Annotated in this window: 100 protein-coding genes and 1 pseudogene (1 of these 101 cut by a window edge); 45 read left to right on the top strand and 56 right to left on the bottom strand. The window is 62.6% G+C overall.

Going from position 1 to position 114,616, the window contains the following annotated elements; all coding sequences use genetic code 11:
* Positions 1-297 precede the first annotated feature (297 nt).
* From AC13FW_RS12955 to AC13FW_RS12965, 3 genes are all read right to left on the bottom strand, one after another.
* The gene (locus AC13FW_RS12955; RefSeq protein WP_482989324.1) at positions 298-726 is read right to left on the bottom strand and encodes a hypothetical protein; all 429 of its coding nucleotides are present in this window, start codon (positions 724-726) and stop codon (positions 298-300) included.
* Between the two features lie 196 nt (positions 727-922).
* On the bottom strand, positions 923-2,014 hold the full coding sequence (locus tag AC13FW_RS12960) for a DNA glycosylase AlkZ-like family protein (protein ID WP_482989325.1): 1,092 nt from the start codon (positions 2,012-2,014) through the stop codon (positions 923-925).
* A gap of 95 nt (positions 2,015-2,109) precedes the next feature.
* Positions 2,110-3,261 carry a YncE family protein gene (locus AC13FW_RS12965; RefSeq protein ID WP_482989326.1) on the bottom strand — a complete coding sequence of 384 codons (1,152 nt, stop codon included), beginning with the start codon at positions 3,259-3,261 and terminating at the stop codon, positions 2,110-2,112.
* Positions 3,262-3,459: 198 nt separating this feature from the next.
* Here AC13FW_RS12965 and AC13FW_RS12970 point away from each other — a divergent pair, with 198 nt between their 5' ends.
* Positions 3,460-4,155, top strand: a complete 696-nt coding sequence (locus tag AC13FW_RS12970; RefSeq protein WP_482989327.1) for a transposase — start codon at positions 3,460-3,462, stop codon at positions 4,153-4,155.
* Positions 4,156-4,186: 31 nt separating this feature from the next.
* Here the strand turns inward: AC13FW_RS12970 and AC13FW_RS12975 are convergent, their stop codons facing one another.
* The 7 genes from AC13FW_RS12975 to AC13FW_RS13005 all read right to left on the bottom strand — a co-directional run bounded on the left by AC13FW_RS12975 (position 4,187) and on the right by AC13FW_RS13005 (position 12,585).
* The gene (locus AC13FW_RS12975; RefSeq protein WP_482989328.1) at positions 4,187-6,172 is read right to left on the bottom strand and encodes an alpha/beta hydrolase family protein; all 1,986 of its coding nucleotides are present in this window, start codon (positions 6,170-6,172) and stop codon (positions 4,187-4,189) included.
* A 296-nt stretch (positions 6,173-6,468) separates the two neighbouring features.
* Positions 6,469-7,266, bottom strand: coding sequence for a CPBP family intramembrane glutamic endopeptidase (locus tag AC13FW_RS12980; protein WP_482989329.1), 798 nt, complete (start codon positions 7,264-7,266; stop codon positions 6,469-6,471).
* Positions 7,267-7,485: 219 nt separating this feature from the next.
* Entirely contained in the window at positions 7,486-8,142 is a 657-nt protein-coding gene (locus AC13FW_RS12985) for a hypothetical protein (RefSeq protein WP_482989330.1), read from the bottom strand.
* Between the two features lie 447 nt (positions 8,143-8,589).
* A complete protein-coding gene (locus AC13FW_RS12990; protein WP_482989331.1) occupies positions 8,590-9,258 on the bottom strand; it encodes a hypothetical protein in 669 nt (222 codons plus the stop codon).
* A gap of 354 nt (positions 9,259-9,612) precedes the next feature.
* Positions 9,613-10,806, bottom strand: coding sequence for a GGDEF domain-containing protein (locus AC13FW_RS12995; protein WP_482989332.1), 1,194 nt, complete (start codon positions 10,804-10,806; stop codon positions 9,613-9,615).
* 264 nt (positions 10,807-11,070) lie between these two features.
* Entirely contained in the window at positions 11,071-11,664 is a 594-nt protein-coding gene (locus AC13FW_RS13000) for a hypothetical protein (RefSeq protein ID WP_482989333.1), read from the bottom strand.
* Positions 11,665-11,778: 114 nt separating this feature from the next.
* Positions 11,779-12,585 carry an endonuclease gene (locus tag AC13FW_RS13005; protein WP_482989334.1) on the bottom strand — a complete coding sequence of 269 codons (807 nt, stop codon included), beginning with the start codon at positions 12,583-12,585 and terminating at the stop codon, positions 11,779-11,781.
* 507 nt (positions 12,586-13,092) lie between these two features.
* Between AC13FW_RS13005 and AC13FW_RS13010 the strand changes: the two genes are divergently transcribed.
* On the top strand, positions 13,093-14,415 hold the full coding sequence (locus AC13FW_RS13010; protein ID WP_482989335.1) for a DNA cytosine methyltransferase: 1,323 nt from the start codon (positions 13,093-13,095) through the stop codon (positions 14,413-14,415).
* A 13-nt stretch (positions 14,416-14,428) separates the two neighbouring features.
* Here AC13FW_RS13010 and AC13FW_RS13015 read toward each other — a convergent pair whose 3' ends face one another.
* Positions 14,429-15,706, bottom strand: coding sequence for a restriction endonuclease (locus AC13FW_RS13015; RefSeq protein WP_482989336.1), 1,278 nt, complete (start codon positions 15,704-15,706; stop codon positions 14,429-14,431).
* 63 nt (positions 15,707-15,769) lie between these two features.
* Here AC13FW_RS13015 and AC13FW_RS13020 point away from each other — a divergent pair.
* Positions 15,770-16,501 (top strand): annotated as a pseudogene (locus tag AC13FW_RS13020) (IS3 family transposase); the annotation flags it as partial.
* Positions 16,502-16,538: 37 nt separating this feature from the next.
* On the opposite strand, the gene AC13FW_RS13025 reads toward AC13FW_RS13020, so the two are convergent.
* On the bottom strand, positions 16,539-18,920 hold the full coding sequence (locus AC13FW_RS13025) for a hypothetical protein (protein WP_482989337.1): 2,382 nt from the start codon (positions 18,918-18,920) through the stop codon (positions 16,539-16,541).
* A 68-nt stretch (positions 18,921-18,988) separates the two neighbouring features.
* On the bottom strand, positions 18,989-21,676 hold the full coding sequence (gene aceE, locus AC13FW_RS13030) for a pyruvate dehydrogenase (acetyl-transferring), homodimeric type (protein ID WP_303748745.1): 2,688 nt from the start codon (positions 21,674-21,676) through the stop codon (positions 18,989-18,991).
* A 395-nt stretch (positions 21,677-22,071) separates the two neighbouring features.
* Between aceE and AC13FW_RS13035 the strand changes: the two genes are divergently transcribed.
* Positions 22,072-22,569 carry a PadR family transcriptional regulator gene (locus tag AC13FW_RS13035; RefSeq protein WP_482989338.1) on the top strand — a complete coding sequence of 166 codons (498 nt, stop codon included), beginning with the start codon at positions 22,072-22,074 and terminating at the stop codon, positions 22,567-22,569.
* Positions 22,570-22,656: 87 nt separating this feature from the next.
* Complete coding sequence (locus AC13FW_RS13040; protein ID WP_482989339.1) at positions 22,657-23,448, top strand: siderophore-interacting protein; 792 nt, start codon at positions 22,657-22,659, stop codon at positions 23,446-23,448.
* Positions 23,449-24,069: 621 nt separating this feature from the next.
* Here the strand turns inward: AC13FW_RS13040 and AC13FW_RS13045 are convergent.
* Positions 24,070-24,831, bottom strand: coding sequence for a porin family protein (locus AC13FW_RS13045; RefSeq protein WP_482989340.1), 762 nt, complete (start codon positions 24,829-24,831; stop codon positions 24,070-24,072).
* A gap of 52 nt (positions 24,832-24,883) precedes the next feature.
* Positions 24,884-25,948 (bottom strand): linear amide C-N hydrolase, encoded by a 1,065-nt coding sequence (locus AC13FW_RS13050; protein ID WP_482989341.1) that lies wholly within the window; start codon positions 25,946-25,948, stop codon positions 24,884-24,886.
* Between the two features lie 161 nt (positions 25,949-26,109).
* Here AC13FW_RS13050 and AC13FW_RS13055 point away from each other — a divergent pair, with 161 nt between their 5' ends.
* Complete coding sequence (locus AC13FW_RS13055) at positions 26,110-26,436, top strand: hypothetical protein (RefSeq protein WP_482989342.1); 327 nt, start codon at positions 26,110-26,112, stop codon at positions 26,434-26,436.
* Between the two features lie 114 nt (positions 26,437-26,550).
* On the opposite strand, the gene dcp is transcribed toward AC13FW_RS13055, so the two are convergent.
* The 8 genes from dcp to AC13FW_RS13095 all read right to left on the bottom strand — a co-directional run bounded on the left by dcp (position 26,551) and on the right by AC13FW_RS13095 (position 37,704).
* A complete protein-coding gene (gene dcp / locus AC13FW_RS13060) occupies positions 26,551-28,710 on the bottom strand; it encodes a peptidyl-dipeptidase Dcp (RefSeq protein WP_482989343.1) in 2,160 nt (719 codons plus the stop codon).
* Between the two features lie 106 nt (positions 28,711-28,816).
* Positions 28,817-29,419, bottom strand: coding sequence for a lysophospholipid acyltransferase family protein (locus AC13FW_RS13065; RefSeq protein WP_282271557.1), 603 nt, complete (start codon positions 29,417-29,419; stop codon positions 28,817-28,819).
* A 3-nt stretch (positions 29,420-29,422) separates the two neighbouring features.
* Positions 29,423-29,854, bottom strand: coding sequence for an alternative ribosome rescue aminoacyl-tRNA hydrolase ArfB (gene arfB, locus AC13FW_RS13070; protein ID WP_482986772.1), 432 nt, complete (start codon positions 29,852-29,854; stop codon positions 29,423-29,425).
* Between the two features lie 666 nt (positions 29,855-30,520).
* Positions 30,521-31,456 carry a hypothetical protein gene (locus AC13FW_RS13075; protein ID WP_482989344.1) on the bottom strand — a complete coding sequence of 312 codons (936 nt, stop codon included), beginning with the start codon at positions 31,454-31,456 and terminating at the stop codon, positions 30,521-30,523.
* On the bottom strand, positions 31,453-33,813 hold the full coding sequence (locus AC13FW_RS13080) for an LTA synthase family protein (protein WP_482989345.1): 2,361 nt from the start codon (positions 33,811-33,813) through the stop codon (positions 31,453-31,455). Before AC13FW_RS13080 ends, AC13FW_RS13075 begins: the two co-directional genes overlap by 4 nt.
* Positions 33,814-33,827: 14 nt before the next feature.
* Positions 33,828-35,105 carry a YaiO family outer membrane beta-barrel protein gene (locus AC13FW_RS13085; protein WP_482989346.1) on the bottom strand — a complete coding sequence of 426 codons (1,278 nt, stop codon included), beginning with the start codon at positions 35,103-35,105 and terminating at the stop codon, positions 33,828-33,830.
* 17 nt (positions 35,106-35,122) lie between these two features.
* Positions 35,123-36,646, bottom strand: coding sequence for a glycosyltransferase family 2 protein (locus AC13FW_RS13090; protein WP_482989347.1), 1,524 nt, complete (start codon positions 36,644-36,646; stop codon positions 35,123-35,125).
* Positions 36,643-37,704 (bottom strand): HEAT repeat domain-containing protein, encoded by a 1,062-nt coding sequence (locus tag AC13FW_RS13095; protein ID WP_482989348.1) that lies wholly within the window; start codon positions 37,702-37,704, stop codon positions 36,643-36,645. The genes AC13FW_RS13090 and AC13FW_RS13095 overlap by 4 nt, the downstream gene beginning before the upstream one ends.
* A 310-nt stretch (positions 37,705-38,014) precedes the next feature.
* Between AC13FW_RS13095 and AC13FW_RS13100 the strand changes: the two genes are divergently transcribed.
* Positions 38,015-38,539 carry a DUF2059 domain-containing protein gene (locus AC13FW_RS13100; RefSeq protein ID WP_282272241.1) on the top strand — a complete coding sequence of 175 codons (525 nt, stop codon included), beginning with the start codon at positions 38,015-38,017 and terminating at the stop codon, positions 38,537-38,539.
* 437 nt (positions 38,540-38,976) lie between these two features.
* On the opposite strand, the gene AC13FW_RS13105 is transcribed toward AC13FW_RS13100, so the two are convergent.
* From AC13FW_RS13105 to AC13FW_RS13115, 3 genes are read right to left on the bottom strand one after another with little or no spacing between them, the layout of a single operon-like run.
* Positions 38,977-39,720 carry a pseudouridine synthase gene (locus AC13FW_RS13105; RefSeq protein WP_482989349.1) on the bottom strand — a complete coding sequence of 248 codons (744 nt, stop codon included), beginning with the start codon at positions 39,718-39,720 and terminating at the stop codon, positions 38,977-38,979.
* Positions 39,717-41,384, bottom strand: coding sequence for a ubiquinone biosynthesis regulatory protein kinase UbiB (gene ubiB / locus AC13FW_RS13110; RefSeq protein WP_303748730.1), 1,668 nt, complete (start codon positions 41,382-41,384; stop codon positions 39,717-39,719). Before ubiB ends, AC13FW_RS13105 begins: the two co-directional genes overlap by 4 nt.
* Positions 41,381-42,031, bottom strand: a complete 651-nt coding sequence (locus tag AC13FW_RS13115) for a ubiquinone biosynthesis accessory factor UbiJ (protein WP_296252989.1) — start codon at positions 42,029-42,031, stop codon at positions 41,381-41,383. Before AC13FW_RS13115 ends, ubiB begins: the two co-directional genes overlap by 4 nt.
* Positions 42,032-42,337: 306 nt before the next feature.
* On the opposite strand from AC13FW_RS13115, the gene ddlA reads away from it, so the two are divergent.
* Complete coding sequence (ddlA, locus tag AC13FW_RS13120; protein WP_482989350.1) at positions 42,338-43,441, top strand: D-alanine--D-alanine ligase; 1,104 nt, start codon at positions 42,338-42,340, stop codon at positions 43,439-43,441.
* A 75-nt stretch (positions 43,442-43,516) separates the two neighbouring features.
* Here ddlA and AC13FW_RS13125 read toward each other — a convergent pair whose 3' ends face one another.
* The 4 genes from AC13FW_RS13125 to oleC all read right to left on the bottom strand — a co-directional run bounded on the left by AC13FW_RS13125 (position 43,517) and on the right by oleC (position 47,318).
* On the bottom strand, positions 43,517-43,672 hold the full coding sequence (locus AC13FW_RS13125) for a DUF1328 domain-containing protein (RefSeq protein WP_282269396.1): 156 nt from the start codon (positions 43,670-43,672) through the stop codon (positions 43,517-43,519).
* Positions 43,673-43,773: 101 nt separating this feature from the next.
* A complete protein-coding gene (oleD, locus tag AC13FW_RS13130; protein ID WP_282269395.1) occupies positions 43,774-44,760 on the bottom strand; it encodes a 2-alkyl-3-oxoalkanoate reductase in 987 nt (328 codons plus the stop codon).
* Positions 44,761-45,020: 260 nt separating this feature from the next.
* Positions 45,021-45,407 carry an endonuclease domain-containing protein gene (locus tag AC13FW_RS13135; RefSeq protein WP_296252982.1) on the bottom strand — a complete coding sequence of 129 codons (387 nt, stop codon included), beginning with the start codon at positions 45,405-45,407 and terminating at the stop codon, positions 45,021-45,023.
* Positions 45,408-45,674: 267 nt separating this feature from the next.
* The gene (gene oleC / locus AC13FW_RS13140) at positions 45,675-47,318 is read right to left on the bottom strand and encodes an olefin beta-lactone synthetase (RefSeq protein ID WP_482989351.1); all 1,644 of its coding nucleotides are present in this window, start codon (positions 47,316-47,318) and stop codon (positions 45,675-45,677) included.
* Between the two features lie 104 nt (positions 47,319-47,422).
* Between oleC and AC13FW_RS13145 the strand changes: the two genes are divergently transcribed.
* A complete protein-coding gene (locus tag AC13FW_RS13145) occupies positions 47,423-47,857 on the top strand; it encodes a YkgJ family cysteine cluster protein (protein ID WP_282269389.1) in 435 nt (144 codons plus the stop codon).
* Between the two features lie 262 nt (positions 47,858-48,119).
* Here AC13FW_RS13145 and AC13FW_RS13150 read toward each other — a convergent pair whose 3' ends face one another.
* The 5 genes from AC13FW_RS13150 to AC13FW_RS13170 all read right to left on the bottom strand — a co-directional run bounded on the left by AC13FW_RS13150 (position 48,120) and on the right by AC13FW_RS13170 (position 54,849).
* Entirely contained in the window at positions 48,120-48,809 is a 690-nt protein-coding gene (locus tag AC13FW_RS13150; protein ID WP_482989352.1) for a phospholipase D-like domain-containing protein, read from the bottom strand.
* Positions 48,810-49,045: 236 nt separating this feature from the next.
* Complete coding sequence (locus AC13FW_RS13155; protein ID WP_482989353.1) at positions 49,046-49,939, bottom strand: alpha/beta fold hydrolase; 894 nt, start codon at positions 49,937-49,939, stop codon at positions 49,046-49,048.
* 236 nt (positions 49,940-50,175) lie between these two features.
* A complete protein-coding gene (locus AC13FW_RS13160; protein ID WP_296252970.1) occupies positions 50,176-51,192 on the bottom strand; it encodes a 3-oxoacyl-ACP synthase III in 1,017 nt (338 codons plus the stop codon).
* Positions 51,193-51,313: 121 nt separating this feature from the next.
* Complete coding sequence (locus AC13FW_RS13165) at positions 51,314-51,631, bottom strand: DUF4156 domain-containing protein (RefSeq protein WP_282269380.1); 318 nt, start codon at positions 51,629-51,631, stop codon at positions 51,314-51,316.
* Between the two features lie 362 nt (positions 51,632-51,993).
* A complete protein-coding gene (locus AC13FW_RS13170; protein ID WP_482989354.1) occupies positions 51,994-54,849 on the bottom strand; it encodes a M16 family metallopeptidase in 2,856 nt (951 codons plus the stop codon).
* 353 nt (positions 54,850-55,202) lie between these two features.
* On the opposite strand from AC13FW_RS13170, the gene AC13FW_RS13175 reads away from it, so the two are divergent.
* A complete protein-coding gene (locus AC13FW_RS13175) occupies positions 55,203-55,607 on the top strand; it encodes a hypothetical protein (RefSeq protein WP_296252410.1) in 405 nt (134 codons plus the stop codon).
* Positions 55,608-55,644: 37 nt separating this feature from the next.
* Positions 55,645-56,124, top strand: a complete 480-nt coding sequence (gene trmL / locus AC13FW_RS13180) for a tRNA (uridine(34)/cytosine(34)/5-carboxymethylaminomethyluridine(34)-2'-O)-methyltransferase TrmL (protein WP_057627589.1) — start codon at positions 55,645-55,647, stop codon at positions 56,122-56,124.
* A 248-nt stretch (positions 56,125-56,372) separates the two neighbouring features.
* Here trmL and AC13FW_RS13185 read toward each other — a convergent pair whose 3' ends face one another.
* The 5 genes from AC13FW_RS13185 to AC13FW_RS13205 are packed head-to-tail and all read right to left on the bottom strand — an operon-like array spanning position 56,373 to position 63,165.
* Positions 56,373-57,617, bottom strand: a complete 1,245-nt coding sequence (locus AC13FW_RS13185) for a CaiB/BaiF CoA transferase family protein (protein ID WP_482989355.1) — start codon at positions 57,615-57,617, stop codon at positions 56,373-56,375.
* Positions 57,614-59,011, bottom strand: a complete 1,398-nt coding sequence (locus AC13FW_RS13190; RefSeq protein WP_482989356.1) for an amidase — start codon at positions 59,009-59,011, stop codon at positions 57,614-57,616. The genes AC13FW_RS13185 and AC13FW_RS13190 overlap by 4 nt, the downstream gene beginning before the upstream one ends.
* 10 nt (positions 59,012-59,021) lie before the next feature.
* Positions 59,022-60,419 (bottom strand): phenylacetate--CoA ligase family protein, encoded by a 1,398-nt coding sequence (locus AC13FW_RS13195; protein ID WP_482989357.1) that lies wholly within the window; start codon positions 60,417-60,419, stop codon positions 59,022-59,024.
* Positions 60,416-61,807 (bottom strand): MmgE/PrpD family protein, encoded by a 1,392-nt coding sequence (locus tag AC13FW_RS13200; RefSeq protein ID WP_482989358.1) that lies wholly within the window; start codon positions 61,805-61,807, stop codon positions 60,416-60,418. The genes AC13FW_RS13195 and AC13FW_RS13200 overlap by 4 nt, the downstream gene beginning before the upstream one ends.
* Entirely contained in the window at positions 61,807-63,165 is a 1,359-nt protein-coding gene (locus tag AC13FW_RS13205; RefSeq protein ID WP_482989359.1) for an MmgE/PrpD family protein, read from the bottom strand. The genes AC13FW_RS13200 and AC13FW_RS13205 overlap by 1 nt, the downstream gene beginning before the upstream one ends.
* A gap of 134 nt (positions 63,166-63,299) precedes the next feature.
* Between AC13FW_RS13205 and AC13FW_RS13210 the strand changes: the two genes are divergently transcribed.
* The 4 genes from AC13FW_RS13210 (at position 63,300) to AC13FW_RS13225 (ending at position 67,819) form a co-directional block, all read left to right on the top strand.
* Positions 63,300-64,544, top strand: coding sequence for an acetyl-CoA hydrolase/transferase family protein (locus AC13FW_RS13210; protein ID WP_482989360.1), 1,245 nt, complete (start codon positions 63,300-63,302; stop codon positions 64,542-64,544).
* Positions 64,545-64,560: 16 nt separating this feature from the next.
* Positions 64,561-65,301, top strand: a complete 741-nt coding sequence (locus tag AC13FW_RS13215; protein WP_482989361.1) for a GntR family transcriptional regulator — start codon at positions 64,561-64,563, stop codon at positions 65,299-65,301.
* Between the two features lie 299 nt (positions 65,302-65,600).
* Entirely contained in the window at positions 65,601-66,017 is a 417-nt protein-coding gene (locus AC13FW_RS13220; protein WP_482989362.1) for an H-NS histone family protein, read from the top strand.
* A 104-nt stretch (positions 66,018-66,121) separates the two neighbouring features.
* A complete protein-coding gene (locus AC13FW_RS13225) occupies positions 66,122-67,819 on the top strand; it encodes a glycoside hydrolase family 43 protein (RefSeq protein ID WP_482989416.1) in 1,698 nt (565 codons plus the stop codon).
* A gap of 131 nt (positions 67,820-67,950) precedes the next feature.
* On the opposite strand, the gene AC13FW_RS13230 is transcribed toward AC13FW_RS13225, so the two are convergent.
* The 4 genes from AC13FW_RS13230 to AC13FW_RS13245 form a co-directional block, all read right to left on the bottom strand.
* Positions 67,951-69,228: an aminotransferase-like domain-containing protein gene (locus AC13FW_RS13230; RefSeq protein ID WP_482989363.1), complete on the bottom strand. Its 1,278-nt coding sequence runs from the start codon at positions 69,226-69,228 to the stop codon at positions 67,951-67,953.
* Between the two features lie 198 nt (positions 69,229-69,426).
* Positions 69,427-69,993: a DUF6436 domain-containing protein gene (locus AC13FW_RS13235; RefSeq protein ID WP_482989364.1), complete on the bottom strand. Its 567-nt coding sequence runs from the start codon at positions 69,991-69,993 to the stop codon at positions 69,427-69,429.
* Between the two features lie 35 nt (positions 69,994-70,028).
* Positions 70,029-70,313 (bottom strand): hypothetical protein, encoded by a 285-nt coding sequence (locus tag AC13FW_RS13240; protein WP_482989365.1) that lies wholly within the window; start codon positions 70,311-70,313, stop codon positions 70,029-70,031.
* Positions 70,314-70,361: 48 nt separating this feature from the next.
* Positions 70,362-71,774 (bottom strand): aminotransferase-like domain-containing protein, encoded by a 1,413-nt coding sequence (locus AC13FW_RS13245; protein ID WP_482989366.1) that lies wholly within the window; start codon positions 71,772-71,774, stop codon positions 70,362-70,364.
* Positions 71,775-71,956: 182 nt separating this feature from the next.
* Here AC13FW_RS13245 and cyoA point away from each other — a divergent pair, with 182 nt between their 5' ends.
* From cyoA to AC13FW_RS13270, 5 genes are all read left to right on the top strand, one after another.
* On the top strand, positions 71,957-72,856 hold the full coding sequence (cyoA, locus tag AC13FW_RS13250; RefSeq protein ID WP_482989367.1) for a ubiquinol oxidase subunit II: 900 nt from the start codon (positions 71,957-71,959) through the stop codon (positions 72,854-72,856).
* A gap of 5 nt (positions 72,857-72,861) precedes the next feature.
* Positions 72,862-74,844: a cytochrome o ubiquinol oxidase subunit I gene (gene cyoB, locus AC13FW_RS13255; protein ID WP_482989368.1), complete on the top strand. Its 1,983-nt coding sequence runs from the start codon at positions 72,862-72,864 to the stop codon at positions 74,842-74,844.
* The gene (gene cyoC, locus AC13FW_RS13260) at positions 74,841-75,470 is read left to right on the top strand and encodes a cytochrome o ubiquinol oxidase subunit III (RefSeq protein ID WP_482989369.1); all 630 of its coding nucleotides are present in this window, start codon (positions 74,841-74,843) and stop codon (positions 75,468-75,470) included. Before cyoB ends, cyoC begins: the two co-directional genes overlap by 4 nt.
* Before the next feature lie 2 nt (positions 75,471-75,472).
* Positions 75,473-75,805 (top strand): cytochrome o ubiquinol oxidase subunit IV, encoded by a 333-nt coding sequence (cyoD, locus tag AC13FW_RS13265; protein ID WP_482989370.1) that lies wholly within the window; start codon positions 75,473-75,475, stop codon positions 75,803-75,805.
* Positions 75,806-75,880: 75 nt separating this feature from the next.
* Complete coding sequence (locus tag AC13FW_RS13270; protein ID WP_482989371.1) at positions 75,881-76,555, top strand: SCO family protein; 675 nt, start codon at positions 75,881-75,883, stop codon at positions 76,553-76,555.
* A 125-nt stretch (positions 76,556-76,680) separates the two neighbouring features.
* Here AC13FW_RS13270 and AC13FW_RS13275 read toward each other — a convergent pair whose 3' ends face one another.
* Positions 76,681-78,048: an alpha/beta hydrolase gene (locus AC13FW_RS13275; protein WP_482989372.1), complete on the bottom strand. Its 1,368-nt coding sequence runs from the start codon at positions 78,046-78,048 to the stop codon at positions 76,681-76,683.
* Between the two features lie 265 nt (positions 78,049-78,313).
* Between AC13FW_RS13275 and AC13FW_RS13280 the strand changes: the two genes are divergently transcribed.
* Entirely contained in the window at positions 78,314-78,631 is a 318-nt protein-coding gene (locus tag AC13FW_RS13280) for a DUF2834 domain-containing protein (protein WP_482989373.1), read from the top strand.
* Between the two features lie 92 nt (positions 78,632-78,723).
* A complete protein-coding gene (locus tag AC13FW_RS13285; protein ID WP_482989374.1) occupies positions 78,724-78,924 on the top strand; it encodes an SCO family protein in 201 nt (66 codons plus the stop codon).
* 366 nt (positions 78,925-79,290) lie between these two features.
* On the opposite strand, the gene AC13FW_RS13290 is transcribed toward AC13FW_RS13285, so the two are convergent.
* Positions 79,291-80,700 (bottom strand): DUF2130 domain-containing protein, encoded by a 1,410-nt coding sequence (locus tag AC13FW_RS13290; protein ID WP_482989375.1) that lies wholly within the window; start codon positions 80,698-80,700, stop codon positions 79,291-79,293.
* Positions 80,701-80,702: 2 nt separating this feature from the next.
* Positions 80,703-82,700: an ATP-dependent nuclease gene (locus tag AC13FW_RS13295; protein ID WP_482989376.1), complete on the bottom strand. Its 1,998-nt coding sequence runs from the start codon at positions 82,698-82,700 to the stop codon at positions 80,703-80,705.
* A gap of 170 nt (positions 82,701-82,870) precedes the next feature.
* Between AC13FW_RS13295 and AC13FW_RS13300 the strand changes: the two genes are divergently transcribed.
* Positions 82,871-83,098, top strand: coding sequence for a hypothetical protein (locus tag AC13FW_RS13300; protein WP_481509146.1), 228 nt, complete (start codon positions 82,871-82,873; stop codon positions 83,096-83,098).
* A 130-nt stretch (positions 83,099-83,228) separates the two neighbouring features.
* Here AC13FW_RS13300 and AC13FW_RS13305 read toward each other — a convergent pair whose 3' ends face one another.
* Entirely contained in the window at positions 83,229-84,221 is a 993-nt protein-coding gene (locus AC13FW_RS13305) for a GlxA family transcriptional regulator (protein WP_482989377.1), read from the bottom strand.
* A gap of 104 nt (positions 84,222-84,325) precedes the next feature.
* Between AC13FW_RS13305 and AC13FW_RS13310 the strand changes: the two genes are divergently transcribed.
* From AC13FW_RS13310 to AC13FW_RS13340, 7 genes are all read left to right on the top strand, one after another.
* The gene (locus AC13FW_RS13310) at positions 84,326-84,874 is read left to right on the top strand and encodes a cysteine hydrolase family protein (RefSeq protein ID WP_482989378.1); all 549 of its coding nucleotides are present in this window, start codon (positions 84,326-84,328) and stop codon (positions 84,872-84,874) included.
* Positions 84,875-84,977: 103 nt separating this feature from the next.
* A complete protein-coding gene (locus AC13FW_RS13315) occupies positions 84,978-85,370 on the top strand; it encodes a hypothetical protein (protein WP_482989379.1) in 393 nt (130 codons plus the stop codon).
* Between the two features lie 630 nt (positions 85,371-86,000).
* Positions 86,001-86,912, top strand: a complete 912-nt coding sequence (locus AC13FW_RS13320; protein ID WP_481512379.1) for an STM4015 family protein — start codon at positions 86,001-86,003, stop codon at positions 86,910-86,912.
* Between the two features lie 22 nt (positions 86,913-86,934).
* Entirely contained in the window at positions 86,935-88,044 is a 1,110-nt protein-coding gene (locus tag AC13FW_RS13325) for an STM4014 family protein (RefSeq protein ID WP_482989417.1), read from the top strand.
* Positions 88,037-88,852, top strand: a complete 816-nt coding sequence (locus tag AC13FW_RS13330; protein ID WP_482989380.1) for an STM4013/SEN3800 family hydrolase — start codon at positions 88,037-88,039, stop codon at positions 88,850-88,852. The genes AC13FW_RS13325 and AC13FW_RS13330 overlap by 8 nt, the downstream gene beginning before the upstream one ends.
* Complete coding sequence (locus tag AC13FW_RS13335) at positions 88,849-90,210, top strand: STM4012 family radical SAM protein (protein ID WP_482989381.1); 1,362 nt, start codon at positions 88,849-88,851, stop codon at positions 90,208-90,210. Before AC13FW_RS13330 ends, AC13FW_RS13335 begins: the two co-directional genes overlap by 4 nt.
* Before the next feature lie 7 nt (positions 90,211-90,217).
* Entirely contained in the window at positions 90,218-91,063 is an 846-nt protein-coding gene (locus tag AC13FW_RS13340) for an STM4011 family radical SAM protein (protein WP_482989382.1), read from the top strand.
* Positions 91,064-91,153: 90 nt separating this feature from the next.
* On the opposite strand, the gene AC13FW_RS13345 is transcribed toward AC13FW_RS13340, so the two are convergent.
* The 4 genes from AC13FW_RS13345 to AC13FW_RS13360 all read right to left on the bottom strand — a co-directional run bounded on the left by AC13FW_RS13345 (position 91,154) and on the right by AC13FW_RS13360 (position 94,071).
* On the bottom strand, positions 91,154-92,131 hold the full coding sequence (locus AC13FW_RS13345; RefSeq protein ID WP_482989383.1) for a zinc-binding dehydrogenase: 978 nt from the start codon (positions 92,129-92,131) through the stop codon (positions 91,154-91,156).
* A gap of 97 nt (positions 92,132-92,228) precedes the next feature.
* Positions 92,229-92,639 carry an organic hydroperoxide resistance protein gene (locus AC13FW_RS13350; protein WP_482989384.1) on the bottom strand — a complete coding sequence of 137 codons (411 nt, stop codon included), beginning with the start codon at positions 92,637-92,639 and terminating at the stop codon, positions 92,229-92,231.
* 114 nt (positions 92,640-92,753) lie between these two features.
* On the bottom strand, positions 92,754-93,431 hold the full coding sequence (locus tag AC13FW_RS13355; RefSeq protein ID WP_482989385.1) for a type 1 glutamine amidotransferase domain-containing protein: 678 nt from the start codon (positions 93,429-93,431) through the stop codon (positions 92,754-92,756).
* Positions 93,432-93,441: 10 nt separating this feature from the next.
* On the bottom strand, positions 93,442-94,071 hold the full coding sequence (locus tag AC13FW_RS13360) for a TetR/AcrR family transcriptional regulator (protein WP_482989386.1): 630 nt from the start codon (positions 94,069-94,071) through the stop codon (positions 93,442-93,444).
* Between the two features lie 627 nt (positions 94,072-94,698).
* Here AC13FW_RS13360 and aroQ point away from each other — a divergent pair.
* The 4 genes from aroQ to accC are packed head-to-tail and all read left to right on the top strand — an operon-like array spanning position 94,699 to position 97,479.
* Positions 94,699-95,145: a type II 3-dehydroquinate dehydratase gene (gene aroQ / locus AC13FW_RS13365; protein ID WP_482989387.1), complete on the top strand. Its 447-nt coding sequence runs from the start codon at positions 94,699-94,701 to the stop codon at positions 95,143-95,145.
* The gene (locus AC13FW_RS13370) at positions 95,142-95,570 is read left to right on the top strand and encodes a lysozyme inhibitor LprI family protein (protein ID WP_482989388.1); all 429 of its coding nucleotides are present in this window, start codon (positions 95,142-95,144) and stop codon (positions 95,568-95,570) included. The genes aroQ and AC13FW_RS13370 overlap by 4 nt, the downstream gene beginning before the upstream one ends.
* Before the next feature lie 54 nt (positions 95,571-95,624).
* Positions 95,625-96,101 (top strand): acetyl-CoA carboxylase biotin carboxyl carrier protein, encoded by a 477-nt coding sequence (gene accB / locus AC13FW_RS13375; protein ID WP_296252015.1) that lies wholly within the window; start codon positions 95,625-95,627, stop codon positions 96,099-96,101.
* A 10-nt stretch (positions 96,102-96,111) separates the two neighbouring features.
* Positions 96,112-97,479: an acetyl-CoA carboxylase biotin carboxylase subunit gene (gene accC, locus AC13FW_RS13380; RefSeq protein WP_296252012.1), complete on the top strand. Its 1,368-nt coding sequence runs from the start codon at positions 96,112-96,114 to the stop codon at positions 97,477-97,479.
* A 256-nt stretch (positions 97,480-97,735) separates the two neighbouring features.
* Here accC and AC13FW_RS13385 read toward each other — a convergent pair whose 3' ends face one another.
* On the bottom strand, positions 97,736-98,095 hold the full coding sequence (locus AC13FW_RS13385; protein ID WP_282268884.1) for a hypothetical protein: 360 nt from the start codon (positions 98,093-98,095) through the stop codon (positions 97,736-97,738).
* Positions 98,092-99,033, bottom strand: a complete 942-nt coding sequence (locus tag AC13FW_RS13390) for a hypothetical protein (RefSeq protein ID WP_296252009.1) — start codon at positions 99,031-99,033, stop codon at positions 98,092-98,094. The genes AC13FW_RS13385 and AC13FW_RS13390 overlap by 4 nt, the downstream gene beginning before the upstream one ends.
* Positions 99,034-99,181: 148 nt before the next feature.
* Here AC13FW_RS13390 and prmA point away from each other — a divergent pair, with 148 nt between their 5' ends.
* From prmA to AC13FW_RS13430, 8 genes are all read left to right on the top strand, one after another.
* Positions 99,182-100,096, top strand: coding sequence for a 50S ribosomal protein L11 methyltransferase (gene prmA, locus AC13FW_RS13395; protein WP_282268888.1), 915 nt, complete (start codon positions 99,182-99,184; stop codon positions 100,094-100,096).
* 29 nt (positions 100,097-100,125) lie between these two features.
* Positions 100,126-101,028 carry a DUF3426 domain-containing protein gene (locus tag AC13FW_RS13400; RefSeq protein ID WP_482989389.1) on the top strand — a complete coding sequence of 301 codons (903 nt, stop codon included), beginning with the start codon at positions 100,126-100,128 and terminating at the stop codon, positions 101,026-101,028.
* A 99-nt stretch (positions 101,029-101,127) separates the two neighbouring features.
* Positions 101,128-101,400 (top strand): DNA-binding transcriptional regulator Fis, encoded by a 273-nt coding sequence (gene fis / locus AC13FW_RS13405; protein ID WP_057626401.1) that lies wholly within the window; start codon positions 101,128-101,130, stop codon positions 101,398-101,400.
* A gap of 357 nt (positions 101,401-101,757) precedes the next feature.
* Positions 101,758-103,341, top strand: coding sequence for a bifunctional phosphoribosylaminoimidazolecarboxamide formyltransferase/IMP cyclohydrolase (purH, locus tag AC13FW_RS13410; RefSeq protein ID WP_481549508.1), 1,584 nt, complete (start codon positions 101,758-101,760; stop codon positions 103,339-103,341).
* Positions 103,342-103,363: 22 nt separating this feature from the next.
* Positions 103,364-104,191: a hypothetical protein gene (locus AC13FW_RS13415; RefSeq protein ID WP_482989390.1), complete on the top strand. Its 828-nt coding sequence runs from the start codon at positions 103,364-103,366 to the stop codon at positions 104,189-104,191.
* A complete protein-coding gene (locus tag AC13FW_RS13420) occupies positions 104,191-104,601 on the top strand; it encodes a hypothetical protein (protein WP_296253879.1) in 411 nt (136 codons plus the stop codon). The genes AC13FW_RS13415 and AC13FW_RS13420 overlap by 1 nt, the downstream gene beginning before the upstream one ends.
* Positions 104,602-104,622: 21 nt before the next feature.
* Positions 104,623-105,909 carry a phosphoribosylamine--glycine ligase gene (gene purD, locus AC13FW_RS13425; protein ID WP_482989391.1) on the top strand — a complete coding sequence of 429 codons (1,287 nt, stop codon included), beginning with the start codon at positions 104,623-104,625 and terminating at the stop codon, positions 105,907-105,909.
* 527 nt (positions 105,910-106,436) lie between these two features.
* Positions 106,437-107,375 (top strand): VOC family protein, encoded by a 939-nt coding sequence (locus tag AC13FW_RS13430; RefSeq protein ID WP_482989392.1) that lies wholly within the window; start codon positions 106,437-106,439, stop codon positions 107,373-107,375.
* A gap of 45 nt (positions 107,376-107,420) precedes the next feature.
* Here the strand turns inward: AC13FW_RS13430 and AC13FW_RS13435 are convergent, their stop codons facing one another.
* Positions 107,421-109,022, bottom strand: coding sequence for an alpha/beta fold hydrolase (locus AC13FW_RS13435; RefSeq protein WP_482989393.1), 1,602 nt, complete (start codon positions 109,020-109,022; stop codon positions 107,421-107,423).
* A gap of 365 nt (positions 109,023-109,387) precedes the next feature.
* Between AC13FW_RS13435 and AC13FW_RS13440 the strand changes: the two genes are divergently transcribed.
* Both AC13FW_RS13440 and AC13FW_RS13445 read left to right on the top strand, forming a co-directional pair.
* The gene (locus AC13FW_RS13440) at positions 109,388-111,502 is read left to right on the top strand and encodes a TonB-dependent receptor (protein ID WP_482989394.1); all 2,115 of its coding nucleotides are present in this window, start codon (positions 109,388-109,390) and stop codon (positions 111,500-111,502) included.
* A 99-nt stretch (positions 111,503-111,601) separates the two neighbouring features.
* Complete coding sequence (locus AC13FW_RS13445) at positions 111,602-112,264, top strand: hypothetical protein (RefSeq protein ID WP_482989395.1); 663 nt, start codon at positions 111,602-111,604, stop codon at positions 112,262-112,264.
* 180 nt (positions 112,265-112,444) lie between these two features.
* On the opposite strand, the gene AC13FW_RS13450 is transcribed toward AC13FW_RS13445, so the two are convergent.
* Positions 112,445-113,722 (bottom strand): MFS transporter, encoded by a 1,278-nt coding sequence (locus AC13FW_RS13450; RefSeq protein ID WP_482989396.1) that lies wholly within the window; start codon positions 113,720-113,722, stop codon positions 112,445-112,447.
* 176 nt (positions 113,723-113,898) lie between these two features.
* Between AC13FW_RS13450 and AC13FW_RS13455 the strand changes: the two genes are divergently transcribed.
* Positions 113,899-114,616 carry the 5' portion of a GntR family transcriptional regulator gene (locus tag AC13FW_RS13455; RefSeq protein ID WP_482989397.1) on the top strand. Its footprint extends 80 nt past the window's final position, so the window shows 718 of its 798 coding nt (coding positions 1-718); the start codon lies at positions 113,899-113,901; its stop codon lies beyond the right edge, outside the window.

Genomic DNA, 114,616 nt, shown 5'->3' on the forward strand with positions numbered 1-114,616 from the left:
TGCCGAGCCATGCTCGGCAGAAGCTCTACCGGGAAGGCCTCTGCCGAGCATGGCTCGGCACTACACCCCCTCCCTTTCGCGTAGCGAAGGGGAGGGCTGGGGAGGGGTTGGCTCTTCGCCGGTTGCGGCTACGTCAGCATGGTACCGCCGCAACAAAAAGCAGCTCCTGTAGTGCCGAGCCATGCTCGGCAGAAGCTCTACCGGGAAGGCCTCCGCCGAGCATGGCTCGGCATTACGGGTTGCAGGCGTTGCGAGCTTCGCGGCCTACGCCGCTTCCACATCGCTCCTACCCTGCTCCTACGCCGCCATCCGCCGTAATGCCAGGTTGTAGCTCGTCGCATAGATCGCGGTTACCGAGAGCGGCACCACGATCGTGCGCAGGATCTCAGGCGTGCCAGCGATCCAATGGATGCTGCTGAGCAAGCTCAGCGAAACCGCAACAGCAACCACCGGCGGCACCCAATAACCGGCGCTTCCGGGCAAACGCGCGGACAGCGCCTCGATCATGCGCTTCAGGAACAGGGTGATCAGCGCCGACAAGATGCCCTGCACTACGCCTGCTATCAACGGCCGCGGCATCGCGTGCGCAAGATTCGCGAACGTGGCCCAGCTACCCATCGCAATGAACGCCACGGCCATATGCACGGCGCTGTTGCGGGCTGTGGCTGTGGTGGCTGTCGGCACGTGATGGTCCTGCAGGCTTGTTGTGGCGTGGCAGCGCAGCATGACGGATGCGCCAGCTGGCAATCAACCTCGGCTCGGAAATGTATCCGTCGCGCGCGAACGAGTAAGCCGGTATTCCGCCCGCAAGCGATCGGCTTGCTCAACGGCACCTGCAACCGATCAGAACGGCGGCCAGAGGTGCAAGCGCATCCTTTCAACTGCACTACGTCCGGATACCTCCCCCAGCCCAGACCTCAACTCACTCATCCAGCCCGAGAAATACCCGCATGCGCCCCAGCTCCGCATCCAGCCCGTCGACAAACCTAGCGTCACGCGGCGCCCGTCCATCCACGTACTGCAGTTGCGCATTCAACGCGCCAGCAGCCACCGATAGATTGCCCCAACCAATGACCCGATCGCCCCACAGCAGCGGCAACGCGTAGTAGCCCAACTTGCGTTTTGCCGGCGGGGTATACGCCTCGAAGCGGTACGCCCAACCCCACAGCAGCTCAAAGCGACGGCGATCCCAGACCACGGGATCGAACGGAGTCAGCAGGCGCACCTGGTTGTCCGGCTTCCAGCGACGGCTTTGCGCCCTTTCATCGGCAGGCCATACCCAATCAATGCCATCCACCCTCGCCCGCTGCAGACGCAGGCGCGCACGCGCCAGCGCCGCTTTGCGCGCATCCTTCCATTGCGGGACACCATTCCCCAGATAGGCCACCAGCTGGCCCAGGCTTGCATCGGGAAGCGGCGCGTATTTGCCAACAATCAGGTCGATCAATGCATCCATGCGCGCATCGATCTCGGCAGCAGTTACCGCCAGCGCCGCGTCGCGAACTGCATAGACGCGCGTGCCGCCATCGCGCCGTGCCACCCGCAGCAGGCCGCGGTAATGCATGCCATCGAGCAACTGGGTGCTGGCATTGGACGAGCCGCCAAACCAGTTGGTGGTCTTGCCATGTGCAAAGTGCGCATCCACCTCACGCGGGTGGACCGCACCGCGCTCGGCGATGAAGGACTGCACCGCCTGCGCCTGCTTCCAGCGTGCCGGCGTCCACTCCATCCGAGCCTGTCGCGGGTGCATCAGCGCCTGGTGGTCGCGTGGCAGGAAGCCATAGTTGACGAAGAAATCTTCCTCGATGGGAAGTCGTGGATAGCGCCGCTCCAGGTCCCCGGCCCGGTATCCCAGGACCCGGTGCCGCAGCGTCAGGTCCTGCGCCCTTGCGGGCGCACGGATAGGATCAGCCTGCACGAACCCCAGCTTGGCAATCGCCCGCATCAGCGTGGTCGGCTTGAACAGCGTGCGGGCGACCGCGTAGCGGCGCAGGTGGTCGAGGCTGAGCGTCATGGGCCGATGATGCCAGCAACCATGAAAGAAAGGCCAAGGTGGCACGCATGCCGACCTTGGCCCCGCAGCATACCCGCGCTGCAAAAGTTGCTGCTTCAGCTACCCAGTTCGATGCGGGCAACGTTTTCCTCAGCACCCTTCGGGTCGCTTTCGCCGTTCTTGATGCTGACGTACAACACGTTGTTCTTCGCATCCAGCGCCAGGCTGTTCGGGTGCGTCGGCACCGACCAGGTGGCCACCTGCTGGTAGCTGTCGCTGTCGTAGGCGCTGACGCTGCCGGCTTCGCGGTTGGTCACGTACAGGCGCTTGCGCGAGGCATCCAGCAGGATGCCGAGCGGGCCGGCATCGGTGGGGATGCTCGCCAGCTCTGCACCACTGCTGCGGTCCAGTACCAGCACGCGCTTGCCCGGATGACGCGAGACAAAGCCTTCGATGCTGCTGCCCTGGTACTTGCGGATCATCTCCAGGCCTTGGTCGGTGACGAACAAGCGCGTGCCCGCAGGGTCCAGCGCGATGTTCATCGGCTGCTCGGCACTGACCTGGAAGCGCTGTTCGACCTTGCCGCTGTCAGTGCCCACGGTGACCACTTCGCCAAGCAGATTACTGGTGTAGACGCGCTTGCCGGCTACATCCAGCGCCAGGCCCGGCGCCTTGGCCTTGCCCAGCCCTTCAATGGTGTCGATCAGCTGCAACGACTGCGTATCGACCACAAACAGCACACTGCCTTCCTGCGAATGACCGGTGACATACAGGCGATGGTTGGGCGCATCCACCACCAGCTCGCGCAGGTCATGGCTGTAATAGGACTTGCCGTCCTTGCCAGTGACCTTCTCCATCAGCTGCACCGTGCCGACGGCCTTGTTCTGCGCGGTATCGACCACGGTCACCGAGGTATCGACGGTGTTGCCGACGTAGAGGCGATTGTTGGCATCATCCAGCACCACGCCGAAGCCCTTGCGCTCCAGCGGAATGCGCTGCTGCACGGCAAGCGTGGTGGGATCCAGACGCAACACCTGGGCCGGGCCGGCAGCATCACCAAAACCACCGGACGACGCGACGAAAACGGCGTTCTGCGCGGGGCTGTAAGCCAGTTCGTAAAGGCCCTTGGCGACGGTCTGGCGCTGCACAGAGGCGGTAGTGCTGCTGGTGCCAGCAACCGGCGACGTCGCCGAAGCAGCCGGTGCAACTACCGCAAGAGAGACCGCCAGCGCGAGCGCAGCGGAACGGAACAGGGGGGATTTCAACATTGCGAGCTTCCTTGATAGGGCACGAAGGGTGTCCTGGCTCGCTGCGCCGTTGTCGAACGGGAATGGCTGGCTGGTGCCGGCATGGTAGAGCAAAACCGGGGTCAGAGTCAGGTTCTTACAGCAAACAACCCACTCCCCGGATCGATCCACCACACCAGTCACCTTAGCGTTGCAGGCGAACAGCGATTGGAGTTCAACATGGCAAGGAGACCACGAATCGATCCGCCGGGCGTAGCCCAGCACGTGATTCAGCGCGGCAACGACCGACAAGCATGCTTCTTCCGCGACATCGACCGCATGCGCTACCTGCAGGATCTGCACACGCTCAGCATCGAGCGCGAATGCCGCGTGCATGCCTATGTACTGATGACCAACCACGTCCACCTGCTGATGACGCCCGCTGAATCCGGCGCGATCAGCGGCCTGATGCAGGCATTGGGCCGGCGCTATGTCCGCTATATCAACGACGCCTACGAGCGCACCGGTACGCTATGGGAAGGCCGCTACAAATCGCACCTTGTCGCGAATGACGAGCACCTTCTGCGCTGTTATCGCTACATCGAGTTGAATCCTGTCCGCGCTGGAATGGTGCTGCAACCCGCCGACTATCCGTGGTCGAGTTACCGGCACAATGCCTATGGCGTGGCGAACCCGGCCATACAGGCCCACGTCTGCTACGCCACGCTGGATGCCTGCGAGAAGCAGCGACAGGCGGTGTACCGGAAGTTCGTGCAGGACGCGAATGACGAAGACGCCGCGAGCTTCCGTGACCACCTCAACCGCCAGCAGCCCATGGGCAACGATCGTTTCCGGGCCGCGATCGAGGCGCAACTCGGCCGCAGTCTGACGCCCGGCAAGAGCGGCCGGCCCCGAAAGGCGGGGCTGGCGCGCTAGTGCATCGACTGCAGTGGCAACCTTGCGCTGGTCAGTTCGCCGAGCTGCGAATACCTGACTCTGACCCCGGTTTTGCTTTTGCTCCGCCCAGATGCTGGCTTAGGAAGGAGAGCAACCGGGCGTAGTATTCGCGGCGGTGCGGCTCGGTGTAGAAGCCGTGGCCTTCGTTCGGGTAGTACAAGGTTTCCACCGGTACGCCTGCGTTCTTGAGGGCGCGTTCCATGCGCTTGCTGTGCTCGATGGGTGCGCGCTCGTCCTTGCCGCCGGCCGCCAGGAACACCGGTACCTTGATGCGGTCGGCCAGCGATACGGGCGAACGTGCGCCCAGATCGCCGCGCTCGCCCAGCCATTCGCCTGCCCACGTTCGGCCGGATTGGCTGCGCTGGGAGGTGTTGCGATGCATCAGCTCGAGGTCGTAGACGCCAACATAGCCGGCCGCGCAGCGGTAAAGGTCCGGGTCGCGTGCCGCGCCCATCAATGCGGCGTAACCACCGTAGCTGGCGCCGTAGATGCAGATGCGCTCGCGGTCGGCGACACCTTCATTGATTGCCCAGCGGGTGGCATCGGCCAGGTCGTCCTGCATGCGCGCGCCCCACTCGCGGCTGCCCGCCTCGGTATACGCGCGGCCGTAGTTGCCTGAGCCACGGTAATTGACCCGCAGCACCGCGTAACCGGCGGCTGCAAGCAGCTGCGCGTCATCGTCGAAGCGCCATTGGTCGAAGATGGTGAACGGTCCGCCATGTGGCAGCAGTACCATCGGTCGTGGCCCGTTCGCAGGCTTCAAGGGCTCGGTCAGATAACCATGCAGCTGCATGCCATCGCGGGCGCGGAAACTGATGTAGCGCGACGGCGGCACCTGCTGCGGCTCGAACCATTCGCGGCGGCTGAACATCCGATCGGCCTTGCGCTCCTGCGTATCGAACAGGAAGTAGTCGCCGTTGTTGCGGTCACTCCACACGAACAACAGCACATAGCGCCCGTCGCTGGTCGACGAGGTCATGCGTACCGCGTCGTTCACGAAGACCTTTTCCAGGCTGCGGTAGAAGCGCGCAGTACGCGCGGTCTCGTCGAAGAAGCGGTTGCTGACACGCTCGTTCATGTACGAGGCGCCGATTGGCGTCTTGCCATCCAGGTCGTAGAGGACCTGGTAGGGGTCAACCAGCGGATCGCGCAGCAACTCCACCTCGGCACCGCTGGCCGGGTCCCAGGACACGATGCTGTCCGGCCCGCTGGCGTGTTCCACCTGCAGGTAGGCGAGCTTGCCGTCCGCGCTGAACCCCAGCGGGAAACGTCGATGGCCGCTGCTGCCTTCATCATTGATCAGCCGCCAGTCCTGCCCGCGCGCCTCGCGGTAGAACAATTTGGAAACGTTGTCGGCCTTGGCGCCCACCGCAAAGCGCACTTCACCGGCCTGGTCGGACACGAAGCTCGCCCGCCGCACCGGAACTTCGGCAATATGCACGCGGTTGCGGCTGTAGATGTCGAGCTTTTCGATACGGACGACCGGATCACTCGCCACCGGTACCGCCGACACCAGTACGTTGCGTGTATCGCCCGCCAACGGATCGAGCATGTAGACCGACTGTTCGAAGGTATTGCGCACCTCCGTGACCAGCCCGGGATGTTCGCGCACACCGTAGGGACTGGCCAGCAACATGCTGTACTTGCCGTCCACATTCACCGCATACAGTTCGCCGACCGATACCGGCTCATCGCGCGAACCCTGCTTGCGCGACAGCGACACCACCACCCGCTCATCGTTGGCCCACCAGAAATCGTCAACCACCGAATCCGGGCCGCCCATGATCTTGGCGGTGAAGGCGTTATCCTCGCGGCGCAGGATAAGCAGCGCAGTGCGGTCTTCCAGCGGCTTGGTCACCGCGAAGTGCTTGCCATCGGGCGATATCTTCACCCACTCGTAGACGTCCTGCTGCACGAACGGCGTGATATCGATGGTATCGCCAGCCCGTACCCCCGCCGACACAACACACAAAACAAGCGCCAGCCAGACCCGCATACCGCCCCCTTCCTTGGTTATCCAGCCCCCGCTGGTAGGCGGAGCATAGGCGAAAATCAGGATCAGAGTGGAACTCCCGGGAAAGGGGGCCGCCTCCCCACTCCTAAACTCGCTGAACGATGGGGCACTCAGATCAAGTTTAAACCCACGTGACGTTCCGGCCCCTTAGAGCTATAGCGAATAACATCAGGAATTTCTGCCCGGAAATTCCTGCCAGAGAAAATCTGGCACGAACTTAAGAAGCCAACTTTCAATAGCCGCACAAATCCAACCCTGACACCGGCTTCTTCTTCCACTCAGCCCGCAGCAGAGAACCATGCGAGCACTACGACCGCGTTGAAGAGCGCGTGCGCACCGATGCAGAGGATGAGTGAACCAAAATGTTCTCTGATTGCATACAGACTGACTGAAATAACGCCAAGCATCGCTAACCGCAGAGTCCCACTATCCCAGAATTCCATTGACCCGTGCGAGATGACAAACAAGCCGGTACCTACCATGCAAGCAGGTACCGACCCGCTAGCGCGATGCAGAAGGCTATAAACCAATCCCCTGTACAGAAGTTCCTCCAGCAACGGCGCAATCAAGATTGCCGCTACCATCAAGGAGATTTGCTCCGAAGTACTGAAAGATTGAACAACTAAATTACCTGCCTCCACCCCAACCATCCAAGAGATCAGCGACGCCAACACTATGCAGAGCGCTGTGGGTGCAGCCAACACAGCAAGGGCTCGCCAGCCAAGGTTGCCTATCAACTTCAACTCTGACGACAGACTCCAGCAAAAAAATCGCATCAGCAGAATGGAAAGCCCAGCTGCGACAACTACAGACGCCACATAGAAACCGCAGCCACCGTTCACCGGCGTTATCCGGATGTTTCGATAGACCGCCCCGGTCTGCATGCCTTGCCGATGCAGATACTGCTTCGCATCGTTGATCTCATTGGCGACAAAGCGACATCGCACCCAGCTGACTCCATCATTGAGTGTGTTCGTTTCGTCAGTACAGCGAATTCCCTGATCGTCGTCCGCTTGACTCCAGTCGACTTCGTTGAACTGCAAGGATGTCGGCAAGACGTCAAAAGTGATGTCCATGGAGTACGGACCCGATACAGCCGACGACAGGGTGATAGAGAGCGACACACATAGAACCGCGAATGCTGCTAAGCACCACTGTAAAATTGACCATGTCGCACGGCTCAATACCCCCCCTTTACTCGCAGCTGTAGAGCGCATTGTCATGCCCGCTAGCAACGTTGGTTGAAGTGAACATGCGTTCCAATCGACGTTCGATGATCGCGATGTTCCAACTCATCAAAACCAATCATCGTCGTAAGTCCAGACTGACCAGTAGTCGCTCGCCCCAATTGGACGGTATCCACCATTTCCATCACTGCCCCAGATGCCCCCGTAAGAGCCTGATGGACCCGGCACCGGTGTAGGGGCTGGCTTGGGGACAGGAGGATCCGGTAGCCTCTCACATCGATAGGAAGCACCAAATCCGCATAAACCCGTGTCATCCATCACCGGAGTGGAACCTTGCGCGGCGCAAGCCCTGATAACACTGTGCTTTGTGATCTGGTCATTGATGTAGCAGGCGGCTCCCATGAAGATGGGTATCAGGGCCAGCGACCCTGCCCCTACGCCAACCGCGTGCTCAGCCTTGCTGTTGGCAATCTGCATTTCATGAGGGCTCAACTTCTTCTGGATCATGTTGCCGCCACTGATGGCGGTCACAGTTGATGTCGCTGGGTCGTACTCTGCACTGTATGACTTGCCGGTTCCATCAACCGACTCAAAGACAAGATAGTCGCTGCTGGCGACGATGGATCCTGGAATAACCGTACTCGACGCAGCCAAGTCCGCCAGCGGCTCTTCATGGTCCCGATTAGGTGGATTCCGCTCGGCAGCGTGACCAATACACGCGACTCCAGATATGACTACTGCAAATAGCTTCCTTTGAATGTTCATTATTATCTCCTAGACGACTATCTCTATCGCAGCGCCGCTCTGTTGGCGACCGCGCTCGAACTTCATCTGTGACGAGACTGCGAACCTGCGATGCAACTTAATTCTTCTGACAGCGAGGTTCCTACTACGCAATACGCGAGAAATTCCCTCTCTATCATGGCGACTCCTCGCGTTTTTTTAACTTGCGAACCAAGGACTATGAGCGAAGTTCTGCCTACATCCGAGCGGCATTCCAGAAGACACACCACTTCATCCGGTGCGGCATTGAAGCCCCATGCAGATGATTCAGATCTCCGTCTTTACACGCAAGACGCACACCGTCTTCAATGAAAGTGATCCGCGTAGGGATATCACTTGAATGCATGTAGTAGCCGCCAAAGCCCGCTGAGAACCCAGCCAGTCGAGCGTCTGGTTCCCGCATTGCCCCGCTGCCTTCAAGCCGTTGCGCTATTTCCGGGTATCGCGCTTTTCGATATCTGCGCTGCACTGCAGCCCAACCGCATGTTGCACCCGATAGCCAATTTTCCGAGCCATCGCCTCCATACCATCAAGGCGCGCATGCAGGAAGCTATTGGCCGGCAACAACGCTCTCAAGCGCTCACTGATGGGAATCGACCAGTTTTCTGGCGCTGAATCCCTTTTGTTATCGGGTTCGCCCAAACGCCAAGGCAGCATCAGCGCCTTCTGCGATTCCGAGTGCAACACCTGCCGTCGCCCATCGGCCCAGATCAGTTGATTGACTGCGAACGGATAGTCATCGGTCCAGTTGATGCCATCGCCATACAGGTCATCCACCAGCGTCTGCACACCCTTGTTCTTGACGTATTGGGCGCCAACCAGGCGCTGCGTTGCTTTGCTGCAACCGTTCGATGGATGGCTCCGCCAATCCCCGCTGGGGATCAGCTGGCCGCGACGATAGTGCGCGGCAACGCCGCGAACCCCACGCCCCCCATCCCAGGCTGGCTCCCGAACCGCTTCAACCAAGGCGGTTACCGCAGCGGCATCGACGTCACGCTGCACGCGCTTGCGACCGCCATTGCGGTCCTCGTAGCTGCCTTGCAAGGTGTAGTCCTGCCTGCTGGCCACCCGCTCAAGCACGAAGTTCTCCTCGATCATGTCCCAGCCCATGTGCTGATAACTGATGAGGACGCGGACGGGTGGAACCTCCGCCTGCCCGGCGGCTGACGCCGGTTGCACGAGGCCCAGCAACAGGAGCAGCGCCAGCCTCCCCATCCAGAGGTGATGCGGACGCTGCAGCGCTTCAGCGCGATCTGCGCCTGCTCGCTCACAAGGCGAATTTGGAGACCCGTCAGGACAGCGCCCGGAAAGCTGGCGCTCATCAGCTCGCCCGGCAGGCGCTGACCTGTTCAATACACGTGCTAACCAGAACCGCATCCCTTCCCCCCTGAGAATCGGCCGTCGCCTCGGCATGACCCAAGAGTGCCAGCAATCCGAAGCGAATGCAGAGGGCTAGTGCACCGTATCCAGCGCCGCGTTAATCCGACTCTGACCCCGATTTTGCTCTACGCGGTTGCGGCCGGTGTGTTTGCCGCGGTAGAGGGCTACGTCGGCTTGTTGCATGGCGTGGGCCAGGCCGGCTTCGCTGGTGAAGCTGTCGGAGACGCCGATGGTGACGGTGCAGCGCAGGCCTTCGTAGCGTGGCCCCTGCAACATCACTGCCTGTTCGATGCTGCTGCGTACACGCTCGGCCACGCGCAGGGCGGAGGCTTCGTTGGCGCCCACGCAGATGGCGGCAAACTCCTCGCCGCCCAGCCGGCACAGCAGGTCGTCCTTGCGCACCGAGGCACGCAAGGCCTCGGCCACGCCGCAGAGCACCGCGTCGCCGGTCTGATGGCCGTAGTTGTCGTTGATGCGCTTGAAATGGTCGACGTCGATCAGCAGCAAGCGCGCGGTGGTACCCGGCCGCCGGAAACTGGCATCCAGCGCCGTGCCCAGGCCACGACGGTTGAGCAGTTGGGTAAGCGGATCGTTGGCAGCTATGCCGCGCAGCCTGTCGGTAAGCCGACGCAGCACCAGCCAGACGATCGACGGCGGCAGGATGGTCGCCAGCGAGCACATATAGACATAGAAGATCATCGAGAACTGGCCGTCCATGCTCAGCGCCTCGAAGCCGCCGGACAGCAGCTTGCTGAGCTTGATGACGTTCAGCACGCAGATGCCGCTGATCAAACCGGCAAACAGCAACACCTCACCGCGCAGGTCCTTGGCGAAGCTGCGCACGCCGTACAGCAGCACCGCCACCATGCTGACAAACCACACCGCACAGGTGCCGGCCAGCAGCGCATAGCGCGCCACGGGGCCGACTGCCCAATTCACCAGAATCTGTAGGAGGCTGTAGCCCACCGCCAGATACAACAGCGGCCTGGCCAACGGCGTGGTAAGGCCAAAGAAGCGCGCCCCGCCCACGCAGTACGCCAGCAAGGAGCACAGCGTCAGCGTGTGGTTGACCATACTGGTCCAACTCCAGCCGGGTGGCCCTTCCAGCAATTGCAGCACATAGGCCCCGCCCAGCATCAGGTTGGCCGCCGCAAAGACGTCCATACCCATCTTCTCGTCCTGAAGGCGACGACTGATGAGTTGGAACATCAAGCTGAAGCTCAGCAGGTAAACGCAGAGCATGCCGACTAGGAGGGTGGCGATCATTGGGTGTTCGACAAAAAGGCAGGCGAAGGCGCGCTGGTCCACCCCATGTGGAACGACGGATGCCAAACAAGAACTCGCAACGCTGCCGCCGATCCCCCGGCACCGCGTTGTCCCCGCGCGTATCGTACCGAATTCGGTTGGGGTTACGTGGTTTTCTACGCACTAACCTCGCCATATCGTCGATGATGGTCAGCTCTTACGTTACGGTGGAGTCCTGACCAGTTACCCACAGTCCGAGCCCCAATATGCGACATCACATCTCGCTTAACTCAGCCCCAGCCATCGTTTAATCGACCTGCTGCCATCCCTCAAAAGTTCATGGCGATGAAGTGACCAGAGCGCAAAGACAGCACCAATGACCACCCACGCCCACCAAGAAACTGACACAGGCGAACCTAGGTCACCAGCCAGTAGCCCGTAAGCAAGTAGAGCGGCTGCCATCGCCGAAACGAAGTAGCCCAAAAGATGAGCCCTCGCTATCCATCGCCGCCAAATCGGCGACCTATGCCGTTTCTTACGCCAAATCACACTACCCGTTCCGTCATCAACTTCTATCAGCTCCCAAGCTGATGCCACTTCCATCAATGCGCGCGCAGGCTGATCAAAGGCCAGCAGGCGCTTGATCAGCGAGACAGGCAGATACGCACCAAACTGGTGTCGAATCGCAACAGACAGCCAGAGCTCGTCCGATGACCTCCCCTCCTGGAAAAGCTCAAGGAATTCTCTACGAGCATTGCCCCGCGTATGGCCTATAGCCACAAAGGCCTTGATCAGGAGAACAACAGAAAAGCAAAGCACTACCGGAACCAGCAGACGCCCTTCATTCAGATCCAACAATCTACTAACAATGCCATCCATAGCGACTTTCCTTTTCTCTAGAAGCCAATTTATTTAGTCATCAAGCCTATGGCTATCGAATCAAAACGATGATCGAACATTTCGAACGCGAATCATCGGCACCTTCTCTGCAAATCAACCCCGGCGCCGGTTACGATAAATATCTAGATCTCGAGTCGAAATGCTTGCTGCTGGCACCAATTCATAGTGCTCCTCAGAGACAACCTTGATCTCGTCATCTTGAATTGCGAGCTCGAACATAGCTATTTTATTCGAGCTAATGAACTGCGCAGAAACAGGCCTACAGACCAAGGCCGGAAATTTATCTTCGCAGCAAGAAATATCCTGCTCAGTCTGTTGCCTGCCGTGCTTGTCTCTACCTCCTTTCGCCTGCACGGGAACCACGAACTGAGTTCCACTCTTATCCAGCCCTACGTAAAGTTCATCGATCTCGATTTGCCCAATTCCTGCTACCGTGGTTCGGAGATGATTCTGTAGCGATGAGGCGGTTATTCCGAGAAAAATGTCTATCAAACGGTTGTATCGAACTTTCGCCAAGAGCGCCTGTTCATCACCCAGCGCGTGCGCAGCAATGATCTCTGGTGTCGCATCCGGAAGCTTTACGACAATCTGATTCTCCCGAGGAACTATCGATAGCGGCCGTTTCAATCGAAACTCGTATTTCGCCCGGCCAGCACCGTAGATACCCCATTCATACCCTTCCGGAGCCGTTTGAATGATCGTATCCGGCAAAGGATTTCGATACTTAAACGAATAAATTGCATCACCCAAATTCTTTGGCAAAGCAACACCACGAGCCTCAGCCGCGGCCGTAAATTCATCCCGCTCGAAAGCAACAACCTCGGCTCCTGCAACATATCTGCTATGGAACAGCTCACCGATTATTTCCGAATAACGATTTAGCTTCTTATTCAACGCCACGCCAGAGCCTCCAGTAGATATTCAAAAACAGACTAAAAGCCACTGCAAACAGTAGGATCTTACCAGGAAGCCCACCGACACTCCCCCTTCAACCTGAAAGACTCGCACCAGCATCGCCGCAATTATCTGGAGCCCCCTCCTCCCCTTACTACATTGAAATCAACCTTCAATGTCACACCGCAGCTGCTCCAAACCGCACCATTATCAACAACAGCCAACAGCAAATCACCAAGCTGCAGACCTGGCCGAAGACATGCCCGATAGCGCGAAGCTGAACCATGATCACGCGGAAGACGATAGCCCTCAACCTCTTGGCTCGATCACACCGAGCGACGCCCCATCCCATCGCCCGAAGCCCACACACCCAGCCAGCTCTCAGAAGCCTCTAAGTCGCACCTCCTGAGACCAAACCCAGCCAACATAGAGCACTTTCCGAGCACCTTGCTTACACACACCAAGGCAGCTAGGCGATCGACTTTCATCCGAGCTAGCCGTATAATTTGAAGCATGAGTAGACCTATCGGAATTGACCTCTTCGCAGGTGCTGGCGGCCTAAGCCTGGGCTTCGAACAAGCTGGCTTTGACGTTGTTGCTGCAGTTGAAATCGACCCAGTTCACGCCGCGGTGCATGCGTACAATTTCCCGGAATGCGCTGTCATTCCAAGATCCGTAACTGAACTCACGGGCGCGAAAATTCGCACCGCGAGCAGAATCGGGGACCAGAAGGTTGACGTTGTCTTCGGCGGCGCCCCCTGTCAGGGCTTTTCGCTTATTGGCCAACGTGCTCTCGACGATCCACGCAACTCCCTTGTGAAGGATTTCGTTCGGATCGTTAGCGAGCTAGATGCGAGCTACTTTGTGTTCGAGAACGTCAAGGGCCTAACGGTGGGTAAGCATCGAAAATTTCTAGACGAGATCATCGATGCCTTTGACGATGCCGGATACGACGTTCTGAGAGACTGGAAAGTCCTTAATGCCTGCATGTACGGAGTACCCCAGGATCGCCAGCGACTGTTCCTTATGGGCGCAAAGAGGGGCCTGAAGGTCCCAAGCTATCCCAATCCCATCACAGCGAAGCCAGGTACAAGCCGTAGCGACCTCCCATTCGGTCCAACTTGCAAAGACGCGCTCGGCGACCTTCCGGATGCCGAGCGTTTTGATGAATTGAAGGCCACAGATGAAGTAGCGACCAGAACTTGGGCAAAGCTTAGCTCGTATGCACAACTTATGAGGTGCGAAACGGAGAAGGGCTGGCATTTCGGCTACCGCCGCAAGTGGGACCCGGTGCTACTCACTTCAAGCCTTCGCTCTGAGCACACCGAGCTCTCGAGGGAACGGTTCTCGGAGACGATTCCCGGCGAAGTTGAGCCAATTTCAAGGTTCTTTAAGCTGTCACCCAAAGGCGTTAGCAACACGTTGCGCGCCGGGACAGATTCAGCCCGCGGTGCATTCACAAGCCCTCGCCCCATCCATTACAAGTGGAACAGATGCATCACTGTGCGCGAGATGGCTCGTCTGCACGGATTCCCTGACTGGTTCCGTTTGCACGCAACCAAATGGCACGGAGCTCGCCAAGTGGGCAACTCCGTCCCGCCTCCTCTAGCTCGTGCGGTAGCCAGCTCAGTAATGACCGCCTTGTCATGCAAACCAAGAACTGCAAAACGCACCCTGGAGTTAGGATCGACCGAGCTGCTCCGGATGAGCGTTGCAGAGGCATCTTCCTATTGGGGCATAGCCAGCCCAATCCAACAACGAACGCGAAAACTCGAACAAGATAAAGCGAAATCGCTTGATCCAGAAGGACCACAGGCCAGCCTTACCTTGAAGTAGAAGGCACTGGCGTCTAGTCCCATAGAACTTCCTCGGGCCGCCGACCACTAACCTGCTCTTCGTATGTGGAATCAACGTGCTCGAGAAACTTATCGTCGCTTCCAAAGCCGCCCGCGATGCGCATCTTCGCAACTTCTCCGGCAAGGACCGCACCGTTCAGCAGCATGACGGGGTATTGATCTTCATGGACTTCTCGTTGTACAGCTTCCGAGAAAAAAGATGTTGTGACATAAGCTCCGACCCAGCCGCGCCGCAGACGCGCTACAGTCCTTGCGATATGTACACCACCCGTAGGCGTGTCAACCTTCTCACACTTGGCCTGACCCAGAACAACAAGTTTTGTCCCCCACGATCCTTCCCCGATGTCTATGCGACCTACAAAGTCCAGGCCGCCATCGCCGGTACCTCTCGTAAGCCAGCCCCGCCGGTAAGCCGCACCAGTCCCGCGAACGCGAGACTCACACGCAAGACTCGCTAGCGCCTCAAATCTGTGCCTCTTCTCCGCATAGAACTGATAGATCGTCTCCAAGGTCCGACCAGCCACTGACGTTACCGGCATCACTTGGTCTTTCTTTTTCAGAATGTGATATCGGGCGACACGCCGTCTTACCTTTTCGATCTCAGGACTTCCATACTTAATCCAGTGCTGCCACGCTTTCGGCGCCATCGCGTTGGCTATCGAGGGTTCCTTGGCTGGATTGCGGCGCTCCCGAATCCACGCCATCGGTAAGCTTTCGTCTTCCTCGGTCAACGAAAGAACCGCGAGATCAAACAGATAATTCGTAAAGTACCCGCCGTTCTTCTCTGCGAATTGTGTCACACGATGAGCACCGGTAATCAGCGCCAGTCCAGCAAACTCTTTGAATCCCTTCTGTGATGATCGAAACAGAAGAACTGGTGCCGCTAGCTCCCGCTTCTCCCTGTTCGGGGAAGTGTGAAGCTCAAACTGCTCGAGCAACGTTCGATTTCCTCGAGCGCTCCCAGGGTCGACACCCGGAGATTTGTTATCGCCGAAATATCTAGCAAACCCTTCATCCGGCGCCAACGTATCGTGCCAAGGATTCTCAACTGAGCCGCGCTTATTCTCATTGCTCGCAAGCAAAATCACCGACAATCTTTTTCCGCCAACTGCCTCCGTTACCACTGGAGCGTTGATCCCACGCTCCAACTGCAGCGTGGCGTGACCAGGATCAGAAACAACGTGATAAAAATTAGGAATCCCATCGATGGCCCTTTCATCGGACCTAGCGGGCCGCGGATAGCGATACAACTCCCCCATTCGAAATCGCATTGCATGCACTCAGAATTTCCCTACGCCAGAGGTTACCTAACCTTACGGTACTGGCCAAGTGTCAATCGACCGGATAGGGACGAAGAGGTGATCGTGTTACTGGCCGAGCTCTCTGAGCGTTTTCCGGAGCCCGACTTCGGCAAGCTCTTTCAGCTGATTCGTCGCCGCGGTTTGGTATGGAATCACAAGCGTGTCTGACGTGTGTAATGCCTTATGAAGCTCAATCAGCGTCTGCGAGGGAAGAAGCGTCTTCCAAATCGACACCCGATGCCGTTGGTGGCCGGTGAGCAGATCAACGGCAGCTGGTCGATCGACTTCATGTCCGACGCGCTTTGGGATGGGCGACGGTTCCGTACATTCAACGTAATCTACGATTTCAGTCGCGAGGCATTGGCCATCGAAGTTGATCTGAATTTTCCAGCTACACGGGTCATTCGCACTTTGGAACGAATTGCGGCGTGGCGAGGCTATCCCGCAAAGCTTCGCCTGGACAACGGCCCCGAGTTCATCGCCCTGGCGCTGGCGGAATGGGCCGAGCGCAAGAACATCGCACTGGATTTCATCGAACCAGGACTGCCGATGCAGAACGGCTTCATCGAACGCTTCAACGGCAGTTTCCGACGTGGCGTGCTGGATATGCACGTCTTCCGGAATCTCGGAGAAGCACGCGAACAGGCGGAGCGGTGGCTGGCCGATTACAACACCGAGATACCTCACGACAGCCTCGGCGGGCTGATGCCCGCCGAATTCCGCCAGTACCACGAACCGGAAACCTCTAATTTAGCCTGGCATTGAAATGCGGGGAGTCGACACCTGCCCTTGCTTTCGACCGCTAGCCACTAAAGCCAATCTTCAACTTTAGTCGTTCGATCTCTATAGCTTCTTTAGATCTGGGGTCAATTTGCGATGATCGAGCGGTAACAACTAAGAAATGAGATTTAGCTAACGCCAGTTGCCTTGGCTTAGCCAACACGTAAGCCCAACACATCTGAATAGCGCATCGCAAAGGAGAGAAGCCGAGGCGCTCTGCCTTCTCCAGAGAGATCTTCGCGGCTCTCGCATTTCCTACTTTTGACTCAACAAATCCACGCGTGAACCATACCTCAGCTTCAGATGGCAGCAGTTCAGTGGCACGCTGTGATTTATGAAGCGCTTCAACTGGCCGCCTCCTATCCTGAACGAGGAAGTATGCGTAGCGATCATAAAGTAACCCGTTCATAGGATCAGCAGACACAGCCTGCTCATACATCTTTTCAGCTTCCTCCCAGTTCTTCTCGTTGCGATACTTATGTGCAGCTCGCGCCTGAGGCGTACGGAACGCGGCAGCAATGCGATCCCCTGAGAATGCTCGCGCACGATCCCAGAACGCCCGATAGGCCGAAAGCGCAGCATTGACGTCAGCTTGCGGGCATTCACGCCCCCTGCAAAACTCAAGGAAGTTCCTGGAGAAACTAACCTGAATATCTCCAGTCAAATGAACCACAGATGCAATGCCATTGGATTCCTCCAGCGCCTTTTCAGAATCCTGAATTGAAACGCCGTAAATGTCGCCACATATCCTCAAAAGCTGCGCATCATGAACGTCCGCAACACGCGTCATAAGTATCAGCAGCTTTTGAATAGACTGAGAAAATCTAGTCCAGGCATCTGAGAACAAAAATCTCCCGAGATCCCTTGCCAGCATCCCAGAGACCCTATTCTTAGCTTTCGCGACTGTGTCGTAGGCGGGATCCTGAAGAACGTTAATTAGAGCGTCAAGAACAATGGGTCTGCGTTCGAGCTGCTGGACGACCTCCAACAGTTCGGCATCTTTACTTCTCTTAAGCGCTTTAATACCCAGCTTATCAACACCTCGCTGCTTCAAGAAAGATACGGCATCCAGCGGGCTTAGTATTTGAACTTCGACCGGCTCCGCGCCAAGGAGTTCTCTGCGGCGCGACGTAACAATCACTCTCCCAAGCCTCCGAGAAACCTCCTTGATCTCTCTCCCAAGAGTCTCGCGATCTTGATCCGATTCGATCAACGTTTCCGCATTATCAATAACTATGAGATGTTCAGTCTTCTCTAGCTTTAGCTCGTCCCGCATAGCCAATTGCATGTATGAGGCCGCTGCCCCGACATCCTTCCTAAAGAAATCCGAAGAGGGGGATCGCCCTAGAAGCAGTCCATGCAAATGAACGAGAAGGCCATGAAGGCTAGGAAAACCCATCCCAACTGGAGATATACCATCCATTCCAAACTGAGTTCGCTTGGCCGTATAGAATGTTATAAGCTTCGGCTTCCACTCCGTGGGCAGATCCTCCTCGAGCAAGCGATGTAATGCTTCGATCACCAGAGTGGTCTTTCCGACCCCTCCATCACCGAAAATCAAGCAAGCTCGCGACTCAACATCACCGAGCCATTCATTGATTTCATGTATTTCTTTGTCGCGCGCAGTGAAGGTATCGGTAATCCGCGAAGGGATATAACACATGGGATTCCATGAGTTATCAAAAACGCTCAGAACTGGTACAAGCGGCCCATCGAACTTCGGAAATGGGTTCGCAACCTCATATTTCAGAGAATTCAAAATCCCCGACGCATCATAATATTGCGACTTAATCCTGATGGATGAGGGGCTAACTTTATGAATAGACCGAATTAGGACTGGATTGCCGCCGACAACCTTTATCATCCCAACCGAAATTCTTCTCTCCGCAGGTCCAAAGAAAACCTGACCATCCCGCTGAGCTTCTGGCAAAAGAGGCATTAAACAGGAAAGTACAAACGCAAATGCAGCTTCCTCTTCAGATCGCAAATACCCGCCAGGAAGACCATGCCCCTCCCCACCATCGTTGCGAAGCTCCACTGTAGCCCGCAACAAACCTTGTAACGTCTTTGGCTGCGAGCCACACAGCGTGGCAGAGCAATTGCCCTCAGGAATATCTTGAACCAAGCATTTATATACTCCCTGCCAACCACAACCCTCGGCAGCCACAAGAAGCACGTCAAGCGCTTCAACCAAAGAACCATCTGCGGCGCAATATAGCGCCTCAAGCAGCTCCTTGGGAGGATGACTTCCCACATTTGGTGGAAACTCGGCAAGCCATTCCACGAGACAATAATCAATCACCTGAATAACATGCCTAACGGATGAGACCCATACAACTCGCGCCTCCACATCCGACTCGATCGCCTTCAGCCGATTAACAATAGATTCAAAGTAAAGTCGCATTCCTTGCCCCCTTCCTAAATTAAAAAAAGGGGGGCATAGCCCCCCTTCTCAATCAACAATAACTTTAATCAAACCCCAACAGGATTAGCCTTCTCCGGATCAATCCCATACTGCTTGATAGCCCGGGCAACATCCTTCGCCGTCATCTTCCCATCCTTCGCAAGCGCCGCAATGGCCGCATGCGCGATGTAATAACGGTCAACCTCGAAGAAGCGACGCAGGTTCGCACGCGTGTCTGAACGGCCGAATCCGTCCGTGCCCAGTACCGAGTAGGTAGCCGGCACGAAGGCGCGGATCTGGTCGGTGTAGGCGCGCACGTAGTCGGTTGCGGCGATGACCGGGCCCTGGCGGCCTTCCAGCAGCTCGGTGACGTACGGCTTGCGCGGTTCGGCTTCCGGGTGCAGGCGGTTCCAGCGCTCGGCGTCGAAACCGTCGCGACGCAGTTCGTTGAAGCTCGGGCAGCTCCAGATGTCGGCGGTGACGCCGAAATCCTTGTCCAGCAGTTCGGCCGCTGCAATGGCTTCGCGCAGGATGGTGCCGCTGCCCAGCAGCTGCACGCGCAGCTCGCCCTTCTTCGGCTTGCCGGCATCGGTGAGCAGGTACATGCCCTTGATGATGCCTTCGGCTGCGCCTTCCGGCATGGCCGGGTGGGCGTAGTTCTCGTTCATCAGGGTGATGTAGTAGTACTCGTCGATCTGGTCTTCCATCATGGCCTTGGTGCCGTGCTGGAGGATGACGGTTACTTCAAAACCGAAGGTCGGGTCGTAGCTGCGCACGTTCGGGATGCCGCCAGCGACGATGTGGCTGAAGCCATCTTCGTGCTGCAGGCCTTCACCGTTCAGCGTGGTGCGGCCGGCGGTGCCGCCGAGCAGGAAGCCGCGGGTACGCATGTCCGCTGCCTGCCAGGCGATGTCGCCGATGCGCTGGAAGCCGAACATCGAGTAGTAGATGTAGAACGGCAGCATCGGCACGTTGCTGACCGAGTAGCTGGTACCGGCCGCCATCCACGAGGACATGGCACCCGGCTCGCTGATGCCCTGCTGCAGCACTTGGCCACTCTGGTCTTCGCGGTAGTACATGAGCTGGTCGGCGTCGACCGGCTTGTACTTCTGGCCGTACGGGGCATAGATGCCGATCTGGCGGAACAGGCCTTCCATACCGAAGGTGCGCGCTTCGTCGGCGACGATCGGCACCAGGCGCGGGCCCAGTTCCTTGTCACGCAGGCTGATGTTCAGCGTCTGCACGAAGGCCATGGTGGTGGAATAGGTGCGTTCGCCGGATTCCTTGAGCAGGCGCTCGTAGGTTTCCAGCTTCGGTGCGATGAAGGACTTGTCGGCCTTCTGGCGACGCTGCGGCAGGTAGCCGCCCATAGCAGCGCGACGCTCCTGCAGGTACTTCACTTCCGGCGAATCCGGGCCCGGGTGGTAGAACGGCACCTGGCCGTCCTTGAGCTGCTCGTCGGTGACCGGGATGTTGAAGCGGTCGCGGAAATGGCGGACCGATTCGTCGTCCAGCTTCTTGGTCTGGTGGGTGGGGTTGAGCGCTTCGCCAGCGCTGCCCATGCCGTAGCCCTTGACCGTCTTGGCCAGGATCACGGTCGGCATGCCCTTGGTGTTCACGGCCTGGTGGTAGGCGGCGTACACCTTGTGCGGGTCGTGGCCGCCACGGTTCAGGCGCCAGATGTCGTCGTCGGACAGACCGGCAACCATGGCAGCGGTTTCCGGGTATTTGCCGAAGAAATGCTCACGCGTATACGCGCCGCCGAAGGCCTTGCAGTTCTGGTATTCGCCGTCGACGGTTTCCATCATCAGCTTCTTCAGGACGCCATTGGTGTCCTTGGCCAGCAGGGCATCCCAGTAACCGCCCCACAGCAGCTTGATCACGTTCCAGCCGCCGCCACGGAACACGCCTTCCAGTTCCTGGATGATCTTGCCGTTGCCGCGCACCGGGCCATCAAGGCGCTGCAGGTTGCAGTTGACGACGAAGATCAGGTTGTCCAGGCCTTCGCGGCCGGCCAGCGCGATCGCGCCCAGGGTTTCCGGCTCGTCCGACTCGCCGTCGCCGATGAAGCACCACACCTTGCGGTCGCTCTTCTCGATCAGGCCGCGGTTTTCCAGGTAACGCAGGAACTGCGCCTGGTAGATGGCAGCCAGCGGGCCCAGGCCCATCGACACGGTCGGGGTCTGCCAGTAATCCGGCATCAGCCACGGGTGCGGGTAGGACGACAGACCGCCGCCGTCCACTTCCATGCGGAACTTGTCCAGCTGCTGCTCGCTGATGCGGCCTTCCAGGTAGGAACGCGCATAGATACCCGGGGCGCTGTGGCCCTGGATGAACAGCAGGTCGCCCGGGTGGTTGTCGCTGGGCGCGCGCCAGAAGTGGTTGAAGCCCACGTCATAGAGCGTGGCGCCCGATGCGAACGAGGCGATGTGGCCGCCCAGGTCGCCCGGCTTGCGGTTGGCGCGCACGACGGTGGCCATCGCGTTCCAACGGATGATGGAGCGGATGCGCCATTCCAGTTCCGCATTGCCGGGGCTCTTGGCTTCCAGCTGCGGCTCAATGGTGTTGACGTATTCGGTGGTGGGGGAGAACGGCAGGAACGCGCCCGAGCGACGGGTCAGTTCAACCATGCCTTCCAGCAACTGATGTGCGCGCTCGGGGCCCTCGACATCGATAACGGCCTTCAACGACTCGATCCACTCCTGGGTTTCCAGGGGATTCGTGTCGTTATCAAGCATCTCGTTCAACCAGTTCATTAGCGCTCCCAGTTACTGCACGCACGCGCGCGCTTGTCATTATTTTGAGCCGTAAAGTGTAGCGCACCCGGTACCTTGCCAAGCTGGCTACGCATGCGTATGGAGCGGCAAAAGCCAGTGTCTGCAAGACAGTTCGCGACAGTTCTCATGCGCCCACGAGGACAGCCGGAGACAGCTTCCGCACCCCTGCCAACATCCTTAATGGCGCTAAACACGGGGCGAAATTGCCATCTGCCGGGGTCAGCCCGATGACAGCCGGGCCAGCGAACGGCCCCGCCATTCACCAGGAATGCCCACCTTGCTGGTCTGCACCGTCCCATGGGAGGCGCTGCCATTTGCGCCGGAAGAGTTTTCGATATATCGTTTTGCGCAAATTCGATATATCGAAAACTTCCATGACCAGCCCGGAACCCCGCCGCTCCCCCACCCCGCGCCCCTTGGGCCGTGGCGATCTGCGCCTGTTGCTGCTGTCGCTGATCGGCGAGCAGCCGCGCCACGGCTACGAGCTGATCCAGCAGATCAGCGAGATGTTCGTGCGCGTCTACACGCCCAGCGCGGGCTCGGTGTATCCGCTGCTGGCAGACTTCGAGAAGCAGCGCTGGGTAAGCGCCGAGGAAGACGGCGGACGCAAGCGCTACCACATCACCAATCTTGGCCAGGCCCAGCTCAAGCTGCGCGCCGAGGACGTGGAAACCGCGCGCATGCGTGCCCGCCACAACTCGCGCGTCATCGCCAGGGAAAGCCTGCCGGCGCCGCTACGCGATGCCATGCACCAGTTCACCCACTCGTTGATGTTGCGCAAAGGCGATTGGCAGGACGCCGATGTCGCGCGCATCGCCGGCTTGATTGCAGAAGCGACCGCACTGGTACAGCAGCAGTCGCAGGAAAACTGATTCGCACCACCGTTATTCATTACGACCCAGCCAGAGCGATCCAGCCACGTCATCCCGGCCTTGCCGACACTGACCCCAGGTACCCCCATGTCACAGCATGAAACCCAATTGATCCGCATGACCCCGCGTTTCCGCCAGCTGCAGGTAGTGCACACGGAACGCCTGACCCCGAACATGCAGCGCGTTGTTGTAGGCGGCGATGCGCTGGAAGGTTTTGACAGCCGCTCACCGGATGACCATGTGAAGCTGTTTTTCGCCAATGCCGAAGGCGAATTTGTATTGCCGGAACTCACCGAACAGGGCCCGCGCTATCCGGAAGGCAAGCAGCCGTCACCGGCACGCGATTACACGCCGCGCTTCTACGACGCCGATGCTGGTGAGCTGGTGCTGGACTTCGTGCTGCATGGTGATGGCCCGGCCACGAGTTGGGCAGCCACCGCCAAGGTTGGCGACGCGTTGGTGGTTGCCGGCCCGCGTGGTTCGCATGTGGTGGCCGATGACTTCGACTGCTATGTGCTGATTGGTGATGAGACCGCATTGCCAGCGATTGCGCGGCGCTTGGAAGAACTGCCGGAAGGTGCGGTGGCCGAGGTGTTCATCGAGATCCCGGAAGAAGGTGACCGGCAGCCGCTGGAGAGCGCGGCGCAGGTGACTGTGTCGTGGTTCGAGCGCAATGGCTTTGATGCGGCCAGCAGTACCTTGCTGGAGGACGCGCTGGTGGATTTCGAGCAGCCTGATGGTGATACGCACTACTGGATTGCCACCGAGTCCAAGCGTGCGCGGATGATGCGCAAGTTTGTGGAAGGGCATTTGCAGGTGCCGAAAGAGTGGATTCGCGCGACCGGGTATTGGAAGGCGGATCCGAACGAGGTGGAGTGATGCTTGAGGTCTGACCCTTCTCCCCTCGGGAGAAGCAAAGGGCCTGCCCCCGCGAAGGCGGGGGTGCCCGGAGGGCAGATGAGGGTTGGTGCGAAGCACCTGCGGGGCATGATTGTCAGGGGCTTCGCCCCCCACCCTCACCCCAACCCCTCTCCCGGAGGGAGAGGGGCTTTAGCGCCTTCCTTCTCCCCTCGGGAGAAGGTGCCCGAAGAGCCTGCCCCCGCGAAGGCGGGGGGCGGATGAGGGTTGGTGCGAAGCACCTGCGGGGAATGATTGCCCTGGGGCTTCGCCCCCACCCTCACCCCAACCCCTCTCCCGGAGGGAGAGGGGCTTTTAGCGCCTTCCTTCTCCCCTCGGGAGAAGGTGCCCGGAGGGCGGATGAGGGTTGGTGCGAAGCACCTGCGGGGGATGATTGCCCTGGCCCCCCCCCACCCTCACCCCAACCCCTCTCCCGGAGGGAGAGGGGCTTTAGCGCCTTCCTTCTCCCCTCGGGAGAAGGTGCCCGGAGGGCGGATGAGGGTTGGTGCGAAGCACCTGCGGGGAATGATTGTCAGGGGCTTCGCCCCCTACCCTCACCCCAACCCCTCTCCCGGAGGGAGAGGGGCTTTTAGGCTTCGGGCTTTATTTACCTGCCCCGAAGCGGTAGGTCACGCCCAACATCGGGCCTGACAGGGATACATCCAGGCGCTTGCCCTTGTCGCGGTAATCCAGGCTCTGGTGGCGGTAGCCCATCGATACGAACAAGTTGTCCGTCGCCTGGTAGTTGGCCAGTGCCAACAGCTGCCAGGTCGAATCCGAACCCACACCAAAGCCGCCTACATCCACATAGGCAATGCTGCTCCAGCGCGGGCTCAGCGTCTGTCGCCAACGCACGCCGGCAATCGGGTCGACGAAGGTGGAATCCGAACGCGCCGATACCAGGCCGGGCACGTTCACCGCTGCATTGATGTCCCAGTAACGCGCGCCGGCCAACAGGTCGATGCCGGTACGCTCGTTCGCCGACCAGGCATAACCTGCAGTCACGGTTACCGAGGTCTGCTTCACTTTCACGTCCGCTGCCACGCCAATCGGCAGCGGCGTCGAATCCGAGGTGGACGCATGGGTGAAATCGGCCTGCAGCACGAAGTTGCCGCGGCGTGCGGTGCCGGTGATGAACGCCGCAGCGTCGAGGTCCTCCATCAGCTCGGAGAAGGACTTGTGCACATCCGCCGTCGGTGCGCTGCGGAACGGCCGTACCTGCCCTTCCATGCCGCTCATCCACACATAAGGTGTGGCCTGGAAGCGCCAGCTGTCATCGTTGTCGTTGCTCTGTGCGTGCGCGAGCGGAATGCCGCCAATTGCCAGCAGCAGGCACAGGTATTTGCAGGTGAATCGGGTTTTCATTGAAGCTCCAGATGGTGCGCGCCCGGTTGCCCGGGCACGCCGATTGCTCGCCTTAAATGCCCAGGAAACGGAACGGCTTGGCGTCCTTGAACTGGGCGTTGGCTTCACCCGCGTAGATGGTGCGCTGCTGGTTGCCAAGGTCCAGACGCTTCACCTTGCCGCCGCGCTCGCTGAAGTCGATCTTCTTCAGGTCCACCCAGAACACATTGGGTGCCAGTGCGGATTCGAAGTAGTAGCGCATGCGCGACTGGTCGGAGACCGTGCGCCAGCGCGTGGAGGAGATATTCGGCTGGTCCGGCGTGGTGATGCCGTACGGCACCGATACATTGCGGATCACGCCGAAAACGCTGGCGGTGGATTCCACCGGGTCGGTCGACTTGGGAATGGCGTCGATATAGAAGGCGGCGCGCGCGAAGCGATCCGAGGCACGGTTGGTGCCGGGCAACATCACCGTGCCGCCGATCTGCCGCCAATAGGTTTCCAGTGCCAGCTGCTCTTCGAAGATCGGCGAGTTGGTCATCACCTTGTAGTCGCGGCTGTGATGGATGACCTGCTTGCCCTTGATGTACTCGATGATGGCGCTGTCGCCACTGGCATCGGAGATGGACAGGTGCAAGGTGGCCAGGCGCTGCTCACCGGGCGCTGCATCGCTGACCAGGGTGAAGGGCTCGGCGCTCAATACCTTCACCGCTTCCTCGACGGTGGCGAAGTTGTCGAGCATGTACTGCGTCCACACCGAGATGGCCAGGCCGGGCTTGCCGCTGTTGCGCTCGGGGTATTCGGACTCGGCCAGCCACAGCAGGTTGGCGACCAGGCCGGCTTCGTTCATGCCGTCGGTGGTGGAGATGTCGTAGGCACTGGCGATCACGCTGCCGTAGCGCGAGGTCCACTTCAGCGTATCCGGGCCGGTCTCGCCGTTGCGCTGCATGCCACGCGGGAACATCCACAGATGGGTGCCGGTGTCGATCTTGTAGTCCATCGAACGGCCGGTGAAGATTTCATTGCCGGCGCCGTGGTAGACGAAACGGGTGCAGGCATCGGCCTCGGACTGCACGCCTGCCATACCGAAAAGTACGGTGGCACAGGCGGCAATGATGGATCGCTTGGCTGATTTCATGGGGTTAGCTTCCTTGGCTTGATCAGGTCAGAGATACAACCGGAACGATCCTAGCAGTCATTCATTGTCCTGCCGCGACTTGGTTGGCAGTCCTGCAAAACAGCAACCAGACATTGGGCCGCTGCTATGCTCCTCACATATTCGAACGGAGGAACTGCCCCATGCCTCAAATCACACCGCATTACACCGCTGCCATCCTCCGCCCGCTGCTGGTCGGCGGCCTGCTGAGCATCGCCCTGAGCGGTTGCCTGAGTGCGCCGCCGCTTAGCGACGATCCCAATTTCGGCCGCTGCAGCGATGCCTCCGTGCAATGGGCGGTGGGCACGGTGAATGACGAGGCCACCGTGCGTCGCCTGAAGACGGAGAGCGGTGCAGGCCTGGTCAATCCGATCGGCCCAACCACGATTGTTTCCCGCGATATCCGCCAGGACCGCCTGCGCGTCTATACCGATGCCAACAACGTCATCACCAAGGTGCGTTGCGAGTAACACCAGCGCGCTGCAGCCTGCAGCACCGCACACGCACAAACACGAACGGCAGGGTCTCCCCTGCCGTTCGTCGTTTCACACGCTCACACGTGCGAGCGTTTGTTTCGAGCCCGCTTACTTCAAGCCGCGGTTGTGCAGCAGCGGTTCGACGCTCGGGTCCTTGCCGCGGAAGTCGCGGTAGGCCGTTGCCAAGTCACGGGTATTGCCGATCGACAGGATCTTGTCGCGGAACACCTGGCCGTTCTCACGGGTCAGGCCACCGTTCTCCTTGAACCACTCGAAGGCGTCATGGTCGATCATCTCCGCCCAGAAGTAGGCGTAGTAACCGGCCGAATAACCGCCGCCCCAGATGTGGTCGAAGTAGCTGCTGCGGTAACGCGGCGGCACCTGGGCCAGATCCACCTTGTAGCGCTTCAGCGCATCGGCTTCGAACTTGTCCACGTCCTGCAGCGGTGCGTCAGCGCCCTGCGTATGCCAGGCCAGGTCCAGCAGCGCCGCCGACAGGTATTCGGTGGTCATGTAGCCCTGGTTGAAGGTCTTGGCCTTGGCGATCTTGTCGACCAGCTCCTGCGGCATCGCTGCCTTGGTCTGGTAGTGCTTGGCGTAGTTGGCGAACACCTTCGGGTCCGAAGCCCAGTGCTCGTTGAACTGCGACGGGAACTCGACGAAGTCACGCGGCACGCCGGTGCCGGCCACGCTCGGGTACTTGGTGTTGGAGAACATGCCATGCAGGGCGTGGCCGAACTCGTGGAACATGGTGGTCACGTCGTCCCAGCTCAGCAGCGCGGGCTGGCCGGCGGCAGGCTTGGTGAAGTTGCTGACGTTGTAGACCACCGGCTTGGTGCCGGTCAGGCCGTCCTGTTCGACGAATACGTCCATCCAGGCGCCACCGGACTTGCTGTCGCGCTTGTAGAAGTCGGCGTAGAACAGCGCCAGCGGCTGGCCGTTGGCATCGGTAACTTCAAACACGCGCACGTCCGGGTGATACACCGGCAGGTCCTTGCGCTCCTTGAAGGTCAGGCCGTAGAGCTGGTTGGCGGCGTAGAAAACGCCGTTCTGCAGCACGTTGTCCAGCTCGAAGTAGGGCTTGATCTGCGACTCGTCCAGGTCGTACTTGGCCTTGCGCACCTGCTCGGCGTAGAAGTCCCAATCCGATGCGCTGGCCTTGAAGCCACCCTTCTGTGCGTCGATCACCTTCTGGATCTCGGCCAGCTCGCCGCGTGCCTTGGCGGTGGCCGCCGGCACGGTGTCGGTCAACAGCTTGAGCGCGTTGGCCGGCGTCTGCGCCATCTGGTCGGTCAGGTTGTAGGCGGCGTAGTTCGGGAAGCCGAGCAGCTTGGCCTTGGCCGCACGCAGCTGGGCCAGGCGCTGGATGATGGCGCGGGTGTCGTTGGCATCACTGTGCTCGGTGCGGGTTTCCGAGGCCTGCAGCACCTTGGCGCGCACGTCGCGGTCCTGCAGCGAGCCGAGTGCCGGCTGCTGGGTGGTGTTCTGCAGGCTCAGCACCCACTTGCCGTCGAGCTTGCGGCCCTTGGCAGCGTCTTCGGCGGCGGCGATGTCGCCATCGGACAGACCAGCCAGCTGCGCCTTGTCATCGATGACCACCGCACCGGCGGCGGTGGCCGCGACCAGCTTGTTGTGGAAGTCGTTGGACAGGGTGGCTTCTTCGGCGTTGTATTGCTTCAGCGCTTCCTTGTCGGTATCGCTGAGCTCGGCACCGGCCTTGACGAAGCCCTTGTAGGTTTCCTCGACCACGCGCAGCTGCTCGGCGTCCAGGCCGGCTTCGGCGCGGCCGTCATAGATGCTCTTGATGCGCGCGAACAGCTTGGCATCGAGGTGGATGGCATCACCATGCGCGGCCAGCTTGGGCACCACGTCTTCCTGGATCTTCTGCCGCTCCGGGTTGGTATCGGCCTGCACCACGCTGAAGAACACGCGGCTGACGCGGTCCAGGATGGCGCCGGACTTCTCCATCGGCAGCAAGGTGTTGTCGAAGGTGGCCGGCTGGGTGTTGTCGGTGATCTGCTTGATCTCGGCCAGCTGCTGGCGCATGCCTTCTTCGAAGGCCGGCAGGTAATCGCTGTCCTTGATCTTGTCGAAGGCCGGTGCCTGGAACGGCAGCGAGCTGACAGTCATGAACGGGTTGGTGGAGGCATCGCCCGGCTTGGCGGCCTCCGCAGGTGCATTGGCGGTCACGGGGGCAGTGGACTCCTTGCCAGAACAGGCGGCCAGCGCAAGGCTGATGGCGGCGGCCAGAACAACGGTACGCGACATGAAACGGCTCCTTGGGAACGGGCTTCGAACAGCCCATCACCCTACTCCGTTCCCCTGTGAGCGGCATGTGCCGATGGTGGCGCCAAGCCGCGCCGGACGCGGCGGCTCAGCCGCTGCCGCGGTTGCGGCCCATCCACTGCCGGTACCACTGGCGAACGGCGGCCATGTCGGCCACGTCGTCACCGGTCGTATGGAACACCGGACCGAAGCCGATGACCTTTTCCGGGTAATGGAAATAGGCCGGGATGATGGGCACATCGGCCATGCGCGCGATTTTCAGGAAGCCGCCCTTCCATTCAGTCACCGGCTTGCGCGTGCCTTCCGGCGCCAGCGCATACCAGATCTGCTCGCTGTCGCGGATCATCGCCACCGCCTGGCCGACGGTGCCCTGCGGCGAACTGCGGTCCAGGGGCACCACGCCCATGCGCCGCAGCACCAGGCTCAGCGGCCACCAGAACAGCTTGTCCTTGCCGAGGATGCGGGCTTCAAGGCCCAAGGCCATCTTTGCCGCCAGCCCCCACAGGCCATCCCAGTTGGACGAATGTGGCGCAGCGATCACCACCGCCTTGGCCAGGTCCGGAACCGGCCCACGGATATGCCAGCCGCCCAGACGCAGCACGCTGCGCCCAAGCCAACGGCTGAAGGCGGCGCCTTTGCGCTGCGGGACGGCGGCAGGAACAACCGGAACGGTCGGTGGCGTGTTGCTCAAGCACTACTCCCAATTACGTGTGGAACGGCCGCGCTTGACCTGCGCGCGTTCCTTTTTCTGGTCCAGGCGGCGCAGTTTCGAGCCGTAGGTAGGCTTGGTCGCCACCCGTGGCTTGGGCACGCTCAGGCTGGCCTGGATGAAGCTGGCCAGCCGTTCGCGCGCATCCTGGCGGTTGCGGTCCTGGGTGCGGAAGCGCTGCGCATCGATCACCAGCACGCCTTCGCTGGTCACCCGGCGGTCGCGACGGGCAAGCAGGCGCTCGCGCAGTGGTTCGGGCAGGGACGGCGAACCGGCGATGTCGAAACGCAGCTCCACCGCGGTGGAGACCTTGTTGACGTTCTGCCCGCCCGCGCCGGACGCGCGCACGAAACGCTCGACGATCTCCGTTTCCGGTATCGCCAATCGTTCCGAGATTTCAATCTGCTCCGTCGCCATCGGCGCATTGTAAGGGCTGTGGCGGTTTTAGCCGCCTCCCATCGGTAAAGCGCAGCGGTTGCCTCCTCACCTGCCCGCGGCTGCTGACCCCTCCCTTACGCATAGCGCAGGTGAAGGCTGGGGAGAGGGGTGTCTTTCGCGGCTGCCTTTGTGTGACAGCACAGCCAACGTAGCCCGGGTAAGCGCAGCGCACCCGGGGCTCTTCCTGGCTGGCAGTAACGCTCACCCGATCATTGCATCCCGGGTGCGCTGCGCTTACCCGGGCTACAGAGCTTGATCTTGGGGGCGGGCTGATTGCCGGGGTACGGCGGCCTTGGAAGCACCCCTCCCCAGCCCTCCCCTTTGCTACGCAAAAGGGAGGGAGCGAAGCGTGCGCTCGCGACGTCTGCCGGGGGCGCAGCCATCTGCCCCCTCCCTTGCGCGGAGCGCAGGGGAGGGTTGGGGAGGGGTGCCTTTCGCGGCTGAGGTTGAGTACTTGCGCTGGTTCTGACTACAGCGACTTGTGGCTGAGCTTTGCTGGGCGGCTGAGGCTTTAGAAGCACCCCTCCCCAGCCCTCCCCTTTGCTGCGCAAAAGGGAGGGGGCTCAAGCAAAGGCACCCTTCCCCGGCCCTGCCCTGCGCTGCGCGCAAGGGAGGGAGCACAGCCTGCGCGAGGGAGGGTTCCATTCATTCCCAATACTGCCCAGCCCAGCGCCGGTAGGCGCGGTAGTGATGGATCGCGAAGCCGTCGAACGAGGGCTCGTTACGCAGCGCACGTTCCACTTTGCGCACTTCCTGTTCGAACACCTTGGGCCCTTCTTCATGGAAGGTGACCTTGTCGATGTCGTTGGACGAGACTTCCAGCCCGATCACCACCTTCTTGCCGACTTCATTGGCATAGGCGATCTCGCTGGCCGCGTGCGAGAGGATGCTGTCCCGACCCTCGGCCTTGTCGCGGTAGTCCATCAAGGCAACGTAGTCGTAGATGTTGATGGTGTGCTCGCTGACCGGACGATGACGTCCATTCCAGTCCACCTCGATGCCGTCCAGCCAGAACGGAATCGCCGGACCAACCGCCAAGGTCGCGCCGCTCTCCTGCTTGATGCGCATCACCGCCGCGCTCATGTCGAGGAAACCAATCAGCAAGTCCGCACGCGTGTCGTCATCCCATTCGTCGAGGATATGCGGCTCGATGTCGAGGTTGGCGCCATCAAAGCGCGCGACTTCCGGCACCGACGCGTTGTAGTCCACCACCCGCCGGAACATCGCCTCGGCCTCCTTGCGGTGCTCCGGCAACACGTACTTCTGTGTGCTCAGGTACCAGGAACCCAGCAAGGCATACACCTTCATGTTCTTGCTGTGCAGGCGTTCGATGAAGGCGCGGTACAACTGTGGCTGCTCGACGATGAGATTGCGGTCCTTGTAGGCGTCGGCATACAGATACACGGTGTCGATACGCTGCGACTTGAGATACGCCACCGCTTCATCGGCGACCGCCGGGTCTTCGATCATCGCGTACGACTCGGCTTCCCAGGTCCAGATCGCGCGACTGGCCGCTGCCGCCTGCGCCATTGGCAGTACACACAGCACGGTCAACAAGCCAAGACCAAACATCCGGCTCATTGCGACTTCTCCACGCCTGCAGCGGCGTCCACCTGCAGATGGTAACGGCCCTGCCCGATCGCCTTGCCGTTGTCCGGATCGGACGGGAACACCGACACGTAGCAACGGCCACCGCACTCCTGCGGCAGGCGCAGCTGCAACTGCACCTGCTGGCTGCCACCCGGCGGCAGCTGCATTGCCTGCCCATACACTTCCTGCAGTTCGCGGCCATCCTCGGCGGACATTACCGCCAGCGGCACAAACAAGCGACTTGGTTTGGGATCGCCACTGCTGAACACCGCGGTCAAGCGCACGCCATCGGCGACGGTGGCAAGCTCGGCCGAGGCCAACGACACACCATGCGCTGCTGGTGCGGCCGCCACTTCGGCAGCAGCTGCAGGCGCGCTGTACGCGACCAATTTCGGCGTCGCACCTTCCGGCGTCAGCGCGTTCTTCTGCATGAAGATCGCATTGGCCTGGGTGTAACGCTGCAGCCGCTGCAGGGCCCAGGAACGCACGCCGGCGTCGTCGGTTCCGGCCAGGTGCATGCCGTCCTGCAGCTCGAACAACTTGCCGTCATGCAGCCACCAACGCCCGGCCAGATACTCCGGCGCACTGGTCTTGGTCTGCTTCAAGGGGAATTGCTGGTTGCTGCGGAAGCTCTCGGCCATGTCCAGGCCGGTGCCCAGCCACGGCGTCTGTGCCGGCCGCTTCAGCCCATAGGTATTGGACAACAAGGCGATCAGCGATGGCGTCACGTCCAGTTGCGAGGACACCGCACGGATGCGCCTGGGCTGCTTCAGCAATGGCGAGAACACGATCAAGGGCACGTGGTAGCGGTCCACATGCTCGCCCATCGGGATCTCCGGCAAGCGATGGTCGCCGGTGATGACGAAGATGGTATTGGCATACCACGGGGTCTTTTCCACCGAGGCGAAGTAGCGACGCAGCTGCTCGTCGGTGTACAGGATGGTGCTGTAGATGTCGGTACTGGCGCGGTAGCTGGCACGCTGCGCCTCCGGCACCTGCAGCTGCTGCAGGCGCTGCTCGAACTGCTTGCGGTAGACATCCTGATCCGGGAACTCGTAGCTGGTGTGCATCGAGATGGTCTGGATCGCGGTCAGGAACGGCGCCTGCACGCTGTCATTGTCGGCCAGCACCCGCGAGATCAGCTCCTTGTCCGGGTAACCCCAGGCACTGAAGGGATTGCGCTGATAGCCATCACCGAAATTGTTCATGTCGACCAGCGTCTGCACCTGCTGGCCTTGCATATAGGCGCGCTCGTTGTCGAAGCTGGTGTCGGTGCCGTTGTAGAAGGCGGTGTTATAGCCCTGCTGGCGCAGCACGCTGAACAAACCAGGATGCGCCGGCATGCGATCGCCGAGACCGGTGAAGCCTTCGTCGGCGAACGGTGCCGAACCAATCAGGGTCGGCAGCACACCGAAGGTGCGGCCCTGGTTGGCGAGGAAGTTGTCGAAGTACAGGCTGCGCCCAGCCAACTCATCGAGGAACGGGGTGAAGCTGCCCAGCGATGCCTGCGGGCCGGAGAACGAGCGGCCCAGACCTTCGACCACGATCAACACGACATTCGGCGGACGGCCATCGCTGGTCGGCGAGAAATTGGGGCCCAGTACGTCCGGCGTCTGCTCCGGGCGCAGGAACGGGAAGTTCGGATCCAGCGGAGCCTCATCGCTGGCGACGGCGCTGGGAACGACCGCCACATCCGACTCGCCCTTGAACCAGCGCCACACATCGCCGCTGAACCAGGCCAGCTTGTTGCAGGCCAGGTCCCGCGAGGCAACGTCCTTCAACGCCGCCGCACCGCTGGGCAGCGGGAGAATCCAGGCAACACCCGCAGCCACCAACCACACCGTGCTCCACACCGTGGAGCCACGCGCATCGCGTCGTGCCAGCCACAACAGGCCCGCCCACAACACCAGCAGCGGCAGTGCCATCGCCAACACGCCACGCAACCCCAAGGGTGCGCCATCGGCCAGCGTGGTGCGGATTTCGGCAAGGCTGTAACCGAACAGATCCGCCCCCAGCGGCACATGCGCCACCTGGAAATACTGGTCAAGCAGCACCTGCACCACGATGAACAGCGACCACAGCACGCCCAAGGCGATGTACCGCGGAAAGGCACGTTTGATCGCCAGCAGTGGCAGCGACAACAGCACCAGGATCGGCACCGAGCGCAGCAGCATCAGCAGCGCCTGTGCACCGGCAATACCGACAATCGCGCCGGTCTGCGTACTGCCGCCGGCAGCTGCCACACCGCTGCTGACCGCCATCGCGACCAGCACCGCCTGCGCAAGCAGCAACACCGGGAAGGCCGAAGAGAAGCGGGCCCAGGCGCCGCCGTCATGCGTGGAAATCATCGTCAGCTGCTCCCTTACCAGCGCGTATAGATGGAGCCGGACAAACGCTGCTCATCGAAGCCGCTGTCATCGTCGGCATAACCGGCGCCCAGCTTGAAACCCCAGTTGGGCGTGACCTGATGCCGCCACGCAACGCCGATGGCGGCGTTGTTGTCACGCACCACCCCGCCAAAGCGGTCCAGGTCGGTGCTGCGGCCGCTGCTGACGCTGACTTCCAGGTAGTCGTCGGCATCGCCCTTGTAGTAATTGCGCAGCAACACGCGATGGCTCCAGCTGCCCGAACCGACACCCGGCACGTGCTGCAGCTTGTAGCGGCCATACCAGTTGCCGACATAGCGGCCGACGCCGACGCCGTAGAACTCGGTGGTGTCGGAGAAGCGCAGCTGGTCGACGCTGGCCGACAGTTCCCAGCCATTGCCCACGCCCTGGAACACTTCCACGCGCCAGCTCTGCCTGGGCAGCACACCGCTGGACGGACCGCGCTGGTAACGCAGGTTTGCGTAGGCACGCGACCATAGCGGTGCATAGCCGTCCAGCGCCCAGGCGGTATCGGAGGTATTGAAGTGATCGGCGCGCAGGAGTTCCAGCCCCAACGAGCCGCGCGGGAAGTAGCGGCGCAGGGTCAGGTCGTTGTCGTTCCAGCTATCGCGGTCACCGCTGAAGCGGGTGTGATCCCAGCCCAGGCTTGCGCCCCAGCGGTAGCCATCGGCCGCCACCACATCCGGATTGGCCATGCGCGGCAACAGGCTCAGGCGCAGCTCGGCGATTTCCTTTGGATCGGCACCCAGCGTGGCGGCGGCGTCGAGATCGGCACGCGCGGCAGCGGTCTGGCCGAGCGCGCGCAGTTCGCGGCCTCGCGCGATGCGTGCTGCCGGGTCCTGCGGTGCCAGTTCAATCCAATGCGAGTAGGCATCGGCTGCCTGCTGCGGACGGTCGCTCCAGCGGTACATGTCGCCCAGTGCCGACCAGGCGTCGGCATAGGTCGGGCTGTTCTTCACTACCTGCTGCAGATCGGCCTCGGCGGCAGCGTACTGGCCATCCCAGGCGTAGGTGCGGCCACGCGCCAACAGCACATCGCCATTGCCCGGATGCTCGCTCAGCAGCGCACTGTAGCGGGCGATGGTGGCGGCGCGATTGGTGGCCTCGGACTGCTCGCGTATCTGCTGCAGCTGCAGGGTCAGGCTGTCCGGTGCTTCCTGGGCGAACGCCAACAGCGGTGCAGCGGCCAGGGCGAGCAACAGGCAACGCGACAGCACATGCCGCGGCGCACGGAGGGGATGGTGCTGGGTCATGGAACGGTTCCTGGCAATCATTTGTTGATACTCGATTCGCTGATCACTGAAGATGCAACTGCCACCGCCACCGGCACGTCTTCTTTGTGGCTCTGCTGCCAGGAACCATCACGACTGATGCGCCCCCAGCTATGCCGCTTGCGACGGGTGAACATCCAGCGGATGGTGGCGGAGAAACGCCATACCGAATTCACCTGGCGGTAGCCGAAGTTCTCCAGGATCGCCACAACGAACAGACGCAGCTGCTGCGCCGGTCGCGAATACAGACCGAAAGACAGTTCCTCCAGCAGCATCGCGTTGACCGAGAGCAGGATGCCCATGCCGACGGCCGCAGCGAGGAAGATCAGGAACACATCCAGCTGCACCAGCCCGCACAGGGCCAGCACGATCATCGAGACATAGCCCACGACCTCGATGATCGGCCCCAGGAACTCGAAGAACAGCATGAACGGGAACGCGACCCAGCCGGCGGCGCCACTGCGGCGGTTGAACAGCATGCCGATATTGGTCCACAGGCTTTCGGCCAGGCCACGCTGCCAGCGCATGCGCTGGCTGCGCAGCGATGACAGGTCGGTGGGCGCCTCGGTCCAGCACACCGGGTCGGGCACGAACACGATGCGGTAGTCGCGCTTTTCCTCGCGCAGATTGCGGTGCAGGCGGATCACCAGGTCCATGTCCTCGCCGACGGTGTCGGTGCGGTAACCGCCGATGGCGATCACCCTTTCCTTGTAGAACACACCGAAGGCACCGGAGATGATCAGCAGCGCGTTCATCGGTGACCAGCCCATGCGTCCGAACAGGAAGGCGCGCAGGTATTCCACCAACTGGAAGCTGGGAAGCCAACTGTTGGGCAGGCCGATCTTGTCGAGCATGCCGTCGCGCACGGTGCAGCCATTGAGCACACGCACCACGCCGCCGCTGGCAACCACGCGACTGTCTTCCAGGAAGGGCCGCACCACCCGCGACAGGCTCTCCGGCTGCAGGATGCTGTCGGCATCAACCACGCAGAACAGCGGGTAGCGCACGCAGTTGATACCGGCGTTGATCGCGTCGGCCTTGCCGCCATTGGCCTTGTCGACCATGCGCACGCGCGGGCAACTGGCCGAGGCATACACCCCGTGCACCGGTTCGGTCTGCAGGCGCGTGCGATAGGCCTCGGGCACCCGCACCAGTCCGAATGCTTCGATCAATGCATCGCGGGTACGGTCGCTGGAGCCATCGTTGACGACCACGATCTCGAATGCCGGGTAGCTGGTCTTGAGCAGCGAGCGCACCGAGGAAACCACCGAGGTTTCTTCGTTGTACGCCGGCAGGATGATGCTCACTGGCGGCTGGTACTCACGCAGACCGGCCGGCAGGTAATTGGCCCGGTACTCACGCATGTAGCGCACGATCTGGTAGGCCGAGATGTAGTTCAGCAGCAGGTAGGCCAGGTTGATCGCGACGAAGTAGGCCATGAAGAACCACTGCAGCGAGTCGGCGATACTCACCCACGGAATCTGCTGCACGTAGCTCACCAGCATCTGCCAATAAGCGTTCATGTCGCACTCCTCATCGCGTTCTCGGACAGCACCTGTTCGATGATGTCGCGCCCGTAGCCATCACTCTGTCGCGACTGCACTTCACGCAAGGCGTCGGCGCCCATGCCCGGCAAACCGAACAAGGCCTGCGCGGTGCGATAGCGCACCCACCAGACGCTGTCGGACAGCAATGCTTCCAATCGCCGCGCATCACCAGATTCGCCGATGCGACCCAGGGCGGCTGCCGCGTGCATGCGCACATGCCAACGCGACGCCGTGAGGAAACCAATGACCCGCTCACGATCCTGGCGATCGTTGATCAGCTGCAGGCAGACCGAAATGATGTGGTCATCCACGTGCCCTTCCAGCAACTGCCGTACCACCACCGCTGCACGTTGCGGATCGATGTCGGCAAGGAAGCGCACCAGCTTCACGGTGGAGTCGGCATTGGCACGCAACAGTGCATTGCTGATCTCGCGAGCGGCGCTGCCATCCTCGTTTTCTGCAAGGATCCGCGCCACGCTGCCCGGCACCCAGTCCTCGCGTTCGGTGATCATCGGCACGAAGGCAGACATGGCGCGCGGCGGATCCACCTGCGCCAATGCCCGCGCCGCGCACAGCGAGACAATCGGGCTGCGGTCGTTGAGGAACCTGGCCAACAGGTCGTAGAGATGCCGGTCGCGCAGATGGCCCAGGGCAATGATGGTCATCGCGCGGTCGTGGTAGCTGCCACGCAACATGCGTTGCGCCGCCTCCTCCAGACCCACCCGATGGCCGAGCGGCGCCAAGCGCCGTACCGACGCTTCCGGCAGGCTCTCGCAGACGCTGTTCCACGCTTCGATGAAGCCTATGACCTCACCGCGTTGCAATCGGTGCACAGGCACGGTTTCACCGGCAAGCTCGCGCTGCAGGACATCGTTCCAGTGCTGCCGAGCCTGGGTATCGCGCTTTTCCCGGCGCTGCGCCCTTACCCGCAGAAAAACAATGATCAACAGCAATACCGTAGCCAACAGCAGGGTGAGAATCGCCACCCAGCTGGCCACGACGAGTACGGTCGGCCCCTTGAACAGACTGTCCATCGCAGTTCCCTAGTTGTTGCGAGTACGTGGCTTGCGAGACCACGTACTCCCCCTGTGTACAACTTCTAGTGCCAAGCATAGATAGAAACGTGACCCTCGTCTCTATTTTTTTCAATTTCAGTAAGCCTCCTGTCACTAAATTATGTTAGGCAGGACCTCAATATGTAAATTTTTCATTAAAAACAATGCACTACAGCGCAATTCGACACTCGCAACTGCCTGCTCGCCTGCGCCCAAAAGTCAGAAACCTGTATTCAGCCCCGGCAAGGCGGCGGTTATGCTCAAGCACAGCCCATCACAAGGACGATCCATGCAGCGCTGCCGCCAGACCCTCCGTACCCGTTGCGCGCCCCTGTTGGTCGCCGCCAGCCTGGCGCTTGCCGGTATCGCGCCGGCATGGGCGGCCCCGGCCACCGATGCCGACGTCAACCGCCTGCTGGCCGCCTCCCGCGCCCAGAACATGCTCGACGCGATGCTGCCGCAGATGGAAGCCATGCAGGCGCAGCAGTTCGCCGAGATTGCCCAGAAACAGTCACTGACTGCCGAGCAGAAGGCCGGGCTGCAACGCATCCAGCAGCGCACCTCGCAGACCTTGCGGCAGGCGCTGGCCTGGTCGCAGATGCGGCCGATGTACGTGGATCTGTACAAGCAGTCGTTCTCGAAGGAAGACGTGCTGGCGATGGCCGAGTTCTACGAGAGCCCGGCCGGCCAGAGCCTGCTCGACAAGACCCCGGCACTGATGCAGAACCTGATGGTCGCCATCCAGCAGAAGATGACCCCGCTGATGGCCGACCTGCAGAAGGACCTGGAAAAGATCAACAGCGAAGTCAAATAAGCGCCCAACGGTAGCGCCGAGCCATGCTCGGCAATGGGCCTCACCGGTAGAGCTGCTCTGTTTTTTGTAGGAGCGGCATAAGCCGCGAAGCTGACGATATCGGAATCACCGACATTTCTGCGATCTGATGGTTTGTGGGCTTCGCGGCTGACGCCGCCCCCACAAGAGCTGATGGATCTTCGGGGAAGCCCCTGCCGAGCATGGCTCGGCACTACAACGGCGGGGTGCTAGCGCTCCGGTTTTTGTGGGAGCGGCGTAAGCCGCGAAGCTGGCAATACTGGAATCACCGGCATCTCTGCGATCTGATGATTTGTGGGCTTCGCGGCTTACGCCGCTCCCACAATCCTGCGCGTGCTGATGGGTTGCGGGGAAAGCCTCTGCCGAGCATGGCTCGGCACTACAGGTGAGGCTGCTGCCGAGCATGGCTCGGCACTACTTCAGTCCGGCAGCTTCCAGTTGAACAGGTCCATCGCTTTCTGGAACTCGCGGTCCAGCGGTGCGCGCACTTCGATGCGGCGACCATCCTGCGGATGCGGGAAGGCCAGGCGCTCGGCGTGCAGCAGCATGCGGTGCACGCCCTGCATGCGGAACGTGCGGTTGTGCCGTCCATCGCCGTGGCTGGTGTCGCCGATCATGTGGTGGAACATGTGCTTGAGGTGGCGGCGGATCTGCCGGAAACGCCCGGTCTGCGGCTGGCAACGCAGCAGCGCGTAACGCGAGGTCGGGAAGCCCGTCGACGGAATCGGCAACTCGCCTTCCAGCAGCTTCTGGAAGTGGGTGATGGCCTGCTTCTTGACCGGCTTGCCGGGGCCGCCGTCCAGGTCGTGATCGACGGTGAACGCATCCTCGGCCGGCCAGCCGCGGCATACCGCGAGGTAGTCCTTCTCCACCTCGCCGCCCATCAGCGTCTTGCCCAAGGTGCTGGCGCTTTCGCGATCGAAGGCCAGCAGCAGGCAGCCACTGGTGGCGCGATCCAGCCGGTGCACGAGGAAAATCGGCTTGCCCAGCTGCTCGCGCAGGCGGTCAGCGAGGAAATCATCCTCGCCGCGCGCCAGCTTGCTGTCGTGGACCATCAAACCCGCTGGCTTGTTGACCACCGCCAGCCACTGGTCTTCATACAGCAGCGGCAGCGGTTCAAAAACAACCGGCGCTTCCAATGCGTCATCGACAACATCACTCATCGACGCAACCACGCCGAAGCCACGGCAATCGCACCGACCGCGCCTGTCACCCACGACCACAGCGGCACCGAAGCGAACTGCGGACCGCCCGCTTGCAGGCCGTACAACAGCGCCGATACCACCATCAAACCAACACCGGCAACTGCAGTGACCACACGACGCTGCATGCGCTGCAACGTGCCTTCGAGATTGACGATGTCCTGTGAGCGCATCGCCAGCTCATGCTTGCCTTCCACCTGCTGACGCAGCCAGCTGTGCAGCAGTGCCGGCATGTCCGGGGCCTGGGTCATGATTTCCGGCAGGCGCTTGCGCAGTTCCTTCAACGCGCGACGCGGGCTGTAACGCTCGCGCAGGATGCGTTCCAGCACCGGCTTGGCCACTTCCCAGATGTCCAGGTTGGGGTCGAGCTGGCGGCCCACACCTTCGATGTTCAGCAGCGTCTTCTGCAGCAGGATCAACTGCGGCTGCAGGGTCAGCTGGTAACGCTGGGCGGTGCGGAACAGCTTCATCAGCACTTCGGCCAGCGAGATCTGCGACAGCGGGCGGGTGAAGTACGGTTCGCAGACCGCGCGCACCGCAGCTTCCAGCTCATCGATACGTACCGTGTTCGGCATCCACTGCGCCTGCAGGTGCAGCTCGGCGATGCGGCGGTAATCGCGGTTGAAGATGGCCATGAAGTTTTCGGCGAGGTAGAACTGATCCTCTTCCGACAGCTGGCCCATGATGCCGAAGTCCAGCGCGATGAAGCGCGGGTTGTCGCGGCGCGCCGGATCGATGTCGACCCAGATGTTGCCGGCGTGTGCATCGGCATGGAAGAAGTTGTCGCGGAACACCTGCGTGTAGAACACGCGCACGCCCTTGGCGGCCAGCGCCTTGCGGTCGATGCCGGCCTTGTCCAGCGCCACGATGTCGTCGGAAGGAATACCCCAGACCCGCTCCAGCGTCAGCGCGCGCTCGGCGGTATGGCTCCAGATCACTTCCGGGACGTACAGATCGTCCGAGTTTTCCCAGAAGCGGCGCAACACGCTGGCGTTGGCACCCTCGCGCTGCAGGTCCAACTCTGCCGCCAGGGTGGTTTCAATCTCGGCCACCACCTCGCGCGGGCGAATCTTGTCGGCACGCGGATGAGTGCGCTCGACCAATGCAGCCAGCGACTTGAGCAGGGCGATGTCACCGGCGATCTGCTTTTCGATATCCGGGCGCAGCACCTTGACCACGACCTGACGGCCATCGTCCAGCGTTGCCGCGTGTACCTGCGCGATCGAGGCCGAGGCCAGCGGCGTGGTGTCGAAGCTGGCGAAGGCTTCGGTAATCGGCAGACCCAGCGCCTGCTCGACGATCTGCAGCGCGCGTTCGCCGTCAAAGGGCTTGACCCGGTCCTGCAGCAGGGTCAGCTCGGCGGCGACGTCCGGCGGCACCAGGTCGCGGCGGGTGGACAGGATCTGGCCGAACTTGACGAAGATCGGGCCCAGCTCCTGCAGCGCCAGGCGCAGGCGCGCGCCGCGCGACTGCGAGGCGATATCGGCGCTGGCACGCGGCACGAACGGCTTGGCGATGCCGAGCCAACGTTCGACCGGGGTGCCGTCAAGCAGGTCATCCAGCCGGTAGCGCAGGATCACCCGGCCGATGCGACTGGCGCGGAACATGGCACGGGTCGCCTTCATGCGGCACCTCCGGCGCGCTGACGCAGGCGCGCGATGCGCGCGGCCATGCGTTCGACGTCATCGCGGATCACGTCCACATCATCATGGAAGGCATCCAGCTCGGCACGGGCAACGACATCACGCGACTCCTCGGTAACGTATTCGGCGGCGGTTTCGGCCAGATCCTTGGCGCTGCGCCTGGCCTGCAGCAAGGCTGCACGCAGGGTCTGCGCGATCTGCACGCCGAGGATCTCGCCAAAGGCTTTGACAAAAGGCTGCTGCCAATCCGGATCAAAACGGGTGGCCAGCTGCTGCAGGCGGCGCGCCAGCTCGGCATCGCCGGAGACCTTGACCCGCCCTGCCGGCGCGCTGTTGCCGCGCCGTGCATTGGCCAGGAATGGCAGCTGCGCCAGCACCCCGCCCAGCGTGCTGCGCACGGCCAGGTCCGGTTCCAGCGACGGATCAACCGGGCCCACGGTCAGGCGTTCGCCGGCGACCCCGATCTGCATCGCCAGCGACGGCGACTCCAGGGTCAGGGCAATGCGTTGGCCGTCGAGCGAGGCCAGTGCGGCGCGGGTATCCGGGTCCAGCGCCAGCGCGCGGTTCAAGGCCACTTCCAGCGCACGGCCGGCCAGCGGCTTGATCATTTTGAGGGGGGATGCAGGCATGCCGGCATTCTACCGGAGGGCCGGGATCGGGAGCCTGCCATGCACGATGTTGCGACGCCCCGCGACGTAGCCCGGGTAAGCGCAGCGCGCCCGGGGCCGTTGGCGGACGCGTGGGAAGCCGGTGCTGGCTTGCTCCCGGGTGCGCTGCGCTTACCCGGGCTACGGGCTCTGATGCATCGTCCGCACAGGGTTTGTTCATGTCAGCGCCCCGCGATAAACAAATCCCGAATCCCCAATCCCCATTTCCGGCGTTTGCGTTCATGCTATGCAGACACCACCAAACACAGCGTCAGGAGCACACAGGCAATGGGCAAGACCCGGGTTGGCATCATTTTCGGCGGTCGCTCGGCCGAGCACGAGGTCTCGCTGCAGTCGGCGAAGAACATCTTCGATGCGCTGGACAAGGAACGTTTCGACGTCAGCCTGATCGGCGTGGACAAGCAGGGCCTGTGGCACCTGTGCGATGCGGCCGGTTTCCTGCTCAATGCCGATGATCCCAAGCGCATTGCGCTGGACACCTCCGGCCCGGTGCTGTCGGTACTGCCCGGCGCCGAGCGCGGCCAGCTGCTGGCCGCCGATGGTCGCGACGTGCCGCAGTTGGATGTGGTGTTCCCGATCGTGCACGGCACCCTCGGCGAAGACGGCACCCTGCAGGGCCTGCTGCGCACCTTGAACCTGCCCTTCGCTGGCCCCGGCGTGCTTGGCGCAGCCGCGGCGATGGACAAGGACATGGCCAAGCGCCTGCTGCGCGATGCCGGCCTGGCGGTGGCGCCGTTTGCCTGTTTCAACCATGTCACTGCTGCACACGCCGACTACGACGCGCTGGTCGCGCATCTCGGCCTGCCGCTGTTCGTCAAGCCGGCCAACCAGGGTTCCTCGGTTGGCGTGAGCAAGGTGCGCACCGCCGACGAGTTCGCCACCGCGATGGCATTGGCCCTGTCGTTCGACCACAAGGTGCTGGTGGAATCGGCGATTGTCGGCCGTGAGATCGAATGCGCAGTGCTGGGCAATGACGTGCCCGAGGCCAGCGTCTGCGGCGAAGTGGTGGTGCATGACGACTTCTACGCCTATGACACCAAGTACATCAGCGCCAGCGGTGCGGAGACGGTGATCCCGGCCGATATCGCTGCCGATGCGCAGCAGCGCATCCGCGAGATCGCCGTGCGCGCCTACCAGGCGCTGGACTGCATCGGCATGGCACGCGTCGACGTGTTCCTCACCGAGGCCGGCGACGTCGTCATCAACGAACTGAACACCCTGCCCGGCTTCACCAAGATCAGCATGTATCCCAAGCTGTGGGGCGCAAGCGGTCTGGGCTATACCGCGCTGATCACCCGCCTGATCGAGCTGGCGCTGGAGCGCAACGCCGCAGACAAGGGCCTGCGCAGCTCGATCAGCACGTCGGCCTGATCTAAACTGCTGAAACGACGCGGCCCGCACCCTCCACGAGGATGCGGGCCGTTCTGTTTCTGGCGTCAGGAGTGATCAGCCTTTCTTGCGGAACATCGACACCACCGCAAGGATCAGGAAGACGACGAACAGGATCCACGCGATATTGCTGGCCGCACCGGCAATGCCACTGAAGCCGAGTACGGCGGCAATGATGGCGATGACGAAGAAAACGACGGCGTAATGCAGCATGGGCTGGGTCCTCGGTTGGAATCAGGGTTCCATCCTCGGCAATTGCCGGTCGCGATACGGTGACAGGAACGTTAGCGCCGGATGATGACGACACGGTCCATTCAGGATGCGGCGGCCAAACGCCGCAGGCCTTCCTCGATGGACACCCTGGGCACATAGCCGAAATCGCGGCGTGCCGGCTCCATCGAATACCAATGCGGCGTGCACAGCTGCTCGGCGAGGAAGCGGGTCATCGGCGGCTCGCCGGACAAGCGCAGCAGCGGCCACAGTTTTTCGCAGACCGAGCCGATGCGGTAAGCGGTCTTGAACGAGATCGACTTCTCCACGCCGGGCGCACCCACCGCTGCAAGCAGGCGGTTGAGCAGTTCGCGCATCGGCAGTGGCTCGCCGTTGGAAATGAAGTAGGCCTTGCCGGCGCAGGCCGCACCGACCACCAGATGATCGAAGGCATCGAAGTGCGCCTGCGCGGCGTTGTCGATGAAGGTGGTATCGACCTTGTTCGTACCATCACCGACAAAGCGCAGGCGGCCGGCGCGCGCGCGTTCGGCCAGCCGCGGCACCAGCTGGTTGTCGCCCGGGCCCCAGATCAGCCGCGGGCGCAGGGCGATGGTTGCCAGATCGGCACCATTGGCGGCCAGCACCTCCTGTTCGGCGATGGTCTTGGTGGCGGCATAAGGCGCCTGGAAGTCCTCGCCGTAAGGCACCTCATCCGCCCCCAGGCCTTCGACCGGATGGGTGGCGCGGTGGGTGACGCTGGGCGTGGAGGTATAGACCAGGCGGCCGATGCCATGCGCCTTGCAGGCGGCAAGCACGTTGCGGGTGCCGACCACATTGGCCTGGAAGTAGCTGTCGTAGCTGCCCCAGGCACCGGCCTTGGCGGCATTGTGGAAGATGGCATCCACACCGGCAGCGGCGTGATGCACGGCATTGGCATCGGCCAAGTCGCCACGGATCTGCCCTACCCCGATTTCCTGCAATGCCGGGTAATGCCCGCGATTGAAGCTCAGCACCTGATGGCCGCGTTCGACCAGGCCACGGCACAAGGCCTGACCGAGAAAACCACCACCACCGGTAACCAGAATCTTCATTCGTTTGATCGCTCTGTTGCTGGGCTTCCGCGCCGACTGGCCGCGGCGGAAGCATTGAGATTTGTCCGTCAGTATCGCAGTAGTGGTGTTTGGGTGCTTTGCAGGGGATGTTGGCGGAGAGCGTTACCCCTCCCCAGCCCTCCCCTCCGCCTTCGGCGCAAGGGAGGGAGCAAGAGCCCCCCTCCCCAACCCTCCCCTTGCCTGCGGCAAAGGGAGGGGGCAACAGCAGCAGCGCTGCGGTTGCGTCGAGCAGCCAGGCTTTAGCCCTCCCTTTCGCGCAGCGAAGGGGAGGGTTGGGAGGGGTGCTCTTCGCCGCGCGCCAAGGCCCGCAGAATGTCCTCCAACACCGCCGGCATCCGCTGCAGAACCTCGTCATTCCAGTAGCGAAGCACCCGAAAGCCCAGCCCATGCAGCACCTCGGTCCGCCGCTGGTCATAGGCAAGCTGCTCAAGATGCTGCCCACCATCCAGCTCGACGATCAGCTTCGCTTCAAGGCAGACGAAGTCGGCGATGTATCCGGCCAAGGGCATCTGCCGACGGAAGCGGAAACCTGCCAACTGGCGCCGGCGCAGTTGCTGCCATAGGCGGTCTTCGGCATCGGTGGGTGTGTTGCGCAAGGCTCTGGCACGCCTTCGCAGCTTGTCCATTGCAGCTCTCCGTTCTTGGTACGGAAAGCCTGCGATTGCTGGCGATGGGAGCCTGTCAGGGAATCACTGGATTCAAGCTGTCCATCGACTCAAAGAACACTGCGCTTTACCCCTCCCCAACCCTCCCCTTGCCTACAGCAAAAGGAGGGGGCAAAGCTTTAGCCCTCCCTTTCGCGCAGCGAAGGGGAGGGTTGGGAGGGGTGCTCTTGCTCTTGCTCTTGCTCTTGCTCGTGCTCGTGCTCGTGCTCGTGCTTCAAGCCTTCCAGCTCACCCCAGCTGCGCCTGCGCCCACACTGCCAGCTTCTCGCGCCCGATCTTGGCGTTGTGGCGGATATCCACGGGGAAACCCGGGTGACGCAGGAAGTGTTCGATGCCTGCGAAGCCCGGATGAGCCAATGCCAAGATCCGCAACTGCTTCTCGATTTCAGCGAAATGCTGATCCGGCAGCAGTTCGTAACACAGCACCGGCACCTGCTGGCCCAGCTCACCAACACCCACCAAAGCCGTACGCCGCACACCTGCCACGGTGTTGAACACCGGCTCCACCTGCTCGGTATACAGCGGCCCTGTCGCCGTCTCGACCCGATGCGTCTTGCGCCCGCAGAACCACAGCCGCCCTTCGGCATCGAACCAACCCACATCGCCCATCCGGTGCACGATGCGCTCGCCGCCATCGGCCAGTACTTCGCGGATCTTGGCCGCCGCCGTTGCCTGCGGCCGGTTGAAGTAACTATCGGTCGTTGTCGGGCCAACCACGGTGATCTCGCCCACTTCACCGGCCGGCAACTCACGCACGCCATTCCAGTCAGCAATGGGTTCGTCGGTGATGGCAATGATGCGCACGACATTCGGTGCGACCACGCGACCAACACAGGTGCCCGCACCAGCCTCGGTGGCCTCACGCGTATCGACCAGTTCGCGGCCTTCAATCACCGCTACCGGCAGGCATTCGGTGGCGCCGTATGGCGTCCAGAACTGGCCGTCTTCCGGCATCAGCGAACGGATCTTGGACACGATCTCCGGCGGCACCGGCGCACCCGCCGAAGTGGCGCGGGTCACCGTTGGCAGCGGCTGGCCGTGCTCGGCCAGCACCCGCATCAAGGCCGGTGAACCGAACAGCTGGGTCACGCCGAAGCGGGCAATGGCATCGTGAAGCTTGCACGGATCGGCGCTGCCCGGCCGGGTCGGGTCCATGTCAGGAATCACCGACGTCAGGCCCAGCGCCGGGTCGAACAACGCGAACGGCGGGAAGGTCGGCAGGTCGATGCCACCGGGCTGCATGCCGAAGGCATTTCGCAGCAGTTCCACCTGGCCGACGAAATGGCGGTGGCGATAGACCACGCCCTTGGGCACGCCGGTGGAGCCGCTGGTGAACAGGATCGCGGCCACGTCGTCGGGCGCGGTGGCGGCCAGTTGGCTGCCCGCGCCTGCACCATCGGCCTCTATCTTCGCCAGCGTGGTCCCGCCCCAGCCCCAGCGTCGACCGACGGTGACCTTGACCGTTGCCGCCTTGGCCCAGCCCAGCAGCACCCGCGCAAATTGCGCCAAGGGGATGCCGATGAAGGCCTGCGGCCGTGCTTCATCCAGGCACTGCTTCAGCGCGCGCTTATCAATGCCCGGATCGACCAGCACCGGCACCGCGCCGATCTTGAACAGGGCAAACATCAACAGGAAGAACTCCGGCCCCGGCCGCACCATCACCACCGCCCGCACCCCGCGGCCGATGCCGTTGGCCGCCAATCCGGCGGCAATGGCGTCGCTGCGGGCGTCCAGGGTGCGGTAATCGAGGATCACGTCATAGGCGGCCATGCCATTGGCGGCGGGCTTGCCGGGGCAACGGATGGCGATCTGGTCGGGCCGTTCACGCGCCAGCTCGGGCAGGCGCGCGGCGATATTGCAGGTTTCGTTCATCTTCCTATTGTCGCCAATGCAGAAAAATCTTGCGCGCAGGCCGTCACCGTGGAAAATTTCGCACCTTCCTTTTGTCCTAATCCTGCCGCCTAGGCCGGTATCCCATGCCCCATCCCTGCCTGACCTGCGGTGCCTGCTGCACCCAATACCGCGTTGCCTTCCATTGGATGGAATCGGACGAAGTCACCGAAGGCGGCGTGCCCCATCAGCTGACCCAGCGCCTGGACCCGCACCGGCTGTGCATGCAGGGCACCTACTCGGACCCGATCCGCTGCGTGGCCCTGGACTCGGAGATCGGCGTGTACTCACGCTGCACCATCCACCCGAACCGGCCCAGCGTGTGCCGCGAGGTGGACGCCTCCTGGGAATACGGCAAGGCCAGCTCACAGTGCGACCGCGCGCGCATCGCCCACGGCATGCCCGCATTGACCCTGGCCGACTGGCGCTGGCGCGATGATGCCGACAACGATGGCGATGACCATCCGGACGACAACGGCAACAGCCCGTCGTCACCGCCGAATACGCCGATTGCCGCTTGAGGGTGATGCGGTAGTTGTTGGCTTTGGGCTTTGGGCTTTGGGCTTTGGGCTTTGGGCTTTGGCCCTTGCCCTTACGCCGTCATTCCCGCGCAGGCGGGAATCGCTCTTGCTGTTGCTCTTCACCCTTGCCCTGTCCAAAGCCAAGGCAGAAGCCGAAGCAAGAGCCAGAGCGATTCCCGCCTGCGCGGGAATGACGGCAAGTAAATCAACGACATAAAAGCAGAAAGCCAGAAGCGAAAGGCGAGAAGCGAAAGTCCGCCCCTCAAAGCGCTTTGTAACGCCCCCACAACACCTCGAACTGCTGCGCGAAGCTGCGCACCAGGTTGCGGTCATTGCTGACCACCAGATTCTCATCGTTGTGCTCGGTCGCGGTGCGCGTCCAGTTGAAGCTGCCGTTGGCCAGCTGCTTGCCATCGAACAGCGCGAACTTGTGGTGCATGTGGTACTCGCTGTGGTCCACCCGCACCGGGATGCCGCTCTCGTTCAAGCGCCGGACGTCGTTCCCGTCGTCGTAGACCTTGTCGTTGTCGCTGATGATGCGCACCGTCACGCCGCGCTTGTACGCGTCCAGGATGACTCCGCTGAGGCGGTCATCGGAGATGGTGAACACGCAGATGTCCAGGGTCTGTTTGGCGCTGGCGCACAGCGCGCGCAGGCGTTGCATGCAGGCATCGCCCGGGGAGAAATAGGTGCTGGTCAGGGTTTCGACCGGGCCAGCATTGACGTCCAGCGTGCGCACCACCTGTTCAACCCACTTCAGCATCGGCAGTGCTTCGGCAGGATTGGCAGCGACCTGTTCGCGGGCGATATCGAAGGCGCGATTGCGCAGGAAGCGCAGGCGGTCGGGCGGTAGTTCGACGCCCAGCTCGCGCAGTGCGGAGCGTTCCTCGTTGCTCAACGCAAGGTCCTGCGCGCTGTCACGCAACTGACGGTCCAGGCTGTCGAAATCCATCTGTCACTCCCTGTGCAAAGAAGCACAGAGCTTCGCACACCTACGCGAGCCTGTAGGAGCGGCGTCAGCCGCGAAGCTGGCAACGCTTCAGTCCGCGAGAAATCAATCATCGCGCGCGCTTTGCGCGAAACGCCAGGCAACGGCTTGCAGGATGCGGAGGTAGCCGTAGCGGATCTATCCCTTGCTTCGCGGCTGACGCCGCTCCTACAAGTGCCCGCGCTCCCACAAGCCCCGGCTCACCCCAGTGGGTTGCGCTCCAGGAAGGCTCTTACCGCCGGCACGATCACTTCGTGCTTGTCTTCCAGCACATAGTGGTTGGCATCTTCGAACTCGGTCACTTCAGCCTGCGGCAATGCCTTGCGGAAGCCGGTAAGGAAATGATGATCGAAGCAGATGTCACGCAGGCCCCAGGCGATGTACACCGGGCGATCCGCAAACGACGGCAGCGCTGCCGCCGCACGCTCCAGCAGGGACCAGGCCTTGTCGGCTGGCGACAGCGGGATGTCCTGCATGAAGCGGATGGTGGAAATGCGGTTGGCCCAGTTGTTGTACGGCGACACATAGGCGCGGCGCACATCGGCTGGCATGCGCCGGCTCACGCCCAGCCACGAGGCGCCGGACGAGAATGCATTGAAGGTGCGGATGAACCATTCGCCCGGCTTCCAGTGCCGGCCCATGGCGATCTGCCACGGCATCGGCTTCTCCGGCGGCAACGGGAACGAGGCCGTGTTGGTGATCACCAGGCGCTTGACCTGATCGTGGTGCGACAGCGCCCAACCGAAGCCGATCATGCCGCCCCAGTCGTGCACGGCCAGCGTCACCGGACCGGTGATGCCCAGGTGCTTGAGCAGTGCGTCCAGATCATCCACGCGCGACTGCAGGGTGTACTCATAACGCTTGTCGTCGGGCTTGTCCGACAGGCCCATGCCGATATGGTCCGGCACGATGCAGCGGTACTTGTCGCTGAGGCCGTTGACCAGGTGCCGCCACAGGTAGCTCCACGACGGGTTGCCGTGCAGCATCACCACCACCTCACCGTCGCTCGGGCCTTCATCGATGTAGTTCATCGACAAGCCGGGGCGGACTTCGAAGCGGTGGGTCTTGCTGGGGTAACCGGGGAGTTTGTTCATCGGGTTGCACCTGCGGCTGCTAAGCCCCTCTCCCGCCGGGAGAGGGGTTGGGGAGAGGGTTGGCCGGAGTGGAGGAGCGTGGACTACCGCTCGAACTCCAGGCGCTTGCGTGCTGCGCACGCGTCCCCTTTTCCGCCCTTCGGGCACCCCCGCCTTCGCGGGGGCAGGCCCTTTGTTCCTCCCACAAGGGGAGAAGGAAAAGCATGCAATCTGGAAGTTCGCGGCCAGGCCGGAACTTACCAGACCACCTCGGCCATCGTGCAGTTCAAGCCCGAGCCGATACCCATCAGCGCGACGCGGTCGCCCTTCTTGAGCTTGCCCAGCTGGCGCAGCTTGCTCAGCACGATCGGTACCGACGCCGGGCCGATGTTGCCGTGCTCGCCAAAGATGGTCATCACCTTCTTCGGGTCGATGCCGAAGGCCTTGATGAAGGCATTGGTATGCGGCTGGCTGACCTGGTGGATCACGAACTGGTCGATCTCCTCCACCGCCCAGCCCAGCGCTTCGCGCGTAGCTTCAAAGGTCTTGGTGGCCAGCTTGATGCCTTCGATCAGCAGCATGCGGGTGTCGGTGACCATGCGGTCCAGGTTGCCCACGCACAGCTTGTTCCACTGGTTGGCTGCACGGGTCACGCCGCCCTTGTAGCGCGGGGCGTCCGGCACCAGCTCCGAGCGCGCCATCACCATTGCCGCCGCACCGGAACCGGTGGTCAGCGCAGCGACTTCGTCACGCATCTGCTGGGCGGTGATGTCCGGGGACATCATGCGTTCCAGGGTCTTTTCATAGACCAGGTTGGAGGTTTCGCCGTCGACGATCAACGCATAGTCGATGTCGCCGCGCTCCAACATCAGCGCCGCCATGTCCATGCCATTGATGAAGGCAAGGCAGGCGTTGGCGATGTCGAAGGTGACGCACGCTTCGCCGATGCCCAGGTTGCCGGACACGATGGAAGCGGTGGACGGCTCCAGGTAATCACGGCTGACCGAGGTATTGATCAGCAGGCCAACCTTGTCGGCGGTGATGCCGGCATCTTCCAGCGCCTTGCGGCCGGCCATGGTGGCGGCGTCCGAGGCCTGTGTACCCTGGTCCCAAAGGCGGCGCGCGTGGATGCCGGCGATATCGCCAAGCACGTCGGCACGAATGCCCAGGCGTTCCAGCGTGGGCTGGAGCCGCTCGTTGATTTCCTTTGAGGTCAGCGTATGCGGCGCATCAATATGCGCCAGTCCCGCGATCGAGACGTTTTGAAAAGGCATCAGAAAGCGCCAAGACTCAGGCGAAGGGGTCGCCATTCTAGCGCCTGCGCATTTTTACCGCATCTTTACAAATCGGCGGCCCGGCGTATGGAGCCGCCGGGGCCGTAAGACAGCTGGAAAATCAACGCGGCGGGCACTGGAAGGCGGCAAAGCGCTGGCTGCCATCGGCCGGCAGCCCGATGGCCTGCACGGCATTGGCGCCGGCACTGGGGGCTTCGTTGCGGGCCAGGGTTTCGAGCTCTTCCTGTACGCGCAGCGGGTTGCGGTTGTAGAAGCCGACCTTGTTCGTCACGGTGACCTCGATATCGCTCTTGGTCACGCAGCCCGGTGCAACCGGACCTGCGGGCAGTACGCGTACGGCCTTGCCGCCGGATTCAATCGGCACCCAGGTACAGGCGGCGGTGCTGGCGATCAGGGCGGACAGAAGCAGGACGCGCATGGACTATTCCTTGTGAAGATCAGCAGGGATTGTGCCGGGAATGGATGAACAGGTGGTGATCCCGGTGATTTGGTGCGCGGCAAAGACAAAACCTACCCCTCCCCAGCCCTCCCCTTCGCTGCGCGAAAGGGAGGGGGCAAAGGTGTAGTGCCGAGCCATGCTCGGCAGGGGCTTTACCGGCCAAAGCTAAAAGCTGCCCTCACCCCAACCCCTCTCCCGTACACGGGAGAGGGGCTAAAGAACCCCTCCCCAGCCCTCCCCTTCGCTGCGCGAAAGGGAGGGGGCAGAAGCGTAGTGCCGAGCCATGCTCGGCAGGGGACTTCCCGGTAAGGCTTCAGCGCAAGACGGCTACGCCCTGCCGCTTACTTCTTCTCCACCGGCTTGCCGTCGGCGTCGATCACGGTCACTTCGCCCAGCTTCAGGGCGCGCACCGGGGCCTCGGTCTGCTTCAGGTCGCCTACCACCACCCAGGTCAGCTTGGACGGATCCAGGATCTTGGCTGCCTCGGCGACCTGCGCCGGGGTCATCGCTTCGATCTCGGCCTTGCGCTTGAACACGTAGTCGTCCGGACGGCCATAACGCACGATGCCACCGATGGTGCTCATCACCGCCGATGCGGTTTCGTAGGCACCCGGCAGGCTCAGCGTCTGGATGTTGCGGATGCGGTTGACCTCGGCATCGGTCGGCGGACGCTGGCCGCTGGCGAACTGGCTGATCTCGGCGTTCATTTCCTTCATCGCCTCCCCGGTCTTGTCGATCTGTACCGGTGCAACCGCCATCCACGGGCGCTGGCCCAAGGCATTGGAGGCCGACGAACGTGCGCCATAGGACCAGTGCTTGTCCTCACGCAGGTTCATGTTCAGGCGCGAGGTGAAGTCGCCACCCAGCACGCCATTGGCGATGTCGAAGCGGGTGGTGCCCGCATCCATCGTCGAGGGCGCGACCTGACCGGCGAACAGGTTGGCCTGCACCGCGCCCGGCTGGTCGATCAGGAACACGCGCGATGCCTGCGGGCGATCCACATTGGTCAGGGCCTCCACCTTCGGCCGCGCACCCTCGCCCTTCCAGTCACCGAAGCTACGCTCCAGCAACGGCACGAGGTCCTTCAAGGTGGTGTCACCGACCACGATCAGGGTGGCGCCTTCCGGACGAATCCACTGCTTGTGGAAGGAGGTCAGGTCGTCACGGGTCAGCGACTGGATCGCCGCTTCGTCTCCGCTACCGGTGAACGGAATCGCATACGGGTGGCCTGCGCCGTACAGCAGCGGCGGCAGCACGCGCATCGCCACCGCATTGGGCTGCGCCTTTTCCTGCTGGATGCCTGCAATCCAGGTGGCCTTGATGCGGTCGATCTCGTTCTGCTCGAAGCGCGGTGCACGCACCACGTCGGCATACAGCGCCAGCGACGGCGCCAGGTTTTCCTTCAGTGCCGACAGGTACACGTTGGAACCATCCAACGACGCACCTGCGCTGACGCGTGCACCCAGGCTTTCCACAGCATCGGCGAACGCCAGCGAGCCGAGCTGGCCAGCGCCTTCGTCCAGCATGCCCATGGTGAAGTTGGCGGTGCCCGGCTTGCGGCCACGGTCGGCGGTGAAGCCACCCGGGAACTCATAGCTGAACTGCACCACCGGAACATCATGGCGCTCGGCCAGCACCACCTGGGTGCCGTTCTTCAGCGTGGCGCGCTGCATCTGCGGGAACTTCAGTTCCGGGAAGCTGGTGGTCTTGGGCACGCCGGCGCTGCGGTCGACCTGGCTCGGCAGCGTGGTGTACTTGGAGTCCACGGCCGGCACGTTGAACGGCGCCGGCTTGACCGACGGCAGCTCGGCCAGCGCAACACGCTCACCCGGCTCGACCACGATGGTGTGGTCGCCCACGCCCAGCCACTTGGCGCCGGCTGCCTTCACGTCGGCCGCAGTCGCCGCATCCACATTGGCCAGCGAGGTACGGAAGCAACCCGGGTTGCCTTCGTAAACGGTGCACTGGGCCAACGCGTCGGCCTTGCCGCCGAAGCCACCAATACGCTCGATGCCACGCACGAAGCCGGCACGTGACTGCACCTTGGCGCGCTCCAGCTCATCGGCAGTCGGGCCTTCGGCGATCAGTCGCTTCAGCTCCTCGTCGATGGCCGCCTCGACCTTGGCCGGGTCCACGCCCTGCTTGACCGTGGCCATGATCAGGAAGTTGGAGCCGAGCTGCGAGGCATCGGTCATCGCGCTGATGTTGTCGACCAGCTTGTCCTTGTGCAGCAGACGCTGGTCCAGACGCGAGGACTTGGCACCGCCCAGCACGTAGGAGAACAGGTCGAGCTGATCGATATCGGTGGTACCAACCTGGGCAACGTTCCAGGCGCGGTAGATACGCGCCTGCGGCACCTTGTCGGTCATCACTTCGCGGGTGGTGGCAGCGCGCTGCGCAACGTTCACCGCCGGCTGCGCCATGGTCGGGCCAGCCGGGATGTCGCCGAAGAACTTGGCGGCCTTTTCCTTGGCGGTGGCCACGTCGATGTCGCCGGCCAGCACCAGCACCGCGTTGTTCGGGCCGTACCAGGTGTGGAACCAGGTTTTGACGTCATCCAACGAGGCGGCGTTGAGGTCGTTCATCGAACCGATCACGCCGTGGTGATACGGATGGCCCGCCGGGTACATGGCGCGGGTCAGCTTGTCCCAGACCTGGCCGTAAGGCTGGTTCTCGCCCTGGCGCTTTTCGTTCTGCACCACGCCGCGCTGCTCATCCAGGGCGGCCTGATCGATGGCGCCGACCAGATGGCCCATGCGGTCCGACTCCATCCACAGCGCCATGTCCAACGCGGTGGTCGGCACGTTCTGGAAGTAATTGGTGCGGTCGGTATTGGTGGTGCCGTTCTGGTCGGTGGCGCCGACCTGCTTGAAGGGTTCGAAGAACTCGCCGTCGTGGTTTTCGCTGCGCTGGAACATCAAGTGCTCGAACAGATGCGCGAAGCCGGTGCGCCCGGCCGGTTCGTCCTTGGCACCGACGTGGTACCAGATGTTCACCGCCACGATCGGCGCCTTGCGGTCGGTGTGCACCACCACGCGCAGGCCGTTGGGCAGGGTGAACTCTTCATACGGGATATCGACCGACGCAGCGGCGGCGGCCGGCTTGGCCTCCGCAACCAGCGGGGCGCCAACGAATCCGCCCAGGGCGGCGCTCAGGGCCAAGGTCAACAAGGCGGTGCGGGGCATAGCTGCGTTCATTCCATTTCCGTTTGGGTATGAAGGTGAACGCAGATCCTAACCGGGCGCCGTCACATCGTCATACGCCATGCGTCATGGGTACCGAAGCAGCTGCACCGGTGTCCGTCCGGTCACTGCAGACGCGGCGAGTGTCCGGACAGCGGACACTTTTCATAATCAACAAACCCTTATTTATCAATTAGATGTGATTGGCACACATCCTGCTGCCTATTACTCGCAGCCAGATCACTTCAGACAATAAATGACTGATTGCTGAACAAATCAAAAAAAGCAAAGAAAGTTCTTGCACTACGGAAATCACTGTACTACCTTACTACCACACCACTGCCCACACACACCAAACAGGTCCCGCCATGAACGCCAAGTCTCTCGCCCTTGCCATCGCCCTCGTCGCCAGCACCGGCTTTGTTTCTTCGGTCCAGGCTTCGGATATCGTCACTTTGGACACCGTGCAGGTTCGCCCTTCCGCTGATCAGCTGGCACAGGCCCAGCACGAAGCCAGCAGCAACATCCCGACCCTGGCTGCGGTGCAGGTTCGCCCGACCGTCGGCCAGATGGTCGAGCTGATGGCCGAACAGACCGCCAGCCAGCTGGCCTCCGCCAGCCCGGTCGCCATCGGCACCCGCGCCGGCCAGTGGATGGTGTCGCTGCCGGCCATCACCGTCCGCCCGGAGGTTGAGCAGGTGCAGGCCATGGCTGCCGAAGCCGCTGCTGAAGCCATCGGCAAGGTCGTCGCGCAGGGCATGGTTTCCAACTAAGCCAGCGATGACGCAACACCCGGCGTAAACTGCGCCGATGACTTCTGCCCCTGTTTTCGATGTAGTGCTTTACCAGCCCGAGATCCCGCCGAACACCGGCAATGTGATCCGGCTCTGCGCCAACACCGGCGCGCGGCTGCACCTGATCGAGCCCCTGGGTTTCGACCTCAGTGACAAGCAGCTGAAGCGCGCCGGCCTGGACTATCACGAGTACGCACAGATGCAGGTCCACCCGGACCTGGAAACCGCCTTGGCGCGCATCGCCCCGAAGCGTTTGTTTGCATTGAGTACCCGCTCCAGCGTTCGCTATGACACCGTGCAGTTCGCCGATGGCGACGCCTTCCTGTTCGGCCCGGAAACCCGCGGTCTGCCGCAGGATCTGCTTGATTCCCTGCCCGATGGCCATCGCCTGCGCCTGCCGATGCAGCCAAACAACCGCAGCCTGAACCTGTCCAACTCGGTCGCCGTGGTGGTGTATGAGGCGTGGCGGCAGCAGGGGTTCCCTGGCGGCGCGTGATTCGCCCTTTGGTTTTTTTTGTATTTTTGTGGGAGCGGCGTAAGCCGCGAAGCTGGCAATGCTCCAGCTGAAGATTGATCGCCAAAAGCACCCCTCCCCAACCCTCCCCTTGGCTACGCCAAAGGGAGGGAGCGCAAGCCTGCGATCTGTCAGATGGCAGCGACCCGCTTTGCCCCCTCCCTTTGGCGCAGCCAAGGGGAGGGCTGGGGAGGGGTAACGCTCCAGCTCCAGCTCTCAGCACTCAGCACTCAGCTTTTAGCTTCAGCAGCAACCCCAACCACACCCAGCTCCCGCAACACCCGCAGCCGCTCGCCATCAACAGCAAGCACCTCCCCCAACACCTCGGAGGTGTGCTGCCCCAACACCGGCGCCGCCTGCTCATAGCGCAACGGCGTTGCCGAGAACTTCAACGGATTACGCACCATCGCCACGCTGCCACCACCGGCATGCGGCAACTCAATCCGCAAACCACGCGCCTGCACCTGCGGGTCAGCAAACACCTGATCAATCCGGTTGACCGGATTGGCCGGCACCACCGCTTGCTCCAGCGCCGCCAACCATTCGGACGTCGGCCGCGTGCGCAACACCTGCTGCAGATGCGGCACCAGCAGCTCGCGGTTCGCAACCCGGGCGTTGTTGCTGGCATAGCGCGGATCACGCGCCAGCTCGGGCTCGCCAATCACCTCGCACAAGCGTGCGAACTGACCGTCATTGCCAACCGCCAGCATGAAATAGCCATCAGCGGCCGGCATCACCTGGTACGGCACGATGTTCGGATGCGCCGTGCCCTGCCGGGTCGGCACCACGCCGCCGATCAGATAGTTGGAAGCTTGGTTGGCCAGCCATGCGACCTGGGTATCCAGCAGCGCCAGATCGATCTGCTGGCCAACACCGGTGCGTTCGGCATGGCGCAACGCAGCCAGGATCGCCGTCGCCGCATACATGCCAGTCATCAGATCGGTCGCGGCCACACCTACTTTCTGCGGGCCGGCACCCGGCGCACCGTCTGGCTCGCCGGTGACGCTCATCAGGCCGCCTATGGCCTGGATCGCCGCGTCATAGCCGGCGCGCTGCGCGTATGGGCCATCCTGGCCGTAGCCGGTGATCGAGCAATACACCAGCTTCGGGTTGATCGCCTGCAGGCTGGTGAAATCCAGCCCGTACTTCTTCAGGCCACCGACCTTGTAGTTCTCCACCAGCACGTGACAGTGCACGATCAGCTCGCGCAACAGCGCCTGCCCTTCCCCTGTGGTGAAATCAATCGCCACCGAGCGCTTGCCGCGGTTGGCGCACAGGTAATACGCCGACTCGCTGCTGTCATTGCCGTCGGCGTCCTGCAGGTAGGGCGGGCCCCAACTGCGGGTGTCGTCACCCACGCCGGGGCGCTCGACCTTGATGACATCGGCGCCGAAGTCGGCCAGCACCTGCGTGGCCCAGGGGCCGGCAAGGATGCGCGACAGGTCTAGAACGCGAACGCCCTCGAGCAGCTTCATTTCGGCCACCAGGTTTTGCAGGCTTCGGGCAGCACGGGCTGCCAGCCAATCGCTTGCTGGAACGCCTCCGCCAGCGCAATCAGCGTGAGTTCGTCGCCCACATTGCCGATCAGCTGCATGCCGGCGGGCAACTCTCCCTCAGCTACCGGCAGCGGTACCGACAAGGCTGGGTTGCCGGCCAGGTTGGCGTAAGCGGTGAGATCGGCCTGGCTGGCCGGCGCCGGGGTTCCGAACGGGAATGCACGCTGCGGCGCAGTTGGCATTACCAGCACGTCGCAACGCGCCAGCCACTGCTGCAGCTGCACCTGCCCGCGATCGGCGAGCTGCGAGGCGGCAGCCAGCTCGGCAGCGCTGCGGCCTTCTGCCCAGGACATCAGCTTGACCAGCAGCGGCGAGAATTTGCTGCGGTCAGCGGCCCAGGCCTCGGCGTGTTCGACCAGCAACTCGGCTTCGCTCATCAGCAGGCCAGCGCGACGTGCGCGTGCCGACGCAAATGCCGGTGCCGGCAGCGGTTTCAGCTGATGGCCCAAGCCGACCAGCACGCGCAGGCCATCCTCGAATGCCGCCTGCACGTCGGGCGCGATATCGGTTGCATCGAACAGATCCACCACGCCAATGCGCAGGCCCTCCGCATCCGGCGCGGCGTATTGGATGAAGCGCGACTGCGCGCAGTCCGGATCGAAGCCAGACATGAGCTGCAGCAACAGGCGCAGGTCACGCGCCGAACGCGTCAATGGGCCAATGTGATCCAGCCGCCTGCACAGGGCAACCGTGCCGCGCGTGCTGATCGCGCCCCAACTGGGCTTGAGCCCAACCACACCGCAATAGCTTGCCGGGATGCGCACCGAACCCATGGTGTCGGTGCCCAGCGCCGCCGCGCACAAACCAGCGGCCACCGCCGCGCCACTGCCACCGCTGGAACCGCCCGGCGTATAACCGTGCCGATGCGGGTTGTGACAAGCACCATAGAACGGGTTGTCGTTGTCGACGCCCATCGCCGCTTCGTGCATGTTGAGCTTGCCGACGATCACCGCGCCGGCTGCGCGCAAGGCACCCACCGCAGGATTGTCGCTGCTGGCGGCTGCGCTGTGACGGCGGGTCTCCATGCCAGCGGTGGTGACCATGCCGGCAACGTCGATATTGTCCTTGACCGCGATCGGCAGGCCTTCCAAAGGACGCGCCAGGCCACGTTGGCGGCGTTGCTGGGACTGCGTGGCCGCGGCCAACGCGCCTTCCGCATCGACATGGATATAGCTGTTGATCTGCACCTGGCTGGCAGCGATGGCCGCCAGCTGCTGCTCGATCAGTTCGGTGCAGCTGACGTCACCGGCAGCCAGCAAGGCCGCCTGCGCCGTCATATCCATGCTCAACAACTGCGCATCGGCCTTGCTCACGCGGTCTTCCTCAAGCGAAACGTTTGTCGATCAGACGCACCGGCTTCTGCCGAACTTCGATACCCGTCAATGCCGCCAGCTCACCCGGTGCGGCCAGCACGATGCTCATTTCAACACCGAGGCGCTGGCGCAGCAACGCGGCGAACTCCGCTGCCAGTTGTGCGTCATCCAATGCGCCACGGGTTTCCACGTGCACAGCCAGATCGTCGCGCCCGCCTTCGTCGCGGCTGGCGACGCAGATGAACTCACCAGCGAACGATGCATGTTCTTCCAGCACCGGCGCCATCGCCTGCGGGAACACGTTGATGCCGCGGATCTTGACCATGTTGTCGCTGCGGCCAAGGAAGCCTTCGATGCGGCGCAGGTTCATGCCCAGCGGCGAGGGCGTGGTCAGCACGCGGGTCACGTCGTGGGTGTTGAAGCGGATGATCGGGTAGATGTCGTCCTTGTACAGGCAGGTGACCACCATGTCGCCGGTGTCGCCATCGGCCACCAGTTCACCACTGTCCACGTCGAGGATTTCGACGTACTGCGCGTCTTCCATTAGATAGAGACCATCCTGGTCCGGGCCCTGCCCGGCAATCGCGCCGGTGTCGCCCACGCCATACCAGTCGTACAGTTCGACACCGCCCCAAGCGGCCGACAACGACTCGCGCGATTCACGGCCGAGGTGACCGCAGATCATCCGCACCGGGATGTCCTTGCCCGGCACCAGGCCGTTCTCGCGGGCCACGTCGGCCAGCTTCTTGATATAGTCGGCGAAGCCAACAATCACGTTGGCGCCCATGTTCTTCATCAATTGCACCTGCTGCGCAGAGCGCATCTCGATGCCGGTGCCGGCCGAGCAGAACAGCGCCTGCGTGTAATGCGTCACCGCTTCGCGCACGTAATGGCCGCCGTTGATCATGCCGTGGCCATACACCGAGTGCACCACGTCGCCGGGCTGCATGCCCTGCCAGCGGTACAGGCGGGCAAGCAGCAAGCTCTGCACTTCGCGCGAATGCGGCGAGAACACCAGCGGCTGCGGGCGACCGGTGGTGCCGGAGGTGGTGTGGAAGACCAGCGGCTTGTTGCCAGCGTCGGTGCCGTCCTGCCAGCCGTGGAAATCGCCCAGCGGCGGATTGCCTTCGACCGACGCCATGATCTCGTGCTTGCCGAACACCGGCAGCTTGGTGATGTCGTCCAGGCTCTGGATATCTCCAGGCTTGATGCCTGCATTGCCCCACAGGCGCTGGTAGAACGGAATCTGCCAGGCGCGTGCCACGCAGCGCAGGAACATCGCGTTCTGCTCGGCGCGCAGTTCCTCGCGGCTGATGGTCTTGAACTTGTCGGTGAAGGCCTGGTCCAGCGGGAACTGCTGAAGCAGCTCCTTGACATCGAAGGATTCGAAATAGGTGGCGTAGGTCATGGGTTCTCGACAATCAGCAGGTCGACCAGCTGCCTGACATCGTCGATGTCCTGCAATTGGTCGAAGTGGGAGATCAGGGCAGCACGGTGGCCGGCATCGAAGGGACGCGCGGCGTGGTCAAGGCAGTGGTGGAACTTCTCAAGCTGCTGGGCGCGTGACAGCGGCCGTTGTGGTGAACCGATGGCGGCATCGCGGTGGTTGTGCAGCACGCGGCCATCACGCAGGGTGACCGCCATCGATTGCGGCACCAGCGCATTGGGATCGTCGCAGTCGTTCGGCACCAGGCTGACCTGGTTGGCGAACGCGGCCAGCTGCGCGTCGGCGAGCTTGTCCGGCGCATAGGCGGACAAGCCGACCTTGCCATCCAGCAACACAGTGCCGAGCAGGAACGGCAGGCACAGCCGGGCGTAGCTGGCTTCCATTGTGGGCTGATAACTGCGGCCGACCAAGCGGCGCACCAGCGGCGGCGCCTGCAGTTCGATGCTGGCGACGTTGTCCAGCTGCAGGCCGTGCTGCTGGCGCAGCTCCATCAGCATGTCCTGCGCGGCATGCGCGGCGCCGCCGGTCGGGAACACCTTGTGGCTCACGGTGAGCATCTGCGCTTCGCGCGCGGCCAGCATCTGCAGCGACGGTCCGACGTCGAATTCGCCCTCGATCAGCGGCAGATAGCCGAAGGGCCCTTCCAGCATCTCGCGCGGCGCCGGGAAGCCATTGCGAGCCAGTTCCCAACAGCTCAGGGCAGCGCGCGAATTCAGTGCGACCTGCAAGGCCAGCGTCGGCGAGCCTTCCACATGCGCCTGCATGGTGCCGGACAGGTGGCTATAGGTCAGGCCGAGCGCGCGACGCAGCAGTTCCTCGTCAGCGCCATGCAGGTGGGCAATGCCAGCTGCTGCACCGAGTGCACCGCACATCGAAGGTCGGAAGAAGCGCATCGGTGCGCGGCCGCTGATGCCGATCAGCGTGGCTACATCGACCGCAACATTGAGCGCTGCGATCAAGGCCTTGCCATCGACCGCCACGCCATCGACGTTTGCACGCTGCTCGGCGGCGGCAACCAAGGCCGATTGAATAACCGCCAATGGATGCACCACTGCCGGCATATGTACGCAATCAAATTCCTGGCTGTGGATCTGGTAGCCGTTGACCATCGCCGCGCTGGCCGCCGGCAAGGCTTCGCCGGTCACCCACACACGCGCGGCATTGCCGCTGCCGTAGCTGGCGGCGCTGCGTCGAACGGTTTGGGTCAGCGGCACCTGCGGGCCGGAGCCAGAAAGCCCCACGGCCGCCGAATCCATCACGAACACCTTCGTGGCCGCGATCGCCTCGGCGGAAAGGTCTTCAAAACGCAGCGTGCTCGCATGCTGCAACAGCGCTTCAGTCAATCGCATCAGGCCACCCGCGCCAACATGGCGTTCAAGGCGTCCAGACTGCCGCCATTGGCCAACGCCTGCACCTGCCCAAAGAGGGGTTGCGCCAAGCCTGCGGATACGCCACCCCATTGCGCCAAGGCCAGCGCCTTGGCCAGCACATCGTCGGCCGACATCGGGCATTCCGGGTCGCCCCAGGCATCGATGCGCTCGGCCTGCACGCTGCGGCCATCGGCCAGCCACAGCTGCACGCTGGCGCCGTAGTGCGCTGGGAAACGCTGGCTGCAGGCTGCATCCTCGATCAACGCGATACGCTGCCGCCACGGCGCCAGTTCAGCATCGCTGCAGGCTTCGGCGGTGTAGTGCGCAAGTTGCGGCCGGCCATTGACCAGGATCGAGGCCAGCGCGTGCTGCAGGCTGAACTTGGCCTCCAGCTCGGTCTGTGGCTGGGCGCGGTCGCAGAAGCGCAGGGCCTCGGCATAGGTGCGTACTTCGATGCGTTCGATCTGCGCGGCGTCAGTGGGATCGAGCTGCGCGACCGCTTCCAGCATCGCATCGATGGCCGGATGTGCATGCCGGCAGGCCGGCCACGGCTTCAGGCTGGTGCTGTGGACCAGCCAGTCGCCTTCGTCGGCAACCACCAGTTCCGGTACAGCGTCCGGCGCAGTGGCGGCAAACAGACCCTGCTCACCTTCCAGTATCCTGCGCGGCCCACGCATGCCAGCAAGCGCCAACTGCGCCGCCAGCCAGCCACTGCGTGCGGCTTCGGCGTTATGCAATGACTTGGTCGGCACCGGCTCGTGGCGCATCTGCCACAGCCCGCCGGTGCGACTGCCGGCATTGCCCAGCGCATCGGCCAGCGATTCAGCAGGCAGGTTCAGTACTGATGCCGCCGCAGCCGCCGCACCAAAGGCGCCAGCGGTCGAGGTGGGATGCCAATAGCGGTAATGCGTCTTGCCCAGCGCACGACCGACACGAATGGTGGCTTCATAGCCGCGCACGATGGCGTCTAGCAGCGCCGTCGCATCCGCGCCTTCGGCCTGTGCTGCAGCCAGCGCGACCGGGATGACGACCGGGCCGGGATGCAGGATGGCAGCGCGGTGCACATCGTCCATTTCCAGCACATTACCGAGCGCGGCATTGAGCAGCAGCGCGTCGGCTGCACTGCGGCGGCCAGCGCCCAAGGCCACCACATTGCCGCCAGCCTGCGCCTGCACCACCGACTGCAGCTGGGCGGCAATCGGATAGCGCAACGCAGCCAGGGCGCAGCCCAGCCAATCGACCAGCAGCAAGGCAGCACGCTCACGGGCGGCGGCATCCACCGGCCGTTGCAGGCGCTGGGCGAGCTGTTCGGTAAGGCTGGCAACAGGCGTGGTCATCGCGCGATGAGGTCTCGGTGCAGGCCCGCAACAGCGGGTTTGGGTGGTGGGAACAGCAACCGCGTGAAAGGAGCATAACCGACTTTGTCCGGACATATCATATGATCCGTCTCCCGAACGCCGCAATCAGCCCCATGCCCCGACTTCTGGATGCCGACACCTTCTTCGATTACCTCGCGCAGGGACCCGACGTCTACGCGCCCGGCTGTGCCGGACATTCCCTGCTGTTCGAACACTGGCTGCGCAGCGGCACCGAGCGCTGCGGCGGGCTGCGCTTCACCGGCGTGCACATCCCCACCGTCAACACCTTCGATTTTGCCGGACTGCACCCGCAGGCACGCCAGCGCACGATCTTCCTGAGCGGTGATCTGCGCAGTTCGTGGCTGGCGGGCCGCGTCGACTACCTGCCGATGACCTATACCTCCACCTGGCGCTGGCTGCGCGAGAGCGTGGCCTTCGACACCGTGCTGGTGCAGGTGTCGCCGCCTGACGAGGACGGCAACTGCTCGCTGGGCATTGCCTGCGACTTCACCCCGGCGGCCTGGCCACGCGCGACCCGCATCCTGGCGCATATCAACCCGCGCATGCCGCGCACGCGCGGGCCGTCCATTCCCTTGTCGCGGATCACCGCCGCCATCGAGCAGGATGCGCCGCTGCTGGCCATCCCCGATCCACCTGCCGATGCTGCGATGGACGCGGTTGCGGCACAGGTCGCTACCCTGGTCGAGGATGGCGCGACCCTCCAGCTCGGCCTGGGCCGCCTGCAATCGGCGGTGCTACGCGCGGTGCGCGAGCGGCGCAACCTGCGCATCCACAGTGGCATGGTTTCCGATGGCCTGCTCGGCCTGCTCGAATCCGGCGCGCTGTCGGCAGCACCGGATGCTGTGGTGGCAGGCGTCGCGCTGGGTACACAGGCGCTGTATGACATAGCCCCGCGCAGCATCAGTTTCCGCGAGGTCGGCCATACCCACGACCACAACGTACTGGCCGGTATCCCGCGCCTGACCGCCATCAACAGCGCGTTGTCGGTGGATCTGCTGGGCCAGGTGAACGGCGAGTTCCTGTCTGGACGCCAACTGAGTGGTGTGGGCGGCCTGCCTGATTTCCTGCAAGGCGCTCGCCAATCGACCGCTGGTCGCGGCATCATTGCACTCCCTGCCAGTACCTCGAAGGGCGAAAGCAGGATCGTGCCGATGCTACCCACCGGTCCCGTAAGCCTTGCCCGCGTAGATGCCGACTGCATCGTCAGCGAACATGGCGTAGCCGATCTACGCCACCTCGACGTCCATGCACGGGCCCAGGCCCTGATCGCCATCGCCGCACCCGAACACCGTGAACCCCTGCAGCGCAGCTGGCAGGAACTCTCGCTCAGACTTTGAACAAGGATCTGTACATATGACTGGTACGCGACGCAGCAAGCCCCGCTATGCCGAACTGGGCGACCTACTGCAGGCGGCAATCGAGAAGGGCGAGTACGCCGTTGGTACCTTGCTACCCACCGAACTGGAGCTGTGCGAGCGTTTCAGCGTCAGCCGCCACACCGCACGCGCGGCCTTGGCGCAGTTGATCAGCGCCGGCCTGGTGCAGCGCCGCCCCGGCGCTGGCACGCGGGTGATCGCGCAGAACTCGGCAATGCGTTACGAGCACGAGATCGACACCGTCGACCTGCTGATGCAGTACGGCAACAGCACCCGCCTGCAGGTGCTGGAGGCCGAACGCAAGCTGGCCGACCCTGCGATGGCACAGCGCCTGGACATCCACGAAGGCAAGGAATACCTGCGCCTGCACTGCCTGCGCCTGGAAGAACAGACCCGCGAGCCGATCGCCGTCACCGAGATGCTGATCCCGGTGCGCACCGGTGTACCGACCGAGAAATTGCTGGAAGTGGCCGGCGCCGCGCGTGCGCTGGCCAAGTTCCTCGACCCGACCAGGCTGTCGCGGGTGGAGCAGGTATTTGACGCCGCTTCATTTGAAGCAGCCGACGCCAAGCTGCTCGACATCAAGAAGAGCGAGCCGGCGATGCGCGTGCAGCGCCGTTACCGCGATGCCAACGGCCGCCTGCTGCTGGTCGCGACCAGCCTGCATCCGCCGGGCCGGTTTGCCTATTCGATGGTGCTTTCACGCAGTCACCGCTGATCGAAGCCACCCGTATTCGCGCCACCCGAGACCCGATGTCAGATCCCTGTCATCGGGTTTCCTATGTGCGAGGCCGCCAAAGAGGTAGCCCGGGTAAGCGCAGCGCACCCGGGTAACAGGCAACTGGCGATGCTGGAACCTCCCGCCAACAGCCCCGGGTGCGCTGCGCCTACCCGGGCTACACCTGCCGAGCCGATCAGCCCCATGGGCAGCGCTCCAGGCCTCGCCCCTGTGCTGCCAACGCCCGCGATCCGCAACAGCGGCTTGACACCCCGGAGCCAAGAACTGAGGCTTACGCCATGAGTATCGACCTTACCCCTCTTGATCTTCGAGAGCTCAACACTCTCATCCGCGCCGCACAGGACAGGCACAAAGCGCTCACCCAACGTCAACCTGCGGACAAGGTCAGGCGCAAACTCACCGCATTGGCCAAGCAGACCGGTTATACGATCGAGGAGTTGTTCGGTCCTGGCGCAGATGCCGTCGCAGCCAAGAGCAAGCCCGCCCGGCGCAAGGGCCCGAAGGTCAAACCCAAGTACCGTGATCCCGAGAACCGTTGGAACACCTGGACTGGCCGCGGCAAGATGCCGCTCTGGCTGGCCTCCAAGATCCGCTTCGGGCAGACCGCCACCGACTTCCTGATCCCCGGCGTGGCCAAGCTCACCCCGAAGGAAAAGGTACTCACCGGCAAGCGCAAGCTGTTCAAGCCCAGCTGAGTCAGAACGGCAAAACCGGAGCAAAACCGGGGTCAGAGTGGGGTTTCGGTACGAAACTCCACTCTGACCCCGGTTTTGCTCCGGTTTTGCTCCTTAACTGCTAGATTCCAAGGCTTCTCCAAGCTTGGACAAAGCCGCCCATGCGTAGTCGTCTGCTGTGGATGTTGCTCTACCTGCTGGCACCGGCCAGCAATGCCGAAGTACTGGTGCACTCGATCAGCTACCAAGGCAACGACCGGCATACGCCATTGGCGGCCGGCAATTACCGCAACCCGGTCCTGCCCGGCTTCTACCCGGACCCGTCGATCGTGCGTGCCGGCGATGACTTCTATCTGGTCAACTCCACGTTCGGCTATTTCCCCGGCCTGCCGATCCACCACAGCCGCGACCTGGTCAACTGGACGCAGATCGGCAACGCCATCGACCGCCCAGGCCAGATCAACTACGGCAAGGACGAGCTGACCCGCGGCCTGTTCGCCGCCTCCATCAGCCATCACGGCAGCAAGTTCTACATCGTCAACACCTGCTTCTACTGCGACGGTGGCAACTTCGTGATCCATGCCGACAACCCGGCCGGGCCATGGTCCGACCCGGTCTGGCTGCAGGTGCGCGGCATCGATCCTTCTCTGTTCTTCGATGCCGATGGCAGCAGCTGGGTGGTACACAACGACGTGCCCGATGGCGAACTGCGCTACGACGGCCACCGCGCGATCTGGCTGCAGCAGATCGACCTGGCCAGCGGCAAAGCCATTGGTGAGCGGCGTCTGCTGGTGGATGGCGGCGCCAACCCAGCCAGCAAGCCCGAGCACATCGAAGGCCCGCATATCTTCAAGCACGACGGCTGGTACTACCTGACCGCCGCCGAAGGCGGCACCGGCGAACAGCATGCGCAGATGATCTGGCGCAGCCGCAGCCTGATGAGTCCGTATCAGGCAGGTCCCAACAACCCGGTACTGACCCAGCGCGACCTCGATCCCAAGCGCGCCAATCCGGTGACCTCGGCTGGGCATGCGCAGTTCGTGCAGCTGGCTGATGGCAGCTGGTGGACGGTATTCCTCGCCACCCGCCCCTACCGTGGCAATCAATACAATCTAGGCCGTGAAACCTTCCTGCTGCCGGTGCAATGGCAGGATGGCTGGCCGCAGGTGCTGCCGCGTGGCGCCGAAGTACCGCTGCAGTTGCCGCGCCCACAGATTGCTGGAGCATCCGTGCCAATCAGCGATAGCGCTGTATCCAGTTGGACGGAAAACTTCAGCGACGCGACGCTGCCACCACAATGGCTGACGCTGCATCCGCCGAAGCGCGCATGGTTCATCACGGGCGCTGATGGTCTGAAGCTGCAAACGGGCACGACGCCGCTGGGCGCCGAGGGTGCGGAAGAACAGGCCCACTATCTGGGGCACCGCCTGCAGCACCATCGCGCGACCCTGGATATGCAGCTTTCGGCCGCGTCTGTGGCTGATGGCGAGTTGGCAGGATTGGCTTGGCTGCAGAACGAGCGCTATCACTATGTGCTGGGCGTCGAAGCCAGCAATGGTACGCGCCGGATAGCCCTGTACTTGCGCGCCGGCAAGGATTCACCAGAGACAGGCACGCTGTTGGCGCAGAAGGAACTAAGCGGCGCTGGCGACAACACTGGATTGCGATTCACCCTGGATGGCGCACGCGCGCAGGCATGGTTCTCGCCACAACCCGGGCAATGGCAACGCCTTGGCGAAACGCTTGATGCGAGCCTGCTCAGTACCGACACCGCGGGTGGATTCATCGGCAGCACGTTTGGTGCGTATGCGGTAAAGCGCTAACGCGGACTGTATCCGAGCGATACGCGCTTTGCCCCCTCCCTTTGCCGCAGGCAAGGGGAGGGTTGGGGAGGGGTGCCGTTCGCGGTTGAGCTTCGGTTGATGCAACGTCAGCTTCGCGGCTAACGCCGCTCCTACAGCATTCCTTGTAAAGCCCTTGCCGAGCATGGCTCGGCACTACAGGTCAAAACCGGGGTCAGAGTGGGGTTTCGGTACGAAACCCCACTCTGACCCCGGTTTTGCCGGTTTTGCCGGTTTTGCTCTGGCAGGCTGCACCAGGCATGCAGCCCTGATGCTCGCACCTTCAACGAAGGCACCAGCAGGTATGTAGCCAGCGCGGTGCGCTCGCGCGCCTCATCCAACACCTGATTCAACAATGCAGTCGCCGAACCATCCAGCAGCAGTTGGCTGACCAGCGCCATCACCAGCGGGTGGCCCATCAGGCAGATCGAACGCAACGCAGTCGCCAGCGCTTCGGCATGCTGCTCCGAAGGACAGCGCACGAATGCCGTGCGCAAACCTGGGCTGATCGCCTTCGACAAGGTTGATACGTAGTACACCTGCGCCGGTGCCAGCGCCGCAATCGGCATTGGCTTTTCCACAGCATGATGCCAATACGGATCGTCCTCGACCGCCAGCAGATCCAACCGCTGCAGCACACGTGCCAGCTCAACACGTCGCTGCGAGGGAATCGTCAGCGCCGTCGGGTTGTTGCAGGTGGGATTGAGGTAAACCACGCGCGCCCCACTCTGCCGCGAGGCACGTTCCAGCGCCTCCGGGCACATTCCTTCCGCATCGCCATCGACCGGCAGCAAGCGGCGTCCCAACGATCGTGCCGCCTGCAGCAGGCCCGGGTACACCAGGTGATCGCAGAGAATCACCTCGCCTTCCTGGGTCTGGCTGATCAGGATCGAGGCAAGCGCCGACTGCGCACCTTCGGCAACCACCAATGCCGTATCGGCAACATCACCCAGCATCGGCTGCAGCCAGCTGGTCGCCGCATGCCGGTCGGTTGGGCTGCCGCCGGCCAGGTGATACGTCATCAGGTTGGGCGCATTGCTGCGCGCAAGCACGGCGGCTGCACCACGTCGCAGTGCATCGTTCAAGGCCAAGGCATCCGGTACCGGCGGCACGTTCATGCTCAGGTCCACCGGTTGGCCGAAGGCTGCTTTCGGCGGTGCGATGAAGCTGCCCTGCGGTCCGCGCGCTTCGATCAGTCCGCGTCTGCGTGCTTCATCGAAGGCGCGTGTAACAGTAGTCAGGTCGATGCCGAGCTGCTTGGCCAATGCGCGCTGCGATGGCAGACGATGACCGGGCACCAGCTCGCCGGTGTTCATGCTGCGCTCGATGCTGTTGACGATGCGCAGGTAGATCGGGCCGTTGCTGCGCAGCGCGCTGTCCATCCAGTTCATCGCCAAACCCCCTGTTTACCGGCAAAAACTGCGACATCCTGTCGCACCATGTATGGACGATGTAGCCACGTATTGTTTGCATCAGCGGCGGGTGCCTGCTCACAACCATCGGTCGGTTGGAGCGGGTGCCCGCTGTTTTTTGTGCGCGGACAGAACGTCCACGCACGTTGGCGCGCATGCAGATTCATCAGCAGTAGATCAAGGCTTGCTTTGCCACGGGCAGTAGCAGCCCACCGCCAACAAACCGCGCGGCCGTACCGTTTTTCCGTCGACCAGTTTGTCGAGAATCGGCTCCACAAAACTATTGGCCGAATTGCAGACCATGCCGATGCTGTACGGTCCGGCGTAAGCCAAGTGCCCTTGCCGATCCCAGATCGCAACCGCAGGGCTGGCCGGGATATGTTCGGCGCCTTCAATTGTCGGCAGTTCCTGCAAACGACCACGCAGATACTCGGGCAGCTCACCTGTCGTGCCCGGGCGGCGCACCGCGTAGAAATCGATGTTGGCGCGGCGGTACATGCTGATCAGGTAACTCAGGTGCGCGCCGGTTTCACGGTTGCAGACCTTGCAGGCCGGGTCCCAGAAATGCACGACGCGGATGCGCCCATTCGCGCCAGCCAGTTCCGGCGGCAGCTTGAGTTGGGTGTCGTCGAAGACGATGGCCTGCTCGGCGAACGTGGTCTGCTCACTGAGGCCGAAGTACTGCCATAGCGCTATCGCGATACCGGCCATCAACACGCAGCCCGCTGCGATCCACAACCGCATCCCACGCCGGCGCGGTGATGCGCCGTTGGGCGGGCTCACGAGGCGGAGTCCGCGCCGAACTTGTGCTCGTACTGTTCCAGCATCTCGGCGCAGGAATCGGCCTGGGCGCGGCGGTAGATTTCGGTGCGCTCCGGCGCGCGGCTGCGCTGCAGGCACTGTTCGATGGCCGCGCGCTCACTGGCCTGCACATCGGCGGTCTGCGGCCGCGAACAGACATAGACCAGCGACGCCAGCGCCAGCACCACGAAACCGGCGCAGCCCAGCATCACCAGATGAAACTTCAGCTTGTCCCGACGCACAGCAGCTACCCGCATATCCATACAAGATATGCAATGTATCATTTTTGTATGGATATGACCGGAGGCCAGTTAAACGATAGCCTGCGTCCGCGTCTCAGGCGCAGCCGAGATGACCTCGGTCAGCTTGGTCAAGGCCGCCGCCAGACTGTGCTGGTCCACCGCCCCGCCCAGCGACAGGCGAATGGCATTGCCGGCCTGCTCCTCGATGCTGAAAGCCTCCGAGCTGGCGATGCCCAGGCCTTGCGCCTGTGCGGCCTGGATCAGCCGGTATTGGTCCAGCCTTGGCGGCAACGGCAGCCACACATGCAGGCCGGACGGGTGTGCCTGATAAGGCTTGGGCAGGATGCGCGCGGCGATCTGCTGGCGCTGGCGCAGCTCCTGCTGGAAGCGGCGCACCATCTCATCGGCCTGGCCGCTGCGGATCCAGTGCGAGGCCACCGCCACCATCGATTGGGTCGGCATCAGCGCGATCGAGCGCAGGGCGTCCAACAGCGGCTCCATCGGCTCGCCCGGCGGCACCACCAGATAGGCGGTGCGCAGCCCCGGCGCCAGGCACTTGGACAGGGTGGACACGTAGTAAACCGGGGCATCCGGGTGGCTATCCACCGCCAGCGGCGGTGCCGCGTCGGCGGCCAGCAGCCAGTACGGATCGTCCTCCACCACCGCCACGCCATGGCGGCGGGCAATGGCCAGAATGGCGGCACGGCGGGCCTGCGACATGGTCGCCGTGGTCGGGTTCTGGATGGTCGGGATCAGGTAGATCAGGGCCGGCTTGCGCTGCTGGCAGGCCGCTTCCAGTGCGTCCGGCAGCATGCCTTCGGCGTCCATGGCGATGGAGACGATGCCCCGCTGCAGCACACGCGCGGCGGCCAGCAGGCCCGGATAGGTGAGCTGTTCGGCGGCAATCAGGTCACCCGGCTGGGTCTTGGCCAGCACGATGGCGCATAGCGCGGCCTGCGCGCCGGGGCAGATCACCACCCGCTCGGCGGAGACGCTGCCGAGGATCGGCGCCAGCCATTGCACGGCGGCGGCGCGGTCATCGCGGGAGCCGGCGCCGACGTGGTAACTCATCAGCTCGCCCTGCCCCAGCTGCTGGCTGAGCTGCTGGAAGCCGCGCTCCATGCTCTGCGCGAACGGGCTGCTGCCCAGCAGCGGCGGGATGTTCATGCTCAGGTCGACCGAGGTGGAGCTGTTGCCGGCCGACATGGCGATGAAGGTGCCGCCGGCGCCCTGCGCGTCGAGCAGATCGGACTGGCGCAGCTCGGCGTAGGCACGGGTAACCGTGGTCAGGTCCACACCCATCAGCTGGGCCAGGTCGCGCTGCGGCGGCAGGCGGTCGCCGGGTTGCAGCACGCCATCGTCCACGGCATCGCGTACCTGCTGGGCAATCTGCAGGTAGAGCGGACCGGTGCCCTCGGCAAAGGGACGGACCCAGGTCCGGTTGGGCTTTTTCAGGCGTCGGCCTGCGGCTGGCTGCTGCATCGGGTGAACCTTCCCTGCTTTGTACGTGCACCAACCCATACAATGATGCATCTTGTATGGACTTGACTGGATCGGCAATCCTTTTGTAGGCACCGCCGTACGGACAGTGTAGCCGCTCCCGGCCTATGCGCCGGGCATCGGCGGTCCCCGCTCAAGAGCTCCTTCAACAGGGTCGACCTTCAATGAATATCTGCTGGAAACGCATCCGCCCAGCGCTGGCCGCTTTGGCATGCGTGGGCCTGTCTGGCTGCAACTGGGTACTACTGGACTCCAAGGGCGACGTGGGCATTGCTCAGCGCGACCTGATCATCATCTGCATCGCCTTGATGCTGATCGTGGTGATACCGGCCATCGTGCTGACCTTCGTCTTTGCCTGGCGCTACCGCTCCGGCAATACCAAGGCCAAGTACATCCCCGATTGGGCGCACTCGACCAAGGTGGAAATCGTGGTCTGGGGCGTGCCCCTGATCATCGTCGCCGTGCTGGCCGTGATCGTGTGGAAATCCACCCACGAGCTTGACCCTTACAAGCCGCTGGATATTCCCGGCGAGCCGCTGCATGTGGAAGTGATCGCCACCGACTGGAAATGGGTGTTCGTTTACCCGGACCTGGGCATCGCCACGGTCAACCAGCTCAACTTCCCGGCCGGGCAGCAGCTGGCCTTCGACATCACCTCCAACTCGACGATGAATACCTTCTTCATCCCGCAGCTGGGCGGGCAGATCTATGCGATGGCCGGCATGCGCACGCAGCTGCACCTGGTGGCCAACGAGCAAGGCAAGTTCGACGGTATGTCGGGCAATTACAGCGGCCACGGCTTCTCCAACATGAAGTTCGTCGCCACCGCGATGAGCCAGCAGCAATTCGATGACTGGGTTGTAGAAGTGCGGCAGTCGCCGGATCAACTCAGCTTCGACGAATTCAAGCGCCTGGCCGCGCCGACGCGCAAAGAACCGGTGCGCCACTTCGCCAGCGTCGAGCCGCTGCTGTTCAAGAAGGTCATCGACCAGTTCATCGGCGTGGGTGAGAACACCGCGGCCACGTCCGGCCACAACGCAGAACCCAAGGCCTCCCAGGAGTAATGAGCATGTTCGGTAAGTTGACGTGGGACGCCGTGCCGTTGCACGACCCGATCGTCGTGGTGACATTGGCGGGCATGGTGCTTGGCGGCATCGCACTGCTCGCCGCCGTCACCTATTTCAAGTTGTGGGGCGTGCTGTGGCGCGACTGGTTCACCACCGTGGACCACAAGAAGATCGGCATCATGTACATCGTGGTGGCGCTGGTGATGCTGGTGCGCGGCTTTGCCGATGCACTGATGATGCGCGCGCAGCTGGCCGCGGCCGGCCCCGGCAGCGATGGCTTCCTGCCACCGGAGCACTACGACCAGATCTTCACCGCGCATGGCGTGATCATGATCTTCTTCGTGGCCACACCGTTCGTGGTGGGCCTGATGAACATCGTGGTGCCGCTGCAGATCGGCGCGCGCGACATGGCCTTCCCCTTCCTCAATGCCTTCAGCTTCTGGATCTTCGTGGTCGGCGCTGCGCTGATGATGATCTCGCTGGGCCTTGGCGAGTTCGCGATGACCGGCTGGGTGGCGTACCCGCCGTTGTCCGGCATCGAGTTCAGTCCAGGGGTAGGTGTTGATTACTACATATGGGCATTGCAGGCCTCCGGTGTCGGCACACTGCTGACCGGCGTCAACCTTTTCATCACCATCCTGCGCATGCGTGCGCCGGGCATGACCTTGATGAAGATGCCGGTGTTCACCTGGACCGTGCTGGTCACCAGCGTGATCATCATTGCCGCGTTCCCGATCCTGACGGTCGCCCTCGGCGCGCTCACCCTGGACCGCTACCTGGACTTCAACTTCTACACCAATGACCTTGGTGGCAACCCAATGATGTACGTCAACCTGGTGTGGGCCTGGGGCCACCCGGAGGTGTACATCCTGGTATTGCCGGCGTTCGGTATCTTCTCCGAGATCACCGCCACGTTCTCGCGCAAGAAGCTGTTCGGCTACAAGTCGATGGTGGGTGCAACGCTGGCGATCGGCATCCTGTCGTTCGTGGTGTGGCTGCACCACTTCTTCACCATGGGCTCCGGTGCCAGCGTCAATGCCTTCTTCGGCATCATGACGATGATCATCGCGATCCCGACCGGCGTGAAAATCTTCACCTGGTTGTTCACCATGTACGGCGGCCGCGTCGAGTTCAGCGTGCCGATGCTGTGGACCATCGCCTTCCTGGTCACCTTCACCATCGGCGGCATGACCGGCGTGCTGCTGGCCATCCCGGGCGCGGATTTCCTGCTGCACAACAGCCTGTTCCTGGTGGCCCACTTCCACAACACCATCATCGGTGGCGCGCTGTTCGGCTACCTGGCCGGCTTCGTCTACTGGTTCCCGAAGGTGTTCGGCTTCACCCTCAACGAACGCCTGGGCAAGTGGTCGTTCGCCTGCTGGATCATCGGCTTCTACCTGGCCTTCATGCCGCTGTACATGCTCGGCTTCATGGGCATGACCCGGCGCATGAACCAGTACGACAACCCGGCGTGGACGCCCTACCTGATTGCCGCCTTCGTCGGCGCGCTGTTCGTGCTCGCAGGCATCGTGCTGATGCTGGTGCAGATCTACGTCAGCATCCGCGACCGCAAGCAGAACCAGGACATCACCGGCGACCCGTGGAATGCACGCACGCTGGAATGGCAGACGCCTTCGCCGCCGCCGTTCTACAACTTCGCCGTGGTGCCCAAGGCCGACACCCTGGACGCCTTCCACGAAGCCAAGAAGCAGGGTCTGCCCAAGCCGCCCAAGCACTATGCGCCGATCCACATGCCGCGTAACACCGGCGTGCCGCTGATCCTCAACATCTGGATCCTGGCGCTGTGCTTCGCCTTGATCTGGCACATCTGGTGGCTGGCCGGTGCGAGCTTCGTGGTGATGATCGTCACCTTGATCGTGCGCTCCTACGACGAGGACGTGGATTACTACGTCAGCGCCGAAGAAGTGGCCGCCATCGAGAACCAACACCAGAACAAGCTCAAGCAGCACAGGGTGATTGCATGAACATCATGTCCAACGTCGCCGTAGACAACGCACAGGCGGCCGAGCACAGCCATGACGACCATGGCCACGACCAGGGTGGCATGAAGGTCTTCGGCATGTGGGTCTACATCATGTCCGACCTGGTGCTGTTCGGCTCGCTGTTCGCTTCCTACGCGGTGCTCAGCAACGCGTATGCAGGCGGCCCCACCGGTGCCGAGCTGTTCTCGCTGCCGTTCGTGCTGGTGGAGACCTTCCTGCTGCTGGTCTCCAGCATCACCTACGGCCAGGCCGTGCTGGCGATGCACCGCCAGGACAAACGCGCAGTACTGACCTGGCTGGGCGTGACCTTCGCACTCGGTGCCGGCTTCATCGGCATGGAAGTGTATGAGTTCAACCACCTCATCCACATTGGCGCCGGCCCCACCACCAGCGCCTACCTGTCCGCGTTCTTCGCACTGGTTGGCACGCACGGCCTGCACGTGGCCAGCGGCCTGATCTGGATGGCGGTGGTGATGCACCAGGTGAAGCGTCGCGGCCTCACCCCGACCAACGTCACCCGCATCTCCTGCCTGAGTCTGTTCTGGCACTTTCTGGACCTGGTCTGGATCTGCGTCTTCACCTTTGTCTATCTGATTGGAGTGTTCTGAACATGTCCGACAACGACACCTCCCGCGCCGGCAGCGGACATGGCTCCACCAAGTCCTACCTTATCGGCTTCGTGATCTGCGCCGTGCTCACCGTCATCCCCTTCATGCTGGTGATGAACCCGACGCTGTCGCGGCCACTGTCGATGGCCCTGCTGGTCGGTTTTGCCGTCGTACAGATCATCGTGCAGCTGGTGTACTTCCTGCACATGAACCGCTCCTCGGAGGGCGGCTGGAACCTGGCCAGTTTTGTTTTCACCCTGGTCATTCTTTTCATCGTGGTAGCGCTCTCCATCTGGATCATCTGGAGCATGCACTTCCACATGATGGTCAACTGACGCACGCAACGGGCCGGCACACCATGCCGGCCCGTCGCATGTAGTTCGGCTGTCCGTCCTTCATCGACCATAGCCATGTCCCGCACCAACACCCCCGCCACCGGCCTCGCCGCACTGGCCCGCAAACTGCACCTGTCCACCATCGCGATAAGCGCCGCCACCCTGCTGCTGGTCGCCTGCGCCGCAAAACCCAAGGTAGATTTCTACGGCAAGGACATCGCCTGCGAAGCACTCGGCCAGCAATGGACGATGCCCGACAGCACAGGCGTAAGCCGCAGCCCGGCCGACCTCAACGGCAAAGTGACCTACCTGTTCTTCGGCTTCACCAGCTGCCCGGACGTCTGCCCCACGACCATGGTGGAGTTGAACCGCGTAAAGCACCTGATGGGCTCGGACGCCGACAAACTGCAGGTGATCTTCGTCACCGTGGATCCGGCCCGCGACACCCCCGCCGTCGCCGAAACCTATGTAAAAGCCTTCGACCCCACAGCAACCGCACTGGTAGGCAACGACCAGCAACTGGCCGCAATGGCAGCATCCTTCAAAGCCTTCTACGACCGCGAAGAAGGCAAGCACCCCGGCGCCTACTCAATGAGCCACACCGCAGGCGGCTACGTATTCGACCGCGAGGGACGGCTGCGTTTGTTCGCGCCCTACGGCATGCCGGTGGAGCAGCTGTTCTCGGATGTGCAGCGACTAACGCTGGAGCCAACAAGGCCGCACGCAACAACCTGTCAGACAACCGGATAGCCCCGACCCCGCAAGACCAAAGCCCCTCTCCCTCCGGGAGAGGGGTTGGGGTGAGGGCAGAACAAAACCACCAACCCCAAACCCCCAGCCCCCCAACCAAACTCAGCCCTAAAACCCAATCAACCTCACCGCTCCACACACCGCCCACCAACCTCCCCACCAGCAACAAACGCCCCAACCGCCTCAACAAAACACCCAGGCGCAAAGTAAGACAGCAAATGCGCCCCACCCTCCACCGTACTGAAGCTCACCTCCCCAGCCTTCCCCAGCACAGCCGCATGCTCCACCGCCCCCGCATACGCCGTATTCGGATCCAGCGTCCCATGCACAACCAAAGTCCTCGGTAGCACCCCAGGCGACTTCCCAAACCAGGCATCCTTGGCATAAGCAGGCACAGGCGCCCCGACCAGAAACCCCGGGATTGCACTGACAAACAAGGCCCCAGCAGCCTCCTGCTCCACCAACTCGCGGGTAAGCCCCGGCCGCGCATTGTTCTCCGACGCCGAGATCAACATCACCAGCGGCAACGAAGGCTGGTTGTTACCACCCTGCCCCATCCCCGCCATCGCTGTCTTCAGCTCCGCCAGCGTCGCCAGCAACGCGGACGTATCGTCCACCGCCAGCCCATCAACGATGTCGGGAATACGCGCACGCAGCGCAGGGAAGTTCAGCAGCGAGCCCAGCAACCGGCGTAGATCACCGCCCGGCACCTCGTCCTTCCACGGCGCCGTCGGCGCAGCGGCCAGCACACGCTGATAGACCGCCACCTTCTGCTCGCCCAGCACCGCACGTCCCACCGCATCCACCAGCGCCGTGCGCCGGCTCAGGTCCCACTGCTCGGTGGTCTCCAGCGGCACCAGCCCATCCAGGATCAAACCGTCCAGCGGCATCGGCGCCACCTGCAGCGCACGCAAGGCCAGCTGCGTGCCATACGACACGCCGTACAGATAGGTCGGCCCACTGCCGCGATAGCGCGACATCAGCAACGCAAGATCCTGCGCCGCCTCGGTCACCGAGAACGCCTGCGTGCGCGCCGCATCCGCATACATCGCGCCAATGCAGCCGCCCCACTCGTCCCCAGCCAAGGCAACACCATCGGCGCTGTCCGCCGCCTCCTGCACCGGGCAGATGCGCTCCGACCGCCCCACGCCACGGTGGTCCGGAATCACCAGGTCATAACCGGGAAACGCACGCCGGAACGTCGCAACCACCGGATACAAGGACGCCCCGGACTCACCAGGCCCACCAGCCAACAACCAAACCTCCCCGCGTCGCTCCGCCGCCTCGGCAGGAAAGCGCCGCACGAACAGCTTCAGCGAACCATCGCCCGGCGACGCATGCCGCAGCGGAACATGGGTGGTGACACAGAGGCTGCCTTTCAGCGCAGGAGACGAATCCGCATCGGCGCAGGCCACCGGCGCCTCGAAAGCCAGCTCCGCGCGCGCGGGAAGGGCTGCAAATAGTGCAGCCGCAAGAACAACAGATCGAAACATCGACTTTCATCCCCTGATAAGCAGGCGACAGCATGCCAGTGAGTTGGGGTGGCGGGAATGTCTGTCGGTAAGGGGGATTGCGGGTTAAGCCCGCCTAAGTGCTGCTTGGTGCCGCCGGGCTCTTACGGACTTCGAAAACAATGGCGTGCTGGCCTTCCTCGATCGCGCTGAAACTCCCGAGCGCGGCGCTGGACAAGCCCAAGCTTCCTTGGTCCGAGCGATAATCCACGCCAGAGATAACCAATCGAATCAGCCGGAGAGCAACATGCGGTTTGTTTACCTACTTCTCTGCATCGCAGGCACCGCCCTGCCCCTTGCCCAGTTCGTGCCATGGCTATCCGCCAACGGCCTCAATGTGCCGCTCTTACTGCAACAGGCGACGTCCAGCAAAATCGCCGCGTTCGCCTGGGCGGATGTCCTTATTTCGGGACTTGCGACAATTGCACTCATCTGTGCCGAGGGACGCAGGTTGGGAATGCGCCACCTGTGGCTGCCGCTGTCCAGCATCATGGTTGGCCCGTCGCTGGCGTTACCGCTGTTCCTATTACTCAGGGAGCGGCACTTGGCGACCCGCAAAGCCTGATGGTTCACCAGATTTTGACGATGAAGAGACCTGAATAGTCGATGCCGTACAGCAGCGGCATAGCCCGCTGACCGGCCGACCTCAACGGCAAGGTGACGTATCTATTCTTCGGCTTCACCAATTGCCCGGATGGCTTCCCCACCATGGTGGAGTTGAACCGCGTAAAGCACCTGATTCGCTCGGATGCCGACAAACCGCAAGTGATCTTCGTCAGCGTGGACCCGGCACGCCCGCCCCGCCGTCGCGGAGACCTGCGTCAAAAGCCTTCGACCCAACTGCGACCGCGCTGGTAGGTAACGACCTGCAGCTGCCCGCAATGGCGCTATCGTTCAAAGCTCTCTACACGACCGCGAAGAAGGTAAGCCCCCCGGGAGGTGTATTCGATGAGCCACACCCAAGCGCCTATGTATTCGGCCACCAAGGACGGCTGCGTTTGTTCGTGCCACACGGCATACCGGTATAGCAACTGTGCTCGGACGTGCAGCGGTTCCTACGTTGCTGATATCACAGCGGAGCCTAGCCGTCAGCCGACCAGCGCGCTAACACGAAAGCCCCTCTCCCTACGGGAGAGGGGTTGAGATAAGGGCTGGCCCCTTGGCTCCCTTAAATATCTAACGACGAACTAGCTAAATAGGTTCCAACGCCAACCCAACAGATGCTCACTCACCTTCGTCTGAGCCATCAGATTTTAGATCGGCGAACTTTGCAGCCATTGTGGGATTCCCCTTTGTTAGCTTCTTTACTGTCAGATCATCAGCCTTATTGTTGGCGAGACGCAGATTATTCTCTGATCCGAGCAAAGCTTCCTTTGTCTTCTGCAGATGATCAATCGTCTTATCTATCTCATCAATGGCTGTCTTGAACTTCTTCGACGCTAGTTCATAGTTCCGTGCAAAACCAGTCTTGAACGAATCAAGCTCGCTCTCGAAATTAGTGATATCGATGTTCTGCGCTCTCACCTGTATAAGCTCCGTCTTGTACTTCAAGGAACTCTGAGCGGCGTTTCGCAGCAATGTGATCATCGGAATGAAGAACTGCGGCCGCACCACGTACATCTTCTGGTAGCGATGAGACATATCCACAATCCCTGAGTTATACAACTCACTATCTGGCTCAAGGAGCGACACAAGAACCGCATACTCGCAACCCTTTTCGCTTCGATCCCTATCGAGCTCTTTCAAGAAATCTTCATTCTTTTTCTTTGTCGCGGTCTCGTCATTCTCGTTCTTCATTTCAAACATGACTGAAACCAACTCGACCCCAGAATCATCCAAGTCGCGAAAAATGTAGTCGCCTTTACTTCCAGTCCGCGCGTCGTTGTCCTTCTCGAAGTACGCCTTCGGAAATGCCATTGCACGAACTCGATTAAACTCAATCTCGCAGTGTTGCTCCAACGTCTCACCCACCATCTTGGTAGATAGCTTAGCTTTCATGTCTCTGAGGCGATGAATCTCCTCCTCACGATCTTTGATCTGAGTCTCGTACTTATCCTTGAGAGATTTTTCTGAAATTTGCTTCTCAAGAGTGGCGCGCTCAAGACCGCTTTTTAGCTGTTCTCGCTCCTTCTCCACAACACTAACGGCCTGAGCGATGGCAAGTTGCTGAGTCAGTTCGCCGGCATTCAATTTTGTCACCAAGGTCTGAATCTCAACCTCCTTGGCGGTGACCGCTTTGTACAACTCACTCGCAAGCTTCGCTTCAGCGAGCTTCGCAGAAGCCTCACTTTCACGTTTCACCTGCTGGATCTCAACCGCTAAGGCGTCTCGCTCTTTCTCTATAGCGCCCAAAGCCTCAGTAATGGCCAGCTTCCCGGCCATCTCACTTGCCTCGAGCGCCCCTCTTAGCTGAACCATCTCGGCGTCCTTCGCTGAAATCGCCTTCTGCATATCGCCGGCAGCTTTCATCTCAACGAGCTCAAGCGCGCTCTTCCCCTCCTTCGCAGCCAGCTGCAGCCGCTCCTCAAGCTGCCTCTCGAAGTCGATATCTCGAACTTGGCTCAATATCTTCGCGTATCCAGCCTCATCAATCTTGAAGGCAGTTCCGCAATGCGGGCAGACAATATCGTTCATGATCACTCACCTCTAACTTTTCGCAGTACTTGAACCAACATATCCGGCACTACTCCCTGAGCCTTTAGTGTTGCTACCCGATACGCGTACTGATTCTTTGCGAGGCTGATGCCAGCCGCCACCTCGAACTCGCAGCAAGCGGCCTGCCATTCCCCCCAGTTATCATCTAGAAATGACTCGAGATGATCTCGAAATATAGCCACTCGGTCAGCCACAATTTCTAGAGGAAAGTCCTCTTCATTCATTCCAAAATACTTCAATGCCGCGCGATTTCCAGCAACATGACTCGCTCGCTCTTTTTCGATCAGGGCAACCGCCTTGCCATTCCTTTTCGCGCGCTCCTCAAAGCCGACATCTGCATCGAAAAGCGCATACGCCGGCACACCTATAGCTGTCAAAATTGCATGCACGAGAGGGATTGAATTCTTCCCTCCTACCGGAACAACCGAGATGCCTTCAGCCTCCAGTGCCCCCAACTGCGCCCGGTCGCCGATGCCGCAGAATACGGATGCCTCCGTAGTCCCCTCCACAAGGAAGGCACGATTCGCGAAGAGCGCGATAGATAGCTGATTCGCAACAACACTATCAAGTTGACGATCCACAACATTGGTGTCAAGCACACCATCAAGTAGAAGTTTTACATCAGCAACCGTTGCGTGATGAAGCGACACAGTCGGAACTTTGTCCGATGATCTAGTGAGGCGTCGAACCTGGTGAAAACTCCTTGCCTCAACAAAATGAGGGCTATGTGTTGCGTAGACAACTTGAACTCGCTTATCCACATCCTCAGCTAGAGACCTAAGAACTTTAGCGAAAGTCTGCGCTTGAATGGGGTGTTGAAACAACTCTGGCTCTTCAATGGCAAGACAAATAACGCCATCTGACGACGCGGCACCTGACTGCGCCAAGAGTTGGAGGGCTGAAATCAGCAAAGTCCGCTGAAATCCATGCCCTTGTCGATCGATGGAAGTTTCCGCAGTTCCGTCTACCACAACAAGCTCGAAGGTGGTCCTTGGAGCCTTCATTTCGACTTCGGCCGGCGAAACCGTGACGGCTCGTCCGGGTGAGTAAGATCCAACAACGCTATTGAGCTGATCCGTCATTGCATCAAGCTGAGCCTTGAACTTCTCCTCGTAAACCTTCTGCTGTCGCGAGCGTGACTCTTCAACAATCTTCGCAATCTCTTCATCAGCTGCTGCGCGGTTAACTGATCGTTCGAGTATCCTTCCAATGATACTTGCCCTACCGTCGGCCGATTCTTCGCTAGCCCTTAGATCCGCGGTAACCAGAACAAAGTCGAAGAGTCCACTCATCTTCCCACCGCTGTTGAATCCGAAGAAGTTGGTCTGAAGCGTCTCCGGCGCATCGACAAGCATGTCCGTGTGCTGAGACTCCCAAGTCGTCATGGCCTGATCCACAGCTGCGCCGGTAGCCGCCGCAGGGAGTCCTAGATCCGCTCGGGCAGCGCGCAAGGCGGCGTAGGCGTCCTTCCTACCCTTGGCACCATCTATAGATTTAATTGCCTCAAAATCCGGGAATCCCTTTGCGTTCGCCGAGAGCACTTCAGCACCATCAGGACTCCGACGTTTCCACGCGGTGAAGGTATCGACACCAGCAGGCGCATACTTGCCGAGCGCTTCGCGATCCTTCTCTGTCAGATCTCCGAACGTAACTTGAACCTCTATGTTCTCGGAGGTATTACTAAAGGAACAATCCTTCTCTGTCAGCGCGCCTGGCTTGCCATTGAAATACCAGTCAAGAGCCCGCAACACAGTCGACTTGCCTGCACCATTCGGGCCAATAAACGTCGTTATGCAATCGAACGGAATAGATACATCCGTCAGCGCTCGAAAGTTCTTGATGCGCACCAAGCTTATCTTCACTAGATCTCCTTTTCCCACAACAACAAATCCTAGCCACAGGCTGCGCGTCCAGCGCAAGAAGTATTTCTTCGCCTTCAGAAATAGCAGGTCGATAGTCCCATCCACACCAGCGAACATGACCCCCAGCAGTCCTGACGAATCCCATTTTTTTCGTTAGCTCTGGCAACAGTTTTTTTCGTAAGAGAGTCCCCAAGCTCCAATCCAGCGAATGCTGTAGGATCCAGCTTGCCATAGATAGCGGCATTTCGTTACTTACTACTCAGCGGTCAAAACTCATGGAGAGTGCGATGCAGCAGTACAGAGATATCAACGGCGACTCGGGCGTGGCGGAGTATCAAATCGAACCCGGGAAAATTATCGTCCGGTTCTCGAAAGGGGGCACCTACCTATACGACAGCACAAAACCCGGCGCCCGTCATGTCGAGGAGATGCAAAGGCTTGCGCGGGCCGGAGACGGGCTCAATGCCTATATCAACAAATTTGTGCGCAAGGACTACGCAGAAAAAATAGATTGATTTAAGCAGGTCATTGGGCGGAAATTTCCTGACCACATTAAAAGCCACCGATCTATGATCTGTGGCTTTTTTTGCCACGCTTACACATAGGCGAAAAGTTTCGGCGCTACTACTGCAGTCACTTCGATTTTTAACTGGGACTCACAACTTGTAAACCACCAAACCGCCTCCGATACTCCCCAGGCGACAGCCCCACAACCCTACTGAACACCTTCCGGAACGACCCCGGATCGCTGTAACCCACATCCCAGGCAATTCGCTCCAGCGGCACGTTACTGCTCTGCAGCATCTCCCGTGCGCGGGCCACGCGTACGCGCTGGCAGTATTCGGTGACGGTCATGCCGGTGGCTTTCTGGAAGCGGCGCAGGAAGGTGCGCTCTTCCAGCCCTGCGCGTTGTGCGAGTTCGGCGGATGCGACCTGTTTGGCGTGGGTGTCGTGCAGCCATTGCTGCACGGCCAGCACTGCGGCGTCGCCGTGCATCAGGCGTGGCGAGAAACTGCTGTAGTAGCGCTGTTGGCGGCCGGGCGGGTCGATCAACAGCGTGCGTGCGACATCCAGCATCACTGCTGCGCCGAGGTAGCGATCTACCAGCCGCAGGCCGAGGTCGGTCCAGGCCATGGCGCCGCCTGCGCAGAAGATGTCGCCGCCGTCGATGAGCATCTGGTCCACGTCCAGCGTCACGTCCGGAAAGCGTGCGGCCAACAGTTCGGCGTATTGCCAGTTGGTGGTGATGGTGCGGCCAGCCAGGCGCCCGGTTTCGGCCAGCAGGAATGCGCCGGCGCAAACCGATGCGAGCGTGGTGCCGTCGTCGTGCAATGCGCGCAGCCAGCCCAGGTAGGGCGCGGCGGCTTCGGTGGAAATCGGCGGCTGCATGCTGGGCGGCAGGATCATTACCTGCGGTGTGCCGGTTGGCTGCTGGCTTGAGCTGTAGACGGCTTGCGGCGCTTGGCCGGGCGCTTCGATGCGCCAATGCGTGACCTGCAGTTCAGGAGTGGCGGGTGCTGCGCGTTCGCTGGCGAGCCTGCCGGCCAGGGCGCACAGGTCGGTCAGGCCGAGCACCGCCGCCAGCTGGGCGCCGGGATACAGCAGGATTCCCACTTGGATGTGACCGTCGGTGCGCATCTGTCGGTACAGCCCTCAAGAATGTCGGTAGCGCCTCTTCGTGATGGCAGGCCGGTCGCGGAGACTTCTCCCACACCATTCAACCACCCATCAGGGAGCCGTACATGAGCAAGCGCGCCATTATCGTCGTCGATCTTCAGAATGAATACCTTGCCACCGGCAAGCTGCCGCTGGTGGGCATTGATGCCGCCACCGCCAATGCGGTGCGCGTGATTGCCGATGCGCGGGCCAAGGGCGTGCCGGTGCTGCATGTCCGCCATGAATCCGCCAGCAGTGATGCGCCGATCTTCGTGCCGGGCTCGGACGGGGTGCGGATCATGGCCGCTGTCGCGCCCGTTGGCGATGAGCCGGTGATCGTCAAGAACCACGTCAATTCGTTCCGCGATACCGATCTGAAGCAGCAGCTTGAGGCGCGCGGTATCGAGGACGTGGTGGTGGTTGGTGCGATGAGCCATATGTGCGTGGATGCGGTGGTGCGTGCGTCGGCCGACATGGGCTATGCGGTCACCGTGCTGCATGACGCCTGCGCTACCCGTGACCTGGAGTTCAACGGCGTTGTGGCGCCGGCTGCGCAGGTGCATGCGGCAATGATGGCGTCGTTTGAATTTGGGTATGGGCGGGTTGTTGCTACGGATGCGTATCTGGCGGAGTGATCGCGCGAGGTGGCTTTGGCGATGGCTTTCAACTGGGTGGGTCTGGTACAACGCGGCACGGCGTTGCGGAGCAACGCTGGCCCGAACTACTGGACTTAACTCAATGCGATTCAAACCATCTCACCTGACTGCCCTTCTTCTGCTGGGCGTTGCTGCGCCGGCTTTTGCCCAGACGACCATCTGCAAGATCGAGGGTGATTCGATTGGCCCGGAGTTGATCTCCTGGGACACCAAGACGCAGCGGGCGCAGGTGAAGCTGCTGGGCGAGGACTTGCAGGGGAAGATGACCTGGAAGCGGAAGCACGATGATCTTGGGGACAAGGTCAACTTGAGCTTTACGCCTGCTGATCCGCTGTTTGGGGATGAGTATGAGTTTGTGGTGTTCCCTACCGAGAGTGGGCATCGGGTGATGGGGGTTGGGTACAAGTACTACAACGGGGTTAAGTATTTGAATATCAGCCAGGGGAACTATGTGGCTGTTTGTAGCTCGTTGTAGTTCTGAAGCTGGTTGCTTGGTTTTGTGGGGGCTGCGTTAGCTGCGAAGCTGGGGGTGCTTGATCTGTTGGGTTACTGCGTAGAGCACCCCTCCCCAACCCTCCCCTGCGCTGCGCGCAAGGGAGGGGGCTGAAGCTGGCTTCGATTTTGGCTGCTGCTTTGCTGGTTAGCTCTTCTTTTGTGGGAGCTGCGTTAGCTGCGAAGCTTGGGATGCTTGATCTGCTGGATTGCTGCGAAGAGCACCCCTCCCCGGCCCTCCCCTGCGCATTGCGCAAGGGAGCGGGTTGGAGCTGGCTTCGCTTTTTGCTGCTGGTTTGCTGGTTGGCTTTTTTTAGGAGCTGCGTTAGCTGCGAAGCTGGGGTTCTTGATCTGCTGGATTACTGCGAAAGGCACCCCTCCCCAACCCTCCCCTGCGCTGCGCGCAAGGGAGGGGGCTGAGCTGGCTTCGTTTGTTTCCTTGCTCGTTCCTTACGCGCTTCTTCTGCTTGCTTGTTTGCGCTTGATTGCTGCGCTAGCACAGCATGGTTACGGAATGGCGAAGGCTGTACGCGTTCCATCGAACGTGATGCATTGCTGCCAGCATTCGCATCCTCTCGGTTATGCTACGGCACCATTCCGGCAAGGACGTACCGTGACCATTGGCGAATACACGCAGGTTTATCGTGGCAAGAAAGTCGTTGACTTCAAGATGGGTGGCTCGGCCGTAGCCGGCGATGTCGCTTACCGCTTGATGCAGGAATACGACAGCGACGAGAGCCAGGAAGAACTGCTGGCCAATTTCTTCGAGCAGGTTGATCCAAAGTCGATTGAAGTGCTGGTCATCGGGGCATGGGATGAGGCTTCCAGCGATGGCCCGCAGGGACTGATCGATGGGCTGATTGCGCGCCGTGCCGAGCTGGGCAACCTGAAGGCGCTGTTCGTGGGCGACATGACCTACGAAGACTGCGAGATGTCGTGGATCAACCAGATCTCCTACAACCCGCTGCTGGAGGCCTTCCCGGGCCTGGAATCGCTGCGTATCCGTGGTACCTCCGAACTTGAACTGCAGCCCTTCACCCATGCGTCGCTGCAGGAACTGGCGATCGAAAGCGGTGGCCTGCCGAACGAGATCGTCATTGCCATCGCCAACTCCACGCTGCCGGCGCTGCGCCATCTTGAGCTGTGGCTTGGCGATGATGGCTATGGCTTCGATGGCGATGTGGCGGTCTACCAGCGCCTGTTGTTGGCGATCGGGCCGGAGCGCCTGCAGTACCTGGGCCTGCGCAACGCCATGATCAGCGACGAGCTGGCGGTGTGGCTGGCCGGTGAGCCGTGGCTGGGCACGCTGCAGACGCTGGACCTGTCGCTGGGCACCATCGGCGACGTCGGCGCGCAGGCGCTGTGCGAGAGCCCGAACCTGGGCAGCCTGCAGCGCATCGACCTGAGCCACCACTACATTTCCGCAGCCTGGCAGCAGAAGCTGCAGGCGCTGCCGTGCACGGTGGTGCTGGACGATCCGGAAGAAGAAGACGACGGCGACCGCTACGTGGCGGTGTCCGAGTAAGGCGAAGATGGCCAATTGGCTGTTGATCGGCCCGCGCGGCAGCCGCCGTATCGGGTGGCTGCAGCGTGCCCTGCACGATCAGGGCGCGCCTGCCGCGCATGTGTTCGATTACGAAACCCTGCTCGCCGAGCCCGCGCGGCTGCTTGAGGCACTCGCACAGGTGCCGGACGCGATCGTCAAGCTGGAGTCACCCGGCGAAGCGCCTGCGCTGCATCAGGCCTTGGTGCTGCGTGGCTGGGAGGTGTCCGGCGCTGTCGGCGATGCGCCTTTGCCTGCCGCACATGGCGAGCTGGTGCATCAACAGTTCTGGTATGCGGGCTTTGCCGATGTGCTGGCGTCGCTTCCAGCGGGGCCGCGCTATCTCAATACGCCGGCCGATCTGGCCTGCATGTCGGACAAGCTCCGCTGCCAGCACCTGCTGGCCGATGCAGGCGTGGCGGTGCCGCCCTTGTTCGGGGCGATCAGCGGCTATGAGGATCTGCGCGCCCGGCTGCGCGATGCGGCCTGCGAGCGCGTCTTCATCAAGGCCCGCTACGGTTCGTCCGGCGCAGGCGTGCTGGCTTACGCGCGCAACCGCGATGGCCGCGAGGTGGCCTATGGCTCGGCGGAGCTGGTGGAACAGGACGGCCGCTGGCGGGTGTTCAATTCGCTGCGGCAGCGTCGTTACGACCGGCACGACGATATCGCGCGATTGGTGGACTTGTTGGCCGAGCAAGGCGCCTACATCGAACGCTGGATTCCCAAGCCGACCGTGCCGGGCAGCGACGGCCGCCGCTATGACGTGCGTGTGGTCGCACTCGATGGCCAGCCACGGCAGCGGGTGGCGCGGATGAGCGCGGGCGCGCTGACCAACCTGCACCTGGGCAATGCCCGCACGCAGCTGGAAGCGCTGCTGGATGCCGATGCCATCCGCCATCTGGAAGCTGCCACGGTGAAGGCCGCGACTGCATTCCCCGCCAGCCGCATGATCGGCTTCGACCTGATCGTGCGCGGCACGCGCAGCTGGGTGCTGGAAGCCAATGGCTTCGGCGACCTGCTGCTGGACCTGCGCCATGACGGGCGCACCACTTACGAAGACCAGGCGCTGTTGGCGCCTGCGCGTTCTGCCATCAACGAGTACGCCCATGCTTGAGACCCGCTTGCCCGACATGCACCGCATCGTCGGCAGCCATGACGTGGTGATGATCACCCTGGATGCGCTGCGCTTCGATGCGGCCCAGCGCTGCTTCGAGCGCGGCGAACTGCCGGTGCTTGCGCCGCACCTGCCGGCCGATGGCTGGGAGCTGCGGCATACGCCGGGCAGCTTCACCTATGCGGCGCACTCGGCGTTCTTTGCCGGCTTCCTGCCCACGCCTGCGCGGCCGGGCCCGCATCCGCGCCTGTTCGCGCTGGAGTTTGAAGGCAGCGAGACCATCATGCCGGAGACCTTCGTGTTCTCCGGCCGTGCCGATATCGTCGGCGGCTTCCGTGACCAGGGCTATCGCAGCATCTGCATTGGCGGCGTTGGCTTCTTCAACCGTCGCAACGCGCTGGGCTCGCAACTGCCGGGCCTGTTCGAGGAAAGCCACTGGCAGCCCGAGCTCGGCGTGACCGCGATCGACTCCACCGCACGTCAGGTAGCACTGGCCTGCGAGCGCCTGCAGGCAGCGGGCGACCAGCGCTGCTTCCTCTTCATCAATGTCTCGGCCATCCACCAGCCGAACCGGCACTACCTGCCTGGCTGCGACGCGGATGGACTGGACAGCCACTGCGCCGCGTTGCGCTACGTCGATGGCGAGTTGGCAGCATTGTTCACGGCCTTGCGTGCGCGTGGGCCGGCCTTCGTGATCATCTGTTCCGACCATGGCACCGCTTACGGCGAGGATGGCTTCCACGGCCATCGCCTCGCCCACGAGACGGTGATGAACGTCCCCTATGCGCATTTTGTGTTGAGCCCATGACCGCCCATCGTTTGTCAGAGCTGCTGCGGCTCGAGCCCTACCAGGCCTATTCGTACTCCTACCCGCACAAGTCCGCGTACCGGCCGATCACCCAGCCGCCGCTGCTTGCCGATGCCTGGGCGAGTGAACCACGTGATGCGCTGTTCCTGTACCTGCACGTGCCGTTCTGCAGCTACCGTTGCGGCTTCTGCAATCTGTTCGCAATGGCGCGGCCGGCGCCGGCACAGGTGGAAGCCTATCTGGCGCAGATGGAGAAACAGTTGCGGGTGACTGCCGATGCCTTGGGCGAACACCGCTTCGTGCGCTTCGCGCTGGGCGGCGGCACGCCTACCTATCTGGATGCGCCGCAGCTGCAGCGGCTGTTCGACTTCGTGCAGCGCCACGCCAACATCGACCTGCATTCAATTCCTGCTGGCATCGAGGTGTCACCGGAAACCGTGGACGCGGCGAAGATGAAGATCTGCCGTGACGCCGGCATCGATCGCGTCAGCATGGGCATCCAGAGCTTCAGCGATGCGGAAGTGCGCTCGCTGGTGCGTCCGCAGCAACGCGCGGTGGTCGAGGAAGCCATCGCACAGATTCGTGCGGCGGGCATTCCAACACTCAACCTGGACCTGATCTACGGCATCGCCGGGCAGACCGTGGCCAGCTTCCTGACCTCGATCGACAGCGCCCTCGCCTTCCAGCCGGAAGAGCTTTACCTCTACCCGCTATACGTGCGCCCACATACCGGCCTGGACCGCATCGGTGCGAAGGAAGGCGGCAAGCGCTCCTTCGTCATTCATCCCGAGTCGGTGGACAACCGCCTGGCGCTGTATGAAGCCGGCCGCGAGCGTCTGCTTGCCGCTGGCTATGAGCAGGTCTCGATGCGCATGTTCCGCGCCGCCAACGCACCGGATTCCGGCGGGCCGGCGTACTGCTGCCAGAGCGACGGCATGGTCGGCATCGGCTGCGGCGCCCGCTCGTATACCAGCGGCCTGCACTACTCCAGCGAGTACGGCGTCAGCCGCCGCTCGGTGGCGGATATTCTTGCGCACTACCTGGAGCGCGATGAGGCTTCCTTCGCCCTCATCGACTACGGCGTGCGGCTGGATGAGGACGAGCGCCGTCGCCGCTTCGTCATCCAGTCACTGCTGGCGCAGCCCGGCCTGGATCTTGCGCAATACCGCGAGCGCTTCGGCACGGAGTGCTTCGACGACCTGCCGCAGCTGGATGAGTTGTTCGAACAAGGACTGGCCACGCGCGAGGATGCGCTGGTCGCGTTGAATGACACCGGGCTTGCCCGCGCCGACACCATCGGTCCGTGGCTGATCTCCGCTGGCGTTGCCGAGCGCATGCGCGACTACCAATTGGATTGAGCCGCGCATGCATCTTTCCATCCTCTATCGCGGGCGGCTGAGCAGTTGCAACTACGACTGCCCGTACTGCCCCTTCGCCAAGACCTACGACACCCGTGCCGCCCTGCGCCGCGACGCCGAGGACCTTGCACGCTTCGTCGACTGGGCGGAGCGGCAGACGATGGAGCTGTCGGTGTTGTTCACGCCGTGGGGAGAGGGACTGGTGCGCCGCCACTACCGCGACGCGATGGTGCAGCTGAGTCATATGCCGCATGTCCGCCGCGTGGTTATCCAGACCAACCTGTGCATCGGCACGCGCTGGCTGGATGAGGTCAATCTCGACAGCTTCGCGCTGTGGTGCACCTACCACCCGGGGCAAGTGACGCGCGCCGCCTTCTTGGCCCGCTGCAATGAACTGGCGCGACGCGGCGTGCGCTACACGGTTGGCATGGTGGCGATGCGTGAACATCTGGAAGATATCCAGCTGCTGCGCGGCGAACTGCCGAACGAGGTGCCGATGTGGATCAACGCCTACGACGAGCGCCCTGCCGGCTATTACAGCGATGCCGAGATCCAACAGCTGCAACGCGTGGACCCTCACTTCCTGTTCAACCTGGAACCTTCGGCAAGCCTGGGCGCACCCTGCTTCACCGGCGAAAACGTGGTGTCAGTGGATGGCGACGGTAACGTCAAACGCTGCCACTTCGTCGCCGAGCCGCTGGGCAATCTGTACGACGACAGCTTTGCGGCCCAGCTGCGACCACGCGGCTGCCCGAACCAGCGTTGTGATTGCTACATCGGTTATGCGCACCGCAAGGATCTGCCGTTCCAGCGGGATTATCCGGCTGGGGTTCTTGAGCGGTTTCGGGGATAGCGGTAGAGCCGGGTCAAAACCGGGGTCAGAGTGGGGTTTCGGAACGAAACCCCACTCTGACCCCGGTTTTGACCCGGTTTTGACCAACCATCAAGGCCGCAACAACACCTTGCCCTTGCGCCCCGGCAACAAGCTCGCCGTCACCGCCTCCGCAACATCAGCCAGCCCGTAGATCGCCTGCACTGGCAATTCCAACTCGCCACTCAGCACACGCTGCAACAGCTCTCCCACCAAACGACGCTTGTTCTCCACAGACATCTGCTGGCTGACCTTGCTGCCCCAGAAGCCCTTCACCGTCGCCTGTTTGAAGATCAGGTCGCCGGAGGGAATCTGCATGGCTTCGCCGGCCATGGTGCCGAACGACACCAGCGTGCCGTTGTCACCCAGCAGTGACACCAGATCCGCACTGGCCTGACCGCCGATGGAATCGACTGCGGCGTGTGCGAGCGTTTCGCCTAGCAACGCCTGCGCGCGTGCCTTCCAATCCGGCTGTGCTGTCGACAGCACGTTATTGATGCCCAGTGCTTTGAGTTCGTCCACGCCTGCATCGCGACGCACGAGCCCGAGCACGTGTACGCCGCGTGCGGCGGCGAGCATGGCCAGGGTCTTGCCGACGGCGCCGTTGGCGGTGTTCTGCACGATCCATTGGCCGGGTTCGGCCTGCAGGAACTCCAACAGCATCAATGCGCTCAGCGGCATGGCGATCAGCTGCGCGGCGGCTTCATCGGCGATGCCGTCCGGTACCGGGATGACCATGCGCGCGGGCGCGATGAAGTATTCGGCCCAGGTGCCGTGCACCGAGGCGGCCATGACGCGCTGGCCAATGGTGATGCCTTCGACGCCCTCGCCCAGTGCTTCGATGATGCCTACTGCTTCGCTGCCGCCGATGGCCGGCAGCGTGGGCTTGTAGCCGTACTTGCCGCGTACGGTCCACAGGTCGTGGTTGTGGATGGGCGCGAGCAGGGTCTTGATCCGTACTTCGCCGGGGCCGGGCTGCGGGATGGGGCTTTCGCCCAAGGCCAGTACGTCGGCCGGTTCACCGAAGGTGGTGTGGATGGCGCTACGCATAGTTGTCTCCTGTTGCGGGTCAAAACCGGGGTCAGAGTGGGGTTTCGGAACGAAACCCCACTCTGACCCCGGTTTTGACTTGGCTTTTGATCTCGAATCAGAAGGCAGTGACAAGCAGCCGAACCACCACATTGCCGCGCGTGGCGTTCGAATACGGGCAGATCTTGTGTGCGGCTTCGACCAGACGCTGGGCGTCGGCTTGTTCCAGGCCCTTCACTTCAACGTGCAGGTCGATGTCCAGTGCATAGCCGCCTTCGGCGGTCTGGCCGATGCCCACTTCCACCGAGGTGGCGGTGCCGGCGGGCTGCAACTGCAGCTGCTTGGCAGCGACCGGCAAGGCGTTGTCGAAGCAGGCGGCGTAGCCGAGGGCGAACAGCTGCTCGGGGTTGGCGCCGGCCTTGTTGGAACCCGGCAGGGCCAGATCCAGGGCGAGGCTGCCGTCGTCCAGTGCGGTGCGGCCGGCGCGGCCACCGGTGGCGGTGGCGCGGGTTTTGTAGAAGATCTTCATTGCCGATTCCTTGTGGGGTGCGTGGAGTACGTCGGTGGAATGCAAATTCGGGGGCGTTGTTGATTGCGTGTTTCCCGGGTGCGCTTTGCTTACCCGGGCTACCAGTCATGCGGCTCAGGCGAGTTGAGCGAGCAGCGCCTTGGCGACGGCTTCGGAGCTGGCGGGGTTCTGGCCGGTGACCAAGCGGCCGTCGCTGAGCACGTAAGGCGCCCAATCCGGGCCCTTGCTGTAATTGCCGCCGAGGCGGGTGAACTCATCCTCGATCAGGAAGGGCACTACTGCGCTCAGACCGACGGCGTCTTCTTCGCTGTTGGAGAAGCCGGTGACCTTGCGGCCGGCCACCAGCGGCTTGCCGTCGGCAGCGCGTGCGGCGATCAGCGCGCCGGGGGCGTGGCAGACCAGGCCGAGCGGCTTGTTGGCGCGGTCGAAGGTTTCGATCAGGGCAATCGAATCGGCATCGCGGGCCAGATCCCACAGCGGGCCGTGGCCGCCGGGGTAGAACACCGCGTCGAACTTGGCGGCGTCGATCTGCTTCAGCGGCAGCGTGGTGGCCAGCTGCTGCTGGGCATCGCGGTCACCGCGGAAACGGTCGGTGGCGGGGGTCTGTGCATCGGGCTCATCGCTGCGCGGGTCCAGCGGTGGTTGGCCGCCGGCCGGCGATGCGAGGGTGATGGTGGCGCCGGCATCCTTGAACACGTAATACGGGGCGGCGAATTCCTCCAGCCAGAAGCCGGTCTTGTGCCCGGTGTCGCCGAGCTGGTCGTGCGAGGTCAGTACGAACAGAACATTCATGGCAGTGCCTTCAATGGGTGGGGGTGGAAAGTGCGACGGCGTTGCCGCACAACAACAGGTGTTCGGTGGCTTCGCGTGCCTGTTGCAGCGGCAGGCGGTCCTGGCTGAGCTTGGACAGCAGGGCCGCGCCCAACCACATCTGGTACAGCACGCGGGCGACATCCAGTGCGGGCTTGCCGTTCGGCAGCGAGCCGTCGGCGCGGCCTTCTTCGACCAATGCGGCGATACGTTGCAGCAGACGCTGCACGCCTTGGTCGAGCACGCGGCGCATGTCTTCGGAAAGGTCGGACACTTCGGCGGCCAGCTTCACCACCAGGCATTCCTCGGCCCAACCCTGCGCCGGATCGGCCGGGTCACGCGCCCAGGCGTCCCAGTAACGCATCAACCGCTCGCGGCCGTTGCCGTCGTCGGCCAGAAGCAGCTCTAGCTTGCGCCCGTAGTCGTCTACGTACTGTTGCAACAGCTCGCAGCCGAAAACTTCCTTTGACGCGAAGTAGTGATAGAACGAGCCCTTGGGCACGGCGCAGGCCTTGAGGATCTCCTGCAGGCCGAGGGCGGCAAAGCCCTTCTGCAGGACCAGCCGATAACCGGTGTCCAGGATGTGCTGGCGGGTGGCCTGGGCTTTGGGGGATAAGTTCATGAGGTGGAGCTTACTCCGAATAGACCGGTCGTCTATTAACCAGCGATTACTGACAGACGGTGGCTGGGCGCCGAGCAAAGATGGGGCACGGGGCCCTTGCCGCCCTTCTCCCGCTTGCGGGGTTAAGAATAGGCGTTTACGGGCCGTAGGCACGTGACTGTTTGTACGCCCCGCGTGCTACGCGGGGCCGGGGCGCGGAGCGAGGTGCCCCGGAGGGGCGGATGAGGGGAGCTTTGGCTTTGGCTTTGGCTTTGGCTTTGGCTTCATTGTTTGAAGCCAGGCGCGGATGCTCTCCCGCAAATCAAAGATGACTACTTCGCCCTGCCCTCACCCCAACCCCTCTCCCGCGGGCGGGAGAGGGGCTCTTGTCGTCGCGGGTCTTGGGGAAGGCCCAACTTCACTCATTTCCTCGCAAGTTCCGCGCATCGCGCAGGCGAACTACTCTTGGCCAGGCTGCTGCGGGTGCTTCCATGGTTTACCAAGACAGCCGTGAAGCACCGCACCGCAGGCTGCCCCGGCGCAGCCCCAAATTTCAAACAAACGATTAAAACACTGCTAATTTCGCCGAACTGGACAGCATTCCCCGCTTCCCTCACACTGCCGCCCTTCCCCGCCGACCCTTGGCACATGGCAAAACTGCTGGTCCTTCACGGCCCCAACCTCAACCTGCTGGGCACCCGCGAGCCCGACGTCTACGGCCACACCACCTTGGCCCAGATCGACGCTACGCTCGCTGCACAGGCACAGGCACAGGGGCACCAGAGCGAACACCTGCAGTCCAACGCCGAGCATGTGCTGGTGGACCGGGTGCAGGCTGCGCGTGCCGATGGAACCGCTTTCATCCTGATCAACCCCGCCGCCTTCACCCATACCTCGGTGGCCCTGCGCGATGCGCTGGCCGGGGTCGCGATTCCGTTCATCGAGATCCACCTGTCCAACCCGCATGCGCGCGAGCCGTTCCGCCAGCACAGCTATCTGAGCGACAAGGCCGTCGGCGTGATCTGCGGCTTCGGCGCCGACAGCTACCGCTATGCGATGGACGCCGCACTGGCGCGCGTGGGAGCGGCTGCGTGAACACGCTGCCGCGGTTGCTGACGGGTATGGCCGTGGTGTGTCTGCCGCTGGCGGCTGCCCATGCGCAGAACCTGGATCGCGCCGCCGAAGGCATCGACTGCGCGAACGTCACCAGCACGATGGAGAGCGACCTGTGCGCCTCCGATCGCGCCGCCGAGGCCGATGCGGTCTTGAACACCACGTACAAGCAGGCCCGCCGCCAGCTGCAGCAGCAGGCCGCCGATGGCAGTTGCACGCATTGCACCGACGCCGAGCAGCAGTTGATTGAAGCGCAGCGCGCCTGGATCCAGCTGCGCGACAAGGACTGCGACGCGGTCTACGCGTTCCACGCTGATGGCACCTCGCGCAACGGCGCGAAGATGCATTGCCTCACCACCCATGCGCAGGACCGTACCCGGCAGCTGCGCGACTTCTACGAACTTTGACCCGGGCGCACCACGCCTTCTCCTTACTGACTTACTGCAACCAAAGAGGCCCTCATGGATCTGCGCAAAATCAAGAAGCTCATCGACCTGCTGGAAGAGTCGAACCTGGCTGAAATCGAGATCAAGGAAGGCGAAGAATCCGTCCGCCTGTCGCGCAACCCGGTAGGCGGCTACGTCGCCGCGCCGGCACCGGTCTATGCCGCCGCCCCGGCTGCTGCCGCCCCGGCCATGCCGATGAGCGGCCCGACCGAAGCCTCCACCGGCGGCACCGCCAAGCCGGGCAACGCCCTGCCGGAAGGCCACGTGCAGCGCGCGCCGATGGTCGGCACCTTCTATTCCTCGTCCTCGCCGGACAAGCCGGCCTTCGTCAGCGTCGGCCAGACCGTCAAGGCCGGCGAAACCCTGGCCATCATCGAAGCGATGAAGATGTTCAACCCGATCGAGGCCGAAGTGTCCGGCACCGTGGTGGCCATCCTCGGCGAGAACGGCAGCCCGGTTGAATTCGACCAGCCGCTGTTCGTGATTGCCTGAGGCGCCGGCCATGCTGGATAAAGTCGTCATTGCCAACCGAGGTGAAATCGCGCTGCGCATCCTGCGCGCGTGCCACACCCTCGGCATCCGCACGGTCGCGGTGCATTCCACCGTTGACCGCAATCTCAAGCACGTGGCCATGGCCGACGAGTCGGTCTGCATTGGTCCGGCACCGTCGTCGGAGAGCTACCTCAACATCCCGGCGCTGATCGCCGCGGCCGAGGTCACCGACGCCCAGGCCATCCACCCGGGTTACGGCTTCCTGTCCGAGAACGCCGACTTCGCCGAGCGCGTGGAGCAGTCCGGTTTCATCTTCATCGGCCCGCGTGCGGAAACCATCCGCCTGATGGGCGACAAGGTTGAAGCCATCCGCGCAATGAAGGCTGCCGGCGTGCCGTGCGTGCCCGGTTCGGGCGGCCCGCTGGGCGAAGACATCGTCACCAACACCAAGATCGCCCGTGAGATCGGTTACCCGGTCATCATCAAGGCCTCCGGTGGCGGTGGCGGCCGCGGCATGCGCGTTGTGCACGCCGAAGGCGCGTTGAAGGCCTCCATCGAAACCACCAAGTCCGAAGCCAAGGCAGCATTCGGCAACGGTGAGGTCTACATGGAGAAGTACCTGGAAAACCCGCGTCACGTGGAAATCCAGGTGCTGGCCGACGGCCAGGGCAACGCCATCCACCTGGGTGAGCGCGACTGCTCGATGCAGCGTCGCCACCAGAAGGTGGTGGAAGAAGCGCCGGCACCGGGCATCACCTCCGAACTGCGCGAGCAGATCGGCAAGGTCTGCGTGGAAGCCTGCATCCGCATCGGTTACCGCGGCGCCGGCACCTTCGAGTTCCTGTTCGAAGACGGCAAGTTCTACTTCATCGAAATGAACACCCGCGTGCAGGTGGAACATCCGGTGACCGAGATGGTGACCGGTATCGACCTGGTTGCCGAACAGCTGCGCATCGCCTCCGGTCAGAAACTGACCATCAAGCAGAGCGACGTGGTGCTGCACGGCCATGCGATCGAATGCCGCATCAACGCCGAGGACGCGGAAACCTTCATTCCCAGCCCCGGCCTGATCACCGGCTTCTATCCGCCGGGTGGCCCGGGTGTGCGCGTTGATACGCACATCTACGCTGGCTACAAGGTACCGCCGAACTACGACTCGATGATCGGCAAGCTGATCGTGCACGGCCCGGACCGCGAAACCGCCATTGCCCGCATGCGGGTGGCACTGAGCGAGATGGTGGTGGACGGCATCAAGACCAACGTCGCGTTGCAGCAGCGCATCATGCGCGACCAGGGCTTCCAGGCCGGTGGACAGAACATCCATTATCTGGAAAAGCGCCTGGCCGAGCGCAAGACGCGTTCGATCGCGTTGACCTGATCGAGGGCAGCACCGGTAGTGCCGAGCCATGCTCGGCATGAAGGTCCAAAGGACCTTACCCCTCCCCAACCCTCCCCTTGGCTACGCCAAAGGGAGGGGGCAGAAATGTAGTGCCGAGCCATGCTCGGCATGAAGGCCCAAAGGACCTTACCCCTCCCCAACCCTCCCCTTCGCTGCGCGAAAGGGAGGGAGCAGAAACAGGTACAAAAAAAGGCGGGAATCCCCGCCTTTTTTTTTGCCTGATGGAAACGCCGGCTTACTCGGCCTCCACCACGCTACCCTTGAGCGGCTCGGTACCCAACGGCGAGGACGGATCAACCACCGTCACCGTTTCCACCGAACCATCCGGCCAGACGATCTGGAAGCTGCTGCCCGGCTGCAAGGTGTTGAACGGCATGCCGCTCTGCGCGCGATACACCGCTGCTGCCTGGGTTGCGCCAGCACGACGCAGGTCCGCATCGGACTTGACGGTGGTCAGCGTGATCTTGGACAGCGCTCGATAACGATCCTCAAAGGTATCGATCAGCACCACGCCGACCGCCCCCGCCGAATAAGCCACGAACAACACGACCCAGATCCAGAACTTTGCACCGTGCATGAAACGACGGTAATTCATTGCCCACCTCGTCGCGCTTTGCGCAAGCTATTGACCATCTCGTCCATCTTTTCAATGCCCTGCCGCGGAACTGCAGCGTCGTAAACAAATGACTGAAAATCCTGCTGGGGATCACGCGAACAGATCCCGCCATTGGCGCAATAGGCCACCATCAATGCACTGCCGGGGCCGCATGCCAGACCCAGCTGGCAGGCAGCCACCTGCCAGGCCAACTGACTGAACTGACTGCCGGCAACCATGCCCCTGTAGGCGTCGTCACCAGCGGCCGAGCTACCCATCGCCCCGGAAATCGCCAGGAAGGCTTCCGGATCCTGCGAGGACTGAACCCGCTCCACCAGCTCACGGCGGTATTCAGGGGTCTCGTTCAGCGGCTCACCCATCGACAACAGGGCTGCCTCGGCTGCCAGGTTGCCGGCCTTGGCCGAGGCCAGGCGCTCCTGCAGCAGGCGCGCGCGACCCAGTCCATCGGCAGCGGTGAAGCCCGCGCAACCCTGACGCACCTTGCCGCGGGCAGCCAGCATCGCGGAAATGACATCCAGGTCCATGCGCTGCAAGGCGGCGCTGTCCAGCGAGTAGCCCGAGGGATCCATCGCGAACACGCCGCAATAATCGTAGATGCGGCTGGCCATCCAGCCGGCCTCGGCATTGCCCGCATCCGCCGCAGCCTGCAGCTGCCGAGCATAGGCAAACAGATCGCTGCCGTTTTCAAAGGCGGCGCGCAGGTCAAGCGGCAAGCCCGCCGCCACGGCGGTGGACTGCTCAGGCACCGCAGTTGCCGCACGCAAGGTCGGCGCGCCCATTTCAGCGCCACTGACTGCAGCAACTTCCGCCGTGTCCCCATGCAGCAGGTTGCCGCTACGAACACCCAAGGCAACCATCAGCACCGCCGCAGGCAGCGCCAATAGATACCAGGGTTTTCTGGCCAGCAACGCGAGCATGGAAAGGCGACAGCCTGTTACCCAGTTTAGAGGGCGTTAATTCTATCAATACTGGACGCGGGGGCGGATGAACCAGCCAGCTGAACGCGCAATTGATGTCAGCCTCGTCTAGGATGCGTGCCCTGTCCCGCCGTTGCCGTACGCCGCCATGCCCTTCCTCGAACTGACCCTGCGCTGCACCGAAGCCACCCAGCCCCGCTACGAGAACGCCCTCGATGACGTCGGCGCACTGGCGGTGACCATGCTGGATGCCGATGCCGACACCAGCAACGAGCGCGCGATCCTGGAGCCGGGCGTGGGCGAAACCCCGCTGTGGAACGAGCTGACCCTGACCGCCCTGTTCCCGGCCGACACCAACGCGCTGGCGCTGCTTGCCGCACTGGAGTCATTCGACCCAGGCCTGGAGTGGACCCAGGCCAGTTTCCGCGCCGTCCAGGACGAAGACTGGGAACGCGCCTGGCTGGACCAATTCCAGCCGATGCAGTTCGGCCAGCGCACCTGGATCGTGCCGTGGAACCACGAACTGCCGGAAGCGGCACAGGCGGCCGACGCCGCCATCGTGCGGCTGGACCCGGGCCTGGCCTTCGGCTCCGGTACCCATCCGACCACCGCGCTGTGCCTGCGCTGGCTGGACCAGCTCTCAGCCGAGGGCAAGCTCGCCGGCAACACCGTGCTCGATTTCGGTTGCGGCTCGGGCATCCTCGCGCTGGCCGCGCTGAAGCTGGGTGCAGCCGCCGCAGTAGGTGTGGACAACGACCCGCAGGCGCTGATCGCCACCCATGACAACGGCGAGCGCAACGGCGTGCATATCGCCGCCTACCTGCCGGAAGACGAGCCGGTTGCCACCTACCCGATCGTGGTCGCCAACATCCTGGCCTCGGCACTGGACGCACTGGCCGAACTGCTGGCCGCGCGTGTCGCCGCTGGCGGGCAGATTGCCCTGTCCGGCATCCTCCACGGCCAGGAAGGCGAACTGCTGGAGCGCTATGCCGCCTGGTTCGACCAGCTTGAAGCCACCCAGGATGGCGACTGGATGCGCATCACCGGCGTGCGCCGTGCTTGAATGGGGCCAGTGCCTCAGCCAGCCCAGCCATGACTGACGAAACCACGCCTGCCCAGCCTTCCCTGGCCACCTTCCTGCAAGGTCCGGCCAAGCCGAGTACGCCGAAGCCAGACGCGCCTGCGGCGGCCACGAGCGATGACACCCAGGCAACGCTGGCGCTTGATCTGCCTTTGCCGGCGGATCAGGCCGAACGGGTGCAGCTTGACGTCGAGCAGACTGAAGTCACACAGGCCGAGTTCGAGCATGTCGAGGCAGAGCGTGCTGAAGTTGAACCGGCCGCCGCCGAGCGCACTGCAGAACCGCAGCTGGAGGCGGCGCAACCCGAGCTGGCCCTGTCGCAAGCTGCCGTCATCAGCGGCAACGCTGGCAGCGAGGACACGGAACCAACGGAAGACAACGCATCGCCCACTGTCCCAGCGCCCAGCTTCGCGCGCGCGAACCGCACGCATGCGGCACCGCCGGCCGACACGCCACGTTGGCAATGGGGACTGGTACTGGGACTGGCGCTGCTGCTCGGCCTGCAGATCATTCTTGCCGACCGCGCCACACTCGCCGCCGATGCAGGCACCCGGCCCTTGGTCAGCGGCCTGTGCAGCGTGCTGCGCTGCTCATTGCCGCCGTGGCATGAGCCCAGCGCGTTCAGCATGCTGAGCCGCGATATCCGCCCGGTGCCCGGGCAGGCCGGCGCCCTGCAGGTGCAGACCAGCTTCCGCAATGATGCGCGCTGGGCACAGGCCTGGCCTGCGCTGCGCCTATCGCTGTCCGATGCCGATGGCAGGGTGATCGGCCGGCGTACCCTGCAGCCGGCCGAATACCTCGGCGCTGGCGCGGATCCGCTGGCACGACTGGAGCCCGGGCAGAGTGCGCAGGTGTCATTCCGGTTGCGCGAACCGGCCGCCGCCACGGTCGCCTTCAGCTTCGAATTTCAGTAAACGCGGGCCAATGGCGTGGCAGGCCGACGGCCCACGCGCTAGACTCCCTCCCCCATGCCGGGCCAACGCGCCCGACCTTGCTGAACCCGGGAACTCTCCTTGAACGCTGCCCCCACCCGTCCTGACACCAGTCGTGGCGCTCCGAAGCCGCCGCTTCGCGAACACGTTGCCCAGTCCGTACGGCGCTACCTGCGCGATCTGGACGGCTGCGACGCCGACGATGTGTACGAGATCGTGCTGCGCGAGATGGAAATCCCGTTGTTCGTGGAAGTGCTGAACCACTGCGAAGGCAACCAGAGCCGCGCCGCGGCATTGCTGGGCATCCACCGCGCCACCCTGCGCAAGAAGCTGAAGGAATACGGGCTGGCGTAAGCCCTGGGCTGCCTGTAGTGCCGAGCCATGCTCGGCAGAAGCGTTACCGGTAATCCCCGCCGTCGTGCATTGCCGGGAAGGCCCCTTGCCGAGCATGGCTCGGCACTACAGTTGCATTGCTGGGAAGGCCTTTGCCGAGCATGGCTCGGCACTACGGTTGCATTGCTGGGAAAGCCCCTGCCGAGCATGGCTCGGCACTACACGTGCATTGCTGGGAAGGCCTCTGCCGAGCATGGCTCGGCACTACGGTTGCATTGCTGGGAAAGCCCCTGCCGAGCATGGCTCGGCACTACACCCTGCTTCTGTGTGACCGCGCGGCTACAATATGGGCCCGCTTCCGCTCCCCCCTGCCTCCCCATGTCTTCTGATCTGCTGCCCGTACGCCGGGCTCTGCTGTCCGTTTCCGACAAGACCGGCCTGATCGATCTGGCCCGTGCCCTGGCTGCCCGCAACGTCGAGCTGCTGTCCACCGGCGGCACCGCCAAGGCGATCCGCGAGGCCGGCCTGCCGGTCAAGGACGTGTCCGATGTCACCGGCTTCCCGGAAATGATGGACGGCCGGGTCAAGACCCTGCATCCGATGGTGCACGGCGGCCTGCTCGGTCGCGCCGGCACCGATGACGCGGTGATGGCAGAACACGGCATCGCCGCGATCGATCTGCTGGTACTGAACCTGTACCCGTTCGAATCAGTCACTGCCAAGGCCGACTGCACGCTCGCCGACGCGGTTGAGAACATCGACATCGGCGGCCCGGCAATGCTGCGCAGCGCGGCCAAGAACTTCGCCCGCGTCGCCGTGGCGACCAGCCCGGACCAGTACGACGCACTGCTGGCCGAACTGGCCAGCAACGACGGCAAGCTGTCCGCCGCCAAGCGCTTCGAGCTGTCGGTTGCCGCATTCAACCGCGTGGCCCAGTACGACGCTGCGATCAGCAACTACCTGTCGGCCGTGACCGACACCAGCGCTGCTGTGCCGGTGCGCAATGAATACCCGGCGCAGATGAATTCCTCCTTCATCAAGGTCATGGACCTGCGTTACGGCGAGAACCCGCACCAGAGCGGCGTGTTCTACCGCGACCTGTATCCGGTGCCGGGCACCCTGGCCACCTTCGTGCAGCTGCAGGGCAAGGAACTGAGCTACAACAACCTCGCAGATGCCGATGCCGCATGGGAATGCGTGCGTCAGTTCGACGTGCCGGCCTGCGTCATCGTCAAGCACGCCAATCCGTGTGGCGTGGCGGTGGCTGCCGATGTCGGCGCCGCTTACGAGATGGCCTACAACACCGACCCGACCAGCGCCTTCGGCGGCATCCTCGCCTTCAACCGCACGCTGGACGCGGCAACCGCCAAGACCATCCTCGACCGCCAGTTCGTCGAAGTGCTGATCGCACCGGACTACGAACCGGCCGCGCTGGACTACGCCACCAAAAAAGCCAACGTGCGCGTGCTGCGCATCCCGGCCGGTGATGCACGCAACAACTACGACACCAAGCGCATCGGTTCGGGCCTGCTGATCCAGAGCGCCGACAACCGCGGCATGAGCGCCGACGAACTGAAGACCGTCACCCAGCGCGCGCCGACCGCCGCTGAAACGCGCGACCTGCTGTTCGCCTGGCGCGTGGCCAAGTACGTCAAGTCCAACGCGATTGTCTACGCCAAGGACGAGCGCACCATCGGTGTTGGTGCTGGCCAGATGAGCCGTGTCTACTCGGCGCGCATCGCCGGCATCAAGGCGGCGGATGCAGGCCTGGTGGTGCCGGGCTCGGTGATGGCATCGGATGCATTCTTCCCGTTCCGTGATGGCCTGGATGCCGCTGCCGAAGCCGGCATCACCGCGGTGATCCAGCCTGGCGGTTCGATGCGTGACAACGAAGTGATCGCCGCTGCCGACGAACATGGCATCGCCATGGTGTTCACCGGCGTGCGCCACTTCCGTCACTGATTCCGTCACAGAGAGCTGGCACATGGCGACCAGGGTTTTCCCGCGTTTGATTTCCCTGCTCGCCGTCGCCCTGCTGGCTTCGTGCCAGCAGGGCACGCCCGCACAGAGCGACCCTGCTGCAGCGAAGCCGAAACCCAGCTACGAGGCTGGGGTGATGGCGGTACTGCAGGAGCGCTATGGCAGTGCCGTGCAGTTGCAGGGGCAATGGGCGCAGCAACTGAGTGATGCCGACCTGGGGCAGGCCCGCCCGGTGCATCGCGACATCTGCGCCGACCAGAGCATCAAGGTGCAGAACGGCAACTACCGCATGCTGGCAATCTGCACCACGTACGACGACGCCAGTCCGATTGAACTGGGCAGCACCGATTTCATTGTCCTGCAGCGCGCCGACGACGACGGCGTCAGCGTCGCCGCAGAACTGCTCGGCCAGGGCAGCGGCACCGGCGGCAAGCCGGGCAAGGTCAGCACGCTGCAGATCGGCGCAGATGCCTGGGCCTTCCAGGTCGACGACGAGCTGGTGGTGGTTGGCGCAGCAATGCGCAATCGCGCCTGGTACGTGTTCGACGGCGACAAGAAGCTGTCCAGCGCAGGCTGGCTGCGCAGCCATCTGGATGATCGCAACGCGATTGACTGCAATGGCTCCGGCAACTGTTCGCACGGCCGCCTGGACCTGAACTTCGATGCGGCACCCGACGACAGCCAGCCGCAGCTCGCTTACTGGCCGCTGCGCGTGCAGGAGAAAGGTCGGGGCTGTGCCGGTGCGGTGAACAAGAGCCACAGCATCGCCTACGACACCACGCAATCGCGCTACCTGATCCCTTCCACCATGCAGCTGGAGGCTTGCAACTGATGCGTAATGCCCTTCTCGCAGTCACCGCCGGCCTGTGTGCCGTCCTGCTCGCCGGCTGCGGCAACAGCACGCTGAGCGACGCCCAGCACACCGCGCTCGCCACGCTCGGCAAGCAATTGCCGGCGCCTTACCGCGATGGACTGGTGACCGCCTCGGCGCATCGCCATGGCAACGACATCGTGTTCGTGGTGAGCTTTCCCGGCGCCAGCGTGGCAATGGCCAAGGCCAAGCCTGACGTGTTCGAAGCACTGCGCCGTGACGAGGATGAAGCCATCACCGAGCTGTGCAGGGAACCGGCACTGCAGCCGGTCTATGCCGCCGGCGGCGGCGTGCGCCGGCGCTTCGTGGATGCCAGTGGCGCGACGTTCTTCGAAGTCACGCTGAAAGCCTCCCATTGCCTTCCCCATTGATGCCCCACAGGAACTGACCCCATGAAAATCCTCGTCATCGGCTCTGGCGGCCGCGAACACGCACTTGCCTGGAAGCTGGCGCAATCGCCGCGCGTAAGCGAAGTGATCGTCGCCCCCGGCAATGCCGGCACCGCCACCGAAGGCAGGTGCCGCAATGTCGCGATCAAGGTCAACGACATCGATGGCCTGCTGAAGCTGGCGCAGGACGAGTCCGTGGGCCTGACCGTGGTCGGCCCGGAAGTACCGCTGGTGCTGGGCGTGGTCGATCGTTTCCGCGAGGCAGGCCTGCGCATCTTCGGCCCGACCGCCGCTGCCGCGCAGCTGGAAGGCAGCAAGGCCTTCGCCAAGGACTTCCTGGCCCGTCACGGTATTCCTACCGCGTACTACGCCGTGCATACGGAAGTGGATGCCGCGCTGGCCTACCTGCATGAGAAGGGCGCGCCCATCGTGATCAAGGCCGACGGGCTTGCCGCCGGCAAGGGCGTGATTGTGGCGATGACGATGGAAGAAGCCGAGGCCGCCGTGCATGACATGCTCAGCGGCAATGCGTTTGGCGATGCCGGCGCACGCGTGGTGATCGAGGAATTCCTCGAAGGCGAAGAAGCCAGCTTCATCTCGATGGTCGATGGCCGCATCGCACTGCCGATGGCCACCAGCCAGGACCACAAGCGCGTTGGTGATGGCGATACCGGCCCGAACACCGGCGGCATGGGCGCTTACTCGCCGGCGCCGGTGGTGACCCCGGAAGTGCACGCACGGGTGATGCGTGAAGTCGTTGAACCGACCGTGGCCGGCATGATCGCCGACGGCGTGCCGTTCACCGGCTTCCTGTATGCCGGGTTGATGATCGATGCCGACGGCGCGCCGAAGGTGATCGAATTCAACGTGCGCTTCGGCGACCCGGAAACCCAACCGGTGATGCTGCGCCTGCAGTCAGACCTGGTGGATCTGGTCGAAGCGGCCATTGATGGCGCGCTCGCCGGTGTGGAAGCGCAATGGGATCCGCGTCCGTCATTGGGCGTTGTGCTGGCTGCCAAGCCCTATCCGGAAACGCCGATCACCGGTGATGTGATCAGCGGTTTGGGTGATGAGCCGGCCAGCGCCAAGGTGTTCCATGCCGGTACCGCGCTGGATGCTGACGGCAATGTCGTCAGCGCCGGTGGCCGTGTGCTGTGCGTTGCCGCCTTGGGTGACAGCGTTGGTGATGCGCAGAAGCATGCGTATGCAGGCGTTGCAAAAATCCATTGGGCCAACGAATTCCACCGCAACGACATCGGCTGGCGCGCGATCGCGCGCGAGCAGCAGTAAGCGAAACGCAAACGGTAGTGCCGAGCCATGCTCGGCAAGGGGCTCTACCGGCGATGCTGCAAAAGCCCCCCCCTCCCCAACCCTCCCCTGCACTGCGTGCAAGGGAGGGAGCGTAGTGCCGAGCCATGCTCGGCAGGGGCTCTACCGGTAACGCCGCAGAAGCTACCCCTCCCCAACCCTCCCCTGCACTGCGTGCAAGGGAGGGAGCGTAGTGCCGAGCCATGCTCGGCAGGATCTTTACCGGTAATGCCCCCTGCCGAGCATGGCTCGGCACTACATCTGAAGCCTTCCCGGTAATGCCCCTGCCGAGCATGGCTCGGCACTACATCTGAAGCCTTCCCGGTAATGCCCCTGCCGAGCATGGCTCGGCACTACATGTGAAGCCTTACCGGTAATGCCCCCTGCCGAGCATGGCTCGGCACTACACCTGTCCCCAGCCAGACCAGCTCCACTGGACAATTTGTCCGGACATATTGCAGGATCGGAACAGGTATGACCTTTCCACGTTCCTGATCCAGGAGTCCGGCATGTTGTCCGAAGTGAAGGCAGTCACCCTTGGCGTAAGCGATCTGCAGCGAGCCTGCGCCTTCTATGAGAACGCACTTGGTTACCGTGTACAGGCACGCGGGGCGCTGCACGCCGGACTGGCGCCGCTATGGCGTTTCGATGCCACGCTGCGCGGCGAGTACGCCGTCATCGCGCCCGACGACTCGGGATTGGGGAGGATCCGACTGGTCGCCTTCGACGCACCCGGGCAGCGGCTGTGGAACGCCGACAACCTCTACAACGGCAGCGGCTACTACGCACTCAACTTCCGCTGCGCGGATGCCCTGGCAACAATGCAGGCAATCACTGCGGCCGGCGGCAGCAGCGCGCATGAGCCCAGCTATTGGGAAGTCAGCGAGCAGGTCGCAGTGCGTGATTCAATCAATGATGATCCCGATGGCATCCGCCTTGACGTGTTCTCCTACGAGCGCGGCGGTGAGCTGCGTGGCCCACTGGACACCGATGTCAGCGTGGTGCAGACCATTGCCCTGGCCACCCGCGATGTAGCGCGCTCGGTAGCCTTCTACAAGGCGCTGGGTTTCGAAGTGTTGTTCGACCGCGTGCTCGACTTCCCCGAGCTGCAGACACTGCTGGGCACGGACCGGCCGGTGCGCATCCACAACGTCAACCTGATCAAGGACGGACACATCGTGCCCGGCCGTGTGGAGATGTTCGCCTATCTCGACATGCAGCACCTGCCCGATGCACCGCTGCGCGATGTCGCGGTGCCGCCGAATATTGGCATCCTCTCGGCCACACTGCTCAGTGATGCGCTGGACGCCGATGTGGAGCGGCTGCAGCAACTGGGCGCGCAGCTGATCGCACGTGACGTCCTCGATGTGCCCGGCTTCGGGCATTGCGCCATCGTCACCTTGCTCGGCCCGGATGGTGAACAGCTGGAGCTGCTGCAACCGGCCTGATGCGTGCACAGCGCAGCCGCCCTGAAGCGGCTGCGCTGTATCGGCTCAGCGTGCTGCCAGCTGTGCCGTCAACGCGGCGGTGCGCCCCTGATAGTCATCCTGGGGATCGGCATGCAACGTCACCGGCGCCTGCAAGGCCAGTAGTTCGCGCTCGATGTCCGCCACCGCAACGCCGGCAAACAGCACCGGCAACTGCGAACCAAGCCGCAACAGCTCGACCACATTGGCGTGCACCTGTGCGGTCTCCGGGCCCGCTACCAACCTGCGCGCGGCGGCGCTGGGCGCCAGCCACGGCCACAGCAGGTGGCGCTCACGCTCCCACTGCCAGACTTCGGCCATATGACCGCCGGCGGCGTGAATGGCAGGATCCGGCAACTGCGCGAGCAGGCGCTCGCACTCGCCAGCCCGCAGCAGCCACGGCTTGTGCAGCACCACCTCGCTCAGGCGCGTGCCCAACCATTCGGCCAGCGCGGGCACATACGCTGCCGCGCCTTCCTGTGCATGCAATGCAACGGCCTGATCCGGCGCCAGATCGGCAATTACCGCACGCAACGCCGTCTGCATGGTCTCCGCGCTCAACGGTGCGCTGATCTCGGCCGAGCCCGCGTGGCCAGGCAGCTCGATGGCGATCTGGGTACGTGCATCCTCCGGCAACGCTGACACCGGCAACGGTGCCTGTCCCGGCGCATGGATATGCAGCACGGCATCTGCAGTGCCGCGTCGCAGCCGCACCGCCACCTCGCCAAGCGCGGTGTCGATGACACGCCGTGTCCAGCCCTGCAGCTCACGTGCGGTCAGTTCCACGGGCGCGGCGGGCGGCACGGCGTATTGCTGCAGGATCGTGTCCATGCGCCCATGCAGGCCCTCCACACCGCCGGGCTCTTCCACGCTGATCACGTTGTCCGGCAATGCGGGCAGGCGTTGCCGATGGCTCAGCAGCACATCATCGTGCCGGTAGATCAGCCAGGCCGGGCAACACAGCTCGCCAACGCGTTGGCGCTCGCTATAGCGGAACGCGGCGCCATAGCCGCTGCGGTAGTTGTCGCCCACATCGAGGATGTCCATCGCCGCCTCGTGCGTGCCCTGCGCGCTATACGGCTGCAGTGCAATCGCGCACTCGACGGATGGATCGCACCATGGAAAGAAGTACAGCTGCTCACGCATGCGCGACCACAGCCAGCGCAGGTGCGCGCCATCCCATGTCGGCAGGAATACCGGGAGGTACTTGTCGCTGTAGCGTGCGCGCTCGGCATCGTTGAACAACGCGTAGCCATCGATGATCAGGCAATGCAGGCGCTGTGGCGCCATCCACGCCAGATGCATGCCGATCAAACCGCCGGTGTGCATCCCGAACAGAGCAAAGCGCTCGATACCCAGCGCATCGGCAAACTCCAGGGTGGCTTCGGCAAAACGATCGATGCCCGGTGAAGCATCCGCCAATGCATCGGAATAGCCAAAGCCCGGAGTATCCGGTGCGATCACCGTATAGCGATCGGCGAAGCGCCCGATCATCTGCAACCACATGCGCGAGTTCTGTGGCGACTGATGCAGCAACAGCAGCACCGGCCCCTGCCCTGCATATCGGTAATGCACGGTGCGATCACCGATGCGGATGAACTGGCGACGGACGGACGTTGCGGTCTGCATGGGCGTAATCACGGTGGCCGATATGACTATTGTTATATCAATAAATCAATCAAGCCTGCGTACTGAGCGGCCTGCCAAAGCGCCGGTTTGCAGTGTGTGCTGCATTTGCAGCACACACTGCAAATGACCTATCGACCACACCTATAGGACAAACAACCATTCCCATTCATTTTTATAAAAGTCATTTATTTCAACAGGATGTCGTCATTTCCAGCGTTCGGCAGCGGGCGTAAAAAACCTGCAATAGTCCTGTTGATTGTCCGGACAAATGGCGGAATACTCCTTAGGAAGCATTGATATATCTATATGTCCTTGCTTTCCCCCACCCGACCGAGCTTTTCCTTCATCACGCTACGAGGCGAGTCATGAAAGATGTTCTGTACCGGAGTGCGTTAACAGTTGCGATCATGACGGCCATCGGCAGCGGCGATGCCTACGCCCAGTCGTCCGACAAGGATGCTGTGCAGCTTGACCAGGTAAGCGTGACCGCCCAGCGTCGCGAAGAACAGATCCAGAAGACCCCGCTCAGCATGAGCGTGATCAGTGGCCCGGCGCTGGATCGCATGCAGATCAAGCGCGTGGACGACATCAAGTTCACCACGCCCAACATCATCATCGAACAGAACACCGGCACCAGCTCCGGCGCCAAGATCATCATGCGCGGTGTCGGCGCCGATGAGTCGATGTTCACCAACGATCCGGCGGTGGCACTGTACATAGACGACGTCTACATCGCCCGCCAGAACGGCGCGATGTTCGACCTCTACGACGTGGACCGCATCGAAGTGCTGCGCGGCCCGCAGGGCACGCTGTACGGCCGCAACGCCACCGGCGGCGCCATCCGCTACATCTCGAAGAAGCCGACCGGTGAGGAGAAGCTGAGCTTCGATGGCAGCATCGGCAACTTTGGCCGGTTCGATGGCCGCGCGATGTTCACCACCCGCATCGGCGAGACGCTCGACGTCTCGGCGGCGGTATTGAGCCGCAATCGCGACGGCATCATGCATAACATCACCAACAACCGCTGGGTCAATGACCAGGACGTGCTGGCCGGGCGCCTGGCCTTCGCCAGCACCTGGGGCGAGTCGTCCTATGCGACGCTGAGCATCGATCGTCTGCGCGAGCGTTCCACCCCGGCCTGGGGCACGCCGGTTGCGCTGGACACCACGACCGACACGGTCTCGCCGAAGCTGGGCAGTTACTACAAGACCGAAACTGACACGCGCGGCCTCAACGATCTGGATCAGTTCGGCATTGCGCTGACCAACGAAACCGACTTCGGCGCATTCTCCTGGCGCAGCATCGCCCACTACCGCACCCTCGAGCACCATTTCTACATGGACGTCGATGGCACCAGCCAGATGCGTTACCACCTGGAACAGGACCAGAAGCAGAACCAGAAGGGCTATGAAGCGCAGTTCACCTCGCAGCTGGACGGTCCCTTCAGCTGGGTGGCCGGTGTGTTCGCGTTCTGGGAACACAACAACCAGCCGACCCGCAACGACATCTTCACCCGTGGCGGTACCAACTTCGTCGAGCAGGACACCTCGGCCTATGCGCTGTATGCGCAGGGCGACTACAAGTTCAACGACAAGCTGACCTTGACCCTTGGCGGGCGCTACAGCTACGAGAACAAGGACTTTTCGGTGCGCTCGGTGAAGGCCAACGGCGATCCCAACTACAGCAAGGCGCTGGAGAAGAGCTGGAACCGGCCTGACTGGAAAGTGCTGCTGTCCTATGACTTCAGCGACAACGTGATGGGCTACGCCAGCGTCACCACCGGCTTCAAGAGTGGCGGTTTCAACGGCCGCGGCACCACCTATGCCACGGTGACACCCGTCGACGCGGAGACGCTGCGTGCTTACGAAGTTGGCGTGAAATCCACGCTGTGGGACAACCGCCTGCGTTTGAACGCCGATTACTACCGGCTGGACTACGATGGCATCCAGTTGACCGCGGTCAACTCGGACGGCGTGTTCGTGATGACCAACGCCACCGGCGCACTGATCCAGGGCATTGAAGTCGAAGCGCAGGCGCAGCTGACCAGCAAGCTGCGCGTGGACGCCAGCATCGGCACCATCGACGGCGAGTACAAGGACTATGCGGCGGTCAATGCCGCCTACTTCAGAGGCCGCTCGATGAAGAGCTCGCCGGACATGCAGTGGACCCTGGCAGGCACCTACGTGCAGCCGGTTGGCAATGCCGACCTGGTGTTCAGTGCGCAGGCGCGGCACACCGATGAGTACTACCAGAACCAGGACACTTCGCGGTTGATCATGACCCGCGCCAACACCGAGTACAACGCACGCATCTCCTATGAGCCACGCGATGCCAACTGGTCGGTGGCGGCATGGGGCAAGAACCTCGGCGACAAGTTCTATTCCACCGGTGGCTTTGATATCGCCGGGCTGGGCATCGGCGTGATCTACCCGAACGTGCCGCGCACCTACGGGGTCGAGTTCAAGTACCGCTTCTGGTAAGCCTTCACTACATGCTGCACCCATCGCTCCCGACCGGGAGCGATGTTTTTTACGGATAACGATGCTCCCAACCGGGAGTGATGTCTTCTGGAGACCACGATGGACTATCAACTGCTGTTGCTGCTGCACCTTCTGATCGGCGGCTATTGGCTGGGCGGCGACCTGGGTGTGTTCTACATCGCTGGCAAGATCGCCGACCCTGCACAACCACTGCCGGTGCGGCTGTTCTCGGCAAAGGCGATGATGCTGCTGGACATGATCCCGCGTACCTGCCTGATCATGGCCCTGGGCACCGGCCTGACCATTGCCACCAAGGCCGGGCTGCTGCCCCTGGATGGCTGGTTGTGGTTGGTGTGGGTGGGCACGCTGGCATGGCTGGGCCTGGCCTGGGCGGCCTTCATCAAGGAGCATTCGGCCAGCGGCCTGCGCATCGCGCGCGTGGATTTCTACCTGCGCCTGCTGGTGCTGGTCGGCTGTGTTGTGGCCGGCATCGATGCGCTCAGCGACGGTGGCTATATCGCGCAGAGCCGCTGGTTGGGAGCCAAGCTCATCCTGTTCGCCAGCATCATCAGCATGGGCCTGCTGGTGCGCATCCAGCTGCGGCCGTTTGGCCCGTTGTTTGGCAAGGTGGTGACCGGCACCGCAAGCGATGCCGAGCAGCAGTCACTCAAGCAGCTGGTGGCGAGAGTGAAGATTCCGGTGCTGTGCATCTGGTTGATCATTCTGGTGATCATGGCGCTGGGCAAGCTCAAGCCATTCTGAGTTGCAATGCATGCTGTGAATGACAAAGGCCCGCTTGCGCGGGCCTTTGCTTTGACGACGTCGCACAGCCTTGCTTTTGTGGGAGCGGCGTAAGCCGCGAAGCAAGCACATGTTCAGACGGCAGGTATGCAGAGCGCTCCAGCAACATCAGCTTCGCGGCTTACGCCGCTCCCACAAGCCTCAAGCCATACTGCGCGCGATCGCAGACTCCGCTTTCCTCGCCTCGCCGCCTGCTCCGACAAACGCCAGCCTCCGCTCATCGCGCACGAAGAACGAGGCCAGCAGACCAATCGCCACCAGCACCGCGATCAGCGTGAACGCAACGTGGTAGTTGCCGAAGTGATCGAACATCACCGCGGTCAGCCAGATGCCCAGCCCGGCAGACGTAGCATCCATCAACGAGATCGTGCCGAGGATCTTGCCGGCGGCGCTGAGCCCGAATGCCTCGACGATCTGCAGCTGCAGGATCGCGTACAGGCCACCCCAGCCCAGGCCCATCACGATCAGCCCACTCCACAACAGTTCACGCTGCTGCAGGGCGATGATCATCGAGCCCAGCGCCATCAGTGCAACGTTGCAGACGAATACTTTCTTCGAGGTCGTCATGTCGGCGAGGAAACCAAACAGGAACTTGCCGACCATGCCCAGGCCGAACAGCAGGAACATGCCATCTCCCGCCTGCTCGCCGCTGAAGCCCAGGTCCTTCATGTTGAGGATCAGGTGCGAGGACAGCGACATGATTCCCCAGAACGTGGTCACCGCCACGACGGCCAATGCCCAGAATGTGCGGGTACGCAGCGCCTGCCGGTAACTCAGGTCGGGCAAGCTGCTGGCACGCCCCGGTGCGCTGTTGTCGCTTGCCTGACCATCTCCCCAGGGACGCAGGCCGTTGCCACCGGGCGAACGAACCAGCGCCAGGCAGAGCACGAACAAGACCACGGGTATCACTGCCATCAGCAGGAAGCTGCCCCGCCAACCATGCTCCGGCAGCAAGCCGATGATGATCTTGGGCACCAGCATTCCGCCCAGGCTGCTCCCCACCAGCGCAATCCCCAGCGCCGTGCCGCGCCGCGTCTGGAACCACTGCGACACCATGATCACCGCAACGCACAGGCCACTGCTGACCACTACCGCGGCAAAGCCGACATGGATCAGGTACACGTGGGTGATGGAGTGCACCTGTGAGTAGGCGGCGTACAGCACTGCCAGCAGCAGGCTGCCAAACAAGGCCAGGCTGCGTACACCGACGCGGTCGATCAAGGCGCCGACAAAGGGTGACATCAGCGCTGCCAGCAACAGGTTGAACATGTCGCGGAACTTGAGCTGGCCACGGCTCCAGCCGAATTCGTCCAGCAGCGACGGATCGAAGGCGGTGATGCCGGTCATGGTCATGCCATTGGAGATCGCCAACATCAGCATGGCCACGATGCAGATCAGCCACGGGTAGAAACGTTTCATCGGTACACCTGCTGCGAAAGGGTGAACGGGGAACGCATGGCACTGGACTAATGTCCGGACAAAGAATGGCACAGACCGGACGTCGGATATAGCCCCGGGAGCCGATTGCAGTCGGCCTCAAATATAGTTATATAGATATATCATTAAGATTATCGCGAGCCCGCCGGACCCACGCCATGGACCCGTTCACCACACAATCCCTGGAAGGCATCCTCCGCCGCGACGTGCATGCGCCGCTCTACCACCAGTTGCAGGGCTTCCTGCGCGGTTTGATCGAGCGCGGCGAGATTGGCGACGGCGAGCAACTGCCTCGCGAAGAGGAACTGGCCCGGCGCCTGCGCATCTCGCGCGTCACCGTGCGCCAGGCGCTGCAGTTGCTGGCCAGCGACGGACTGCTGGTGCGCCAGCGTGGCCGTGGTACCCGCGTGGTTGGCGGCGGCGCGCGCAGCTCGACCATCCCGATGCCATTGAAGACACCCTTGGGCGAACTGCTGCACAGCCTGGATACGCTGGCCGGCAATACCCAGGTCCGCCTGCTCGGCTGGGAACGCGTGCTGCCACCGCAGCCGGTCCGCGACCTGTTCGGCACTGGACCCGCGCAGACGCTGGTGCGCTGCGTGCGCGTGCGCAGCCGCCACGGCCATCCGTTCGGCTACTACGCCAGCTGGACCCGCACCGCACACCCTGAGTTCAACGCCGAGAACCTTGCCTATGGCTCGCGCATCGAGCTGTTCCGCCGCTGTGGCATCGAGGTGATGAAAGTGCAGCAGACCGTTTCCGCCACCCGCGTCGACGCATTGGCGGCGATGCACCTGCAGATGTCGACCGGGCAGGCGGTGATGACGCTGGACAGACGCTCCTTCAATGCCGACCAACAGCTGCAGGATCTGCTGG

The sequence above is a fragment of the Stenotrophomonas sp. 21LCFQ19 genome, assembly GCF_056861425.1.

Excerpts from the sequence above, each read along its gene's own strand:
- AC13FW_RS12980 (WP_482989329.1), bottom strand. The coding sequence starts at position 7,266 with ATGGACATCACTTTTGACGTCTTGCCGACATCCTTGCAGTTCAACGAA.
- AC13FW_RS13170 (WP_482989354.1), bottom strand. The coding sequence starts at position 54,849 with ATGAACGCAGCTATGCCCCGCACCGCCTTGTTGACCTTGGCCCTGAGC.
- accB (WP_296252015.1), top strand. The coding sequence starts at position 95,625 with ATGGATCTGCGCAAAATCAAGAAGCTCATCGACCTGCTGGAAGAGTCG.
- AC13FW_RS13310 (WP_482989378.1), top strand. The coding sequence starts at position 84,326 with ATGAGCAAGCGCGCCATTATCGTCGTCGATCTTCAGAATGAATACCTT.
- AC13FW_RS13400 (WP_482989389.1), top strand. The coding sequence starts at position 100,126 with ATGACTGACGAAACCACGCCTGCCCAGCCTTCCCTGGCCACCTTCCTG.
- ubiB (WP_303748730.1), bottom strand. The coding sequence starts at position 41,384 with ATGAAGGCGACCCGTGCCATGTTCCGCGCCAGTCGCATCGGCCGGGTG.
- AC13FW_RS12970 (WP_482989327.1), top strand. The coding sequence starts at position 3,460 with ATGGCAAGGAGACCACGAATCGATCCGCCGGGCGTAGCCCAGCACGTG.
- AC13FW_RS13445 (WP_482989395.1), top strand. The coding sequence starts at position 111,602 with ATGGACTATCAACTGCTGTTGCTGCTGCACCTTCTGATCGGCGGCTAT.
- AC13FW_RS13315 (WP_482989379.1), top strand. The coding sequence starts at position 84,978 with ATGCGATTCAAACCATCTCACCTGACTGCCCTTCTTCTGCTGGGCGTT.
- arfB (WP_482986772.1), bottom strand. The coding sequence starts at position 29,854 with ATGGCGACGGAGCAGATTGAAATCTCGGAACGATTGGCGATACCGGAA.
- AC13FW_RS13155 (WP_482989353.1), bottom strand. The coding sequence starts at position 49,939 with ATGAACAAACTCCCCGGTTACCCCAGCAAGACCCACCGCTTCGAAGTC.
- AC13FW_RS13080 (WP_482989345.1), bottom strand. The coding sequence starts at position 33,813 with ATGATTTCCACGCATGACGGCGGCGCCTGGGCCCGCTTCTCTTCGGCC.
- AC13FW_RS13135 (WP_296252982.1), bottom strand. The coding sequence starts at position 45,407 with ATGGACAAGCTGCGAAGGCGTGCCAGAGCCTTGCGCAACACACCCACC.
- AC13FW_RS13090 (WP_482989347.1), bottom strand. The coding sequence starts at position 36,646 with ATGAACGCTTATTGGCAGATGCTGGTGAGCTACGTGCAGCAGATTCCG.
- AC13FW_RS13010 (WP_482989335.1), top strand. The coding sequence starts at position 13,093 with ATGAGTAGACCTATCGGAATTGACCTCTTCGCAGGTGCTGGCGGCCTA.
- dcp (WP_482989343.1), bottom strand. The coding sequence starts at position 28,710 with ATGTCGCGTACCGTTGTTCTGGCCGCCGCCATCAGCCTTGCGCTGGCC.
- cyoB (WP_482989368.1), top strand. The coding sequence starts at position 72,862 with ATGTTCGGTAAGTTGACGTGGGACGCCGTGCCGTTGCACGACCCGATC.
- trmL (WP_057627589.1), top strand. The coding sequence starts at position 55,645 with ATGACTTCTGCCCCTGTTTTCGATGTAGTGCTTTACCAGCCCGAGATC.
- AC13FW_RS13300 (WP_481509146.1), top strand. The coding sequence starts at position 82,871 with ATGCAGCAGTACAGAGATATCAACGGCGACTCGGGCGTGGCGGAGTAT.
- AC13FW_RS13200 (WP_482989358.1), bottom strand. The coding sequence starts at position 61,807 with ATGCGATTGACTGAAGCGCTGTTGCAGCATGCGAGCACGCTGCGTTTT.
- AC13FW_RS13105 (WP_482989349.1), bottom strand. The coding sequence starts at position 39,720 with ATGAGTGATGTTGTCGATGACGCATTGGAAGCGCCGGTTGTTTTTGAA.
- AC13FW_RS13125 (WP_282269396.1), bottom strand. The coding sequence starts at position 43,672 with ATGCTGCATTACGCCGTCGTTTTCTTCGTCATCGCCATCATTGCCGCC.
- AC13FW_RS13385 (WP_282268884.1), bottom strand. The coding sequence starts at position 98,095 with ATGAATTACCGTCGTTTCATGCACGGTGCAAAGTTCTGGATCTGGGTC.
- AC13FW_RS13045 (WP_482989340.1), bottom strand. The coding sequence starts at position 24,831 with ATGAAAACCCGATTCACCTGCAAATACCTGTGCCTGCTGCTGGCAATT.
- AC13FW_RS13305 (WP_482989377.1), bottom strand. The coding sequence starts at position 84,221 with ATGCGCACCGACGGTCACATCCAAGTGGGAATCCTGCTGTATCCCGGC.
- AC13FW_RS13335 (WP_482989381.1), top strand. The coding sequence starts at position 88,849 with ATGACCGCCCATCGTTTGTCAGAGCTGCTGCGGCTCGAGCCCTACCAG.
- cyoC (WP_482989369.1), top strand. The coding sequence starts at position 74,841 with ATGAACATCATGTCCAACGTCGCCGTAGACAACGCACAGGCGGCCGAG.
- AC13FW_RS12990 (WP_482989331.1), bottom strand. The coding sequence starts at position 9,258 with ATGATCGAGGAGAACTTCGTGCTTGAGCGGGTGGCCAGCAGGCAGGAC.
- AC13FW_RS13450 (WP_482989396.1), bottom strand. The coding sequence starts at position 113,722 with ATGAAACGTTTCTACCCGTGGCTGATCTGCATCGTGGCCATGCTGATG.
- AC13FW_RS13160 (WP_296252970.1), bottom strand. The coding sequence starts at position 51,192 with ATGCCTTTTCAAAACGTCTCGATCGCGGGACTGGCGCATATTGATGCG.
- accC (WP_296252012.1), top strand. The coding sequence starts at position 96,112 with ATGCTGGATAAAGTCGTCATTGCCAACCGAGGTGAAATCGCGCTGCGC.
- AC13FW_RS13115 (WP_296252989.1), bottom strand. The coding sequence starts at position 42,031 with ATGCCTGCATCCCCCCTCAAAATGATCAAGCCGCTGGCCGGCCGTGCG.
- AC13FW_RS13145 (WP_282269389.1), top strand. The coding sequence starts at position 47,423 with ATGCCCCATCCCTGCCTGACCTGCGGTGCCTGCTGCACCCAATACCGC.
- AC13FW_RS13240 (WP_482989365.1), bottom strand. The coding sequence starts at position 70,313 with ATGGATATGCGGGTAGCTGCTGTGCGTCGGGACAAGCTGAAGTTTCAT.
- AC13FW_RS13210 (WP_482989360.1), top strand. The coding sequence starts at position 63,300 with ATGCCCCGACTTCTGGATGCCGACACCTTCTTCGATTACCTCGCGCAG.
- AC13FW_RS12985 (WP_482989330.1), bottom strand. The coding sequence starts at position 8,142 with ATGAACATTCAAAGGAAGCTATTTGCAGTAGTCATATCTGGAGTCGCG.
- AC13FW_RS13220 (WP_482989362.1), top strand. The coding sequence starts at position 65,601 with ATGAGTATCGACCTTACCCCTCTTGATCTTCGAGAGCTCAACACTCTC.
- AC13FW_RS13055 (WP_482989342.1), top strand. The coding sequence starts at position 26,110 with ATGCCTCAAATCACACCGCATTACACCGCTGCCATCCTCCGCCCGCTG.
- AC13FW_RS13025 (WP_482989337.1), bottom strand. The coding sequence starts at position 18,920 with ATGCGACTTTACTTTGAATCTATTGTTAATCGGCTGAAGGCGATCGAG.
- cyoD (WP_482989370.1), top strand. The coding sequence starts at position 75,473 with ATGTCCGACAACGACACCTCCCGCGCCGGCAGCGGACATGGCTCCACC.
- AC13FW_RS13350 (WP_482989384.1), bottom strand. The coding sequence starts at position 92,639 with ATGAAGATCTTCTACAAAACCCGCGCCACCGCCACCGGTGGCCGCGCC.
- AC13FW_RS13235 (WP_482989364.1), bottom strand. The coding sequence starts at position 69,993 with ATGCGGTTGTGGATCGCAGCGGGCTGCGTGTTGATGGCCGGTATCGCG.
- AC13FW_RS13195 (WP_482989357.1), bottom strand. The coding sequence starts at position 60,419 with ATGACCTACGCCACCTATTTCGAATCCTTCGATGTCAAGGAGCTGCTT.
- AC13FW_RS13280 (WP_482989373.1), top strand. The coding sequence starts at position 78,314 with ATGCGGTTTGTTTACCTACTTCTCTGCATCGCAGGCACCGCCCTGCCC.
- AC13FW_RS13390 (WP_296252009.1), bottom strand. The coding sequence starts at position 99,033 with ATGCTCGCGTTGCTGGCCAGAAAACCCTGGTATCTATTGGCGCTGCCT.
- AC13FW_RS12955 (WP_482989324.1), bottom strand. The coding sequence starts at position 726 with ATGCTGCGCTGCCACGCCACAACAAGCCTGCAGGACCATCACGTGCCG.
- ddlA (WP_482989350.1), top strand. The coding sequence starts at position 42,338 with ATGGGCAAGACCCGGGTTGGCATCATTTTCGGCGGTCGCTCGGCCGAG.
- purH (WP_481549508.1), top strand. The coding sequence starts at position 101,758 with ATGTCTTCTGATCTGCTGCCCGTACGCCGGGCTCTGCTGTCCGTTTCC.
- oleD (WP_282269395.1), bottom strand. The coding sequence starts at position 44,760 with ATGAAGATTCTGGTTACCGGTGGTGGTGGTTTTCTCGGTCAGGCCTTG.
- AC13FW_RS13015 (WP_482989336.1), bottom strand. The coding sequence starts at position 15,706 with ATGCGATTTCGAATGGGGGAGTTGTATCGCTATCCGCGGCCCGCTAGG.
- AC13FW_RS13230 (WP_482989363.1), bottom strand. The coding sequence starts at position 69,228 with ATGAACTGGATGGACAGCGCGCTGCGCAGCAACGGCCCGATCTACCTG.
- oleC (WP_482989351.1), bottom strand. The coding sequence starts at position 47,318 with ATGAACGAAACCTGCAATATCGCCGCGCGCCTGCCCGAGCTGGCGCGT.
- aroQ (WP_482989387.1), top strand. The coding sequence starts at position 94,699 with ATGGCAAAACTGCTGGTCCTTCACGGCCCCAACCTCAACCTGCTGGGC.
- AC13FW_RS13185 (WP_482989355.1), bottom strand. The coding sequence starts at position 57,617 with ATGAAGCTGCTCGAGGGCGTTCGCGTTCTAGACCTGTCGCGCATCCTT.
- AC13FW_RS13165 (WP_282269380.1), bottom strand. The coding sequence starts at position 51,631 with ATGCGCGTCCTGCTTCTGTCCGCCCTGATCGCCAGCACCGCCGCCTGT.
- AC13FW_RS12975 (WP_482989328.1), bottom strand. The coding sequence starts at position 6,172 with ATGCGGGTCTGGCTGGCGCTTGTTTTGTGTGTTGTGTCGGCGGGGGTA.
- AC13FW_RS13270 (WP_482989371.1), top strand. The coding sequence starts at position 75,881 with ATGTCCCGCACCAACACCCCCGCCACCGGCCTCGCCGCACTGGCCCGC.
- AC13FW_RS13430 (WP_482989392.1), top strand. The coding sequence starts at position 106,437 with ATGTTGTCCGAAGTGAAGGCAGTCACCCTTGGCGTAAGCGATCTGCAG.
- AC13FW_RS12960 (WP_482989325.1), bottom strand. The coding sequence starts at position 2,014 with ATGACGCTCAGCCTCGACCACCTGCGCCGCTACGCGGTCGCCCGCACG.
- AC13FW_RS13355 (WP_482989385.1), bottom strand. The coding sequence starts at position 93,431 with ATGAATGTTCTGTTCGTACTGACCTCGCACGACCAGCTCGGCGACACC.
- prmA (WP_282268888.1), top strand. The coding sequence starts at position 99,182 with ATGCCCTTCCTCGAACTGACCCTGCGCTGCACCGAAGCCACCCAGCCC.
- AC13FW_RS13035 (WP_482989338.1), top strand. The coding sequence starts at position 22,072 with ATGACCAGCCCGGAACCCCGCCGCTCCCCCACCCCGCGCCCCTTGGGC.
- AC13FW_RS13075 (WP_482989344.1), bottom strand. The coding sequence starts at position 31,456 with ATGAGCCGGATGTTTGGTCTTGGCTTGTTGACCGTGCTGTGTGTACTG.
- AC13FW_RS13275 (WP_482989372.1), bottom strand. The coding sequence starts at position 78,048 with ATGTTTCGATCTGTTGTTCTTGCGGCTGCACTATTTGCAGCCCTTCCC.
- AC13FW_RS13175 (WP_296252410.1), top strand. The coding sequence starts at position 55,203 with ATGAACGCCAAGTCTCTCGCCCTTGCCATCGCCCTCGTCGCCAGCACC.
- AC13FW_RS13095 (WP_482989348.1), bottom strand. The coding sequence starts at position 37,704 with ATGGACAGTCTGTTCAAGGGGCCGACCGTACTCGTCGTGGCCAGCTGG.
- AC13FW_RS12965 (WP_482989326.1), bottom strand. The coding sequence starts at position 3,261 with ATGTTGAAATCCCCCCTGTTCCGTTCCGCTGCGCTCGCGCTGGCGGTC.
- AC13FW_RS13330 (WP_482989380.1), top strand. The coding sequence starts at position 88,037 with ATGCTTGAGACCCGCTTGCCCGACATGCACCGCATCGTCGGCAGCCAT.
- AC13FW_RS13415 (WP_482989390.1), top strand. The coding sequence starts at position 103,364 with ATGGCGACCAGGGTTTTCCCGCGTTTGATTTCCCTGCTCGCCGTCGCC.
- AC13FW_RS13360 (WP_482989386.1), bottom strand. The coding sequence starts at position 94,071 with ATGAACTTATCCCCCAAAGCCCAGGCCACCCGCCAGCACATCCTGGAC.
- AC13FW_RS12995 (WP_482989332.1), bottom strand. The coding sequence starts at position 10,806 with ATGATCGCCACCCTCCTAGTCGGCATGCTCTGCGTTTACCTGCTGAGC.
- AC13FW_RS13290 (WP_482989375.1), bottom strand. The coding sequence starts at position 80,700 with ATGAACGATATTGTCTGCCCGCATTGCGGAACTGCCTTCAAGATTGAT.
- AC13FW_RS13000 (WP_482989333.1), bottom strand. The coding sequence starts at position 11,664 with ATGGATGGCATTGTTAGTAGATTGTTGGATCTGAATGAAGGGCGTCTG.
- AC13FW_RS13345 (WP_482989383.1), bottom strand. The coding sequence starts at position 92,131 with ATGCGTAGCGCCATCCACACCACCTTCGGTGAACCGGCCGACGTACTG.
- AC13FW_RS13245 (WP_482989366.1), bottom strand. The coding sequence starts at position 71,774 with ATGCAGCAGCCAGCCGCAGGCCGACGCCTGAAAAAGCCCAACCGGACC.
- purD (WP_482989391.1), top strand. The coding sequence starts at position 104,623 with ATGAAAATCCTCGTCATCGGCTCTGGCGGCCGCGAACACGCACTTGCC.
- cyoA (WP_482989367.1), top strand. The coding sequence starts at position 71,957 with ATGAATATCTGCTGGAAACGCATCCGCCCAGCGCTGGCCGCTTTGGCA.
- AC13FW_RS13440 (WP_482989394.1), top strand. The coding sequence starts at position 109,388 with ATGAAAGATGTTCTGTACCGGAGTGCGTTAACAGTTGCGATCATGACG.
- AC13FW_RS13100 (WP_282272241.1), top strand. The coding sequence starts at position 38,015 with ATGCAGCGCTGCCGCCAGACCCTCCGTACCCGTTGCGCGCCCCTGTTG.
- AC13FW_RS13150 (WP_482989352.1), bottom strand. The coding sequence starts at position 48,809 with ATGGATTTCGACAGCCTGGACCGTCAGTTGCGTGACAGCGCGCAGGAC.
- AC13FW_RS13435 (WP_482989393.1), bottom strand. The coding sequence starts at position 109,022 with ATGCAGACCGCAACGTCCGTCCGTCGCCAGTTCATCCGCATCGGTGAT.
- AC13FW_RS13205 (WP_482989359.1), bottom strand. The coding sequence starts at position 63,165 with ATGACCACGCCTGTTGCCAGCCTTACCGAACAGCTCGCCCAGCGCCTG.
- AC13FW_RS13085 (WP_482989346.1), bottom strand. The coding sequence starts at position 35,105 with ATGACCCAGCACCATCCCCTCCGTGCGCCGCGGCATGTGCTGTCGCGT.
- AC13FW_RS13340 (WP_482989382.1), top strand. The coding sequence starts at position 90,218 with ATGCATCTTTCCATCCTCTATCGCGGGCGGCTGAGCAGTTGCAACTAC.
- AC13FW_RS13420 (WP_296253879.1), top strand. The coding sequence starts at position 104,191 with ATGCGTAATGCCCTTCTCGCAGTCACCGCCGGCCTGTGTGCCGTCCTG.
- AC13FW_RS13215 (WP_482989361.1), top strand. The coding sequence starts at position 64,561 with ATGACTGGTACGCGACGCAGCAAGCCCCGCTATGCCGAACTGGGCGAC.
- aceE (WP_303748745.1), bottom strand. The coding sequence starts at position 21,676 with ATGAACTGGTTGAACGAGATGCTTGATAACGACACGAATCCCCTGGAA.
- AC13FW_RS13295 (WP_482989376.1), bottom strand. The coding sequence starts at position 82,700 with ATGTTCGCTGGTGTGGATGGGACTATCGACCTGCTATTTCTGAAGGCG.
- AC13FW_RS13040 (WP_482989339.1), top strand. The coding sequence starts at position 22,657 with ATGTCACAGCATGAAACCCAATTGATCCGCATGACCCCGCGTTTCCGC.
- AC13FW_RS13050 (WP_482989341.1), bottom strand. The coding sequence starts at position 25,948 with ATGAAATCAGCCAAGCGATCCATCATTGCCGCCTGTGCCACCGTACTT.